This window comes from Paraburkholderia sp. RL17-383-BIF-A (assembly GCF_046028015.1).
Classification (GTDB): domain Bacteria; phylum Pseudomonadota; class Gammaproteobacteria; order Burkholderiales; family Burkholderiaceae; genus Paraburkholderia.
Genome location: NZ_JARESR010000019.1, coordinates 57,672 through 149,519 on the forward strand (window position 1 = coordinate 57,672; position 91,848 = coordinate 149,519).

Consider the following 91,848-nt stretch of genomic DNA (forward strand, 5'->3'; position numbering starts at 1 on the left):
GTCGGAGGGCGCGCTCGCCGGGCATGAACGCATGTTCCCAGCCGACATGCATTGGCTCTCGTGTTTGCACGGAGCGTGGCATCGACGGCAATTTCTTCTCATCGTCTATGCACGGTTTTACATAGGCCGATGCGGCAACGTGCGGCGAATCATTGGTGCAGCGTGTGCTGGTTAGCATGGGCGCCGCTCTGCACTGAGCGCATCCACTACAGCGCAGCGCAGCGGCCATCATAGATTGCTTGGAAAAATAGCCACACGTTCTCGCGTGGTTAGCCCGCTTTGACGGGCCCCTTTACCGCGCTCTGTACCGCAACATTGCGATAGACGTCGCGACAAAATTGCATGCCGTGCTCATGCGTGCCGTTCACGGCCGCCGCAATATGAACCGTTCCTTCCACACGCTGGGGCGCCGGCGGATTGACCAATGCGGCGTCGATCGCGAACGGATCGGCCGGCGACGCGCGCATGATGCCGATGCCCCTGATCGTCACCGCAAGGCATGGATCGGATGTTTGCGCGCCGTGGCCGGCCGCCACGTCGAAATTGACGTTGAGCGTCCAGAAGCCCTCATGAATACCCTGATGAATAATGACGGCCTTCACCACGTCCTGGTGTGACAGCGTGTACTCGTTGCTTGCCATCGGTCCCTCCGTGCTCGCACGCTTTCCGGGCATACGTATGCAGATATGGCATCGTGCGTGGACCAGCGAAGATTAGTTTTACGCGCCATTCGCTGCAGTGCAAGCGGAAAGATATGCACGCGCGTGCTCCCGCAAGCGAGCATCGAGCGGACGCACGAAAGGCGACAGCCGAACACCGGCGTCGCCTTTCGTGTCGCAGCCTCAGAGAGGCCGCGCCGCAGTGAAACGAAGCAATGAAACGAAGTTCAGTTCAACTGCGCAAGTGGTGAACTCTCACCAAGGAGTTAATGGAAAATGAGGTACAGGATGACCAGTACGATCAACGGAACGCCAAGCAGCCAGCCGAGAAGATAAGGCATGGTGTGATCTCCTTTCGTATCGAGGTTTGAATACGAAAGTGATTGAGCATCCGGCGTGCCTGACGTGCGACGTTCTCTTACGTGACGCTCTCGCGGTCATCTCAGGGCAAATTTTCCCGCAGAACAATGCTGAATTGCACAGGCTTCACGTCGCTCAATGCATCGCGCTTCTCGCGCACGTTGCGGAAAATGCGCAGACAATTCCCCACCATGGCCTGCGGCGTTTGCGTGATCAACGCGTCCATGGTGCCGTCGATCAACAAGGCTCGCGTGTCGGGCGTCAAGCCATGACCGACGAACAGAATCTTCTGTTCCGAACGCGCTTCGACAATCGCGCGCGCCACGCCATCCGATCCGCCGCCGCTGTTGTAAATGCCGGCCAGATCCGGATGCTGCTCCAGTAGCTTGCGCGTCTGCATATAGTTGCGCTCGCTATCATCGTGTCCTTCACGCAATCCAATTACGCGCACTTGTGGGAACGTCGATTCGATCAAATGGAGAAAGCCGATCTCGCGTTCCTCATGTCCACGATAGTTGAGGCTGCCCGCGAGCATCGCGATCTTTCCGCTCGGCCGCGGACCCATGAAGCGTCCGAGCAGTAGCGCAGCCGTCCGCCCGGCCGCACGATTGTCGATACCCACATAAGCCAGCCGCCGCGCATTCGATAAATCCGAAATCAACGTGATGGCCGGCACGCCCTGGTCGGCCAATGCATTCACGGCATCGCGCACAACGGGATGTTCGAGCGCCATGAACACCACGCCGTCCGCACGCTGTCCGTAATGCAACAGACGGTCGGCCAGTTCCTTCGGGTTGAAACTCTCGACGTAGTGCACGCGGCACTTCATATCCAACGCGTTCCACTGATCGTGAGCGAAGTCGATGTAGTCGCCGAGCATGCGCAAATAGCGATTGGTGCCGGCGGGCAGCAGGAACGCAATGCGCATCGGCTTCGAGGCGGACGCGGTAGGCGCCTGAGGCGTGAGCAGATAGCCGAGTTGGGCGGCCGCTTGCAGCACGCGTTGCGCCGTCACGGCACGCACGCCTTCGCGGCCATTGAGCACGCGATCCACTGTGGCGGTCGAAACGCCGGCGGCGCGCGCAATGTCGGGAATGCGCGCGCGCGCAGCGGCGCTGAGGTGAACCGTTTCGGACATAGCAGTCCTTCACAGAAAGGAAGTCCATCAAAAACCATCAAGTTCGCGGTTTGACAGCGCTTGCCGCGCACGCCTAGTCTTGCAGCTATCACGCGACGACTCAACACCGGCGACTGGAAATCAAGGCGTAAGAGCGGGCGATGATGGTTTTTGATGGATTCGACGTTCACATCAATTATAAGCAAGGAGACGCTCAAATGACCAACCTCGCGAGACGCACACTGCTGCGTGCGGCAGCCGCCGTGCCGGTAGCCGGCGCGCTGGGCTTTCCGGCGATCGTGCGCGCGGCGTCCGGCCCGGAGTTCGTGTTCAAGTACGGCAACAACCTGCCGCTCACGCATCCGTTGAACGTGCGCTCGCAGGAAGCGGCCAACCAGATCAAAGAGGCGTCGAAAGGGCGCATGGAGATCCGGATATTCCCTAACAACCAGTTGGGCGGCGACACCGACATGCTCGCGCAGGTGCGCAGCGGCGGCATCGAAATGTTCACGCCGTCGGCGCTGGTGGTATCGACGCTTGCGCCATCGGTTGCGATCAACGCGGTCGGCTTCGCGTTCAGCGACTACAACCAGGTGTGGGGCGCCATGGACGGCAAGCTCGGCGCATACGTGCGCGCGGCGATGCAGAAGGCCGGCCTCGAATCGTTCGAAAAGATGTGGGACAACGGTTTTCGTCAGACCACCACCAGCAATGGCCCGATCACGAGCGCGCAGACCATGCGCGGTCTGAAGATTCGCGTGCCGGTGAGTCCGCTCAGCATCGATATGTTCAAAGGACTCGGCGCCGCGCCGACGAGCCTGCAATTCAGCGAGGTCTATTCGTCGCTGCAAACGCATATCGTCGATGCCCAGGAGAATCCGCTGCCGATCGTGCAGGTCGCCAAGCTCTACGAGGTGCAGAAGTACTGTTCGCTGACCAATCACATGTGGGACGGCTACTGGTTCGTGTTGAACCCGCGCGCGTGGCAACGCTTGCCCAAGGATCTGCAGGGCATTGCCAGCGACGCGTTCAACCAGTCGGCGCTCAGGCAGCGTGAGGACGTGCGCAAGCTGAACGACGCGGCAGTCGCGGATCTGCAAAGCAAGGGGCTCTCGATCAACCGTCCTGCGCCGGATACGTTTCGCGCGGCGTTGCGCCAGGCGGGTTTCTACGCCGAATGGAAAAGCAAGTTCGGCAATCAGGCGTGGGACCTGCTCGAACAATCAGTCGGCAAGCTGGCCTGACCGTGCTGCATGCGGGCGAGGCTGAGACGAAGCGCGGCGAGCCGCCGCGAGGAGGCAGCAGGATGTCGAATCACGCATTGAATCCGGCGGAAGCGGGAGTGCCGTTGCACACCGCGAGCATGCCGCGCCGCTGGCTGAGGAGTTTCGATCGCGGTCTGATCGCGCTCGTCGAAGTGTGCGCGGCGGCGCTGCTCGCCATGGAGATCGTCGTGATGCTGGCGGGCGTGGTGTGTCGTTACGCGCTGCACCAGCCGCTCGTATGGTCCGATGAACTGGCGGGCATTCTGTTCCTGTGGCTCGCCATGCTCGGCGCGGTGCTCGCGTTGCGGCGCGGCGAACATATGCGCATGACCGCGCTGGTCAGCCGGCTGTCGGCGCCGCGTCGCGCGTTGGTCGATACGCTGGCGATCGCCGCATCGATCGCGTTGCTCGCGCTGTTGATCGCTCCTGCGTACGACTATGCCTCCGGCGAGGCGGCGATCGTGACGCCCGCCTTGCAGATCAGCAATGCGTGGCGCGCGCTCGCGTTGCCGATCGGCGCCGCGCTCATGCTGCTGGTGGGGCTGATTCGTCTGGCCCAGGTGAGCCGCGTGCGCGACGTCGTGATCGCGCTCGGGATCACCGCCGTACTTGGCGCAGTGGTCGTGTTCGCCGGGCCGTGGTTTCAAACGCTCGGCAAGACCAATCTCGTGATCTTTTTCGTCGGCGTCGTGGCGGTCGGGATTTTTTCGGGCGTGCCGATCGGGTTTTCGTTTGCGCTCGCCACGTTCGGTTATCTGGGCCTCTCGACCTTTACGCCGCTCGAAGTCGTGGTCGGGCGCATGGACGAAGGCATGTCGCATCTCGTGCTGCTGGCGGTGCCGCTCTTCGTCTTTCTCGGCCTGCTGATCGAGATGACCGGCATGGCGCGCGCGATGATCGAGTTTCTCGCAAGCCTCGTCGGCCATGTGCATGGTGGCCTGTCGTTCGTGCTGATCGGCGCCATGTACCTGGTGTCGGGCATCTCCGGTTCGAAAGTGGCTGACATGGCGGCGATCGCGCCGGTGCTGTTCCCGGAGATGAAGAAACGCGGCGCTTCCGAAGGCGATCTGGTTGCGCTGCTCGCCACGACCGGTGCACAAAGCGAAACCATTCCGCCGAGCATTGTGCTGATCACGATCGGTTCGGTGACGGGCCTGTCGATCTCCGCGCTCTTTACGGCGGGCATGCTGCCAGGCGCGGTGCTCGCGCTGATTCTGTGTGCGGTGGTGTGGTGGCGCTATCGCAAGGAAGACCTGAGCGGCGCGCAACGTTTCAGCAAGCGGCAAATCGGGCGTCTGTTCATCGTGTCGCTGCCCGCGCTCGCGCTGCCGTTTGTGATTCGCATGGCCGTGGTCGAAGGCGTGGCGACGGCGACCGAGGTGTCGACCATCGGCATTGCGTATTCGATGCTGATCGGGCTGCTGGTGTATCGCCGCTTCGACTGGCGGCGGCTTGGCCGCATGCTGGTGGATGCGGCGACGTTGTCGGGTGCGATTCTTTTCATCATCGGCTGTGCCACTGCCATGGCGTGGGCGCTTACGCAGTCCGGCTTTTCGCAGGATCTCGCGCAAGTCATGGGCTCGATGCCAGGCGGCGCATACGGCTTTCTCGCGGTGTCGATCGTCGTATTCGTGATGCTCGGCAGCGTGCTCGAAGGGATTCCGGCGATCGTGCTGTTCGGACCGCTGCTGTTTCCAATTGCGCGGCTCGCGGGTGTGCATGAAGTGCATTACGCGATCGTCGTGATTCTCTCGATGGGTGTGGGCCTTTTTTCGCCACCGTTCGGCGTCGGCTACTACTCGGCGTGCGCGATCAGCAAGGTCAATCCCGACGCGGGCATTCGGCCGATTGTCGGCTATATGGGCGCGTTGCTCGTCGGCCTGATCGTGGTCGCGGCAATTCCCTGGATTTCGATCGGGTTTCTCTAAGCGGGTCTCTCAGGTTTCTTAACAGGTTCGACCTTCGGGCGCCGTGTTTTCGCCGCGCCGGGGCGTCGCTCGTCTTTCAACCCCGCAGCATCGGGAGAGTTTCATGAGTCGTTTCTTTGGCGAAATCCGGCAGGCAGGTTATGTGGTGCGGGATATCGAAGCCGCGATGGACTATTGGAGCCGCGTGCTCGGCGTCGGTCCGTGGTTTTATAACGAACGCGTGCCGATCGAAAACTATACGTACCGTGGGCAAACGTACGAGGTGCATAACTCGGTTGCGCTGGCGAACTCGGGACCGTTGCAGGTCGAATTGATCCAGACGCGTAACGACGCACCGTCGATGTATCGCGACTTTCTCGCCGCGGGCCATACCGGGTTGCAGCACAACGCGTACTGGACTACCTCGTTCGACGCCGATCTCGCGCGCCTGCAGGCGCAAGGTTTCAAAGTCGCGATGAGCGGCGAAGTGGGGCGCAACGGGCGCTTTGTCTACTTCGACACGGAGAATCATCCCGGTACGGTGATCGAGTTGTCCGAGATCGCCGGGCCGAAAGGCAAGCTCTTCGACATGATCTACAAGGCTTCGCTCGACTGGGACGGCCGCGAGCCGGTGCGCCGCTTTCCTGATCTGGGCACGCTATGAGCGCGGCGCCGCAACCACAGACCGCCGACGAAGACACGCTCGAAGCCGACTATCTGATCGAGACGCCGCTCGACCCTCGCCGCGTCGCGGACGTCATGGCGGGCGAACAGTCGAGCGGCACGTTCGTGCGCGTCGCCAACGAATCGGATGCGCTGCGCGCACGTAGCCGCGCGAGCGTGCTGCGCGTCGAAGAACTCGAGGCGGCGGCGCAGCCCAGCTTGCCGAATGCATGGCTCGCGCGTCAGGGCACGCCGGGGCCGTGGCGGCGCGCGCGCATCACGCTGTCGTTTCCGCTCGCCAATATCGACGCGAATCTACCCACGTTGGCGGCGACCGTCGCCGGTAATCTATACGATCTCGGCGAGGTGACCGGTATGCGGCTGCTCTCGCTACGTTTGCCGGCTTCGTATCGCGCGCGTTTCGAATGGCCACGGCATGGCGTGGCGGGCACGCGCGCGCTGACGCAAGTGAAGGACCGGCCGATGATCGGCACCATCATCAAGCCTAATGTCGGCCTGAGCGCGGCGGAAACGGCGGCGCTGGTGCGCGATCTGTGCGAGGCGGGCGTCGATTTCATCAAGGACGACGAGGTGTGCGCAAATCCCGCGCATGCGCCGCTTGCGGAGCGCGTGCGGGCAGTGATGTCCGAAGTGCGCCGCTACCGTGAACGCAGCGGCCGGCCTGTGATGGTCGCGTTCAATATCACCGACGACTTCGACGCCATGCGTCGCCACGCGGAACTGGTCGAGCGCGAAGGCGGCAGTTGCGTGATGGCGAGCATCAACTGGTGCGGCTTTTCCGCGATCCAGACGCTGCGCCGCGCGACCCCGCTGGTGCTTCACGCGCACCGCAACGGCTACGGCATGATGTCGCGCGATCCGGCGCTCGGCATGTCGTTTCAGGCTTATCAGACGCTGTGGCGCTTGAGCGGCGTCGATCACATGCACGTGCACGGTCTGGCCGGCAAATTCGCCCAGAGCGACGCCGAAGTGATCGAGTCGGCGCGCGATTGCGCGACACCGCTCGCCGCCGGTCGCGACGATGCGGTGCTGCCGGCGTTTTCGTCAGGGCAGTGGGCCGGCACCGTTCAGGCGACCTTCGACGCGGTGCGCTCGACCGACTTGCTGTTCATGTCGGGCGGCGGCATTCTCGCGCATCCGGACGGCCCCGCTGCGGGCGTCACGAGCGTGCGCCAGGCGTGGGCGGCGGTGCAGGCCGGCACGCCGCTGCCGGAGTACGCCGAGCACATGCCGGAACTACGGCGCGCGCTGGCGTTTTTCGGCAGCCGCACGTGACCCCTGCCCGCGACACGGAACAAACGATGAGCACTGTGCGCGAGAGATCTAGCGACGCTCCCGCTTACGCCTTCTACGGTGACGACTTCACCGGCGCGACCGACACGCTGGCTCATCTCGCTCGCGCGGGTTTGCGCACCATGCTGTTCTTCGCGCCGCCGGATGCCGCGCGTCTTTCGACGCTCGGCCGGCTCGATGCAATTGGCGTGGCGGGCGCCGCTCGGAGCATGGCACCCGCTGCGCAGCGGCAGGAGCTCGAGCAAGTCGGCGCCGCTTTTGCGGAACTCGGCGTGCGGGTGATGCACTACAAAGTGTGTTCGACGTTCGATAGCGCGCCGGAGACCGGCAGCATCGGCGTGGCGCTGCGCACGTTGCGCGCGTATTGTGCGAACGAACTCGTCGCGGTGATCGGCGGTCAGCCGAATTTGCGCCGCTATTGCGTGTTCGGCGAACTATTCGCGGCAGCCGGTGCGACCGATAGCGCGCAGACGGTCTATCGCATCGACCGTCATCCGACTATGAGCCGGCACCCCGTCACGCCGATGAACGAAGCGGACTTGCGCGTGCATCTTCAGCGTCAGGGTGTGGACAATGTGCAATTGATCGACTGGCGCTGCTATGCCGGCGACGACGCCGGGCTCGAAGCGCAAGTCCAGCGCCGGCTCGATTCGAAACCCGACGCGTTGCTGTTCGACGTGCTCGATGATTCGCATCTGCAAGCGCTAGGCCGGCTCATCGCGCGTCATGCCGCGAGATCGGCGCCTTTGCTCGCGATCGGCGCGAGCAGCGTCGCGCAGGCGTACGCGTTAGCGCGCGAGACCGGCGCCGAACTTGCCGCGGCGCAAACCCGAAGCGCGCCGCTGTTGACCCGTGCGCGCGGACCCGTTTTCGTGCTGGCGGGCAGTCTGTCGCCGTTGACCGAGGTGCAGATCCGAGCGGCGCAATCCTATCTGCGCGTGGAACTGGACCCCTTGCAAATGACGGGCGACGCGGCGAGCGACTATCTGGCCGGCCGGTTGGCGGCGATCACCGGCCCGTTGCGCGACGGACGCAACGTACTTGCGTTCACAAGGCGCCAACCGTCGGGCGAAGGCGGCGCGCTGCCGGCACTCGCGCACGCGTGCGCGTCACTGTTGCAACAGGTGCTCGGTGCCGTGCGCTTGCACCGCATCGGCATTGCGGGCGGCGACACGTCGAGTCTTGCCGTGCGCGCGCTCGGCGCATGGGGACTGTCGTATATCGCGCCGTTGTCGGCGGGCGTCACGGTGTGCCGTCTTCACGCCGATCGCGCGGAACTCGATGGCATGGAGATCATGCTCAAGGGCGGGCAGATGGGCGATACGGATCTCTTCGAACAACTGCTCACGGGCAACGGCTAACCGTTGTCCCCGAAGCCCGGATACAGCGTCATGCCGCCGTCGACGAGCAACGTCGTGCCGATCACGTAGTCGCTTTCATCCGAGGCGAGCCAGATTGCGGCCCTGCCGATATCCTCCGTTGCGCTCGGCCGCCTCGGCATGCGAGTGATAGTTCACGACGACGGCCGCGCCTGCGTCCGCAAGCGCTTTGGCGACACCGTAGCCAATGCCCGAACTGGCGCCTGTGACGAGAGCAACCTGATTCGCGAGTAATTTTTCCATCGTGTCCCCCCGGCGTGACAAGTTGGGATGTGAGTCGACCGGCGACAAGGAAAGGCCGCCGGATATCCATGCAGCGAACTGCAGAGATATCCGGCGGCCTTCGACCCAACTTCAAAGAATAAGACTGTTACCTCGCTACGGCATCAACGGCTAGATGACGCCGACGACCAGCAGCACGATCACCACGATCACCACGAGACCGATGCCGCCGGTAGGACCGTAGCCCCAAGAACGGCTGTGCGGCCACGACGGGAGCGCACCGATCAGGAGAAGAATCAGCACGACTAGAAGAATAGTTCCCAACATATGAATGACCTCCGCCTGGTTGATAAGATCTGCCTTCACGACAGCCACACAGGACCCGTATTGCGAGCGTTCCTGCGAACTACAGTATCGATGTCATGGTTGAGCAAACCGCATGCCCAGGGCGAACGTCGAGCTGGAAATTCTTTGCCGCGTCACCGAGCGGTGTTGCGGGCGGCGGCTCCGATACGCGATGCAACGAGATCCGCCACGAACGCGATAGCGAGTGCTATCGCTCCGCAAGTGAAGATCAACGCGTAATCGTTATGCGTGTGCGAGAAAAGGTACGAGTAGCCGTATCCGCCCAGTGCCTGGAAGAGCGCAAAGGCTGTCGTCGCGCGGCTCCACGCGGCGCGCTGTTCGGTGTGATCGTGCGGCACGAGTTCGTGAATGCGTCCGAGCACGAGCGGCACGACGCCCGGTGTGAAAATGCCCAGAATCACGGTCGATACAGCCAGCGTCACTGCGCTGCCTGAAAAGGCGAGCAGGGCCACCGCTGCTGCTTGCAGAAGCAGGCCGACGCGGTACGCCTTGCCGAAGCCGATACGATCGGCAGCGTTGCCGCAGATCACCGGACCGACGATCGCGGCGAGGCCATACAGCACCCAGTAGTCCGCGCCGATTGCAGCGCCACGCCCCAAGCCGCGAGCGACGTAGTCGACGAGCAGCACCATCGCCGGTACGAGGCCGAGGGCATTCGCCGCGTATTGCGCGTACAGCACGCGCAGCGTCAAGCCGTGCGGGCGCGCCGTGTGATGTGCGCCGGGCGGCACGACTGCGGCGGGCGGGTTCGTGGAGGGCCAGCCGAACCAGCTCACGGCGGTCAGCACCAATGCCACGATGCCGAGGCCGATCCACGCAGTCTGCAAGCCGAAGTGGAGCAATTTCGGAATCAACGTGCCGGATGCCGCGATGCCGAGGCCCAGCCCGAGAAAGATCATGCCGCTCACGAAGCCACGGCGCGGCGCCGGAATATGCGGAAGAATCGAGGTCGCCACCAGCACCATGATCGCGCCACCGGAAATGCCCGACAACAAACGCCACGCAAAGAACCAGCTCACCGAAAGCGGATACGCGCAGGCGAAGAAGGCGGCGGTCACCACGACCATCAGCAGGCGCAACGCGGTGCGGTTCGAGAGCGCCGATGCAAGCGGCCGGCCGATCAACGCGCCGACCAGATAACCGGCGAAGTTCGCCGCGCCGAGCGTAACCGCTTGCGACGAACTGAACCAGTGCGCCTGGATCAGCGAGGGAATCAACGGCGTGTAAGCGAAGCGGGCGAGGCCGATGGCGACGAGACTGCCGCACAGTCCGGCGAGCGTTGCAAAGAGCGCGCGGGCGTCGAGTGAGACTGGACTGGCGGACGTTATCGGTGCAGCGGACATGACGGTTCCTTTACCGGTGCGCGCGCTGATGGCGGCGCTGCCGGATGGCGGTGATGAAATCGAAGTGGAGGGTTGCGCCTTGTCAGGCGCCCGGCTCAAACGTTGTTGTCTTGCGCCGGTAGAGCAGGCAAACCGAGCAGCAGCAGAACCGGCGCTATCGCGCCGATCAGCAGCGCCGGTTGCGGATCGACCCGCGCGAGGACGCGAACGCCGATCAGCGTGGCCAGCAGGTGCGTTGCGGCGTCGTCGGCGGAAACGACGGCGGTGATCTCACCGCTTTCGGTGGCCGCGACCATGCGTCGGTAGAAAAACGCCCGGACTTCTGCGAATTCCGTGGCGACGATTTCACGGAATGCTTCGTCATCCGATGCGGTTTCGATCGCCGTATTGACCAGCATGCAGCCGCGTTTGCCAGGGTCGGCGAACGTTCGCTCCAGGATCTCATGGAAGAACAGGGTGATGCCCTGAGCCGGCGACACGCTGCGCTCCAGCCGATTAATGCGCTCGCGCAACGTGTGCTCGAGGTAATGCTCGAGCGCACGCAGATACAGCGCGCGCTTGTCGCCGAATGCGTTGTAGAGGCTCGGCTGCGTCAGGCCGGTCGATTTGACCAGGTCGCGCGTGGTGGTCGCCTCGTAGCCCTTTGTCCAGAAAGCCGCGCTCGCCGCTTCCAGCACGTCGTGCTCATCGAATTCGCGAGGTCTCGCCATGATGAATGTCCTTCCTGCGTCGCTGACGACTATTCTGTATCGGTCGATATAGAAACGGATTATATATCGACCGATACAGAATGCAAGAAGAAGATGGGGCGGCGTCTTTAGAGCACGCTGCGGTGCGGTGGAAGGGCGTCTGCGGCTGGTTGGCCGTCTTGCGTGAGGTCGCTTTCCGAATAGCTGATGCGCACGGGGGGCACGAACCACGCGAGGCACAGCCCGATCAGCGCGGCGCCGCCAGCCACCAGAATGCCGATGTGAATCGATTGCACCAATGCTTCGCGGGCGGATCTCATCATGGCGTCGCCCGCGTGGCCGGCGCTTACCAGACGATTGATCAACGCGGCCTGTTCCGCGCGATCCACCAGCAGTTCAGGACTGGCGAAGGATTTGAACCACTGCGTCGCCTGATAGGAGTCGAGCGAGCGATGCACGCCGCGCGAATAGAGATGGCCGAGCAACGCGCCGGTCATCACGGTGCCGAGCATGCCGCCGAATGTCCTGAGCGATTGAAGCAGCGCGGTGGCCGCGCCGACATGATCCCGCGCGACGATCTGCTGCGAACAAATCGTCAGGCTGGTGGCGACCAGGCCGAGGCCGATTCCGCTGATACCCATACACGACATCCACACCAGATGCGGCTCCGTGCCTCGCAAGACGACCACGCTGAGACAGGCAAGCGCGGATAGCGCAAAACCGACATACATGATGCCGTTCGCGCGATGGATCCGTGTGACGATACGATTGTTGACCACGCTGCCCACCGTCGTGCCGAGCAGCAGCGGCGTAATCAGCATGCCCGAGTCATGCGCGGACATCGCGTAGCCGCCCTGAAACAGCAGCGGCACGTAAAACACCAGCGAAAACAGCGCGAAGCCGCCGAGCACCGACATGGCGAAGAGCGCGGAGAGCTTGCGGTCCATGAGCATGTCCACCGGCACGATCGGATAGCCCACGCGCCGCTCCCATAGCCACAGAATCAGTCCGCAAGTCGCGCTCACGACGATCAGCACGACGGTCGTGGTGTCGAGACCGCGCCTCGGAAGCAGCTCGATCAGCAGTTGCACTGCGCCGAACGTGAGCGCGAGCACGAACGCACCGAGCCAGTCGAGCCGCACGGGACCCTTGCGCCGCAGATGGAGAAGCGGCGGCAGAAAGCGCTGCACGAACAGCAGCGACACGAGTCCGACCGGAACGTTGACGAAGAACACCAGTCGCCAGCCGCCATATTGCGTCAACATGCCGCCGAGGGTCGGCCCGATCATGTTGGCGATGCCGAACGCGGAAGTGACGAACACCAGCCAGCGCAACCGCAGTTTCGGATTGGGGAACAGATCGGCGACGGTGGCGAATACCGTGCCGATCAGAATGCCGCCGCCGATCCCTTGCAGGCCGCGAGAAATCACCAATACCAACATGCTGTTGGCGAGTCCGCACAAGACGGAAGCACCGGTGAACAACAGGATCGCGGCGAGTAGAAAGCGCTTGCGGCCGAACAGATCGCCCAGTCGCCCGAAGATGGGAATCGTGATGACAGAAGCCAGCATGTACGACGTCGCGACCCACGCGTACAGGTCGAAGCCCTTCAGTTCGGCGACGATACGCGGCAGGGCGGTGCCGACAATGGTCTGGTCCAGCGCCACCAGCATCGCGACGAAGGCGATGCCGAGCATCGCCAGCAGCGATTCGCGGAACGGCAGCAGTTGCCCGCTCGGAAGCGGCGCGGCGAGCCCGGCGCTCATGATGTACTTACTTGTTGCGGGCGGCCAGATGTCTGCCGAGGGCGGCGCCCAGGTCTTCGTCGGTCATGGCCGGGAAGATGCTCATGGTGAGCAGGTCGCCCCATTCGAGCGCCAGCGCCGAGATGCCGCGCGTGTCGTCCGCTTCGACGACCGCAAAGCCGTGCAATCCGCCGATAGCGTGCCAACGGCCCAGCAGTTTGATACCGTCCGGCGCCTGGCCTCCGGTCTTCATGAAGCGTTCGATGACGGAACCCTCGGCAGTAGGTTGACCGGTCCATTGGACGATGAATTTCATGGGCGTCTCCAATTCGAATTGGCGATGCCGGCTCGTGGCGCGCTGCCATCGTCGCTGAAGGTCTGCGACGCGTCGTGGATGCGGCGCGACCGCTTTAGCGCCAGCAAGCTGTCCGGATAGTGCGTGCGATTGGCGGACGGCGAAAAAAACCACGTGGCGTCCTAAACATCATAGGTGAGCGCACGGCCGGCGGCGTCGCCGCGTGCGGACATTCACCAGGCTAAATGAACAAGCCCGTTTTTTCACGCCGAAGAAGCGATGCGGGGTGTTTGCGGGCGTGGGTAAGTCGGGCGTCGTCGGGGAGCAACTTGGCGGTGCGTCGCCCGAAAAGAAATCGGGCGGCTGGCCGGTGTGAATCGCCGGCTGCCGCCCGGTTGTGTCGTGACACGTGCTGAGGTCTCCTCGCACTATCAGTATAGGAAATCTATCCACGGCTCGCCGGACGGTGAGACTGTGCCGGCAGTAGTGAGGCCCCCCGGCCCTCGCTACTGCGAGCCGTCAGACGTTGGCGTAGTTAGCGCCCCAGAGCGAGGGGCTCACGTTCAGGTGCAGCGGCACGAAGCCCGCACCGATCACGCCGACGTTGTTGAGTGCCGCAACGTTGACATATTGCATCTGGTTGAGGTTCTGGTTTATCGAGACGTTGACGTTGGCAATGCCGCCAAGGCCGGCGACCGAGGGCAGGCCGGGCACGCTGCTGCCGGTGCCGCCGGCCACCGCCGACATGGCGCGGCGGTCGAGCTCGCGGGTGCCGGACAGATCGCGAATCATGAGGGATGACATGGTGCTTCTCCAAAGGTACGCGCAGGACGCGGGTAGTCGGCGGGCGGTGAAGCGCGCCGGAGAGCCGGGCGCCTCGCCGCGTCACGTCTTACACGTGGATGTTGTTGCTCGTGGTGACGTACGGGTTGACCGTCGAGTGGATGCCGGAGGCGAACGCGACGTTGTTGCCGTTGGCGTTCTGCAGGTTCAGTTCGTTGTTGATCAACTGCGTGGCATCGACCTTCTTGCTGTTGTTCGGGGCAAAGACGGGGCTGAAGTTGAAGTACGAGGTGGACGGGTAGTAGCCAGTGCCGCCGCGCACGGCGCTCATGGCCTTGCTGTCGAGTTGTTCGGTGATGGAGAGGTCTTTGATGGTCAGCGTGTTCATGGTGAATCTCCTGAAGGGAAAGGGCATTGGCCTGGGAAAGGTTGCGAGCAACTTGTCTGCTCGAGTGTCACTAATGCACGGGCTGTGCCAGTTTTATTCAAGGTTCCTAATAAAGTTGAGGGAGGCTTGCTGCGTAAGGCTTTCGCGTGGCGGTGCCGGGTTGGTGGTGGCGCATCGCGGCATCTGGGAGATGAGCGGCTGACGGCGTGCGCCCGACAGACCTCGTCGTGCTGTTGGATCTCTCACGACACCGGGCGCCAAGAACCCCGCTGCATCGGCGCGCGCGTGTGCCGACTTCGGGAATGCGAAGTCGCTGGAAACTGTCGAGCGGGAGTTGGCGGCGGCGCGCGCGAAATTCGCGGCAAGGGGGCTCGGCTGTCGCGCTGTCGTCAGCGCGGATTGCCTGAACGCGATCGGCCGGTAGGCGGGGGCATTGACCCGATCAAACGGACAGGCCCCCTGCGCAACGTGGTCGCGCAGGGGGCCTGTTTCCAATTGCGGACATCTCGCGCGTCCTACAGGTAGGTGCCGCTAATGCGTCCTTCGAAGATGGCGGTGTTGATTCCAAAGTCGTCGACGTGAGCTTGCGAGCCGCCGTCGACAGTGACGACAACGGAACGACCGCCGCGAACAGCTTTCATCTGTTCGGCGGTCAGAGTCATGTCGTCATGGGCGAGATCCGCGGAACGCGGCAGGTCTTTAATGATGAGGGCGGATTTCATGGCATTGCTCCTGAAGTTGGATGGGAGAGCACGGTGCGGCGCTCAGTCCATCATCTGCAAGGGCTATGCCAAATTGCGCGCGTTGAGCGAGGAAACCGTATGCGAGGCGTCAATGCAATGCCTGCAAGGGCGAGACGTCATGCGCCTATTCGACATGACGTCCGGGGACGGTGAAATGGCAAGGAAGTGTTCGGCAAGGCCCGACCAACCGCGTGCGAGCTGTCGGGCAGCAGCGCTCCATCTCCAGCACAAGAAAACGGCACGCGTGTGTGACGCGTGCCGCTCCCGTGAATATCGCGCTGAGAGTCCGCGCGGTTTAAGGTTTGCGCTGCATGGCCGCGCGTGCGATCGTCTGGTGCGCCGCGGGGAATCCGGGCGGATACTCGACGACGCGTGCGGAAGCCGGCACCAGCGGCGCGGCCACATTCAGCCGCGCGCCAATACGAGCGCCGCCAACAATGGCGGCCATTGCCTGACGATCGAGTTCGACGCTATCGGTGAGGTCCTTGATGATGAGTCTCGCCATGGTGGCTCCAGGAAAGAAGTCGAGCGGCTGGCCGGTGTGAATTGCCGGCTGCCGCCCGGGTGTCTTGTGAAGTGTGCTGAGGTCTCCTCGCACTATCAGTATAGGAAATCTATCCACGGCTCGCCGGACGGTGAGACTGTGCCGGCAGTAGTGAGGCCCCCCGGCCCTCGCTACTGCGAGCCGTCAGACGTTGGCGTAGTTAGCGCCCCAGAGCGAGGGGCTCACGTTCAGGTGCAGCGGCACGAAGCCCGCACCGATCACGCCGACGTTGTTGAGTGCCGCAACGTTGACATATTGCATCTGGTTGAGGTTCTGGTTTATCGAGACGTTGACGTTGGCAATGCCGCCAAGGCCGGCGACCGAGGGCAGGCCGGGCACGCTGCTGCCGGTGCCGCCGGCCACCGCCGACATGGCGCGGCGGTCGAGCTCGCGGGTGCCGGACAGATCGCGAATCATGAGGGATGACATGGTGCTTCTCCAAAGGTACGCGCAGGACGCGGGTAGTCGGCGGGCGGTGAAGCGCGCCGGAGAGCCGGGCGCCTCGCCGCGTCACGTCTTACACGTGGATGTTGTTGCTCGTGGTGACGTACGGGTTGACCGTCGAGTGGATGCCGGAGGCGAACGCGACGTTGTTGCCGTTGGCGTTCTGCAGGTTCAGTTCGTTGTTGATCAACTGCGTGGCATCGACCTTCTTGCTGTTGTTCGGGGCAAAGACGGGGCTGAAGTTGAAGTACGAGGTGGACGGGTAGTAGCCAGTGCCGCCGCGCACGGCGCTCATGGCCTTGCTGTCGAGTTGTTCGGTGATGGAGAGGTCTTTGATGGTCAGCGTGTTCATGGTGAATCTCCTGAAGGGAAAGGGCATTGGCCTGGGAAAGGTTGCGAGCAACTTGTCTGCTCGAGTGTCACTAATGCACGGGCTGTGCCAGTTTTATTCAAGGTTCCTAATAAAGTTGAGGGAGGCTTGCTGCGTAAGGCTTTCGCGTGGCGGTGCCGGGTTGGTGGTGGCGCATCGCGGCATCTGGGAGATGAGCGGCTGACGGCGTGCGCCCGACAGACTACGTCATGCTGTTGGATTTCCCACGACACCGGTTCAGCGCGCAGGCAGCGGGCCAATCCTGGTTTGCGAAAGCACGGACCTGGAGCTAGTATCGAAGCGGCACATGTAACTGGTTACGACAGGTTTTCTATCGGCCTGAGAGGCTGGGATCGCATGCGGTCCGGCCCAACGGCAGCGGCGGTGCTTCGCACAAATGGCTAGCCTTGCGCGTGTGATTCACGACTTTCAGAACGGCGAGCTGTCCCGTGACGAGTTCGTGGCTCAACTCGACAGCACGTTGACGACCGAGGGACTCGGTCCCACGCAGCTGCTGGACATGCTTGGCGCGGCCCAGCGCAAAGCACCGTTGCCCGACGATCTCTATGTGGAAGTGCGGCGGCGCATCGAACAGTTGCGCGTTTCGAACGTGGCTGCGGGCGGCGACGAAACGGGCATCCAGACCACAGTCGAAATTCCATCGGTGCGCTCGGCGAGCTCGGGTAGTGCCGGTAGCGTCGGCAATGCATCCCACGCAGGCGGCAACGGCGGCGCGACGGGACAGGACCAGATCAAAGGAACCGGCGACACGCTGAATAACCGCTTCGTGCTCGAGGAATGCCTGGGCGTCGGCGGTATGGGCACGGTGTACAAGGCGCTCGACCTGCGCAAGCTCGAGGCCTCGGATCGCAAACCGTACCTCGCGATCAAGGTGCTCAACGTCCAATTCCGCGGCAACCCCAATTCGCTTGTCGCGTTACAGCGCGAGGCGCGCAAGGCGCAGGTGCTCGCGCATCGCAACATCATCACGGTGTACGACTTCGACCGCGACGGGCCGATCGTCTATCTGACCATGGAGTACCTGTCCGGCAAGCCGCTCAGCCAGTTGCTGCGCACGCCGGGCTACCAGGGCATGCCGGTGCGCGCCGCGCTGCCGATCGTGCGCGGCATGAGCAGCGCGCTCGCTTACGCGCACGAACGCGGCTTCGTGCATTGCGACTTCAAGCCCGCCAACGTATTTCTCACGACGAATGCTGAAGTGAAAGTGATCGACTTCGGCATCGCTCGCGTGTTTCAGCGTCCGGAAGAAGAGAGCGACGCCACCGTTTTCGATCCGGGCAGCCTCGGCGCGTTGACGCCCGCGTATGCCAGCCCGGAAATGATCGAGCACCGCGAGCCGGATCCGCGCGACGATATCTACGCGCTCGGCTGCATCACGTATGAGCTGCTGACCGGCCACCATCCGTTTGACCGGTTGTCGGCGACACAAGCCCGCAATGCCGATTTCAAACCGCAGCGGCCGGCCAATCTCGACTCGAGACAATGGCGCGCACTGCGCTCGGCGCTGTCGTTCGATCGCAATACGCGCATGCCGAGCGTGGAGCGCTTCATCGCGGAGTTCGACAACGAGGCGCGCGCGGAGAAGTCGGGTACGTTGGCGAAGGTGGGACTCGCGAGTTTCGCGGTTGTGTGCGCGGCGGCGGTCGGGGTGTTCGCATTCCGCTCGGCGCCGAACCGGCAGAACGGGGCGCAGACGCAGGTGGGCGCGTCGCAGGCTTTGGCGGAGCAGACGGCTTCGTCGTCTGCGGGTGAGACGGTCTCTGGGCCGGTTGCCGCGGCAGCGCCGCCTCCGCCGGCCAATGTCGTCGCGGCGGCGCCTGCCACGGCACCCCCGGCAAGTCCGGTCGCGGCCGTGCCCGTCACGCCACCCACGCCCGCGCCGAAGCCGGCGCTCACGCTCGCCGCCATCACACCCGCGTTGACGCAAGTGCCCTGTTCGGCGCTGTCCGCCTCAGTACAGGACCATTCGCTGACGGTGCGCGGCTATGTCTCGCAACGCTACGGCACCGCGCATCTGAAGGACACGCTGGCGGCGTTGCCGGGTGTCGATACGCTGACGCTGGCCGTCGAGCCGCTCGCCGACGACAAGTGCGACACCATCAAGGCGCTCGCGCCCTACTGGGTCGGCAACATGCAGGCCGGGCACGTTGCGGCCTTGCATGTGAGGCCGTCAGGCGGACAGTTGAGCGATGGCGATCCGCTCGTTGTCGACGTCACCACGCCCGGCTACGACTCGTATGTGAACATCGACTACTACCAGCTCGACGGCAGCGTCGTGCACATGGTGCCGAGCCCGCGCGCAAAGGACAATCAGGCGCCGCCGCACTACGCCGCCACTATCGGCAGCGCGGGGGACTGGATCATTTCAAAGCCGTTCGGATCGGAGATGGTCGTGCTGCTGATTACGCCGGCGCCGCTATTCGACAAGCCGCGTCCGGAAAGCGAAGCGCGCGCCGATTATCTGCGCGCGCTCGACGCGAGGCTCGCACAGATCGGCGGCAAATACGGCCGTGATCACATCGTCGCCGATTTCGCGCCGATTACGACGAAGCCACGCTCGCCCTAAGTCCCGCACCTTGGATGCGGCTTGCTTGACGGTGGCGAGGCGGGCGCGGGCCCGACAACTCACACCAGTCACTTGAGATCCTTGACGACCCGAAAGCCATCCTGCGACTGGCGCACGCCCGAGCTGTACTTGAAGCGTGTCGCGCTGAGCATATAGCCGCCGCCCTCGCGCCACGAACCGCCGCGAATCACGCGCATGTCGCAGCCGGGGCTGTCCCATGCGTGGCCGTCGGCAGGCGCGCCCTGGTAGGAGTTGTGCCAGCAGTCGGCGGTCCATTCCCACACGCTGCCGTTCATGTCGTACAGGCCAAGCGGATTCGGCGCGAACGAGCCGGCGGACTCAGGTCCTTCCTTGTGCCACGGGTCGCCGCAGTCCTTGCAGTTGGCGTTGCCTTTGCGCATCTGGTCGCCCCACCAGTAGGCTGTCGTGGTGCCGCCGCGATCCGCATATTCCCATTCCGCTTCGGTGGGTAAACGGTACGGTTTGCCGGTGCTCTTGCTCAACCATTTCACGTACTGCTGTGCGTCGTCCCAACTGAGATCGCGCGCTGGGGCGGCTTTGTTGGTATTGCTTTCGGGTGTGAGTTTCTGACAGCCGTTGGCTGCCACGCACGCGTTCCACTGCTCCACCGTCACCTCGTACTTGCCGATCGCGAACGGCGCACCAATGCTCACGTGATGTACCGGCTTTTCCGATGGATCGTCGGTGCTGTTGCCCATCGAGAATGAACCGGCAGGCACGGTAATCATGATCGGACAGGTGGCGCAATCGCGGCTTTCGCCGGCGACCGCCGCATGCGTGACGGGCTTTTGCGCTACCGCCGCCGCAGGTGGCGCGGCCGGCGGGGCGGCGCTTGCGGTGGGCTTCGGTGCCGGCGCACTAGGCGGCGGCGTTGGCCGTGCTGTTTGCGGCGCCGGTGCCACGGAAGGCGCGGCAGGCGTGGCTGCGGAGGGCGCACTCGACGCCCCCGCTGCGCGCAAACGTTCGATGCGCGCGTGAGCGAGCGTGGCGAAGCGGCCGTTCGGATAGGCCTTCAGATACGCCTCGTAGTCGCCTGGGTAATTACTGTCCTTGATCGAATTCCAGAACGTGATTTCGTATTGTTCGCTGCTGTCTTTCGGCAAGATGCCTCTGCTGCGCAGCGTGATCACGGGATTGTCCAGAGCGGCGGACGCAGCATCGGACACGAGCAACGACCGAGGCAGCGAGGAAGCCAGCCACGGCGTTTGCTCGCCACCCGTTACGTCGCGGACCTGCGCCGCGACGCGCTGCAACAGATTCGCCAGGGTTTGCGACGGAGCGCTGTCGAGCGCGTGCAGCCATGCATTCGTGTAGACGCCATGACGCACGCCGTCCGCTGCGAAACCGCCAGGCGCGGTCGCGTAGGCCACTACCGTGTTGTCCGGAAGCGCGGACGTATTGCCCGCCACGTCCGCCGAGAACGGGTTGTTCAGGCACGTATCGAGGATCACGAGATTGAACTGGCCGTCACGCGGCGCGCGCATTGCCTGCAATACGGCGTTGAGATCGACGCCCTCTCCGACGACGGCAGCCGGCAAGCGAGAATCGAGTCCCGCGGGGATGAGCAGTGTTTGCGGGCCGATTCGCATGCCGTGGCCCGCGAAATAAAAGAGGCCAACGCCGCCTGACCGCAGGCGCTCATGGAATTCACCGATGGCTTCGCGCATTTGCTGCGGCGTCGCGTTCGTGCGCATGATCACGTCGAAGCCGAGTGTTTTCAGCGCGTCACGCATGGCTTCGGCATCGCGCGGGGCGTTCTCACGCAGTGCATCGAATTGCGTGCCAGTGCGATCCACAAGTTCGGCGTGATCGGCGTGATCGGCACCGTACGCGCCGTTACCAATCACTAGCGCAATACGTGGAGAAGACTGCTTGCCTGATTGTGGCGTGAACGGAGTGAGCGGCAATGTCGCCATGTTCGCCGCACTCGCGCCCCGCTCGACGCCATCAGGTTGCGGCGCCGCATAAGCATCGCCCCAATGCGCCTGCATTGCCCCGGCCATGCACACCAGCATGAATATTCGCCACATCTTCACATCCTGTTTGTTCCGGACAGAACATAGGCAATCGAGGACCGCGCCACTCGCAGCAGTTGCTGGAGTCAAAGGCGCGAAGCATCGACGCCGCTATCGACCATCCATCTGCAACCTCTTAATAACGATAGCACGCGCTTTGCGCGCCACAACAGTCGGCATGCCCCGAATGCGTTATACGGTTAACGAGTGTGGCGTATCTTTTTGGCAAGTTACGTCCTAAGCTAATTCACAAAGTAAGGTGGCACGGTCGTTTTATCCAGGGGCGGCTGTCCAACCGCGCGTGCGCCCGTGGCGTCCAGCCGAAACGTCCGGCCTGCGTCGTGCAGTCGGGTCGCCATGACCATTCGTCGGGAGAGTGCGCTATGCGAAGAACCGTTACCCCCGTTGTTACCGACGTGCGTCACGGAGCGAATGCGCATTGCGAGGCGCGGCGCAAGGCGCTGCGCGCGACGCTTGTCCTCGTGTTCGGCAACATGGTGCCCGGCGCGTTTGCGCTGGCAGAGTCAACCACTTCGCCGCCGGGCGCGGAGGAGTACATCATCTGGCCACCGGATGGCGCGGTGATTCACGGCGGCAAGTTGTGGGTGCGCATGGGCTTGCGGAACATGGGCGTGTGCCCGAAGGGCGTCGTGTTCCCGAACACCGGCCATCACCATCTGCTGATCGACACCGACCTGCCGCCGCTCGATCAGGAAATCCCATCGGATCGCAATCACCTGCACTTCGGCGCGGGTGAGACGGACGCGCGGATCGAGTTGCCGCCGGGCAAACACACACTGCAACTCATTCTCGGCGATCACAACCACGTGCCGCATGTGCCGCCCGTGTATTCGAAGAAGATCACCATCACCGTGCTAAAAGACTAGCGCGATCCGTTCGTTCAAAGCGGATCCGTCAGGACGGAGAGACCTCCATGTACAAGATCATCGCGGCCGCGGCGCTCGTCATGTCGGCGGCATTGGCTTCGCCAAATGTCGTCATTGCGGGTACGACGCCCGCACCGGCGGGTGCCCATGCATATATCGGCTATCCCAACGACGGCCAGGTCGTACCGGCCAACAAGCCATTCAAGGTGTGGTTCGGCCTGCGGTATATGGGCGTGGCGCCCAAAGGCGTCAAGTATCCGAATACCGGCCACCATCATCTGCTGATCGACACCGACCTGCCGCCGATGGATCAGGAAATTCCGTCGGATCGCAACCATCTGCATTTCGGTGCGGGCGAAACAGAGACCACGATTCAGCTCCCGCCAGGCAAGCACACGTTGCAGTTGCTGATGGGCGACGACATGCATATCCCGCACAATCCGCCTGTGTATTCGAAGAAGATCACCGTCATTGCGCGGTGACGCAATCCGCGGCGTGACGCTCCGGCAATCGGGTGTTACGCCGCAACCAACAGCTTCGCGCGGTTTGTTGGCCGCGATCCACCATCCTCCGCGCACCGCTTCTCCGCTTCTCTCGCGATCCGTCTCCCGGTCCACCCCGCAACCCTTTATCTACGGCGCTCCGGCAAGTTTCTTAGGACAGGAAACGAAGACTGGCACAGCCCATGCATTAGTGACACTCGAGCAGACAAGTTGCTCGAACCCAACCGCAAACTGTGCAGTATTCCCTTCCAGGAGATTGACCATGAACACGCTGACCATCAAAGACCTGTCCATCACCGAACAACTCGACAGCAAGGCCATGAGCGCCGTGCGCGGTGGCATGGGCTACTATCCTTCGTCGTCGTACTTCAACTTCATGCCGATGTACGCGCCGAACAACAGCAAGACGGTCAATGCCACCCAACTGATCAACACGCAACTGGACATTCAGAACGCCAACGGCAACAACGCAGCGTTCGTCTCCGGCATCACGACCACGATCGATCCGCACGTGAGCGCAAGCAACAACATCAACGTGCACTAAACGGCGCAGGCCGCCGCGGAGGCCAGACGGCCTCCGCGGGCTCTTACCGCCCGCTCCTCAAAAAGATTTCGCAGCCAATCGTTCTTTCCACGCGCCCCCCCGCTTCACCGCACGAACCCCGCACCGATCTTCTTGCATCGCTTCGATGGTGAAGCCGCGCAGGAGATGCTTTACTTAAAGGGTGCGTTCTCCTCGTGCATTGAAACGGGCGTTATCGGAGACCATCGTGTCAGCGTCGCTTTCATCAACTCGTCAGCGCCTCGCCCGCAGGATATCGGTGCTGCGCTGCGTTTGCGCGGCAACGGCTTGCGCGCTCTCGCTGGTGGCCTGCGTCGATGTGAGCATGCCCGACTACAAGCGTCCCGACACGCCCGCCAAAACGTCCTGGTCGGATCAGAAGGGCTCGCCGGTGTCGGCGGCCGCGACCATCGAACCCGACTGGTGGAAGGGTTTCCACGATCCCTATCTCGACACGCTGATTGCGAAGGCGATTGCCGGCAACTTCGATATCAAGGTGCTGGCCGCGCGTATCAACGTGGCCGGCACGCAGATCGGCGAAGCCAAAGCGGGCGCCTTGCCGACCATGGATTTGGGCGCCGGCGCCGATTTCGAAAAAACCACGCACCAGACCTTCTCCAAGCAGTACAACCTCGCGACGCAGGTGAACTGGGACATCGATATCTGGGGCAAAGTCGAAAAAGGCGTGCAGGCGCAAAAGGCGGAATTCCACGCCAGCGAGGCTGATTGGCGCGCCGGGTATCTCGAACTGGTGTCGAACGTGTCCAGCACGTACTTCCAGATTCTGCAATTCGACGACCAGATCGAGCAGCAGCAGAAAACGCTCGTAACGAACCGGCAGATCCTCACGATTTACGACGGCCAGCGCCGCAACGGCCTCGTGCCGCAAACCCAGGTGTTGCGGCAGCAGGCGGAGATCAACCGCCTGACCAATCAGTTGCTCGAGCTGCGCCGCTCGCGCGCGCTTGCCAACAACGCCCTCTGCACGTTGCTCGGCGTGCCGGCTGGCGAGTTTCAGATGCCCAAGGGGCATTTGCAGCAGCGCGTGCAACTGCCGCCCGTACCAGACGGCCTGCCCGCACAACTGCTCGCGCGGCGTCCCGACGTGGTCGCCGCTGAGTTCAGAGTGCTGGAAGCCTACGACCTCGTCGGCCAGGCCAAGCTCGCGCAATTGCCGACCATCAGCCTGACTGCGCACGGCGGCACTGCCAGTTTTGCGTTGACCGACCTGCTTAAATCCTTCACGTACGGATTCATGCCCAGCATCAACATTCCGCTGCTAGATCCGGGCGTGCGGGCACATGTGAAAGTCACGCAGGCCCAATCGACGGTTGCCGAACAGCAGTATCGCGTGGCGGTGATGGCCGCGTTCGAGGAAGTGGAAAACGCGCTGGTCAATGTGAATTCGCACAAGGAACAGCGCGTGGAGTTGCAGCAGGAAGTGTCGCGGTTGCAAATCGTGGCGGACCAGATCCAGTCGCAGTTACGACTCGGCGTGGTGTCCCAGCTGGAGGTTTTCGAAACCGAGCGGACTTTGCTGGAAGCACAACAGGAACTGCTCGCCAACCATCAGCAAATTCTGTCCGACACTGTATTGCTTTATAAAGCGCTGGGCGGCGGTTGGCCGAGCGTCGACGTGCAGACGGAAGTAAAGGAGCACTGAGCTAATCCGCAATGTGGCGCGCCGCAGGGGGTATTTCGGCTGTAACTGACGCACTCATTGCCTTCATAACCGACGATCGGAAAATTGACACGCGCCATGTGTGACTTACAATCTTTAAGGGGCCGCCTAATGCATGGCTCACTCAAACAATATCTTTCCGCCGTAGTCCTTTGTCCCGTTTCCGTTGCGTGTTTCTCGCAACGGGTAAACGCTTAGTGATCCAGATAAAATGGCTGCCGGCGAAGCTCCGATTGTTGAGATACGCGCAACTGAAGACGCTGCGTTCGACGTGGTGTTGTCGCCGGCTGCATCCGCGCAGCGCCCCGCGCTCGACGCGATCCGGATCGTCGACAATCTGTTTGCAATCGGGCGCAGCGAGGCACCTTTTACCGACTATCCCGCGGAACGGATTGCGCGCCTGTCCCGCCGTCATGCGCGGATTTTCACGGAACACGGCGCGGTCTACGTGGCCGACCTCGGCAGCAAGAACGGTACGACGGTGAATGGTGTCGCGGTGCGGCAAACGCCGGCCCGCGTGCGCGCCGGCGACGAACTGTGCTTCGGCGGAGAGCTTTGCTACCGGGTGAGCATCGAGCCGCGCGCGCGTATCGTGGCGGCCGCCGCTTCTCCCGCCGCGCCGGGATTGCTGCTGGTGCCGCAGCGCGACGACCTCGGCCTGCAACCCATTGAGGTCCAGGCGTTTCCGTTTCTCGTCAGCAAAACAGACGACGTCTTTTCGCGCTACAAGGACCGCTATCCGCATCAGGTCAACTACATTTCGCGCCGTCACGCCCACATCTTTCTGAAGGGCGGTGAGCTGTATGTCGAAGATCTCGGCAGTACCAACGGCACATTCGTCGGCGGAAAGCGACTGGACGAATCCGCGCTGCCGCTCGTAGAGGGAGACCTCGTTGCATTTGGCGGAGATCACTTCGTCTACAGGGTGACGCTGCAGAAGCCCCCTGAAGTCGAGCCCACCGTGACCCAACTCTTTCTCAACCCGGCCGCCGACGAAGCCGGCGATCCAGACAAGACCACGTTCGTCGGCGCCGCGCATTCCTTCCTCGATATCTTTTGCGTCGACCCCGGTCTGCAACGCGAGGACGAAGTCAACGAGGCGGCGCAGTCCACGTCCGCGCACGCGAAACGCGATACCCCGACGGGCACGGAAAAAATGGCGAGCGGCACGAGCGGAGCGAATGGCGCCGCGCATGCAGGCGCGGGCAAGCGCAAACCGCAACGTTGGCGCCTGCTCGTGGGTGAGCTCGGCAAGGCTTTTGCGATCGGCGACCGCACGAGCGTGCGGCGCATTGCGGTGTGGGGCGGCGTGGCCGGGGTGGTGCTGGTGGCGGTCGCCTCGGCGCTCTACATGCGTGGTTCGTCGGAGCGCGAGTTAAAGAATCTGCTGGCAAGCGGCGATTACAGCAGCGCGGTTACCACGGCAAAGGGCTATCTGGCGAGCCACCCCACGGACACGAAAGTCAGCGCGCTCGCGAGTGAAGCGCTGTTGAAGGCGAAAGTCCCCAACTGGCTGAATGCGCTGGAAAAGGCGCAGTTCGATCAGGCGGACGCGTTGCTCAACGAGATGAGATCGTTGAGTACCAACAATGTGGACGCTACTTCGCTGATCGGCGAATTGCAGTGGGTTGGCGATCTGGAACGCTTCGTGGCGGGCCGCGGTGGCATGGAAGCACCGATTCGCATGTACACGGACGAGGGCAAGATCGGCAATCTGCTGCAACGCTGGGAGGACGACGCGAAGAGCCATCAACGCGCGCTCGACCGGATCGCTTCCTACGTGCCCGTGTTCGCCGACCCCTATGCGCAGGCTCTGAGCCATCTGCGCAAACTGGAAAGCGACGATTCGGTTTATCTGGCCGCCATCGAGCGCCTGAATGGCACGATTCGCACCGAACTGGCGCGCGACAAGCCCGCTGCGCTACCTCCCGTGCTCGACGATTACGCGCAGCGCTATCCGCGCCTCGCGGGTATAGACCGGGTGCGCGGCGATTTGCGCCAATACACCGATTTGCTGAATGCCGCGTTGAGCCGGCAACTGACGCCATTGCTCGCCATGCTGAAAGCGGCGCATTTCAGCACGCCGCCGTTTCAGGCGCAGTTTCAGCAACTGGCGGCCAGCCGTTTGCCGTCACCCGATGTCATTGCTCGCCACGACGCCGTGACGGCGGCATGGCAGCACGGTGACGCACAACAGGCACTAGCCGGGTTGCAAGCCATGCCCGCCGGGCCGTGGTCCGATGTGCTCGCTGTGGAAATGGCGCACAAGAAGGCTCTGCTCGACCAGTATGCGCAATTGCAGAAAACGCGCGGCGACAAGGATTACGACCAGCGCCTGCTGTCGTTCTACGCAAGCCTCGATCCGACAACGGACGTGTGGTTCCTGCAGTCGATTCAGAAAGACGTGGCCGCCTTGCACGACAAAGCGTTGGCGCGTGCGCAAGACCTGATGTTGCGCGCTCAAAGCTTGTGGAAGCAGTACCGCGCGAGTGGATCGATCGGCGGAACGCAGCGCCTCGAAGCGGGTATTTCGCCGGGATTTCGCAGCGAGGCGCGTCTGCTTTCGGATGCGCAAACGTCGGCGCAACAGGGTATGCGCATCTACACGCAACTGAAGGCCGATCATCCCGCCGACTTCGACCGTCTGCTTGCCGATATCGACGCCGAAGCCAATTTGCAGCGCCGCTCGCTGACGGAGTTGCGCATGGTGCTGGATCCGGGACTTCTGAAAGCGAAGCTGGCATTGATCGGAGGCGAGCAGAGTGAAACGCGACAGTCACCCTAGACCGTTGTCGGAGGCGCTGGAGGATCACAGTGTCGAAGGCATTGCGATTCTGATGGCGGAGCCGGTGCGGCTCGCGCGCGCGCTGATCTGGGCGATGGTCGCGCTCGTCGTGGTCGGCCTGCTGTGGTCGTTCGTGGGGCGCGCGGACGTGATCGTCAGCGCGCAAGGCACGTTGTCGCCCGAATCGGAGGTGCGCCGCATTTATGCGCCGATCGACGGCGAACTCGCCGATCTGTATATCGCCGAAGGGCAACCCGTATCGAAAGGCGACGTGCTCGCGCGGCTCAATGCGCGCGGCGCGATCGAGGCTGCCAGCAATGCGCTGCAAGCACAACTCAAACTGGAAGACGCCGAGCGCGACTGGAAGCAGTTTCCCGAGAAGAAGGCGCTGATGGAGCGCAAAGCCGCCGCGCTGAAGGCGCAGATGGAAGTGGAAGCGCGCCAGCACGAAAATCGCGTCTCCGAAGGCACGACCAAACTCGCGGAGGGGCAGAAGGCCGAACTCGACGAAGCGCGCAGCGTGCTCGACAACGCCCGCCGCACGCGTGAAGCGGCGCGTCAGGAACTGGACCGCTACTCGCGGCTCTTTGCGCAGCCGGGCGGCGGCGGCATCGCCGAATTGCAGGTGGAGCAGAAACGCACCGCGGCGATGGAAGCGGATAACGCATACCGTGTCGCGCAATCGAAACTCGCGGAACTGGATTTCCGCCTGAGCCACGAGTATGCGCAGGCGAATGCGCAACTGGAAACCAGCGGCCAGCAGACCACCGACCTGCAGCTTCAATACGATTCGGCGGTGCGCGACATTACCGACGCGGAAGACAAGTTGCGCCTGCAACTGCAAAGTGCGCGGCTGGTGTCCGAAGCCGCCGCGCGGATTCGTTTCGAGAACATCGACAAGGACAATTTTCTGCTGATCCTCGCGCCGGTCTCGGGCGTCATCACCGACGTCACGTCGACGCAGCGCGGCGACAAGATTCAGGCCAACGCACCGCTCGGCGGCATTGCGCCCAAAGACGCGCGGCCCGTTCTGAAGATCGAAATTGCCGAACACGACCGTGCTTTTCTGCACGAAGGTCTGCCCGTCAAGTTGAAATTCAATGCCTTTCCGTATCAGCGCTATGGGCTGATCAGCGGCACGCTGGCCTATATTTCGCCGGCCACCAAACCGTCGTCGACGGACAAGCAGCCGGTCTACGAAGGCCGCGTCACGCTCGACAAGGATTACTACCAGATTGCCGACACGCGCTATCCACTGCGTTACGGCATGACGGCAAGCGCCGAGATCGTGGTGCGTGAGCGCCGCCTGATCGATCTGGGTCTCGATCCGTTCAGGCAGGTGGCGGGTTGACCGCGCGGATCACACGTCAATAAAAGGAGCGAATGAGATGACCGCGATAGTGCGTATCGATGACGAAGTCGTGGACGTGGCCGAGTTCATTCGTCTTCTGAAACTGACCGGCCAGTTCGAGAGCCTGATCGAGCAGATCGTGCGCGACAAGCTCACGGTTCACGCCGCGAAGAAGCAGGGCATCACCGTGAGCGCCGATGAAATCCAGCAGCGCGCCGATCAATTCCGCCGCGTGCGCGGCTTGCATCGCGCGACGGATATGAATCAGTACCTCGATGCGCTCAATGTCAGTCTCGACGAATTCGAGGCCTTCATTACCGACGGGCTGTACCAGGAGAAGATGCTCGACGAGATCGGCAACGACGCCGCGATCAAGGACTACTTCGCGCTGAATTCGCCGAAGTTCGACGCGATCGAAGTGAGCCATATCGTGCTCGACAGCGAGGGCAAGGCGAAGGAAATGATTTCGTATCTGCACGACGACCCCGACAGTTTCGCGGACATGGCGCGCGAGCACTCTATTGCTGATACGCGTGAGGCTGGCGGCGTGATCGGCAAGGTGCTGCGCGGCTCATTGAAGCCCGATATCGAAGCGAAGATTTTCAATGCGGCAGTGGGCGACCTGCTGGGGCCTTTTCCATCGGCGGATCGATCGTGCTTCGAGATTTTCGCCGTGACGGCCAAATATCCCGCAACGCTCGATGCCGATGTGGCTTCGGAAGTCCGTCGCCTGCTGCGCGAAAGCTGGCTGATTTCACGCGCTCAGGAGCACGTGATCGAAGCGCGCTAGCGCGTTCGTGCCCTGCACGCCGCATTGAAACAACGCAACGACACGCCGATTCGAGGTCCGCAAGCACATGGATGCACCCCAGACCGCGCCTTCCACAGCCGAGTTTCTAACCTCGGTGGAAATTCTCTCGCCGTTTTCGCGCGACGAGATCGACCGTCTTGCCGAATATGCGCAAGCGCGCTTCTATTCATTCGGCGAAACGGTCTGCTCCGCGGGTGAGACGGCCGACGGACTTTACGTGGTTCGTTCAGGTTCCGTGCGGATCTTCACGGAGGAGCACGGCAAGGAAACCAGCATGGGCGTGCGCAAATCGGGCGAGATCTTCGCCGATATTGCGATGTTGCGCGCCTATGTGCATGAAGCGTCGGTGCGGGCGTCGGCGAAAACCGAGTTGCTGTTCATTCCGCGCGCCGCGATCGAGCCGGTGATCGCCGGCAATCAGGCCGCGCTGGCGTTCGTCGCCAGTTATGTGGCGATCAACTCAGCGGGCGGCTTCGTCGCGCAGTTGTTCGATCTGCGCGGCAAACTGAACAAGGCGGAACTCGAAGAATATGTACGCAGCGTGGGTGTGAAGCGGGTCGCGGCCGGCAAGGAGATTCTCAAGCAGGACGGACGCGAGGACCGGCGGCTGTATGTGGTGCGCCAGGGTGAAGTGCGCATCGTCCGGCATGAGGAAGGCCACGACTACACGCTTGCCACGCTTGGCGAAGGCGAAATATTCGGCGAGAAAGCGTGCCTGATGCGTCAGGAGCAGATGGCCTCGGTTGTCGCGACAACCGACACGCGCCTGCTGGTGATTCCGGAGCGCACGGTCCACTTCATTCTCGAACGCAATCCGAAGCTGCGTGAAGTGCTCGACGAGCGGATTCGCTACGGGGACCGCGAGTTACAGCGGCAAAAGCGGGTCGAACAGCGGCGCAAGCTGCCGCTCATGCTCGATCTGCAGACCAAGCCCGAGTTCGGCGAGAAAGTCATCAAACGCTTCGCGCTGGTCGAGCAGGCTGAAGAAATGGATTGCGGCGCGGCGTGCCTCGCGATGATATGCCGCCACTACAGCATTCCAATGACGCTCGGCAAATTGCGCGAGCTAGCCAATGTCACGACTCAGGGCGCCACACTCGACAGTCTCGCCCGCGCCGGCGAATCGCTGGGTTTCACGGCGCGCGGTGTGCAATGCACATTCGATTCGTTGCGCGGCTTCGATCTACCGTTCATCGTGCATTGGGAGGGATACCACTACGTCGTGGTGTATGGGCTCTCCAAAGAGTATGTGTGGGTCGCGGACCCGGCCGTCGGCTTCAAGAAGATGACCGTGGAAGATTTCGAGCGCGGGTGGAGCGGTACCTGTCTGCTGTTCACCGGCGGCCCGAATCTGCTGCAAATGTCGGCCGCGCGTTCGCCTTGGATACGCTTTGTCGGCTATCTCACGCCGTACAAAAAGATTCTCGGCCACCTGTTTCTCGCCACCTTCGTGATTCAGGTGTTGGGTGTGATTCCGCCGCTGATTATCCAGAACATTCTCGACGGCGTGATCGTGCATCAGAATGTCAGCCTGCTGCATCTGCTGATTGGCGGGTTGATCATCGCCAATGTCTTTTCGCAATTGATGTCGTCGATTCGCGCCTATCTCGCCAATTTCATGGTGCGCAACATGGACTTCGCGATGATGTCGCAGTTCTTCAAGCACACGCTGTCGCTGCCGTTTTCGTTTTTCGCCAAGCGCAAGACCGGCGACATTTTCGCGCGCTTCCAGGAGAATCAGACGATTCGCGCCTTCCTGACCGAATCCACCGTCACCACCGCGCTGAACCTGCTGATGGTGTTCATCTACTTCACGATCATGTTCGTCTACAACGTGAAGATGACGCTGGTGCTGATCGCGTTCGTCATTCCGATCATGGCGCTGACGGCGATCGCCACGCCGAAGATCAAGGGCTATGCGCGCGAAGTGTTCACCGCCTCGACTGAATCGAAGTCGTTTTTGATGGAAGCGCTTGCAGGCGTGGAGACGATCAAGGGCATGGGCATTGAGCGGCCAGTGCGTTTGCGCTGGGAGAAGAAGTACGCGAAGGCGCTTGAAGTGCAATATCGCGCGCATGCATTCAACATTCTCGTGGGACTCGGCAGTCAGTTGCTGAACGCCGCCACGACGATTGCCATTCTCTGGGTCGGCGCGAATCTCGTGCTGGCGCGTGAAATGACGATCGGTCAGTTGATCGCGTTCAACGCGTTCATGGGTAGCGTGCTCGGTCCGTTGATGGGACTGGTCGGCTTGTGGAGCATGCTCAACGACGCGGGCGTGGCGATGGAGCGCCTCGGCGACGTGCTCGATATCGAGCCCGAACAGAAACCGCAGGATTTACCCTCGCGTGTGATGCTGCCCGAACTTCAGGGCGAAATCAGCCTCAGCGGCGTCTATTTCCGCTACGGCGAAAACGACTCGGCCTACGTGCTCGAGAACATCAGCTTCGATATCAAGCCGGGCGAACTGGTGGCGATCGTAGGCCGCAGCGGTTCGGGCAAGACCACGCTCGCCAAGCTGCTGGTGGGCTTCTACACGCCGACCGAGGGCAAGATGACGATAGACGGCTACGATCTCGGCGTGGTCGATAAAGCCTATTACCGTGCGCAGATTGGCTACGTGATGCAGAGCAACCTGCTGTTCTCCGGCACGATCGCGGAAAATATCGCGAGCGGCGACGACGCGCCCGACCGGCGTCGCATCGAGGAAGTGGCGAAGATGGCCGACGCGCACGCATTCATCAGCAAGATGCCGCTCGGCTACGAGCAGATTGTCGGCGAGCGCGGAATCGGCTTGTCCGGCGGGCAGATCCAGCGGCTTTGCATTGCACGGGCGCTGTATCACGATCCGCGCCTGCTGGTGTTCGACGAAGCGACCTCGGCGCTGGATTCGCAGTCGGAGAGCAATATCCTCGGCAATATGCACGACATTCTGAAAGGCCGCACGGCGGTGATCATCGCGCACCGGCTTAGCACGATCATGCGCGCGGACAAGATTCTCGTGCTGTACGAAGGAGCGATTGTCGAACAGGGCCGTCACGATGAGTTGATCCAGCGCGGCGGCATGTATTACCAACTGGTCCAGAAACAGTTGAGCGCATGATGATGAAAATACTCGACCAGATTGAAGAGGCCAGCCCCGCGATTTCCTACGCGGGCCTGATCGAGCGGATCGAGATCTTGCGCTCGACGTTGCGCTGGTCGTCGCGGCTGGAGCGCGCGGACATCGACAAACTGCTTCGGCAAGCCACCTCGCTGCGCGACGAGGTGATGCAACTCTCGCACAAAGAGCGTTTCGTGCAAGCGGCGGTGGCCGCCGAACCGCAGGAGCGCGTCGATCAATCACGAGGCGCGCGGCGCAAGGCGCTGCTCGAACGCAGCTTCATTTTCGAAGGGACGTTCGGCGACAATCCGCGTTTGCTCGAATCGCTCGAAATCGCCGAGAAAGCGGCGCCGACCGATTTGCCCGTGCTGATCGACGGCGAAAGCGGCACCGGCAAGGAATTGATGGCCAAGGTGATTCACGCCAACGGTTCGCGTGCGGACAAGCCCTTTATTTCCGTGAATTGCGGCGCGATTCCCGACAATTTGCTGGAGTCGGAATTGTTCGGGCATCGCAAGGGGGCATTCACGGGGGCTTCGAATGACCGCAAGGGTAAATTCGAAAGCGCCCATACCGGTACGATTTTTCTCGACGAGATTGGCGAATTGCCGCTCGCCGGGCAGGTGAAGCTGCTGCGCGTGCTGGAAGCGCACGAGATTCAGCGCGTCGGGTCCGATGAAACGATCGCGGTGGATACGCGCATTGTCGCGGCGACCAATCGCAATCTGCGGCAACTTAGTGAAGAGGGCAAGTTCCGCGAAGACCTCTTTTACCGGCTGAGCGTGATTCACGTCACGCTGCCGCCGCTGCGTGAGCGCCGCGATGAAATTCCTTTGCTGATCGCGTGGTTCGGCGATGAAGCCGCGGGTACGCTCAAGCGCAGGCCCGTGCGAATGACGCCGCGTCTGCGGGACTTTCTGCTGAACTATGCGTATCCCGGCAATATTCGCGAACTGCGCAACGTGATGTATCGCGTATCGTGTCTGGCCGGCGATATGGCCGATATCGATCACTTGCCGCAGGACATGCGACCCGCGGCGCCCGGATCCGCGGCGTCGTTCAACGCGGCGACCACGACAGGGCAGGAGCCGATCAGCGTGACGAACCTGATGTCGCTGAGCGACGCGAAGCGTGCGGCCAGCGACGACGCCGAAAAAGCCTTTCTCGAGCGCGGCCTTCGCGAAGTGAGCGGCACGGTCGCGGAACTGGCCCGCCGTATCGACATGAACCGTTCGCATCTGCAGATGCTGCTGAAGAAGCACGGCCTGCATTCAAAGGACTTCCGCAATCGCAATGTGCCGGCCGCTAGCCGGAACGGCGCGGACGAGCGCGACGACGAAAGCGAAGAGACTTGAGTCCGCAACATTAATCGCTGTCAGTGCAACGGGCTCAAGGGGATGGGTTCAGCAAGGTTTTGTCGGACGCGTTCGGGTCTTCGGCGCGCACGACCACGGCGGTGATGTTGTCGCGGCCGCCGCGCGCGAGGGCCAACTCGACGAGTTCTTCAGAGGCGTTTGCGTTCGCCGCCTTGCTGAGCACCGCGAGCATGTCTTCTTCGCCGACCTCGTTGCTCAGGCCGTCGCTGCAGAGCAGGAAGACGTCGCCGTCCATCACTTCGATGGCGTCGTCGTCGAGTTCGAGTACGTCTGTCGCGCCAACGGCTCGCGTGATCATATGCTGCGCCGGATGGTGCCGCGCCTCTTCCTCAGTGATCACGCCGAGCGACTTGAGCGCTTCAACCTGACTGTGATCGCGGGTGAGTTGCCGCAAGCTGCCTTCGCGCAGCAAATACAGGCGACTGTCGCCGGCCCACACATAGCCGCAGAAGCGGTCACAGGCAAGCAGTGCGACGACTGTACTGCCGATACGCTGCACCTGGCGGCGCGCGGCTTCTTCCCTCAATTGACGATTGGCGCTTTGCAGGCGCGAGCGCGCGTCGGCGACGAAGGCCTTCATGCTGACCGGCGAGGTCAGCCGGGCGAGCGCGTCGATCACCAGACGGCTCGCCAGATCGCCGACCGCGTGCCCGCCCATGCCGTCGGCAACGGCCCAGCGTCCGAGTTCGGACTGGTCGAGGCAGGCATCCTCGTTGATTTCGCGGACGCGTCCGGGATCGGAATGCGCGGACGACGTCCAGCGAAATTGGCTCGCACAGGTCACAACGTTTACACCGTATCGTTTCTGCTGCGTGCGTCGGGAGAGACACTGATGTTCGAGTTCGCGCCGGTGTTGCGGACGTCGACCGACTGGAACGTGTTGATCATCTGGTTAGCATAGAAGTTGTTGGTCACGTCGTACAGGTTCACGACGGGACCGATGCTGGGCGTACTGCGTACGTAAGGCTGAATCCAGCCATACACCCACGGTGCGCCGCCGCCACCGCGAATCGCTGTCATCGCTTTACGGTCTAGCGCGAGGTTCAGCGAGAGGTCATTCACAGTAATAGAAGACATGTCGTTCTCCGGTTGGCCGCGTGTAACGCGCGCGGTGACGCGCGGTTTTTAAAGAATCTGGGCGTTATATCGCAAGTGCCATGCCAATTCGCCGGCCTTTTTCGTGGTTTGTCGTCATGCCTTGATGGCCGGGCGATTGCGTGCCCTGGCGCACATACCGGATGCGCACATGCAGATTCATCGGTCGGCTGGAAGCCAACAAGCGCGAACGCTAACCGGTGTCGGACCCAACAGATTCTTGCGTCCCTATGCCCCCGCTATCGGACCGGCTTGCGTCTCGTGCGGCAACCGTAAATGAGCGTCGTACGCCAACAGTTCGCCGAAAATTCTGTCGGTTCACATCGCACACTCGTCGCATCCGAAACGCTGCAATTTCTCGCGAAGCCCTTTAAATAAAGGCTTTTGCGCGCATGGCCCGGATGATGCAAATAACCTCGCAACAGTGTTGGAAATCGAAGCGAGGCCAGCCATGAACACGAACCCTCTTCAGACGAGCAGCGACAGCAGCGAAGACCGCCGCGACGCCGCGTCCACCATCGACCTGCCGATCGGCGCGCATCTCGTCACGCAACGTCGCGGTTACGAACACCACGGCATTTATGTGGGCAATGGCCGCGTGGTTCATTACGCGGGCTTTGCGAGTTCAGCGCATCGCGGCCCGGTTGAGGAAGTGGAACTGGAACGCTTCGCTGGCGGCCACCCGCTGTCGATCCGTTCGACCCCATCGGCCCGCTACGTCGGCGACGAAGCCGTGCGCCGCGCACGCTCCCGTCTCGGTGAAAACCACTATCGCCTGCTGACGAACAACTGCGAGCACTTCTGCTCATGGTGCCTGCTCGGCGAAAGCCGTAGCGAACAGGTGCATTGCTGCCTGCGCCATCCGCGTACCGGCATGCATGCGCTGGTGTGCCTCGTGAAGGCTTTCGTGGAAGCCAGCGCGAAGGGCGCTCAAGGTTCCGTGCAGTTGGCGTGAGCCGGCCACATCCCGTTTCAGTGATTCAAACATTCAAGCATTCAAGGAGAACATCATGGCTGCCGCGGAAAAGACCTTGCATTGGGCTGTGGACAAATGGCTCGCCCCGACCCCGTCGATGCCCGCACGCGTCGTGCAGTTTTGCCACCGTGCGTCGCAACATCAGCGCTATGTCTGCGTGGAAGCCTTGCGGCCAGGCGGCCTGCTGTCGATCTTCTTCTTCCGTCATGACGACGGCTCGTGGAATGTGTTCCCGCCGCAAGCCGAACGGCCCGCAATGAACGGCCATCGCCGCACGGCGCTCTGCTAACTGGCTAGTTGCGCGCCTGCGCGGCCGCTTCCTTGATGATCCACTGATTGAACAGCAGCATCGCCGGTGTCATGGGTTTGCCCTTCAACCATGTCAGCCAGTAACTGCCGGCGTGAACCTCCACCTCGAACGGGCGCACCAGCCGGCCTGTGTTGATCTCGTGATCGAACATCAACGCGGGCGCGAGCGCGATACCCGCGCCCTGCATTGCTGCTTCCACCATCAGCCGCGACGAATCGAACACCGGCCCGCGAATCGGTCGCGGCGGAATACCGGCGGCCGCAAACCAGCTCATCCAGTCGTCGGCGCGATAGGAGCGCAGCAAGGTCTCGTTGGCGAGGTCGTCCGGCTTCGACAGCCGCGCGGCGATCTCCGGCGTGCACAGCAGCGCGAGCGGCGCGTCGAGCAGCCGCGTCGCGAGCGAACCGGGCCACGTGCCGTCACCGAAGCGGATCGCGAAGTCGAGACCTTCGGTGGCGAGGTCGACCAGGTTGTTGTTGGTCAGCAGCCGCAGTTCGACGAACGGATGTGCGTCGCGAAACGACTTGAGGCGCGGCATCAGCCAGCCCACCGCGAATGTGCCCACCACGCCGAGCGTCAGCACCTCGTGAAAGTGGCCGCCTTCGAATTGCTTGAGTACGGCTTCGATTCGATCGAATGCGTCGGTCAGCACCGGACGCAGCGCGAGGCCCTCGTCGGTCATGGCAAGGCCGCGCGGCAGGCGCTTGAAGAGCGCAGTGCCCAGCCGCTCTTCCAGGGTTCTGACCTGCTGGCTGACGGCGGCCTGGGTGACGTTCAGTTCGAGCGCCGCGCGCGTGAAGCTCAAGTGCCGCGCGGACGATTCGAAAGCCCGCAGCGCGTTCAATGGCAGGTACGGTCTCATGGCGAAGGCATAAGATTTTCTTGTGAGTTGGCTAACTTATCATCGTTTGTCAGCGGCGGGCGGAAAACCGATAGTTGCGGCTTCACACAAAGGAGCGGCGATGATCACGAGACGGAAGTTCGCGGGCGCGATGCTGGGTGTTTCGATAGCTGGGGTTGCGGTTGGCAGTGCCGGCGCGTTCAGCAAGGCGGTTAACACGGGGGCCACCGCGCAGGGGCGCGAGTTGGCCCGGGCGGATGCGATCCGTCGGCGGCTTGCCGAAATCGAGGCGGAAAGCGGTGGGCGCCTGGGGGTGTCGATCGTCGATACGACGTCGGGCTTGCACGCGGGTCTGCGGACCGACGAGCGCTTCCCGATGTGCAGCACCTTCAAGGTCCTGGCGGCGGGCGCCGTGCTGGCGCGCACGGACCGCGGCGCGGAAGATCTTCAGCGGCGCGTGGTGTTCTCACATAGCGACGTGGTACCGAATTCGCCCGCCACGAGCAAACACACGCGCGAGCTGACCAGCAACGCGGGCATGAGCATCGCCGAGTTGTGCAAGGCGGCGATCACGCTGAGCGACAACACGGCGGCCAATCTGTTGCTGGCGACTTTCGGCGGACCGGCAGGGTTGACCGCATTCGCGCGCGGGCTGGGCGACGGCATCACGCGTCTGGATCGTAACGAGCCGACGCTGAACGAAGCCATTCCCGGCGATCCGCGCGACACCACCACGCCTAACGCCATGCTCGGCAATCTGCGCGAGCTTCTGCTTGGAGAGCATTTGTCGTCGTCGTCGCGGGCACAACTGTTGGCGTGGCTCGCCGCCAACGAAACCGGCGGAGCGCGGCTTCGCGCCAGGTTGCCGAAGGACTGGGGCGTGGGCGACAAGACCGGCACTGGCGATCACGGCACCGCCAATGACATCGCGATTCTGTGGCCGCCCGGCCGCGGTCCGGTATTGGTGACGGTGTACCTGACTGAAACGGATGGCAGCGCGGCGCGCAGCAATGCGGCGATTGCGGATGTGAGTGCGCTGGTGGCGGCGTCCATCTGAGCGCGGCGCGCAGCGGGTCGCGCTGGCAACCTGGGCCGCGCGAGAGTGCGGCGCGCCTCGCCGAAATCCGTTGCGGCAGTCTAGCCGGCTTGTGCGATTCGTGAAGCGGCCGGTGCGTCCGATGCGGACCGGGAGCTAGCCGCTGGGGCCGCGGCCGCGGGAATCAGCTTGCCATTCACCAGCAGACTCAGCGTCTTCACCACCAGGATCCCGATGATCAGATTCGCCGCGATGAACAGAAGCGGCGCGGCCCATTCGAGCGGACCCGTCGCGCCGCGTTCGACCATCCGAAGGGCCATGGTCGGCAGGGCGGCCACGCCGAAGCTGAAGGCCCAGTAACCCGCCGTGAAGGCCTGTTGGCGAATCCATGGCAGCAGGCGCAACAGCAGCACCGCCTGGTACAGGCCATAGCCGAGCAGCACCAGGGCAAACAGGTCAGGCGTGCCGCTGCTCAGGCTCAAATAGGTCACGCCACCCACCACCGGCGGCGCGAGTTGCACGCCGAGCAGCGGGCGCAATGCTTCGGGCAGTGGTTCATGCACGGCGGCGCGGTGCAGGATCAGCGATTCGATTGCAAGCCAAGACAGCACACCCGCGCCGAAGAGAAGCCCGCCCAACTGATGGAACCCGAACGCGGCCGCAGCTGTGCCGGCAACGAAGCTCGGCGCTACCGTCGGTAGATAAATGGCGGGCGTTACCAGTTCAGGCTTGCGCCCGCCCTGCCAGAGCCGTCCATGCAAATACACGCCGAGCGCCAGTTGTGCAACCGCGGCTACGCCGAACAGCGCGAGCGCCGGCGTATGCGCGTACGGCTCTATCAGTTGTGCGGCGAGCAGGCTCGAAACCGGACCGAGCGCCGCAAACGACGATTGCACAGGATGCTGCATTTCCGCGCGCGCTTCGGCGCCATGCGTCAACCGTTTTTGGCCGTAGGCGGCCAGAATGACGATCCACACGACGAGCGCGGCCACCGTCATCAAGCCGCCTATCGCGGCCGGCAGGTGCCAGAGCCTGATCGCCACGCGCCACAAATTGGCGAACGCCAGTGCGCCCACCGCGATCCCGAAGAAAGCAACTGGAATCCTCCCGCGATTGCTGCTCATCACCGATCCTCCGAAAGTTGCGTCGCGCGCCAGTGTTCCGGTATCGCGCGATCGATGACGTACTGTAAAAGGCGGCGGCAAAACGCAGAACGCTGGGCGCGCTCAACAAATGGCGCGATCGTCTCAAGATGCCTGGAGCGGCATGGGCTGGGAGCTGTTGGCCGCGTTGCGCGTGGTTTCGCTGGCGTTCCGGATGTCAGCGCGCAGCGCTGAAGGCGGGTTGCGGCCGGGCGCTTTCGTGTTTCGCGCGTCGGCCCGCCGAATCAGCGGCCTGACGTTGCTTTATGCGGCCATGCGCTGAAGCATCGCGAGCAATGCGTCGAATGACAGCGGCTTGCGGGCGTATGCAATGGTGGGATTCGGCTGCGTGGGGATATCCGCGGCCGCGCTGCACAAAATGATCGGAATGGCGCGCAGATCGGGATCGGCGTTGAGCGCCGCGCACAACTGCAGTCCCGACATGACCGGCATCATGCAGTCCGAGACGATGATATCCGGACGGGTCTTGCGTATCTGTTCGAGCGCGGCGGCCCCGTTCGACGCGACCAGCACCGTGTAGCCGTGCCGCTCCAGAAGCAGCCGCCACACTGTGAGGATGTCGAACTCGTCGTCCACGACCAGAATGGTTTTCATGGGCGGCTACGTATTTCGCCGTGGCGGCAGCATGGCCGACAGGCCCGTCGCCGGATACACGTTGGCGGGGTTCGCCAGTTTTTCGATCACGTCGAGGCCCTGAGCCGAAATCACGAGTTCTCGCAAGGAGGTGTCGTGAGCACTCTCACGTTGCTTGACCACGGAAATCATGCGCCGTAGGCCCGTTTCCGTTTCGGCGTAACGCAGCAGCAAGAGGTTTTCGGTCAGCGCCGACATCCGCACGCTCTTCGCATGGCCGGGGTCGGCATAAAGCGGCAGTTCTTCAGTCAGCAGCGTGGTGACACAGGCTTCGCGAAGCTGGTGCAGCAGCGCATTCAGGAACAGGCCAAAACGCTCGGGGCGCAACGCGGAATCGCGGAACCCCTCCACCCCGTCAATCACGATGCGCGACGCGCCGATCTTCTTGACCGTGGCGAGCGCGGTGGCCGCGAGCTCGTCGACAGCCAGCTCAACGGCCGGTTGCCACTGGATGACGAGCCGGCCGTCTTCGTGAGCCTCGGTGAGCCCGATCGATACGGCCTCGGCTTTACCGATCAGCCGCTGCGGACCTTCGTAAAAGCCAAGATAGACGCAGCGTTCGCCGCGCGCGACGCCGGCCGCAAGAAACTGCAGGCACAGCAGCGTCTTGCCGACGCCCGATGGCCCGATCAGCGTGGTCGTGGAGCCTTGCGCAAAGCCGCCGCCCAGCAAGCTGTCGAGATGCGGCAGGCCAAAGCCGAGGCGCGCTTTCAGATCCACCGGACCCGGCGGTACGGCACATTGCGCTTCGAGACGCGGGAACATCAGGAGCCCGCTTTCGGCAATGCGGAAGAAATGCTTGCCCATTAAATGATTGCGAGCGCGCATCTTGTGGACTTCGATTTCGCGCGCGCGGCGCATGCCGTCGTTGTACCGGTTCAGTTCGATCAGACCGTCGACCAGCGTATGTTCCGGATGCGGTTCGTTACCCGAGAGCGGCGCGAGCAGCAAGGTCGTGCAATCCATGGCCGCGACCAGCGCGTTCAACTCATGGATGAATTTCGACAGCGACAACTCGGTTTCGCTGAATTCGCGCGCGCTGCGAAAGCCGTCGATGATCATGAGGCTCGGGCGGTAATCGTAAATGCTCGAGGCGATCAGTTTGAGGAAGCCGTCGAGACCGTCCTGCATCAGTTCGTGATAGCCGGAGACGAACAGCATCTGCTGTGCGACCGCTTTTTCGTCGAAGAAGCTCAGACCCTTGAGATGCCCCAAAAGCTTGTCGTGGGATTCGGCGATCAAGGTCATGTACAGCACCTTCTCGCCCTGGCTTACACGATGAAAACCAATCTGGCTCGACAGAATCGTCTTGCCGGCGCCGGCCATGCCTTCCAGCAGGTAGACGCCGCCGCGGACCAGACCTCCGCCCAGGATCTCGTCGAGACCGGGGACGCCAGTTTCCACGTTGGGTCGGGAAGACGTCGGAGATTCGTGGATAGTCATTGTCGAAGTGTCATTCAAGGTGCGCAGAAGCGACGGCCCGCACTCGAACCGTCTGTTACTCAAACTACGTTCGCCAGCAATTTGCGTTCCCGCTGTCGCACGGCAACGCTCTCGCGTGGGCGCGGATGCGGGGGATTCTATCTGGTGGCGGCCCGGTTGGCGAACCGCCACTCGGGGCGGCGCGTAAGGGACGCGCGGCCAATGGGCGCGAATGGGCCGATCCGATGGCCACCATATAGGCAAGCTTTTCAATCGATGCAATGGCAACAGGAAGAAGAGTGGCAGCGCCGCGCCGTATACAATTCGGCAGCGCCAGATTTCTGCCCGCTTTTCGCTAATCCTGACCTGATCCCGTCCATGCCGAATCCGACCCGGGCCTTCCTTCTCGGCCCGCTCCTGAAAGGCGTTTCACGCTCCTTTTATCTCACGCTGCGCGTGCTGCCCGCCGGGATGCGCGATCCGATCGGACTTGCCTACCTGCTGGCGCGCGCGGCCGACACGATCGCGGACACTTCGCTGATCTCTCCGGAACAACGCCTCGCCTTGCTGCTGTCGCTGCGCGATCAGGTGAACGGCGCGGCGGACGACGGTGCGCTGTTCCAGCGCATGGCGGCCGAAGTGGCCGGGCAGCAGGTCCAGTCGGATGAGAAGGTGCTGCTCGAATCGCTCGGTCCGGCGCTCGACGTGTTGTTGCAACTGAGCGAATTCGATCGCAAGGCCGTTCGCGAGATCGTTTCGACGCTGACCGAGGGCATGGAGTTCGACCTTCGCACCTTCCCGGACGAACGTTCCGGCCAGATCGCGGCGCTGCGAGAATACGAAGAACTCGACCGCTACACGTACCTGGTGGCGGGTTGCGTTGGCGAATTCTGGACCACGATGACTTACGCGCACATGCCCGGCACGCTGAAAGAGCAGCCCGAAACCATGGCGCGGCGCGGCGTGCGTTTCGGCAAGGCGCTGCAGATGACCAACGTGCTGCGTGACTGTGGCAAGGATTTGCGAATTGGCCGCTGCTACCTTCCGCAGACTATGCTCGACCGATATGGTCTAAGCGCGCAAGACCTGCTGCTGCCGGCCAATTCCGTGCGGGCCCGCCCGCTGATGATCGAACTGCTGCGCAAGACACTCGATCATTTCCGCGAAGCGCTCGACTATACGCTGGCAATTCCGGCGTTTGCGGTACGCCTGCGTCTCGCGAGCCTCTGGCCGATTCTGATCGGTCTGGAGACGCTCATCCTTCTCGTGGACAACAATGCCTGGCTCGATCCGCAGAAAGTCTCCAAAGTCAGGCGCAACAAGGTGTATCAGATCATCGCTTCGTCCCTGTTGCTGGTGCCTTCGAATGGGCTGGTGCGCCACGCTGTCGAACGGCGGATCAGCCAGATCGAAGCGCGTTTCTGAATGTTGTGAGCCGTTTGCTGTTTCGGTAGGGCGCCGCCCCATCTCCCATGCAATGTGGGGGAGCGTACCGAATAAAAGCAGGGTGGGCCGTAGTTTGACGGACAACTCCTCTGTCCGATTCAGATTTACATGGCGCTTACCGGCAAACAACATTGCGACACGCTGGACCTGATCCGCGCATTAGCGGCGGGCGCGGTGTGCGTTAGCCATCTGCGCAATCTCATGTTTGTCGATTACCGAGCGAGCGCCGGAATCGGGCTGGCGGGCAAGCTGTTTTATTTCATCAGCAACTACGGCCACACCGCGGTGATCGTGTTCTTCCTGCTGAGCGGATACTTCGTGGGCGGTTCAGTGTTGCGCCAGGTCGAGGCTGGAACATGGAACTGGCAGCGTTATCTGACCGAACGCATGTCGCGGCTGTGGATCGTGCTGATTCCCGCATTGCTGCTGACCATGTTCTGGGACCGCATGGGTATCGCGCTGGCAGGCGGGCCTTTCTATCTTGGCACCGAAGGTACGTTCGATCAGCAGATCAACGTCGCGTCGCATCTTGGAGGCGCGACGCTGGCATGCAACCTCGTGTTCCTGCAGACCCTCGCGTGCGGCACTTATGGTTCAAACGGACCGCTGTGGAGCCTCGCCAACGAGTTCTGGTATTACCTCTGGTTTCCCGCGTGCGTCGTGCTATTGCGTCGGCGGCGAGGCTTTGTGGCCTTCGGCGCGGCTGCATTCGCACTCGCCACGATGATTGCGTTTCCGTCGCTTCTGAACGGGTTCGGACTATGGCTGCTCGGCGTCGTCCTGGTGGTGCTGGAGAAATGCTTTCCGTCGCGCGGCGCGCGTACGGGCTTGCCCTGGTTCACGCTCGCCAGCGGAGCGGCGTTTATCACCGCGCTGGTGTGTTCGCGTTTGTTCCTGTGGAGCAACGACTGGATCGTCGGCGTACCGTGTTTCCTGTTTCTGCGCTGCATTCTCTGGGAAAACGTTCGACTGCGTCCGGCGCTTGTGTCGCGTGTCGCGATACGCTTTTCCGCGTTCTCCTATTCGCTGTATCTGACGCATTTCTCTTTCATTCTATTCGTCGCCGCAGTCGGATTCGGGCAGCGTATCCAGTTCGATGCCCGCGGCGCGCTGGTGCTCCTGATCATGCTTGTTGCGTGTTACCTGTATGCGTACGCGGTCTATATGCTGTTCGAGCAGAATACAAAACGTGTGCAGAAGAGCATTCAGAAGTTTCGCTTTCTGCGCGTCACGCCGGATCCAGTCACCTCGCATAACGGTTCGCGCGGAAGCATTACCTGATTTAATCTGCATCATGAAATAGCGTTCGATCGGGAAACCCCTAGGACCACGCATCCAAGGTTCGCGTTAGTCTGCTCAAAAGAGGAGGCGAACCATGAGACAGGCGTTCAATATTGCCGTGGTGCTGCTGCTTGGCTATCTGATGGCGGATAGGGCGCTGATGCGCGCGCAAGCGGGAGAGATGGGGACGATAACGTGCCACCAGGGCGCCGAGCTGGTCAAATCGAACGCGCTGAAAAAAGGCTTTGGAGACATGGGCGCCAGCAGCCAGGGCGAGAATTTTCTATCCAGCTGTCTCGTCACCGGGCGCGGTCAGGTGGGCGATCTGGTGGCGCGCGACTGACGCGATTCGCTCGCCCAATATATGAAACCGCGCCATAACCGCATTTTGCCAGGGTTGTGGCGCCGCCAAACCGGTTGCCAGTAAAAAGCGCCCGGACCGCGAAGGTCCAGGCGGAAGCCATCGGGAGCCCGATGACGGAGGTAAGGAATACACAACTGGCCCGCGATCGGGAAGACTCGGTCGCGGGCCAGTTCATTTGAATCAGTGCGCGCACTGCGTCCGCGCGCTGAGCGCCCCGGCTACGCGCAAGCCGTGGTGCCTGCGTGCGTCGGACCGCTGAACAGCGGGTTAAGGCTGGGTTCCTGCCTGATTACCGCTTGGGCCCCGGCTTAGTTGCCGAAGTAGACTGACCTCGGGCCGTTCGCGAGCGCCGGGCGGCCGGATTGCGACGCGCCACTCACCACACCGCCAAAACCACTTTGTGCTGCCTGCGCCGTGCCATTCTGAGCGTCGACGCGAGCTTGCGCGGCCTGAATGTCAGCCGGGTAGTGCGGGTCGTCGCGGCCCGGGTGATAGCCTGCTTTCTCGAGTTGAATCAATTCCGCACGCACTTGAGCGCGGGTCGCGGGCTGGTTGGACTGCGCAAACGAAGCGACAGGAGCGGCCAGTACAGTGGCGATAACAACAGCTTGAATGAGCGATTTCATGATCAACTACCTCCAGTTCGGTTTTTTGTCTTGCTACGAGCGTTCTCGTTCGTAGTCAGTGATTGCATTCTAGATTTGCGATCTGGAGAGAGTAATCCCCGTTTCAGGTAATGTTTGTTGCTGAAACTGAGACAAACTGCCGTCAACGGACGATGCGCATGGAGAGTTGTTCCCTCGTCGCTGCATCGTCCGGACGTCGAAGCGCGAGTCAACTGCCCGAATAGATCGGACCTTGTCCACCCGGCGCGAACGGCTGAAATATCTCGCCATGCGAAGGAGCGGGCGCTGCTTGTGAGCGCGCCGCGGAAGTGGCGGGCTCGCGTAGCGTGACGGCGCTGTCCGGCGTAATGGGAACGCTGGGCTTGGCGAGTAACTCGGTCTTTCGCATCGATCCTACCGAGGTGCCGAAGTAGTAGCCGATGATGCTGATCCACGCCGTTCCCAATGCGCCGACAATCACGTTGACGAGATCCTTGTTCGGCCCCGGCAGCGGCTGGAACGCCATGAGCAACAGAATGCCGAAAAAGCCTGCCGTCACCGCCATGGCGAGCACCTTGGGCACCCAGTCCTTATTGCTGATACCCATTGCACGCGCGTCGGCCCGATCGGCGGCCTGAATACGCGCCATGTCGCTTTCGTGCGCGAGGCCTGCCTGGGCGGCAGTGACCATCAGTTGTTGCAACTGCAACGAGTTCGCGCTCTCCGCCTGCCGGATCTTCTCCATTGCGCCGGGATCGTTCAGCGCGGGTTCCACGAAGGTGGGATCGCTCGGCGTTCCGAGTGCATGTGAAATGATCGAAGCGGCGGCGGTGACACCGAGGCCGACCGGACCACCCACGAGCCCTGCGAGAAGCGGGGCGGTGCTGCCAATGTTCGATGCTACTTTTGACCAGTCCATCATGCTGCTCCAAGGAGAAGGTTAGCGGCCATTCTTTCTGTCCATCCACGGCTGAAATTGGGCCATGCATGCAGGTTCCGCAGGTAACGCAAGCGATAGGCGGCAAAGCGCATGACAAACTTCAGCGGGTCCGCGCTTTTAACCGCGTCCAGTGTGTCCGGGCCGAACTTGCCGTCTTCTTGCGCACCGGACGCTTTTTGCATCCACAACACCACCAGTCCGCCGTTGTAGTTGGCGTCGAATATCTGGAAGGCCACTCGCGAGTCGAGTTCGTCGAGGTGCAAGGGATCCCAGTACCGTTGTTTCGCGATCTGTTTAGCGGTGTCCAGCGGCAGATCTTTCATGGCGCCGGTATAGCCCTGGCTGCGCGCCACGCGTGCTGTTACGCCCCACATCGTTTCTCCGCCAGGGTCATGCGGATTGAAGGAGTACCCACCTTCATTTCCGATCAGAGCCTTGAACGCTTCATCGAAGTTGCCCATCGATCATCTCCTCTTCCACTGTGTGTATGACTGCAACGGTAAAAGTGCGTCTGGGCCGAGCCGCTTGCGTGGCGGTCCATCCGGTACTACGGGGCGCCTGTTAAGCGGTTTGAAACGGAAGTGCTGCGGGGGGATGGGAAACCGGTCTGACTTGACTATCGGGTTTCGTCATGTCGCGGCGATCGCCTTCCTGAACCGCTTTGGCGACGCGCGCCAGATGACTCTCTCGCGCCGACAGACTGCCTGCGTCGAGTTGCAACGCTTGCGCATATTTGCGCGAGGCGCCGAGCAGATCGCCTTTGCGATCCAGTGCACGGCCCCATTCCGCGTATGAAGGCGCCAGATCCGGGCGCAGTGCCACCGCGCGGGAGAGCTTTTCGATCGCTTCGTCATATCGGCCGACGGTGACGAGCGCCTCGCCCCAATCGTGCAGGTTGTCGACGGAATCCGGCTTCATGCGGTCCGCCTGCTTGAATGCGTCGAGTGCTTCGGAGTGACGATTCGCATGCAGCAGCACGTCGCCGAGAAGACGCAAATTCTCGGCCGTCTTCGACTTCTCGCTCGCGCCGGCTCGCAATGCTTCGAGTGCGTCGTCGATGCGATGCTGCTGTTCGAGTGCAATGCCCAGGCTCGCACGCAGCACCGCCGAATGTGTGTAGACGGTCAGCGCTTCGCGGGTCTGCTGTTCGGCTTCTTTGGAGAGTCCCTGATTGGCAAGCAGCCACGCCTTGCCGGCGAGCGCCCATTCGCCTTGTTCGGAGGCGGGCAGTGCCAGAACTTCGTCATAGATCGAGACGATCTCGCCGTAATCACATTGCGCGAGCGAGCATCGGGTTCTCTGGACTTGCGAATAGAGGTGACTGGCGAGAATATTCGGCTCGGCCAGACGCATGGCTTTGACAGCGATGTCGTGCACGAACTTTTCCAGATCGCGTCCTTCGAAAGGCACCGTGCTTTCACGGGAATTGAAGGGGCCACCTTCAATCTGCACATGGGCGATGTAGGAATCCGCGCTGTCGTTCACCTTGGTGATGCCGACGTGAACGACAACGTCCGTGCGCTTGATGATGCCTTTAATGAAACGCACCGTCGTCGCATATGACATTTCCTGACCGGGGATTTGAATGTCCGGTTGCGCGTCGTTATCGGTCATGGTGTCGTGGGGAATCGATTCGGCGTCCTGGCCGATCGCTCTCATCGAAGACATGATGCGTTCCGCCAGGAAGTTCGACGAATAGCCGCGTTCCACGAGCGACTGCGGCGTTTCAACCGGCGGCACTAGCAATTGCCGCGTCAGTACGCCACGTACGACGAGACAGAAGAAGCCGATGGTGAGCACCGCGAAGACCCACGGCAAAACATAGGGCCACAATTGCTTCGGGCCGCGCCCGATGAAACCGGCGGTCCGTAATCCGAACGGCACGAATCCGCTGGCAAGGTGATGAGTTCGAGTGCGATGCTTCGAACCACTCTCCGCGGAAAGAGACCGGCTCCGCCAATTCACTGGACGACGCTGACTTTGCACACTCGACATGACGCACCTCGATTCAACCGATGTTGGTAAGTGCACGACTGGGTGTCGACTCTTATGCATCGACCGTGCCATAGCGCACGGTGTCTTATACGGCGGGCGTGTACGGGATGACGGCCGTTGTGAACGGCGCAAATGTGTTGTGCGTGGACCGACGAATGCCGATCGCGAGTTTGTTGGAGTGAGACAGGCGGTGTGAAATGGCGAAGCACGCGGCCAACTGTCTACGAATAATGGCTACTTCGATTAGACGCCGCATTCGCTTCGTCCAGCCAGACGAGTACGAAAATACGGCGTCGTCATGCAATGAAGTGGACGACTCACTATCCACGTCATGTCACCGGCTTCAATGCTGTCGCGCTCTTTAATTGCCGCCCTTGAACAGATCTTGCAAGCGCGCCGCTTCGCCGTTTTTCTGCGATTGAACGAGTTGCTGGTAGACAGCTGCGCGCGAGAGTCCTTGTGTGCTTGCAGGGCTGCCGGACATCGAAGTGGTGGCGGGTTGCCCGCCCACCGCGTCGGCTGCCGACGGTTGAGTTTGCGCCGTACTCTCCGTGCCGGCGTCCTGAGCGTGCGCTTGCCATGTGAACGCGCAAAGCAGTCCGCCTGCGATGATCAGAGCCTTCTTCATGTCCATCTCCTTCAAACCCTCGGCGTCGCTCTCGCGACACCTCATTGCGGAAGTTCCGCCGGACCTGCACGCAACACACGGCGGACAATCCGACGGAACACAGGGCGGAGACGATTACCGGCTTCCTTGTCGAATTCTGCGCAGCGCACCAGAGAGGTGCGTTATCGAAGTGCTTCGTGTAGCAAGGAAAGGTGCGCGCTGAGGCTTTATTGTTCGGGGACGGTTCAGAGAGCCGGTTTTGCCTCCGTCATGTGAAGCAGACGTATAGATCGCTTTCGGATTCAAGTATTAATCAGCCATCCTGAATGCGTATTTGGAAAAAATATCGGCGGGTGGAGTGGCGGCGAATACGATTGGCGTCCAAGTTTTTATTTGGCTTACAGCGCGAGTTTTTTCCGGCAATCATTGAGCGCGACCCATGTGTCGGCGGTGGCCAGCACACAAATAAAAATGCCGTTCAGTCCATGACTGAACGGCATTAGCCTTCGGTGCAAGTGTTGCTATTCAGCGTACAACGACTCCGCGATCAAACCGCAGCCGGGCGCCACTTCAACAGCCGCTGTTCGACCGCAGTCAACAGATAATCCGCTGCGAGTGCGACCACAGCCAACACAATCATCGCTGCGAACACGCCGCTTGCGTTGAATGCGCCTTGGGCAGTGGAGATCAGGAGACCGATACCCTGCTTCGAGCCGAGAAACTCGCCCACCACCGCACCGACCAGCGCAAAACCGAAGCTCACGTGCAAGCTGGCGAGAATCCAGCTCAACGCCGACGGAATCACCACCGAAGTCGTCACCTGGCGGCGCGACGCGCCGAGAATCTGCGCATTCGCGATCATATAGCGGTCGGCTTCACGCACGCCCTGGAAAGCGTTGGCGAACACGACGAAGAACACCATCACCACGGCCAGCGCCACCTTCGACGCCATGCCCAGACCTAGCGCAATCACGAACACCGAACCGAGCACCACGCGCGGAATCGAGTTGGCGATCTTGATGTAGAGGCTAAATACGTCGGAGAGCAGCTTGTTGCGGCCGAGCACGATGCCGCAGAACACCCCGGCGACCGAACCGATAATGAAGCCGAGGCCGGTTTCTTCGAGCGTGACCCACACCTGGGTGAGCAGCGGACCTTGCGAGGTGCCGTTGACGAACCAGTCGACGATCTGGTCGAAAATCGCGCTTGGCATCGAGAAGAAGAACGGGTCGATCCACTTCAGGCGCGCTGACAGTTCCCACCCGCCGAGTACGACCACCAGCACGACAATACGCAACGAGATCACGAGCGCGTGACGCTGCCGGATGCGTTTTTGGGCCACACGTTCGACTTGCGCGAGCGATGCGGCGTCGATGCCCGAAGGCATCATCTGTTGAGGGCTTGTAGACATGTTTGCCGTTCCTTGATTAACCAATCTGCACTTCTTCGCGCAGGTCGTGCCAGATGTCACGCGAGATTTCGATAAAGCGCGGGTCGTAGCGGACCTCGGACGTAACGCGCGGACGCGGCAGATCGATTTCGTACACTTTCTTCAGTGTGGCCGGGCGCGCGGTCAGTACGAACACGCGGTCGGCGAGCGCAATCGCTTCTTCCAGATCGTGCGTGACGAATACCACCGAGCCGACACCGCCCCACAATTGCAGAAGCTCGTCCTGCATCAACGTGCGCGTCTGCATGTCGAGAGCCGAGAATGGTTCATCCATCAACAGGATCTCCGGCTTGTTGATGAAAGTCTGCGCGAGTGCCACGCGCTTCCTCATACCGCCGGAGAGTTGATGCGGATAGTGCTTGCCGAACTTGTCGAGGCCCACGCGACGCAGCCATTCGTTGGCTTCGTCATACGCGGCCGATTTCGAGCGGCCACGATACAGCGGGCCCGCCGCCACGTTGTCGAGCACGGAGCGCCACGGGAACACGGCATCGGCCTGAAACACGAAGCCGATGCGCGGATCGATGCCGTCCACCGGCGCGCCCATCACCCGTACTTCGCCCGTGGTGGGTTTCAGCAAGCCGGTAATCATGCTGAGTGTGGTGGACTTGCCGCAACCCGTGGGACCGACCACCGCGACGAACTCGCCGCGAGCCACCGACATGCTGAAGTCGCGCAACGCGATGGTCGCCTTGCCATCGGGAGAAATGAAACGGCACGATACGTTGCGCATCTCGATCGCAGGCGTATCGCGTGACATGGGTTGATTCATCGGCTGCTGCCTCGCTGTTCTCGTGACGTTGATATAAGAGCGTTACTTCGCCGCGGTCTTGACCGCTGCCGACACGTAGTCGTTGGTGTAGGTCTTGGCGAGATCGATATGCTTGCCCTTCACTGAAGGATTGAACGCCGAGAGCACCTTCAATACCGTGTCCGGACCGTCGGCTGGCATCTTGCCGTCCTTCGTGAACATCGGCAGCGATGCTTTCAGTGCGCCGACGTACAGGTCTTTATTGTTGCCGTAGTAGTCCTTCGGCATCTTCGCGGCGATTTCTTCCGCGCTATGCGTCGCGATGAAGTTCAGCGTTTTCGCGAAAGCGTGCGACAGCTTGGCGGCCTCGTCTTTGTGCGATTCGGCCCACGCGCGCTGCACGTAGAAGCTCGAAGCCGGATAGGTGCCGCCGAGCGCGGCGCGCGTGCCTTCCAGGGTGCGCATGTCGACCAGCACCTTGGCGTCGCCGGTCTTCAGCAACTGCGAAACAGTCGGCTCGGTCGTCATGCCCGCGTCGATGCGGTTCTGCTTGATGGCCGCAATAAAGCTGTTGTCCGCGCCGACGGGCAGCAGCGTGTATTGTGTCGATGGCACGCCCGCACGTTGTGCGAGGTACTGCGTGAGAAAACTGGTCGACGAGCCGAGGCCCGTCACGCCGAGGGTCTTGCCCTTCGAGTCGGCCATGCTCTTGAAGGTCTCCGCCGCCTTGGTGGAAACCATCTCCACTTCACCCGGCACCTGACCGAAAATCACCAGCGCCTGGACTTCCTTGCCTTTGCTTTGCAGGTCGATGGTGTGGTCGTAAAAGCCCACCACGCCTTGTACCGCGCCCGCGAGCAATTCGTTTTCCGCGTCGACGCCGGCCGGTTGCGAGAGGATTTCGACGTCGAGCCCTTCGTCCTTGAAGTAGCCGAGTTGCTCCGTGAGCTTGGCGGGCAGATAGATGATTTTGGTGGCGCCGCCGACCATGATCGTGAGCTTTTCGGCGTGGGCCGCGGCCGAGGCGGCGGCGAGGGTGAATGCAACACCTGACACGGCGGCAATCTGGCGCAAGGTACGCATGAAGCAGTCTCCTTAGGTTTAGTCGCCGCTGGGTGATGCATGCGGCGCTTTCTGGGTGAATGACGGCGATTATAGAAATTTGAAACCTTCTGGTAGCTTTCGGGGTTGGGGGCAAATCATGGGTGTTAACCCGCAACTTAGCCGCAACCCCGCCGCAACTTCGCCGCGACCCCGCCCAAAACTCGACAGCGTATGGCGCAAACCACAGGGGAAGCGCGCAAAGACCTTGTTTTACGGCACAATCGACGGCCTGACTTTTGCCGTTCCCGCCATGAAGCTGCTGCTCATCGAAGACAACCCCACACTGGCGCACTGGCTCGCGAAGATGCTGGAGCAGGAGTCGTTCGCGCTCGACGCCGTGCAGGACGGCGACGCGGCCGACCAGTTGCTGCGCACCAACCACTACGACGTGATCCTGCTCGACCTGAATCTGCCCAAGCTGTCGGGCAAAAACGTGCTGCGCCGTCTGCGCCAGCGCGGCGACGCGACGCCGGTGCTGATTCTCACGGCGAGCGGCTCGATCGACGAAAAGGTCGAACTGCTCGGGGCCGGCGCGGACGATTATCTGGTCAAGCCGTTCGAAGTGCGTGAGCTGATTGCACGGATCAAGGTGGCGATCCGCCGGCAGTCGCCCTCGAAGGCGAGCGAAGTGGTGTGCGGCGATCTGGCGTTCGACATCGATACGCGGCAGTTCACGCTGAAGGGGACACCGCTGAACGTCACGCCGCGCGAACGCTCCGTGCTCGAAGCGCTGATCCTGCGACTGGGTAAAACCGTCACCAAGCCGGCGCTGGTCGACGCGATCTTCACGCTTGCGGACGAGCCTAGCGAAGACGCTGTCGAAATCTACATCTCGCGTCTGCGCAAGAAACTCGACGGCAGCTCGGCGGCGATCGTCACGCTGCGCGGCCTCGGCTATCTACTGCGCAAGAAAGAAGATGACCAATAGCCTGCGCATGCGCCTGTTGTGGTGGCTGCTGGTGCCGCTCGCGTTGTATGTATTCGTGACCGGCAAGGCCGAATACGATAACGCGCGGCGCACGGCGGATCTGGTGCAGGACAATCAACTGATCTCGTCGGCGCGGATGATCGCCGGCGAAGTGGAATGGGTGGACGGTTTCCTGCGCGTGGATGTGCCGCCCGCCGCGCTCGAAGTATTCGTGTCGCCTTACCGCGACCAGGTGTTCTATAGCGTGAGCGTCGACGACCGCCGGCTCCTCGCGGGCACGCCTGAGTTTCCCACGCGTCCGGCGCAGACCGCGGATACGCCCGATCACTACGACACGCATTTGCAGGGCCATGCCGTGCGCGCGGTCGGCCTTGTGCGTCTCATGTACGACAACGGCGCGACTCATCGCGTGCTCGTGACGGTCGGGAAAACCGTGCGCTCGCGCGACGCGATGGCCGAGCAGTTGTGGCAGCCGCAACTTGTGCGACAGATCGAGATGATCGTGCTGGCGGTCGCACTGGTGTGCATCGGGCTGACTTTCGAATTGCGGCCGCTGATGAAAGTGAAAGAGGACGTGGCCGACCGCGATCCAATGCAACTCGCGCCCATTCGTGTCGAGAGGCTGCATACCGAGTTGCGGCCAATCGTCGAAGCTATCAATCAGTGCATTGCGCGGCTGGGCGTTCAGGTGGCTGCGCAGCGCCGCTTTATCGCCGACGCTGCGCATCAGTTGCGCACGCCGCTTACTTTGCTCGGCACGCAGTTGCAGTTCGCGCGTCAACAGGAGGGCTTGAATCCCGCTCTCGATGAAGCACTGGCCGCCATGCATCGCAGTAATCGTTCGATGGTCGGGCTCACGAACAAGCTACTGTTGCTCGCGCAAGCCGAGGCGGCAGACAACACGCAACTGGCGGTGGAAACGGTGGACCTGGTCCCGCTAGCCATGGAAGTTGTGGAGGATCTCGCCCTGCTCGCGCAGGCGCGGGGCATCGATCTGGGCGCCGAACTGAACGGGACCGCGCCGGTAGCCGGGCACCGCGGGCTGCTTCAGGCGTTGATAGCGAATCTCGCTGAGAATGCGATTCGCTATACCGGCAGTGGCGGTCACGTGACCGTGGGCGTGGATGCCAAAGCCGATACCGTCACCGTACGCGTATTGGATGATGGCCCCGGCATTCCGGCCGAGTCGCGCAGCCGCGTTTTCGAGCCGTTTTTCCGTGCGTCCGCGGATACGGAGGGCACTGGACTCGGCCTTGCCATTGTGCGTGAAATCGCAGATGCCCATCACGGCGCAATTACGCTGAAGCCGGGCGAGGGCGGCAAAGGCGTGCATATCAGCGTTTCGTTTCCACGCGCGGCGGCAGAGCAGCCTCAGGCGGTTTAAAGCCTCGGTAAAGCGGCATCGCGTGTACGGTTGCAGAGGATCTAATGACTGACGGTGATGCGGATCAGTGCGTCCTGCAGACACGACCGTCAACGCAGTAGCTCGCCTCTGATTTGCTACGGCATGCGAAGCAAATCAAATAGCCGATCAGCAATTCGAAAGCTCTGTGCAACATACTGGAAGCAGCTCATTCACCTGGTCGAGCACGCCCGTCTTCTTCCAGGTCATATATCGAAGATAACAAGTCTGCTGCGGCGGAAAAGTGGCCGGAAGCCTGTGCCATTTCTCTTTTCTTTGCTGCAACCAGAGTATCGCGTTGAGAATTTCCCGATCGCTGCGGCGAGGCCGACCGCGGGTAGATCGAAGGTCGGGAAAGAGACTCTGGACGCGCGCCCAGTCGTCGTCGGAAAGAGGGATTTGTAGCATGGCTGCCCCGGAACACTGTGTGAGGAATGCGCAGTCGTTTTCCGCTGCATCTGTGGCGATACTAGTAAATCTTTTCTTATCGGTCAAATTGTCTTGTTGCGACGCGTCGCGGTAGATTGTTCCGGATTTTCTCGCTTGATGTGCTTGACTTCTTTGATGGGCTGGACTTGGCGAGCTTCGTCGGTATTCGTATTTGTTCCGCGCGCTCGCGACGATGTGCGGTGCAACGTAACGTAAAGCGGGACGCTACGTAACGTGTGGTATCGCGCAAACGTTTGGCGAAGCAAATCATGCTTCGCCAAGGTTGCTCCTTGTGCTGTGCAGTGCGATGCCCGGCGGGGGTTTCCGGCGATTCGGCGGGCTTTAAGCGGTAGTGATCGCGTCTGTTGGCACGACATGTGCGTATGTCGGCGAGACAAAAAACAAATTCGCCATGCACACGCTCGACTATGCCAAACCTGAATTGCTTGCGCTCCCGCTCACGAAGCGTGCTGCGCATGCCGCGCCGATCGCGCCAAATGACCCGGATGATGCCGGTGATGTTCCTGTGGGACTGAGCGAATTCGAAAGCCGTGTCTTGAAGGGGTTGAGCGCGGGTGAATTTCACCTTGTGTTTCAAGGTGCATATCGTGCGGCGAGCGGAACTCTGGCACGTCTGGAAGCGCAGGTTCGTTGGACGCATCCTGATTATGGCGTGCTGCTTCCGGGCAGTTTCATGCTGCCGATCGAGCATCCGCAGGTCGCGTTGGAAATGGCGTTGTTTATTGTGGACGGTGTATGCCGCGAACTGCGCGGTTGTCTTGAAGCGAAGCTGCCCTTGCAGCCGGTAGCGATCGCGATGCCGGTTCATGTGGCGCTGCATGAGTCGCTCGCGGGCGAAATTGCGCGTGTGGCCGGCTCGTATGGGGTGTCGCCTGCGCTGTTTGAAATTGAGGTTTCAGATAGCGCTGAAGCGGCGAAACTGCTGTCCTTGCGGACGTTGACCGCGGGTCTGCGGGATGTGGGCATCAGCATCACGCTCGGCAATTGGGGCAACGGCGGTTCCTCGATGGCGCTGCTTGGTGTGCTTGATGTGGATACCGTTACCGTCGCGCGTGAGTTGATGGCGACAGTGCCGAACGATCAGCGGGCGGGGACGGTGATGACTGCGCTGATGGACCTGCTGCATGCGCTCGATGTGCGGGTGGTGGTGAGTGGTGTCGATACGAAAGAACAGTTCCAGTGGGTGAGCCGATGGCCTGACGCGTTGGTGCAGGGGTCAATGTTTGCGCGTGCGCAGGCTGGGTTGGGGAGGGTGTTGGGGCTAGGGCGGGCGCTATGACGCCCGACCATACTCGATGACGGTTCGGCGCGAAATAAAGCTGCATGTCCCAGAAAAAAGAGCAACATGGCGAGGCGATCCAAACGCCGCCGGGTCGAGAAGATCGACCTGATAACCGGTCGATCTATTCCTCATTTGAGTAAGCCTTCACTGGGCATTGGAAGGCCGATATCCACGTCTATGTTCAGTGTTCCTCCGCCATCCGCTTGAACGTCGACGCAAGGCGTGCTCTCAATAGCATTACCGCAAACCTGTTGTTTGTAATGAAATAGCGCCTCCACATACGTCCCGGCTCCTGTGCAACGCGGTAAGCCCATTCGAGGCCGTTGCGTTGCATCCATTGCGGAGCCCGGCGCACTTTACCCGCGACCACGTCGAAAGTACCGCCGACGCCCATCACAAAGTCGACACCGAGGCGATCGTGCCAGCGGTGAATAAAACTCTCCTTCTTTGGCGATGTGATCGCCACAAAAAGAAGCTTGGCGCCGGAATGACGGATCTTTTCGACTACGCCTTCCTCGTCGTCCCAGAAGTATCCGTGATGGTAACCAGCGATCTGCAGACCTGGATGCCGCATTGCGACGGTCGCTGCGGTTCGACCTACGACTTCGTCCGTTGCGCCCAGCAGGAATACCGGCAACCCGCGCGTCGCCGCCATCTGCAAGAGGCGGTCAAAGAGATCGACTCCTGCTACTCGCTCGGGCACGGGATAACCCAAGAGACGTGCACCCCAAACGACGCCCATGCCGTCTATGTTGATAATGTCGCAGGCGCGAACCGATGAGTGAAGTACGCTGTCGGTCTGCATGTTGACAAGCTTGGCGACATTCACAACGACGTGCTGCGTGAACTGCCGCGCTTCAATGCGGTCACCGATGATTTGCACGGTTTCCTGCATGGTGGCGAGGTCCATCGGGCATCCGAATAGCTCAATTCGTTTCATTGTGTTTTCTCCCCGGCGATACTCAAGTTCTTTTCAGTGCGCTTGAACTGGACGCGATTCGCGTATGTACCGATCGCGTAGAAAGCCCATGCCTACGTCCAGCGTAGGTAGTTAATTCGATTAGTTGTCAGTCTGTTCTTCTGATACATGAAGCGCCGTTCATCCGGCATGTAGAGTGTTTCTAACGCTCTTTCAAATACGCGGGTCGCCAACCGATGATCTTCATCAGCCCCCCCCACCTTCAGCAATGTCAGAATAGCTTGAGCGACAGAATGAGTATCGAGCGGCCAAATGCTATTGTCGTAATATTTGACGGTGCCGTCCGGCAAGAAGAAGTTTTTCCGGTAGTAGTCCATCCCGCGGCTGATGGCGTCGCTAAACTCGCTGGTGTCTGCCGCCTGTTGTAGCGCCGCTAGCGCTTCCAGGTTATAGCCGGTATGAAAACCATCCACGAACGAATGATGATCGCGCGTGCCATAGCGCCATGCTCCGTCCCCGCGCTGCGCCGCGACTGAGCTTCGGGTGGCGCTTAGCGCACGCTGCATCAGAGCGCTATTGCCTATCCGTTTCGCCGTTTCTCCGACAACGGCGGCTGCCCAAAGGTTGGCGTTGTGCACGAACGCGGATTCGCCTGGAATGTATGCGTAATAACCGCCGTCATTCCGGTGAAGTGAATTCAGGAATAGACCGGCATCTGTCGCGGCGTCGACGAACCGTTGATTGCCAGTTTCGTCTCCAAGTGCCGCAAGTGCGCGTGCTATGTAACAAGTCGTGATTGCGTTAGGCGTGCCTTTGGGTACGAAGAAGGCTCGCGCGGCCCAGTCGAAGTGATACCCCCATGCACTATGCTTCCATCTGCTCCGATCGCAACGCTCCTCTAGCAGCCATTCCGCAAGCCGAATGGCTTCCTCGATTTGTGATCCGTTACCGACCAGTTTTTCGTACTCGAGAAGACCGAGGATGATCAATGCAATACCTTTGGGGTTGCGGCGACGCGCCACACCGACTAACGGCCGCAAGTTTGCAAGACTGCGTTTATGGAGTTGCAGCCACGCTATTTTGGCGAATGGCAGAGAGCCAAGGCCTAGTTTCTTGAACAGCTCGCTGTTGAGGCCATCGAATGGGTCGTATCCTGCATAGTCCGTGGCACGGCATTGCGTAATCAGTGCATCGGCGAGTTCGCTGGCGTTCAGATGGATAGTCATTCGCTTGACTCCACGCGCTCGGAGATCGAGACGGGCCCATAGAACAGACCTGTCTCGGTAGTTTTCGAACGAAAGTTTTGCCAACTCGGCTTATAGACTCCAAGCTTCAAGTATGCGTGGCGCTCCTGAGGGTACTCATTTGGGACGCCGCGAGAAGCGAAGACCTGAGTGCCGTTCTTCCATAATTCCGTTACCGCATGCTCGCCGGTCGAATCAGGTCGATAGTGGAGAGTCCAGCGAACCCATTTACCACGGTCCGAACTTGCGCCGGGCAAGCTGGCGTCGTGGCCGTGCCTGGTATCGGAACCGCCGCGCTCAGAAAACACGTAATCGCTCCCGTGTAGTTGCAGCATAATTGGCGGAGAGCCCACCCACATGTCTGTCTGATGGATTTGCATGATGATTTGCATCTGGTCGTCGTCGAATACAAAATCGGCCGGCAGCAACGTGGTCCACTCTATGCGGTACTCACGGCCAGAAACGATTTTTGCCGCTCGTGCGAACACCATTTCGCCGCGGGGCGTGCCGTTCGCGACGTGGGAAAAGTTCTCGCTGCGTCGAATGCTAACTTTCACCGCGCGTTGATCAGGTGATAGCGGATCATTGACTACAATGAGGTCTTGCGTATCCGGACTCTGAATGTCTACCGCCGGACCGAACCCGTGTGCCCAATTGGTGGCGAACAGATTGTGAAAACCCGGCATATCCAGAACCGAAGCATCACGTGTTTGTGCCGAGCAGGCTGTGACGAGGCACAGCGAGGCTGTCACAACGTGGCGTAGCCAGGAAAGGTGTTTCGGGTTCATCGCTTACTCCCGCATTGCGTATCAACGTATCGATAGCACTGAACATATCGTTCGACAATTGATTCCGCTCTAAAGCACGTTTGAGCGCGAGCAAGTCCTGCGGAGCCCATTCGAACTGCATGCTCCGGATCGTCGACTAGTTTGCAAAGCGCCTCTGCCAGCCCGCGTGAATCGTGGACATCAACGAGATACCCGCTCACGCCATCTTCAATGAGATCGAGAAATCCGCCCACGCGGGTTCCTACCACGGGCAAGCCGCAGAACATTGCTTCGAGTGTAGAAATGCCGAACGACTCGAAATGGCTGGGCATGCAGAACAAACGTGCACCGCTATAAAACGCGAGCTTCGCATCGCCTTCCAGCCAACCTTCGAATACCACGCGGTCGGCGATTCCGTGCGATTCGGCGATATGCCTCCAGCGGTGCGTGTCACCGATTCCGGCCACACGGAGTTCGATATCGCGCCCTTTCCGCGTCAGAGCGGCAACGGCTTGAAGGAGCTCATCGAGCCCCTTGGCTTCATTCAATCGGCCGGCAAATGCAATATATGGCCTCGCGTGCGCAAGGCGGTTAGGTACCGGCGCACCGTGCTCTGCGTCAAGCGCCATATTTCCGATAACCCGAACTGCATCCTTTCTCCGCCATTGCTGAAGCCAATTTGCTAGAGGCGTCGAAACCGCGATTACGCAGTCAACCTTGCGAAGAAACAGTTCGACCAGCCGACGGGGCAGCCAGTCCGATCTATCGAAAAATTGTTCGAAATTGCCTGAATGCAGCTGAAATACCGTGCGCTTCCCAAAGAGTCGCGCGACAAGGAACAGCACAAGTTTCCGGTAGAACGACCCCCGCTCGGAGACATGAAAATGCACAACATCAACAGAAATAGCCGATCGCGCAAACAACGGAACATCGACCATCCAGAACGCCAGCGGTCCGCCGATATTCCGGAATCCGCGCGTTTCGAAGAACGAGAGAGATACGCCGGCCTTCTCGAATTGATCTCGGCTTGTGGCCAACTGAGAAAGCACCGTTGCGATGCCACCTTTTTGCCCATGCCCCGGACCAACCTGAAGAATTCGCACGCTCATTTCACGGCTCCGACAACCTCTTGGCTGAGCGATGAGGACCGATTTTGTGACGGTGCATTGCTCGAGAACAGATACATGAGCATCAATGCCGAGAAGACATAGGATGCAGACACGAACGACAAGGAGAACAGGTTGTCGAAGCAGAAGGCGCCAACTAGGAATAGCCAAACATGCCTGCGTCGACTAACTTGCCCATACAGGATCATGAAACTGAGCCATAAGATCGCGCCCAGAACACCGAGTTCAACGAAGAGGTGTGGATAAAACGTGTCGGTGGTCGTGAGAGTGTTTCCAAGCCCATACCAGTTGAAGTGATAGATGCTGTACAGCGGCGAGTGATACTTGACTGAGGCCGATCCACCGAACGAGCCGAGGCCCTCGCCGAAGAAATTGCCTTTCATCAACGATTGAAACATAACGCGATACGATTCTGCTCGAGCCGAATTGCCTGCTACGACGTAGAAGGAGAGTTTGGCCATGGCAACCTTGATTAGTGAATCAAGCAGTCCCGCCAGCAATGCGAACAGTACGACGCCAATTCCGCCGATGGCTGCGATCACAGAACGCACGGTCAACTTTCTCGCGACGACAAAGTACATTCCAATCGTCGCAAAAATCTTGAAGGAGACGCCCAATAGCGAAAATGTCAAGAAGATCCACGCCACTCGCCTTGATCGCCTCGTTGGCTGGTGATGACGGCATAAGAGAAACGCACAAAAATTAATAAAACTGAACTCTGAGAAGAAACCTATCCATCCTTGCGCGCGAAGATACAGGCCGGAGTCGAATTTAACCGGCAGAAACAGGGGGAGTTTTAGCCCATATGCAAGGTAGAAGTAACACTGGAACAAGTCATTGCTTACTACGACAGCAAAGAACATGAAGATAACCGGTGAAAGCCTGCGTCTGTACGCGAACATTGCAACGGTGATCGCCATGGGTGCGAGAAACCGCATGAATTCTTCCCCACCGGCGTCGACATTGAAAGCTCGCCACATCGCTATATAGAGAGTTAGCAGGAAGGGCAGCATCAATGTAACGAGCTTGTGAAATCTTGGGCGTAGCAAAATCGCGATCGACAGCAGGACGAACGCGCCTAGCTTTACGAACTGAGAGCCATCCATTTCGAGCGATAAAAACGTATCGCTGACGCAAAAAAGAAGGTAGGCGAGTGATATCGCCCATGCGCCGACCGAATGCCATCCCGTGAATCGAGATTCACGCGATAGTGACATTGACATAGTGCTAGCGTTCATCGGGGCGCTCCACAGACTAGTGATTGCAACCGGACTTCCGTATTGGAAACATCCGCCAATCGGCAACGAGTCAGATACTGGTGGTATATCAAGTGCGCGTGACGCCGAATCAGCCAGTTGCGCCAGACTGTGATCACAATCGCAGAGCAAAGAATCATCGCGAACCCGGTCAGCGCGCCGGATGCATAGCAGGGGGCGACGAGCAATGCGAACGCCAAAGCCGTTAAGACGTTGATCTTCGCTGTTACAGCACCTTGCTCGAATATCATCATGACGCTACTGTTTGCTACGCCCGTCATGCCGACCGCGCATTGGATCGCGAGCAGCAATCCGGCTAATACGACGCCGGTCGGAAAGCTTGCGTCGCGTGCTTGTCTCGCGGTGAACAACAGGACCAGAATGACGTTACAGACCAGCATCGCTCCATTGCACCAGTTGATGCAGCGGCTCATTCGGCGAAGCGACTCGTCGAGGGACAGAAAGGCCGCCTTACGCTTCGCGAGGTCCGCCAATTGCATCATCGATATCGCCCGCGGCAGCAGCATCCCGATCGCAATCCCCGAAGACAGCAGCGAGAGCATCCCCGCGAAAGCGGCGCCACACATCACAGTCGCGGCCGGAACGAAAATCAGGGGAATGCCGCCGGACAGAAAGTTCGTAAGACCGAACTGAAGCCCTTCGATCTCCAGTTTCCTTGGCAGCATTTGCAGGTCGGGTCGACCGATCTTCACGAACATAGCAATTGCAATCAGACCGAGTCCCGTCGCCAGCGCAGCCGCTGCGGAGAGCCCGGCGTAACGAAATATGGCAAGCATGCCGGCCGACCCACCGATCAGTGCGACGTCGAACGCGATCGCGGCGCGATAGCGCTTCAAGGCAACAAAGTAGTGGCGAGCAATCTGATAAGCAGTCCAACCCCACAGCAAGGCAAGAAACGCACACAGATCGAACGGAATGACTTTGGACACGGCAATCCCAAGGCCAAGAACCGTGCACAAAACAGTCGTGACAAGGCTCATTGCGCCGACGTGATAGAAAGCCGCAACGGCACTTCGCTCGGTCGTAGCCGCCGGAACGCGCACCAGTATCAATGTCGCCCATCCGATCGCGGTGAAGAAAGCAACCATCTGCGCGATAGACATGCTTGATGCGGTCCGCCCGAGTTCCGCGAGCGAATAGACATGCTGTATCGCGAAGAAAACCACGACGCGATGCAGTCCCGGCGATCCGGTGCAGATCAGGGCTTCAATACGTTGAACGGATACAGCGCTGGCCAGCGTATCGATCCTGGAGCGGTGGCGCACCGTCGTCGCCTTTGCATGCTCAGTCACGCGAAGATTCCCCGCGTATCGACAAGCAGCTTCGACTGCAAGCGGCGCCGGTTGATGTCCTTGAACTCGCGATGATCGACCAGCAGCAGAACAATATCGGCGGCTTCAATCGCGCTTGCAAGGTTTGTTAGCTCGACCTTGCCACGAAGCGCGTCCGGAAGAACCGTCACGTTGGGCTCGACAACAACGATGTCCGCCACGTGTTCGTCGGCTAGTTGATTGACGATGTCTATCGCCGGACTTTCGCGCAGGTCGTCAATATTGGCCTTGAATGCCAGGCCAAGGCAGGCGATCACGGGTGCCTTGAAGCGCGCGGCGAGGCGCTTCGTTTGATCGATCACGTAATGCGGTTTGCCGTCGTTGACGCCGCGCGCGGCCCGAATCAGTTTGGCCTCTTCGGGGGCGGAGTCGACGATGAACCACGGGTCGACAGCGATGCAATGTCCACCGACACCAGGCCCTGGCTGGAGAATGCTCACGCGAGGGTGACGATTGGCGAGTCGAATGAGTTCCCAAACGTTGATGTCGAGCCGATCGCAGATCATCGACAGTTCGTTCGCGTACGCGATGTTGACGTCCCGAAACGCGTTTTCGGAAAGCTTGCACATTTCGGCGGTACGTGCGTCGGTCAGAATACAGTCGCCCTGAACGAAGATCTGATAGAGATCGCGAGCCAACTCGCCGCATCGGCGAGTCATGCCGCCAATTACGCGGTCGTTCTGGACCAACTCGCGAATGACATGTCCCGGCAGCACGCGTTCCGGACAGTGCGCAATGCGAATGTCGGACTGTTCGCCCGAATGTTGTGGGAAGGTTAGGTCAGGACGGCATTCAGCGAGCCATGCCGACATCTTCTCGGTCGCTCCCACAGGCGAAGTCGACTCGAGCACGACAAGATCGCCTTTTTTAAGCGCAGGAGCGATCGAACGACTTGCCGCCTCAATGTAGCTCAGATCGGGTTTGTTGCCATCGCAAAACGGCGTTGGAACAGCGATCAGGAATGCATCGGCTGGCTCCGGCGTCTGGGTCGCGCGCAGATATCCCTGTGTGACGGCGGCGTGAACCAGCATGTCCAGCTCTGGTTCGACGATATGAATCTCGCCTTTGTTAATTGTATCGACTGTGCGCTGCGATACATCGACGCCGATAACTTTCTTTCGGCGTGCGGCAAACGCCGCAGCGGTGGGCAATCCAATATAACCAAGTCCAATGATGGAAACGACATCGAATGACATAGCGTTGGTCTCGTCGCTTGATAAATTTTCAATGGAGAAAAGCTTCCGGTTGCCTCATGGTCTGCAGTCGCCCGATTACGTGTCAGACGCATTACTCAGGTACGCATAGCCGCCGTAGTCCCCGTACTGCGCGGAGCGCAGACTTGGTTTGAAGCCGTTAAACACAATCCCGGTGATTTTTGCCCCAACGCGCTCGATTCGTTTGGCGGACTCGAGAAGCTCGCCACTGCTGGTCATGCCCGAACGCGCTGCCAGAAGAACAATTCCGGCGAAGGGCGCGAAGATGGTGGCGTCGGTGACTGGAAGGACGGGCGGTGAATCCAGTAGAACAATGTCGTATCGCTTGGACACGTCCGCGAGGAGATTAGCTATGCCACCCGACGACAGTAGTTCGACCGGCTGCGCCAGTAGCGGACCCGTCGCAAGGAAGTCCACGTTCGGCGAAACATCTTTGATGACGGCCGCATCCAGTGACATGTCGCCGCGAAGCACATTGGAGAGACCGACTTTTCCGGACACGTCGAACTCGGCAGCCAGATGGCCGCGGCGAAGATCCACGTCCATCAGAAGCACGCGCTTCTTGGACATCCCCAGCAGAGTGGCCAGATTTGCGGATGTGAACGACTTGCCGATCCCGACCGAGGGCCCGGTCATCAGGATGACGTTGTTCTTCGGGTTCTCCAGCAGGGCGAATTGCAACGCGGTGCAGAGACTTCGAATGGCTTCGACGGCCGGTTCCTGCGGCCGCGCCAGTGCGAGAATCGACGGACCGCGACGGCCACCGCGTTCCCGGACTCGCGTCAATTGACGTTGGGTATCGCTCAGCGGAATAGTCGCAATGACGTCAAGAGACAGATCACGTTCGATATCCATAGGATCAGTCAGACCGCCGAACAGCGTTGAACGGACCAAAGCGAATCCGATTCCACCGAACAACCCGATGACGGCTGCCAGAACGATGACCAGGGCTCTCTTCGGTTTCGTCGGTTTGTCGGCGACTAGTGCATGGTCGATCACACGCACATTGCCGATCTTGCTTGCTGTGGCGAGTTGCAGTTGTTGAACGCTGTTGAGCAAGCCGACGTAGAGACTCGTTTGCACGGTCACATCTCGATTCAGTCGGACAATATTCTGCTGATCGTCGGGAAGTCGCTGGATCGACTCGTTGAAGTTGTCGATATGCGCGCGCGCGGCGGCAATCTGTTGATCCAAGGCAAGCACAGCGGGATATTGCGCGCTGTACATCGTTGCGAGCTCTTTCCGTTTCTGCTCGAGCTGGAACAGACTGGACTGCGCCTCGACAGCCTGTCCCAACACGGCCTTTGCCTGCTCGCTGAGGTCCACGACCTTGTGGCGGTTCTGATAAGCATTGAGCCGATCCTCAGCGAGTCTCAGGCTATGCTCTACCTCCGGAAGTTGACTCTTCAGGAAGACAAGCGACTTCTCGGCTGCTGCCGCCTTTCGGTCGGCGTTTTGGGTGACGTAGTTTTCGGCGATCTTGTTCAGAACTGCAGCCGCGCGCGCGGGATTCTGATCGTCATAGGTCACGCCAATCACGCCGGATTGATCCTTGCCCATCTCCGTAATCACCAGATCTTTTCGCAGTTGCTCCAGGACCTGAATTCGGGAATAGCGTTTCAGCTCGAACTTTGCGTTCTCTCTGCTGCTCAATTGCGACACCAGCAGCTTGACCGCCCCGGAAGGCGTGTTCGCTACCAATGGGACGCCGACCTCACCGGTGACATCGGCGTCGAGGTCGCTGCCCGAGAGTCGATAGCGGTTGTTACCCAGTGCGGTGACGGAAAACTTGTCTTCTTCAAACTCACCAGGTACGTCGAATTGATCGACGATGATATTTTCCGAGCCCCATGCGTATCCGCCTACGCCGAAAATTCCCGGTTGCGACAGCGAGCTTCTGTGCTTCGCAACGAATGCCCCAAATAGCGGAAAGTATTTGGGCTTAGCGTCGATGTAAAGGCGCAACTCGTCGACCATTTTCGCCGTGACAAGTCGCGAGTCGAGGATCTGCATTTCCCCATCATCGGTCGATTTTATGTCGAAAAGAGACGTCAAACCGCTCATCAGATTACCGGCTGCCGCGCCCGCGATATCGGAGTTGTCTTCAACCTGAACCGTGATATCGCCGCGATAGATCGGCGTCGCGAGGAACGCGTACGTCACGCCGAAGACAAGGCATACGATAGTGACCGCAGCTATCAACTTCTTATTCTTGAAAATGACATCAATAAGTGCACGAATGTCAATTTCGTCCTCGTCGCGGGAAAATTGATTTTTCATTTTTTTGTGAACTCGTATTTCAGCGGTTTATTGGCATGACTCACCAACTCATCATGTTATGTACGCGAACCCCGGGACAGATCCGCAATGCGTTTTGTCCAGTCCCGAACACCTCGTTCGATTAGGGCCATTGCCTGATCGTAGATGCGCGCCGAGCGGCCAAAAGGATCCGGTACATCGGCGTGCTCCGCCTCTGCCAGTCGGTAGACGCGTCCGCGAGTGGTCGGGTAGAACGTTTCGATTGCCTGCTTCTGAGTCAACTCCATGACCAGGATCAGGTCAGCCGCGCCACACACTCGCTCGTTGAGACGCCGGGCCGCGTGAGATGACATGTCGATCCCTCGAACCGACAGCATGTCGCGCGCAAAGCTGTCGATCGGTGCGCCTTTGGCAGCGGAAAGACCGGCTGAAGTCACTTCGACGTCGGACAATTCCCGCTGCAAAAGCCCTTGCGCCATGGGACTGCGGCAGAGATTGCCTTCACAGACTATGAGTACCGTATCGATCATTTCGTCACAATCGCCGTAGTTAGACCAGCATTGATGGCGGGAAGAAGCAGACTCAATACGCGGCTGAAACGCACGAGGCCGTTGCCGTCGACGTACACCACGTCTTTCGGTTGCAATTCGAATTGATTGGCCAGGATCATTGATACCGGCGAGTGGGCGTCGAGATGGAATACCTCGGCCTGTGATTCTGTCGACCCGCGTATCACATAGAGTTGGGCCGCGTCCGCGCTGGCGGTATTCAGGCTTCCGGCTTGCGAAAGCGCATCGCTCAATGTGAGCTTGCCGCTCTTCATTGGTAGCGCGGTGATCGGCTTATTGACTTCGCCCATGACGAACACACCGTTGTCGTCGCGCGATACGACTCTCAGCAGATCGCCGTTCTTGAGCAGGATATTGGATGGGTTCTGATCGCTCTCGAGCATCTTTGAAAGGTTCAGACGATGTGAAACGCCATTGCGAACCAGAACCATCCGGCTTTGGTCGGCGGTCGTGCTAAAGCCACCGGCACGATTGATCGCCTCGTAGAGCGTCAACGGAATGTCGTTGACCGGCACAGCGCCGGGCGTCCTGACTTCGCCGTCCACATAAATCTGCTTGGCGCGAAACGATGTGACTCGAACGGTGAGTTGCGGCTTGATGAAAACCTTCGACAACTCTGCATACACTGCTTGCTGAGCCTGTTCGACACGGAGACCCGATACATGAATCGAGCCTGCATACGGAAATTGTATGTTGCCGCTGTTGTCGACCACAAAGCCTTGGGCAGGATCGAACGGTCGGGCATTGTTCTGGTTTTGCGTGCCCAATGCGGCTGCGAGTTCGGGATGGTCCCAGACGGTAATCTGCAGTACATCGCCTGGGCCGAGCGTATAAGGTCCGGACAGTCCAGACAATTCGCGCGTTTGATCCGTGCTCGTCTGATCGGCGGTCTCGCGCAGCTTCTTGATTAGTGCGGTGTTAATGTCGACGATCGGAATTTGCAGATCCGCTTGAGCGCCTTGCGCGTCGCTGTTTCCCGTCGGCAAGGTTGCGGATGTCGGCATCCGCATACCAGGCGCGGCTGCACATGCCACGAGTCCGTAGCAGAGTGCAACACATAAAAGTCCGCGTGCGTGCCGTCGATATTGACGCGCGGCACCGTGTTCAGGAGTTGTTTTCGAATGTCCCATAAGATAGACCCTCGTATCGTTCATTTCTTTTTTAGGTAAGCTGGTCGGAGTCGTCGATGTGTCAACCGATTGAGTCATCAAGACGCGCTAGCCGTTGTTATAGTTTTTTGCTCCGCGGAAACCTGTTCAAATTCCCTCAATACGCGTTGCGGTGCATAAATCCGCGTACCACGGTTGCCAGTACGATTTTCATGTCCAGTCCGAAGGACCAGTTCCTCAGGTAGTACAAGTCATGCTCGACTCGCTTCTGCATCTTCTCGACGCGGTCGGTTTCTCCTCGAAAGCCGTTCACTTGCGCCCATCCGGTGATTCCAGGTTTGATCCGGTACCGGTGGATGTATCCGTCGACGATGGTCCGGTAGAGTTCGTCGTGTTCAATGGCATGCGGGCGCGGCCCGACCACCGACATGTCGCCTCTCAGCACGTTCAGGAATTGCGGTAATTCATCCAGACTTGTGCGACGCAGGAAAGCGCCTACTCGGGTAATCCGTGGGTCGTTGCGTGACGCCTGTTTGATGACGCCGGGCTCGGCGGCGTGGGCTCGCATCGTCCGAAACTTGTAGATCGTGAATACGCGTCCATCGGCTCCCTTTCTCTTTTGCCCGAAGAAGATCGGACCGGGTGAGGACAGCTTGACTGCGACTGCAACGGAAACCATCAGAGGGGCCACGCAGACCAGCGCCGCGATCGCAAATACCCGATCGAAAATATCTTTCTTCAGTAAGGCGTGCGACGACAAAGGCGACGCGACGAGATTGATGGCCGGCACGCCGATGAGGTCGATGACGCTGCTGTCGAACAAGGCCAGGCTGCTCACATCCGGGAGGAAACGAATGTTGACCAGGTCGTCACGGAATTCGTGCAGACAGCGCGAGATCATGCTTTCCTCTGACAGAGGCAGTGCAAGCCAGATCTCCTGGAGATTCTCGGCCCGAACGAATTCGGAGAAATCGCGGAAATCATCGAACAGTGGTGTGTTCGATGCGGAACGTTCTTCACCCGGATGCACGTCGAATGCGGCGGTTACCCGAAAACCACTGGTACGGGCTGCCTGGATGCTACGCACCACTTGTTGGCAATGTGATCCGCGGCCAACAACCGCAACGCTGCGCAAATTCAGACCTGCATTGCGGACGCGCCGCAGCAGTGCATACGTCAACGATCGCGAGACGATCAGCGCTGCACCCGTCGTGCCCGTCCAGTAGGCGAACCAAAGTCGCGAGATGAAATCGGTCCGATGCAGCGAGAACATGAGAACCAGCCCGCAACCTTGCACGACTAGCCACGCGAGACTGATCTGACCGATCAGGCGAAGCATGGAGCGGCCTCGCCACGATTGATATACGCCGAACACTGGAAAGAGCGCCAGCGCGAAGGCCGCGGCAAATGCGATGAAACCAGTGTCTATGTGAGCCGCTGTCAGATCGTCGAAGCGAATCCGCGAAGCTGAAACAGCACCACCGACGATCAACGAGATGTCGAGGACTCGCGCGAGCAATCCATGGACGCCCGCCGACTTCTTGCTCTCATGTGCAATTGATGTAGCGTTCATGCTATGGGCCGTGTCCTATACATTTTCCTGGCGCACGTCGCGCACCCGGAATAATCCATCTCATGACAAGATGGATTTTGTTTTTTAGCATTCCTCTTTTACGAGAGCTCAGCCTGTCGACGAAGCCGAGGTCTTACTGATTCCGGAGGGGATGGTTGAGCTGCTGGCTGATCGGCCACACAACGACTTTCAGCAGCGCCGATGCTTTGCGCGGTCGCGCAAAATGCCGTCGCTCATTGGCCGAAAGTGTGCTGCCGCGCCCGGTGCGTTCCCGTGGCGTGAGTTGCCACGAGACTGGCCCACCCCGAGCCAGACTGAGCTATTGAAAGAGATACTCATTTGCTTTCCCCGTTTTCTGTTGCCTGCGTCTTTTGCGCAGCGATAGGGTTAAAGCAGTAAATATGCCAGGATGAAAATTGAGGACGTAAAGTTTGCCATCTCGTTGCAGAATCAAGCCTGACAAGGGCTTCACGCTTGCGCGCGATCGTCCGCAGCGGTCAATCACACAGGTTTCGGGGCGCCGTAACGTAACGGCGTGCCGTAACGTCCTGCTTCTGGATTTCCTGTGAAGTGGCTGTACGAAGCCGGCAGGGCTGCCGGCAATCAGTGGTGTGATTGAAAGTCGAGAGACGCCACCGTGTGGCGTCTGACGCATTACTTGGTGGTCGTACCAGTCCCGCCCGTGCCACCCGTGGCGCCGTTGCTGCCACTGCCAGCAATCGGTGAAGCCGCGCCCGCCGAGACAGCTGCTGCAGCGAGAGACGCTGCCGGCTGGCCGTCGCTGGTGATCGCGCCGGCCGCCCGCAACGTCTCGAGGTCGGCGTCGGCGCCCGGTTGTCCTGGTATAAATGAAACGGTGAGGAACGACGAAGATGAGAGCGTGATGCCGTACATCGTCTTCAGTAGTTGAGCGACACCGGCCTGAGCGTTCGCAATGATAGTTGGATTAGTCAGTGCGGACTGGTACGAGGCATTTGAGGTGATGCCGGCAAGCAACCCGTCGACGGTCGTTCCGAGCTGACCCGCGAGATAGCTCAAGAGCAATTGGGTGAGCGGTGTCACATTGTAGGTGCCGGTACCGGCAGCAAAGGAGTGGATGGTGACCGCGCCGCTCGACGCAGTGATGGCACAGGGACCGTCGAAATTGAACGCTGCCGAATACGCACCGTTTGCATTAGCAGCGGCGCTGCCTGAGCCATTCTTGCAAGCCAACTGGATACTCGCGTTCGCCAACGGTGCGCCGATAGCAGCGGTGCCGCTAACCGAGCCTAGTGCAGGGTTGCCTCCGCCGCCGCAAGCGGTCAGTGCCACGGCTGCCAGAAAAATAGATCCGAACTGAAGGATACGCGACGTTGCAGTGTCTAGAACTTTCATTTTTCTCTCCAAGGTGGAAATCACTTACGATTAACTGGCAATGGCACCTGCATTTCACCTGCGCCTGCGCACTACTCTTATCTGTCATGCAAAAGCGCAGCTTTAGAATCCCACGCGCGCCCTGTCGCTCTGGGAGTCGGGTCGATTCGCTTTGTCATCCGGGTTCGCGTAGCGGAGATAGGCATCGCGCATTCTGTAGAGCTGGGTGGAGAAATACTCACCACTAAACCGCCCTTGATTCAACAGATATTGCTGGGTGCTGTACGGGAAGCTCATGTTCTGCGCCGCGTCCGGCGTCAGGTAATTTGTCGAGCCCACGCGTGAGCGGAAATCGAGCGCAAACTGCTCCGAGCCGTACACTTGGGTGATACCTGGCTTCATGCCTTGACGCAGGGTCAACGGGAAACTGACTGACGCGCCAACGAAGCTGCCCTGACCGCTATGTTCTCCATGCACGCTGACTGATACGTCGTCGAACCATCGAGTGACGGCAATCAAAGGGCCTTTATCGCCGCCGACGTAGCGTGCTACACCCGCTTCAACCCATAGGTTCCAAGCTGGTTGGACCCATCGATACGTGAGCATCGCGTTCTTTTCGCTTGGCAGCGTGTCATGCCCGGGTTCGTGATGCAGATAGGCGAGCCGAAGGCGAACCAGATCAGGGCGGCCAGGGACGAACAGCGTCGTCTCGTTCTGAACGCCGATGTAATCGAAATCGAATTTCCCAATGGCCGCAACGTTAAGGACCCGCGGCGCAATCCAGAAGCTCTGGCCAAACGCCACCGTCGATAGGCCGCCGCGTAAGCGGTAGTCGCTGAAGACGCGGCCGCTGTCCATGTTTTTCGTGTTGTACAGCGGCGCGATATAACTCGCATAGAACTCCGCGCCACGCCATAGCGGCACGAAGCCTTCTATATTGGCACCTAGAGAGAGATCGAAATTGCCGTACTCCGTGCCGTACAGGTAGCTCGCAATGGGCTCGATCTGGATGCGCGTCAGTCCATGTTTGCGTTCGTCGCCGTGCCAGGCGATGGAGTCGGCGTCGTAGGTTGGACGCGTGCGCATCGTCATCGATCCGCTTGCAGCAGTGGGTGCTGCGCCCTTGATGAAGTGTGCGAACGCTTCCCGGTCCACGGCCAATTCACCCAGCGGTTCATTTGCTTTCTTGATGACCACACGAATTTTATCGGTTCCACGTGGCGCATTGATACTGGCGACGCCGAGGACAATGCCGAGCGCGTCCGCCTCGTTCTGGTTATAACGATGGTTTTCGTATTCGATTGCCAGATCACGCCCCGCCATACCCACGCGCACCCGTTCGAGGCCCGCGGCAAAAAGCTGGGTTGCGATTGCGTCGAGCGCCGAGGTGTCCAGTGAGTCGGAGAACGTATCGATCTGCTTCTGCGGCGGGGCGGTCGATGCGTCGCTTAACAGCGCGGACGCATAAGTCTGCAACGGCGGCACATAGGCGATCGGCGCTGCAGCAAGGGAGGGTGCTGTGTCGGCAATGTGCAGACTGACAGGCCTGAGCGTGTCGCGTCGAATGATCTCTTCGTCAGTAATGTCCGACACAGTATCGCTAGCGGACGTCGGCTGTTTTTCGCAAAGACCGTCGCCGCAACGCGCTGCGTCGAAGCGCCTGCCGAGAGGTATCTGCACAGCAATCGCAATCGACGTGCGTGGCGACGCGCCGTCCGTGGAGCGCAGTGATCGTGTCACCGTTCCGATCAGGCTTGCGTCCGCTAGCCAGCTAATGCGCGGCGATTGATAGCGCAAACCTGCATACGGTGTCTTTGCGTCATCTTCAGCAAGGAGCGAGAAGCCGGTCTTCCAGATCGACAGCTGGATGCCGCCGAACAACCCGTCGAGCCTGTCACCCTGGCCGTAGCCTAAGGTTAATGTCGCCGGCCCGAATGCTTGCGACGCGACACCATACTTTGAGCGGAAATAATGCGTCCGGCCGCCGACGTCGGTCGCGCCGAAAGCGATGGACGGCTGATATTTAAAGAAGCGAGGTACTTCTACTTTTATTTCGGCTGTCAAATGCCGGAGAATCGTGTGCTCTCCGTTGGTAAATACCGCGCCCCCGTTTGTCGGATAGTTCGCCAATCCCCCCGACATTTCCACGTACGGGAAGATGCCAAAGGCCGCCCAATAGATCTGCGAACCAGTTGCCCGCTTGCCATACCGCGGATCGACGTAATCGTTATATTGTGCCTCCGCCATGCCGTTGGGCAGCGCGAAAGCGTAGGGAATAACCAATCCTCCGGCCTGTCCCAGCGAGTTCAGCGCAGGCTCACTCGCCTGCGCCGACGCCGCAAATGACAATGCTGCTGCGAACGCAAAAGCATGCGGAGAAGAACGGAGGCCCTGCGAGCGCTGCGCGCGGGTCATTCGGCGCATTGCGCACGTTGCCCCTGGTTAGTACCATTCAGACCTCCTGCTTTTATATGCCACGCAAAATTCGCCCTGTTCATTCTATTCCCCGTGTTGGTCTCTCGCGCCAAACGTTCTTATTGGTCCGCTCAACTTGTGTTTGCCTGAGCAGTTCTCGTCTCTCTTGCTACAGCAATCGCACTTTTCGCAAATACAAAACCACACGCGTGCGCGAAGAAGCGCGGAATTGCACGCAATCTGGGATTCGCCCGATAGGACAAAAAGGTCTGTGGCCAACCAGCCTGGAGAGGCGATTGGGGAAATGTACTGTCCACCGTGTGTGCCCGCTGCGTTGCGCCGTTGCGCGCCAGATAATCTAAAGCAGCAAGCGTGCCAATTGATGCGTTGAGGTGGAGCGGATTTGATGTGATCGGAGAGAGTCCTTGTCGGACAAGGCCTTGACGGTATTCGAGGAGCTTCCGCAAGCGATGCGAGCAGATCGCAAACTTACTGGTTTGCGGACTCGTAACGTTACGTAGGCCGTAACGGTTTGCTGCGGCCGGGAACAGCGAAAGGGAGTTGGCGAGCGTTATCTCTAGTGCGCCGATCCGAGCGCTTCAATTGCACACTATCGCGGTATCCAGGGCGTACGAATTTGGGTATCCTTGGGCTGTTTTTTGGTGGCGTTTTCTGCCTCGAACCTATCGGGTTCTCTACGCAATCGATGGATCCGCAACGGCTAACTCAACAAATCAGAACGTCGATTTTTTTCAATTGAAAGTGCAATGGACGCAGGGTCCTCACGCAGCCCGCCTCGCTCATCCCGACACCCGCGCAAGTTTCGCAAACACCCCATTCCTCCCGATCCACTCCGCGTACTCCCGGTACGCCGGATCATTCATCAAGTGTTTTTCTTCTGTTTTGGCGCGCAGGAAGTAAAGCAGATTCACCGCAAGCAACGCCGCACAATGCGTCACCGCAACCTTCCACCCCATCGGTTCGACAAACGGCACCGTCACCATCCAGTAAGACAGATTCTTAGCGATATAAGCCGGATGCTTGGTGAACCGATAAGGCCCTGAAGTGATGATCCCGCGATTAGTCAGATTCGAAAACCGCAAGCCAAAAGAAATAGTCGCCAGCGCATAACACAGCAGCAAAGCAATGATGACAGCACCCCAGACTACCCGCACAACAGGCATCGAATTAAGCCAACTATCCCAGAAGACCGAGCCTTCGTAGCGGATGTAATGGTTGGAAATCAGCGACCAGAACGGCTGATAACAGATCAGTGCAACGAGCCAACCCAACGTGGTCGGCTCAGCGCTGCGCACGTGACTATCAAGAATGCGCAATGTACACAGGTAACCCACCGTGCCGAACATCAGATCCATCGCAAACGACAGGTCGTACATAAACCGGAAAGTCGCAAGCGAAAACGGCGCATTCAGCGCGGTCGTCAACGACGCATTCAGATGGTCCGCATTAGTCGACAGGTAGACGATCATCAGCGGAAGGAAGAACGCCTTCACCATCCACCCGGCCAGCATCTCTCTGACAGGGCGCCAGTTCGCCGGCCGCACGCCGCGAAATAAGAAGCGCGCCCATAGCAGGTACGCGTCGTCGGTTTCGCGCTGATGCCGGTCCATCCACGCAAAGTAGAAGGGCGCCGCGATGAGTACATACGGTGCTAGCGTACCGAGCAGCGACCAGAACGGGTTATAGAAGGCGCCGTGATATTCGGGCAGCAGCCAGTAAAGCGCGCCGATGCCCGCGTACACCGAGGCCAGCGCCGCGAGGCGCAATTCCACGCGCACGATGCTCAGCGGCCGCACCGCGCGACTCGCGAGACCGGAGCTCGGGCGCAAATAGACTCGCGCGACGAATAGCTCGTAGATTGCGATGGTCGCGATGATTGCGAGGCAGGCAACGGTGCTACGCGTCGCGCCATCGATCGAACTGCTGTCGCGCAGCAACCAGAGCGTGAGCAATCCGACGCCGATCCCGAGCAAGCCGATCGAAAACGGCGTCGCCGAGCGCGGCCGCGGGTCGTGCGTGCGCGCGACCGTATTGAAGGTGGAGTTCATGTCATCCCTCGTAGTCATGACATTGATGGCGGCCGGGCTGTTGGTTTTTTTGCGCCCGGCCGCTGAGCTTGCGTAATGCTTATTTGCCGGCTGTCGCCACACCGCCGAGCAATCCGCCGACGAGGTTCGTCACCGGCGCAAGCGGGTTCTTGCTGGTCGAGCCGCTGCTGCCTGTGCCGCTCGCTGAGCCGCCGGTCAATCCGCTGACAAGACCCGTGAGCGGATTGGCGGGCGTGCTTCCTTGCGAGGCGCCATTGAGTGCGCCCGTCACGCCGCTCGTCAACGAGCCGACCAGAGTGACGACGGGCGCGAGCGGACTGCTCGTGCCGGTCGTCCCACCCAATGAGCCGACCTTGCCGAGGAGCCCTGTGACGGGTGCCAGCAGACCGGCAGCGCCGCCTGTGCCGCTGGAACCTCCCGTAGCGCCGCCCAACGATCCGAGGTTGCCGATCAGGCCAGTCAACGGCGGAATGGAGACGCCGCCCGAACTGCCAGTGCCGCCGAGTCCGCCGAGCGGCCCGAGTAAACCCGTGATCGGCGCGAGCGGATTGGTGGTCGCGCCAGTGAGCAATCCGGCCGCACTCGTGACGGTGTTACCCAATTGGCTCACGATTCCGCCGACATCTTTGCCGACCTGATCACCCGTGGCTCCCGACACTTTTACCCCGGCCGCATTGAGTCCGTTGCCGAGCGTGCCAAGCAGCTTGTCCAGCGGCGTGCCGAGGCCCGTCGCGTTGCCGATGGTCTGCGTCGTGTTGGAGACGGCTAGGGTGATCGGGTTAATCGCGGAACTGAGTCCCGTCTCGAGTTGCTGGACCGGCGCGCTTGAGAGCGTGGTGTTCAATCCCGCTCCGACAGAGCCGACACCGCTGCCCACGCCATCGACGATGCTGCCGAGCGTCGAAGTCACCGGAGAAAGCGGTTTGAGCGGGCCGCTCGAGAGACTCGACACCGCACCGCCAAGTGCGGTGACGGCAGCACCGGCATTCGAGATGACGCCCGTGGTGGAGTTCAGCGTTGGGCCGAGCGGATTGGCCGCGCTGCCCAGGGTGCCGAGGCCGGCGGCGGTGCCGTTACCCAGCACCTTCACGCCGTTGCCGAGGTCGGTGAGAGCGGTGCCAACGCCGGCGGTCGTTGCCCCGTTCACGCCAGGAATCGACGTGCCCGTGACCTTGGTGCCGGTATCGGCGACTGTGGTGCCGACTGCCGTGATGAGATTGCTAGCTTGGGTGACGACAGTGCCGATGGGGGTGGAAGAGGTACCGGAGGTGCCGGAGGTACCCGAGGTGCCGGAAGTGCCCGAGGTGCCGGAAGTGCCCGAGGTGCCGGACGTACCCGAGGTGCCGGACGTACCCGAGGTGCCGGACGTACCCGAGGTGCCGGACGTACCCGAGGTGCCGGACGTACCCGAGGTGCCCGAAGTACCCGAAGTACCCGAGGTGCCCGAAGTGCCCGAAGTGCCCGAAGTGCCCGAAGTGCCCGAAGTACCCGAAGTACCCGAGGTCCCCGAAGTACCCGAAGTACCCGAGGTACCGGAAGTACCCGAGGTACCGGAAGTACCCGAGGTACCCGAGGTACCCGAAGTGCCCGAAGTGCCCGAAGTGCCCGAAGTGCCCGAAGTGCCCGAAGTGCCCGAAGTGCCCGAAGTGCCCGAAGTGCCCGAAGTACCCGAAGTACCCGAAGTGCCCGAAGTACCGGAAGTACCGGAAGTACCGGAAGTACCGGAAGTACCGGAAGTACCGGAAGTACCGGAAGTACCGGAAGTACCCGAAGTACCCGACGTACCCGAAGTGCCAGACGTACCCGAAGTACCCGAGGAAGTGCCCGACGTGCCCCCCAGTCCGCCCCCACCGATACTTGGGGTATGAAGCGTCGATCCGCAACCGTAGAGCGCGAGTAATGTGGATGTCGCAACAGCGATGGCTGTCCGACCGGCAAGTTTCTTCATGATGTCCCCGTAGAACGACTGTTGATAGGGACATTCAAGCAAGATGTACGCCAAAGTCTGTTATGCTGCAATATTGTTATTTGAAAGAATATATATCGAACTATCGTGTAATTAATAAAATATAAACTGAAAAAATGGCCATTAATTCAACTCGGCAAAACCATGTTCCGCTTGCGTGCTACGTAACGCCGTAGCCCAACGTGACAGTGCAAACCTGCCGTCAATCGATCACGCAGCCAACGCTCACCACGTTCGAAATTCCCTTCGATACACCTGAAAAAAATCATACGGATACCTAAAACAATCAAAGCTGCCGCTGGCCAGAAGCAACGACCGTCGCCCACCCACCGCTACGCCCCCCGAATCAACATACAAAACTATCGAAAACTGTAAGGTCATTCCCAATCTTGATTGAGAATGATTCGCGTTTACGTTAGATTGGCGCCCTGTCCTTTGACAAAACGGAGCGAATCTATGGCTGAGGTGCTTGTCCGGCGAGAGCCTTCAACAGCGATGCCGATAGCGGTTCTCAGCGCCGCAGGCGCCTGTCCCACGGTCTCGCGCCGCACTCGCGCCCACCCGCGCCCGGTGAATTGGGAGAAGGGCACGCTGCTCGACGTGCTAATCGAGCACCGACCGATGCTCGTCAATCTGGCGCGCGGTTTCGTGGGTTGCGCGAGTCTCGCGGAAGACGTGGTGCACGACGTCTTCATCAAGCTGGTCGACTTTCCGGATCAGGACGCGGTGCGGCAACCGGTCGCCTACGTCACGCGCATGGTGCGCAACGCGTCGATCGACGCCTTTCGCCGCCAGAGCCTCGAAAACACCTATCACGCCGACGAAGACGACGGCCTGCACGTGCCATCACCGGAACCCTCGCCGGAAGCCGCGCTGCTCGTAAGGGACACGCTGCGGCACGTCTACAACGCGCTCGAGCAACTGCCGCCGCGCAGTCGCGCCGCATTCGAAATGGTGCGTCTGCGCGAAGAAACGCTGCAAAGCACGGCGCGCGCACTCGACGTCTCGCAGACGCTGGTGCATTTCATGGTGCGCGACGCGGAGAAGCATTGCGCTGATTGCCTCGACGCCTGCAATCGCGGCGAGGCGGGTCCCGCGTTTTGCAGTGGCCGCGCGCGTCGGCGGTAAAAAAGCGCGCACTCCAAACGTCAACTGAATAGAAGCGGTGCGCGCGCAACACGCGGACACCGCTGTGCCGGGACATGCGAGCGCACTGTCCGGGCGCCTTCTGACCTTTCATCGACTGAGCCTTTCATCATGACGCAAGCACAGCAGACCTCCAGCACGGCAGCAGGCGAGGCGGACGACCTCGCCTACACGGTCGTCATCAACGACGAAGAGCAGTACTCGATCTGGCCGACATTCCGCGACGTGCCGGCCGGCTGGCGCGAAGTGGGCGTGAGTGGTCCGAAAGCCGAATGCCTCGCGCACATCGAGACGGTATGGACTGACATGCGTCCTGCCAGCTTGCGCCGCCACATGGACGGAACGGCGTAAAGCGCGCGCAGTGAAATCCGGCGGCCTCGGGCATGCTCCCGGCCACGCCGCTCCAGCAAAAGGATTCAGAGTATGACCATGCTTTCCATGCCGCTGCCCACGCTCGCCGATCTATCGATCGAGCCCGGTCTGCCGACTATCGTCTCGCCGCGCGCGGGCGCCGCAATTTCATTGGAGGAAGCGGCGCCGCTGCTGCGCGCGATAGTCGACGACACGCTTGAGCGCGCGGGCGGTGTTCTGTTCACCGGTTTCCACGTGGGCTCGATCGACGCGTTTCAACGTTTCGCGGGATCGTTCGGGCATCCGCTGATCGGCTATGAATTCGCCTCGACGCCGCGCAGCCAGGTGGAGGGCGCGGTTTACACGTCGACGGAATATCCGCCGCATCGCTCGATTCCTTTGCATAACGAACAGTCTTACACGCGCGAATGGCCGTTGCGTATCTGGTTTCACTGCGCGCTGGCTGCACGCTCAGGCGGCGCGACGCCGATCGCCGATAGCCGTGCGATCTACCGTGCGCTCGATCCGTCGCTAGTCGAGCGCTTTACGAAGCGTGAACTGCTCTATGTGCGCAATTTCGGGCAAGGGCTCGATCTGCCCTGGGAGCAGGCGTTCGGTTCGGACGACCCGCGCACGGTCGAGCAGATTTGCCGCGCGCGTGGCATCGAGTGCGAATGGCGCGATAGCGAAGACGGCGAACTGCTGCTGCGCACGCGCGAGCGTTGCCAGGCGGTAGCGCGTCATCCACGCACGAGCGAGCACGTCTGGTTCAATCAGGCGAACCTGTTCCACCTTTCGTCGCTCGATGAAGACATGCAGGAGGCGTTGATCGACTCAGTCGGCCTGGAAAACGTGCCGCGCAACGTCTATTACGGCGACGGTGAACCGCTCGAAGCGGACGCACTCGCGGAGATCCGCGGCGTGCTCGATCAGCAACGTATCGTGTTTCCGTGGCTGACCGGCGACGTGCTGATGCTCGACAACATGCTCACCGCGCATGCTCGCGATCCGTTCGAAGGGCCACGCAAAGTCGTGGTGGCGATGTCACGAAGCTATAGCGAAGCCGAAGGCGAAAAACGGATGGCTGCGCAATGACGGAATCGCAGGGCGTGGCGCTCGCGGCGCATTCGCTGACGGTCGGCTATCGCGATCACGTCGTGCTCCACGGTCTGACCCTGAACATCGCGGCCGGCCGCGTCACGGCATTGTGCGGACCGAACGGCTGCGGCAAAAGCACGCTATTGCGCACGCTCGCCGGTTTGCAACCGGCGCTGTCCGGCAGTGTCGATGTCAACGGTGTGCCGCTCGCTTCGCACGGGCGCCGTGTACTCGCCCGCACGCTCACCATGCTCGCGCAGTTCAACCAGATTCCTTCGGGCCTCACCGTACGCGAGTTGGTCGCGTACGGCCGTTACGCGCATGGCGGCTGGCTGCGCGGACTGTCGCGCGCCGACCACGCGGCGATCGACGAAGCGCTCGCGACCAGCGGACTCGCGGCCGACGCCGCGCGCGACGTCGCCGCGCTCTCGGGCGGCGAAAGGCAACGCGCGTGGATCGCGATGGCGTTGGCACAGCAGGCGCCGATCGTGCTGCTCGACGAGCCGACTACGTATCTCGACATCCATCATCAACTGGACATTCTGCGCGAATTGCGTCGATTGAATCGAACGCGCGGCCTCACGATCGTGTGGGTGCTCCACGATCTCAACCAGGCCGCAGCCTATAGCGACGAAATCGTGCTGATGCGCGCCGGCCGCATCGTTGCGCAAGGGTCGCCCGATGCAATGCTCGACCCGCGCCACCTGAACGAAACCTTCAGTGTGCCGATGCTCAAGATCGCGCATCCGCAAACGGGTGCGCCGATGTGCGTGCCGGCGTATGAAGGCGATGCATTGGATATCGCTAGTGCCTGCGCCTCGCTTCGTGAGGAAGCCACGAGCAAGGACCTCGCCGCATGACGACGCTGGCAGCGCGCAAACGCATGCGCCGCAATGCGCCCGCGCTCAACAGCTACCGTGCGCCCGTCAGAAGCCGCGTCACCACGATCCCCGCCGCGCTAGTCGCGTTGATCGTCGTCGTGTCTGTGATGCGTATTACGCCCGGTTATCGCGCTTGGCTCGCCGCGCCGGTAGGCAGCGACGCCGCGCAGCTCGCCGGCATTCTGCTATTCGACCTGAGTGTGCCGCGCATTCTCGCGGCGCTGGTGGCAGGCGGCTGCCTTGCAGTGGCGGGCACGTTGTTCCAGTCGCTGACGCGCAATCCGCTGGCTTCGCCGGATCTTCTCGGCATTACCGGCGGCGCGCAGCTCGGCTTGCTCGCCGCGATGCTGGTGCCGTCGCTGGCCGGCGCGGCATCCGTGCCGCTGCTGTTCGCGTGCGGTCTCGGCGCGGCGGCGTGCGTGGCCGCGGCCGCGGGCGGCTGGCGCGCGACGCCGTTGCGGCTCGTTCTTGCCGGCAGCGTCTGCATGCTGCTGTTCTCCGCGCTGACCACGCTGATTCTTGCGTTCTTCGAGCAGAGCATCGTCGGCGTGTCGTTGTGGGCGAGCGGCAGTCTGTATCAACCTGGCGCGGCCGGGTTGAAGATCGCGGCAACCTGGCTCGTGTTGCCGCTGATCGCGTTGCCGTTCGTGCTTCGCCCGCTCGATCCGCTCGCCCTCGGCGACGATGCCGCCGCGGCGGCCGGCGTTCGCGTGGATGCCACGCGGCTCGCGGCGATGGTGGTGGCGGTGGGTTTCGCGAGCGTCGCGGTCAGTGTCGCCGGACCGCTCTCGTATGTCGGCCTGATCGCACCCAATCTGCTGCGGCAGATACGCGGCGCGAAGTCTTCGAGGCTGGCCGCGCTCGTACCCTTGTCCGCGTTGGTCGGCGGCGCGCTGGTGCTCGTTACCGATAGCGCCGTGCAGGCGCTCGATCTCGACGCGACCCTCTCGACCGGCGTCGCGATTGCCTTCGTCGGCACGCCTTTGATGCTGGCGATGATCCGGAGCGGTGCGGCGTGGTCGGGCGCGTTGCATGCCGGTCATGACCGCGCCGTCGCACGAACTGGCACGCGCCTCGTGCGCATGGTCGATGCGTGGCCCTGGCCGCTCACGGCAAGCATATTGGCGCTGCTCGCTATCGCGATCGTGTGTGCGGGCGCTTCGTTCGGTCCAACGACGATCGGTGTGCAACGTTGGCTCTCCGCCTTCAATCACCGCGACGAGCTGGCGAGAATGCTGCTCGATCTGCGTCTGCCGCGCCTTATCTGCGCATTGCTGGCGGGGGCGCTGCTCGCCGCGAGCGGCGTACTGATGCAAAGCATCGTGCGCAATCCGCTAGCCGGTCCGGAAGTGCTGGGTGTGACGCAAGGCGCGGGACTCGCAACGCTCGCGGCGCTCGTCATGTGGCCGCTCGCGGCACATTCGACGCTGGCCGTCGCGTCGCTTGCGGGCGGCGGCATCACGTTGGCCTTGACGCTCGTGCTGAATCGCCGGCATCGCTATGCGCCGCTCGCGGTTGCGCTCACGGGCATCGTGATCGGCACGCTGTGGACGACGCTGTCGCAATGGCTCATCACCCAGCAAAGCGTGCAGCCCGCGCGCTTCGTGGTGTGGCTGGTCGGTGGCACGTACGGGCGCAGTTGGGGCGAAGTGACCACGCTGCTGCCGTGGTGCGTGCTGTCCGTGCCGGTGTTCGCGCTGCTCGCGCGTCCGCTCGATCTGCTTGCCCTAGGCGACGATCAGGCCGCCTCGCTCGGTTTGCCGATTGGCGTGCTGCGCCCGCTGGTGCTGACCGTGGCGACGCTCGCAGCGTGCGCGGCGGTGGCCGCGGTGGGGCCGGTTGGTTTCATCGGATTGATGGCGCCGCATCTGGCGTCGATGCTCGGCGCGCGTGCTCATCGCACGCGCTTATGGCTGGCTGCGGCGTGCGGCGCACTGGTGCTGGTCGTGGCCGATATCGCCGCGCGCACGCTGCTGGCACCGCGCGAAATTCCCGCGGGTGTGCTGACCGCATTGATCGGTGCGCCTTATCTGCTTGCGCTATTGATCGTGGAGGCGCGTCGCGAGAAGCGGGGCAAACGGTGATGCGGCAACCTGTGCCTGACGAGCGAGCGCGCTGCTTTGCGGGCTTCGCGCCGGAGTCGATCGCGCATTATCTCGAGCATGTGTGGCTCGGTACGCCGAACGTGGTCGATGAACCCGCACTCGCCGTTGGCCCAACCGCAAGGCTGACTGTGATCCCTGTTAGTGAACTGGCCAACCATCGCACGGAATTGCTCGATGCGATGGTCAAGCTATACGGCGGCGAGCGCGAAACGCATGCACGCGCGTTGCTGTCGCAATGGACCAAGTACTACTTCGGTTTCACTGCGACCGCCGGATTCGTCGCGGCGGCGTTGCTGCGCAGGCCGCTCGTCATGTCGCCGGATAAAACGCATGTCGTGCTACGCGACGGCCTTCCCATCGCCGCGTATTTCGCACGCGATGCACTGCAGCCCGTCGAATGTGAACCTGCTCGCCGATATGCGCCGCTCGTCGAGCACTTGAATGCGGTGATCGAGACACTGTGTGCGCTGACTCGAATCGCGCCGCGCGTTTTGTGGAGCAACGCAGGCAATCTGCTGGACTACCTGTTCGAACAGTGCGCGCCGCAATTCGATTTGAGCGACGACATGGCATGGCTGTTCGGTCCGCTTGGTGCCAATGGCGAGGCCAATCCGCTGCGTCTGCCGGTGCGTCAGGCAAAGCCGCGCGCCGCCAGTTTGCCGAACCCGTTCAGCGCACGGCGCGTGTGCTGTGTACGTTATGAAATTCCCGGAGAGACGCAACTGTGCGGACGCTGCCCCCTGCTATTGACAATGAGCGATGCGGAGATCGCATTGCAGACCGCGTCACGATGACGAGGGTGGCGTCATCGGCGCCCACGCCACGTCATGCGAATAAAATCCCGCGTTTCGGGCAGCTTTGCGTGACCGCCGCTGTGGCGGCAACGTTGTTTTCCAACTCATATGTGTTCGCACAAAGCACTAGCACTGCCGCGGCCGCAACGAAAACAGGCCTCGCAACTCGCGTGGCAAACCCGAAAACGTCGCAGGAAACCTGCACACCGCTTGCCGACAATCCGATCATCTCGCAAGCGAGTCCGACGTTGCCCGCACAGCCAAAGCGTATCGTCGTGCTCGAATTCATGTTCGCCGAAGACCTCGCGGCAGTCGGCATCACGCCGGTCGGCATGGCCGATCCCGAGTACTACCCGGTGTGGATCGGCTACGACAATGCACGTCTCGCATCGGTGCCCGACATTGGCACACGGCAGGAGCCGAGCCTCGAAGCGATCGCGGCAGTAAAACCTGATCTGATCCTCGGCGTCGGTTTGCGCCATGCGCCGATCTTCGCGGCCCTTGAACGCATCGCGCCGACCGTACTGTTCAGATACGGCCCGAACTTCACCGAAGACGGCGCCCACGTCACGCAACTCGATTGGAGCCGCAAGATTCTGCGCACCATCGGTTGCCTGACTGGACGCGAAGAGGCGGCGCGTGCCGTCGAGGCGAAGGTCGATGCCGGGTTCGCCCGCGACGCTCAACGCCTCGCCGAAGCCGGCCGCCGTGGCGAACAGGTGGCCTGGTTGCAGGAATTGGGCTTGCCGGACCGCTATTGGGCGTTCACGGGCAACAGCACGGCGGCGGGTGTCGCGCAGGCGCTCGGACTCGATCCGTGGCCCGCCGAAGCGACACGCGAAGGCACCGCATACGTGAGTTCGGAAGATCTATTGAAGAAGCCGGCGCTGACCGTGCTGTTCGTCAGCGCGACTGGAAAAGATGTCCCGCTCGCCACCAAACTCGATTCGCCGATCTGGCGTTTCGTGCCGGCTCGAAGTTCGGGGCGCGTTGGGCTTGTCGAGCGCAATATCTGGGGATTTGGTGGGCCGATGTCGGCATTGCGGCTCGCCGATACGATGACGGACGTGCTGTTGTCCTTGCCGAAGCCCGCAGTAAAGAAGTAAGCGACCCACGCTCCAACAAGCAGAGCGCAGAAAAAACAGCGCTCTGCTTACAGATCTCTCACCTCATCATCCCATCGTACCGTTGCCCACAGCCGGGCTCAGCACCGCCTGTGCCGAACCATGCGTCTCGCTGACGATACTGCCGTTTTCCAGCTTCAACACCCGGTCCGCGAGATGGAAGTAACGGTCGTCGTGACTGATCACCAGCACTGTCTTGCCGCGTGAACGCAACTCCGGCAGCAGTTGCTCATAGAACACCGCTTTGAATTGCGGATCCTGATCCGCCGCCCATTCGTCGAACAGATAAAACGGCCGGTCTTCCAGATACGCGACCACCAGTGCGAGGCGTTTGCGCTGTCCCGTGGAAAGCGCTCGTGTGGAGAATGCGCCGTTCACGACCTGCACCTTGTGATCGAGCGCGAGCTTCGCGACCAGCGCGTTGGCTCGGGCATCCTCCTGCGCGCGCGAGGCGTCGTTCGGATCGACGATGCCGAGCAGCGCGTCGAAAAGATGAAAATCGTTGAACACGGCGGTGAAACGCTGGCGATATGCGGCGCGTTCCGCAAAGCCGACTGGCTTGCCGTCCAGTTCTATCGTGCCGTCTTCGGGTTCGTAGAGGCCGGTCAGCACTTTTGCGAGCGTGGTCTTGCCACTGCCGTTGCCGCCGACGATAAATACCAGTTCGCCCGGCCTGAAGGTCAGATTGACCGGCCCGACGCGGAACATCCGCTCATCGCGCTCGTGGAAGTACGAGTGTGTGACATTGCTGAGCGTAAGCGTGCGATACGGCGCATGCGAAGCGTTTTCGTCGGGCGGCGGCGAGATGCGCAGCGCGCCGAATTCACCCATCACTTTCTCGATGCGATCGAGCGAGACGCGCGCGGCGTTCAGCGTCGGCACATTGTTGAGCAGGCCGTCCAGCGGCAGCAGCATGAACAGGAACACGACCACGTAGCCCGAGGCGGACGGCGCGTCGGCATGCACGCCGAGCGCCGGCCAGAACGCCGCGACGCCGAGAAACACGTAGAACAGGAACACGATCCAGCCGACCCCGACCGCATAGGCGCTGAACGCCCGGCGCCGATGATCGCGTACTTCGTCGATCGCGGAGCCGAGCTGGCCGTCCACGAATTGACGCGAACGCGCCTGGTGCAGCTTCAGTTCCTTCGCGCCGGTGAAGAGCGCGCCGAGGTAGCCGAACAGCTTGTCCTGAGAGCGGCCCGCGGCTTCGAGCGAGGCGATCGCGCGCTTATCGCCGGCGTGATAGCCGAGCGAGCCGACCAGGATCGCGGCGAGCGCGAGCAGGCAGACCGGCCACGATAGCCACGCGAGATAACCCAGGCAACCGAACACGATCGAGCCGTGCATCACGAGATTGGGCAACGCGAAGAACAGCATCGAGACGTTGGTGGCGTCGTCGGTCAGCACGGATTGAACGGGCGCCGCGCCGATCCGCTCGACATCGCGCAACTCGGCTTCGGCCACACGCCGCGCGACGTGTTCGCGCAACTGCGCCATGGTGTCTTGCGAAAGCCGCGCGAACAGCACGCCGGTGATGACACGCGTAACGAGCGCGACCACCGCGCACAACGCGAAACGCATGGCGAGCGACATATCGGCGGCGCCCGCTTGCGACAGCGCGCGGCTCAAGGTCGCGACTAGCAGCACACTGGCGATGCCGTTCAGCACGCAGGCGCTCAACGCGATCGCGAACGAGCCGCGAGAGCGCTTGAGCAGCGCCACGATCAGGCGCATGGCGGGCTTGGCCGTGGAGCGGGAGGGAGAGGAAGAAGACGAGGGTGGCGCGTCGTGGCGCTCGTTGGCAGCGGTCATCGGCAAGGTGTCGCAGTGGGTCGCAATGGATCGGTAAATCGCAGCGCATGCGTGCATGCGGCCATTCAGCGGGGCGCGAAGACTCGCCCCTCGCCTGATAGACGAATGGGCGAAGCAAACATTTACCGTGCGCAGCGATCTGCCACGACGAAATGATGCAGTCCAAATAAAACGCCATGCGCGGTAAAAATTTGCGATTGCGGATCGTCACACCAATGAAGCGGCCCATTGCGGCCGGCGACTTGGCCGAAGCGGCCGGTTTTAACGGATTTCATGCCCATGACGAGCTTCCCGATTGCGTTGCACCACCAGATCCGCGCCATGGCGCGCATCGATCCCGCTGCGCCCGCACTGGCGTCATTCACGCCGTACACTGTGCGCTTGACGCGCGGGGAACTGGATAGTCGCGCGGCGCGTCTTGCCGCGCGACTGCGCGCCGCGGGCGTGACGACTGAAGTGCGCGTCGGCGTGTGCGTTGCGCGTTGCTGCGATCTGTTCGTGGCGTTGCTGGCTGTATTGAAGGCGGGCGGCGTGTTCGTCGCGCTCGATCCGCGTCATCCGCCGGCGCGCCTCGATTGGGTCGCGCGGGATGCTGGGCTCATGCACGGCATCGTCGACGGTTCTGCTGATGCGGCAATGCGCGCGCGTTTCGTTCAATGTTTCGACGTGGCAAGCGTTGCTACGGCAGACACGGCAGATGCGGCGGCGCCATATTTCGACGACGAAGACACGCCGGTGCATCCGCGCGCGGCGGCCTACATGATTTACACGTCCGGCTCGACAGGCACGCCGAAGGCGGTGGCTGTCGAGCACGGTCCGCTCGCCGCGCACGGCGAAGCGCTCGCCGGCTCGTTGCCGATCAGCGCCGCCGACCGTGTGCTGCATTTTGCTTCGGTCAATTTCGACGTCTCCATCGAAGCGTGGCTAGTACCGCTTGCCGTCGGCGGCAGCGTGGTGATCAGCGATCCGCCGCCGTTCGGGCCGGAAACCACGCATGCGTTCATGCTGCGCGAAAACATCACGAATACGACGCTGCCGCCCGCTTATGTGCGCGAGTTCGCGAACGTTTGCGAGCGTCTAGGCGTGCCGCCTTCGCTGCGCACGCTGCTGTTCGGCGGCGAAGCGATGTCGCAAGACAGTTTCGACGAGATTCGCCGCGTATTTCCGTCGGTGCGTCTCGTCAATGGGTATGGACCGACGGAGGCGGTGATCTCGCCGATGCTGTGGCCCGTCGATCCGGGTGTGACGCCGGCGCTAGAAGACGGCAATGGTTTTGCATCGCTGCCGATCGGCTGGCCGATCGGGCGGCGCGTGGCGCGTGTCGATGGCGCGGCGCAACGGGGCGAGGCCGGCGAATTGTTGCTCGGCGGCGTGTGCCTCGCACGCGGCTATCACGGCCGTGCGGCGCTGACGGCGGAACGTTTTTTGCCTGACCCGCACGGCGCACCGGGCGAACGGATTTACCGCACCGGCGACCTCGCACGCGAACGTGACGACGGCTCGTTCGATTATCTCGGCCGCATCGACGATCAGGTTCAGGTGCGCGGCGTGCGCGTCGAGCCCGGCGAAATCGCGGCCTGTCTGCTGACGCATCCGGCGGTGGCCGATGCGGGCGTGCTGGCCGAAGCCGCAGGCGGCCGGACGCAATTGATCGCCTGCGTGGTGCTGCGCGACGCACTCGACGATGCCGCGCTGCAAGCGCATCTCGCCGCGCATTTGCCTCAGGCGTGGATGCCGCAGCGCATCGCGCGCTTCGAGCGTTTGCCTTATACGCTGAATGGCAAGCTCGATCGCGCCGCCTTGCGCGACTTCGTTGCTGCGATGCCGGTTGTGGCCGATGCGCATCATGTCGCGCCTCGCACCGCCACGGAAACGCGCCTGGCGGTGCTTTGGCAAACGCTGTTGAACGGCGCCGCGCCGATTGGCTGCACGGATCGATTCTTCGCTTGCGGCGGCGATTCGCTCACGGCGATGCAATTGCAAGCGGCGATTCGTATCGAGTGGCGGGTGAATCTGCGGCTCGATGCGCTGTTTGCCGATCAACCGCTCGAAGCGCTGGCGCGACTGATCGACGAGAGCGAGCCCGAAACAGCGGCAGGTTCGCATTCGATCAACGTAGTGCATACCGCCGACGCGCCGTTCGTCGACCGTCCCGCCTCGTTCGCGCAACAGCGCTTCTGGGTGCTCGCGCAAACGCAGGACGCAGGCGCGGCGTACCACGTCGCCGTGCAATGGAATGTGCGGGGTGCACTCGAGTTTGGCACGCTGCAACGCGCGCTCGACTGTGTCATCGCACGTCATCAGGCATGGCGAACCACGCTGGTCGAGTCCGATGATGGAGTCGTCGTGCAACGCATTCACGCACGCTTGCCGGTGCCGATTGCGTACATTGATTTGCGCGCCGAGAGTGAGGTCGAACGCGTTGCGCGATTGGCGGCGTTCGCGGAACAGCACGTTGGCGCGGCCTTCGATCTATCGAAAGGGCCATTGGTGCGCGCCGCGCTTGTCACGCTAACCGACAACACGCAGCGTTTCCTGTTGACCACGCATCATTCGATCAGCGACGGCTGGAGCTCACGCTGTGCCTTCGACGAACTGCGAACATCCTACACCGCCTTCGCGATGGGAAGCGAGCCGCAGTTGCCCGCACTGACGGTGCAGTACGCCGACTACGCGCAATGGCAACGCGACTGGCTTGCCGCGGGCGAAGGCGCACGGCAACTGGCGTACTGGCGCGATGCACTGCGCGATGCACCCGAACCACTCGCGTTGCCGCTCGACCGGCCGCGCTCACCGGAACACGACTATCGTGGCGGCCGTCTCGCGCTGCGCTTACCCGAAGCGCTTTCCGAAGCCGTGCGCGAGACGGCGCGACGCGCGCGGGCGACCCCGTTCACGGTGCTGCTCGCCGCTTTCGACGCGTGGCTCTATCGTTTGACCGGCACGACCGATGTCGTCGTGGCCGCGCCGATCGCGCATCGGCAGCGGGCGGAGACCGTGCCGCTGGTGGGTCTCTTCCTCAACACGCTTGCGCTACGAACGCGCGTCGCGCCGGACCAATCGTTCGCCGCGTTGCTCGACGGCGTGCGCCTTTCCACGTTCAATGCGTTCGCGCATCAGGATGTGCCCTTCGATCAGGTGCTCGACGCCGTCAAGCCGCCGGTGCGGCGCGGCGATGCGTGGCTGAAGGTCAAGTTCGCGCAGCAGTTCGATCTGGAGTTGACGGCTGAATTGCCGGGCGCCTCGGTGCGCATGTCACCGGGTCTCGATCTCGCCGCCCGCTTCGATTACGCGCTCGATTTCACCGACGACCCGCGCGGCATCGAACTGGTCGCCGCGTACGCGCTCGACGGTATCGACGAGGCGACCGCTCGCGCGTGGCTCCATAGCTACGCCGCGCTCGTCGCGGATGCCGTGCGCGATCCTCAGTGCGCGATTGCTGAACTGGATTGTGCGGATAGCGCCGAATATCGATCCGCGCGACGCGGACGCGAATTTCAACCGGCGGCTGGCAACGTGCTCGCGCTGTTCGCGCGCTATGTGCGTGAAACGCCGCATGGTGTGGCACTCGCGGACGTCGATCAGCAACTCACGTATGCCGAACTCGACGCGGTGTCCGACCGAATCGCATTTGCTTTGCGGCAGCGTGAGGTTGGCGCTGAACAGGCGGTGGCGGTGTGTATCGAGCGCTCGGTGCGCTTTGTGGTCGCGCTGATCGGCGTGATGAAGTCCGGTGCGTACGTTGTGCCGCTCGATCCCGCGGCGCCGAATGAGCGCTTGACTACGTCTGTCGATACCTGTGGCGCGCGCTGGATTTTGACAGCCGGTCAAGCGGTCACCCCGTTAGGCGGCGCGGCCGCGCTCGACTTCGATGCGCTCACGCAAGCTGCATCGCCGGCGAGCGTGGATGACTCGATCGCATCGCACATGCCACCGTTGGCCGATCAAGCCGCCTACCTGATCTTCACCTCAGGCTCGACCGGCACGCCCAAGGGCGTCGTGATTTCGCACGGTGCGCTGGCTGATTATGTCGAAGGCATGCTGGACGAACTCGCGTTCGCCGCGAACGCTTCGATGGCGATGGTCTCCACCGTCGCGGCCGACCTCGGCCATACGACGCTATTCGGCGCGCTGTGCTCGGGCCGCACGCTGCACCTGTTGCCCGCGCAATGCGCGTTCGATCCCGATCGCTTCGCCCACGAAATGCACAGGCGCAACGTCGGCATTCTCAAGATCGTGCCGAGCCACTTGCACGCGTTGCTCGACGCGCAGCATCCCGCCGACGTGCTGCCCGCACACGCGCTGGTGACGGGTGGCGAAACGCTGCCGTGGTTGCTGGTTGAGCGGATCGCTGCGCTCAAGCCCGCCTGCCGCGTTATCAATCACTATGGCCCGACTGAAGCAACCGTAGGCGCATTGACATGCGATACGTCCGCGCCGGAGCAAGCGGCATTGCGTGCGCCGAGCACGCAAGCGGCACACGCCGTGCCGCTCGGTCTGCCGTTGCCGAACGCCTACGCATGTGTGCTCGACAACAGCGGCGCGAGCGTGCCGCCAGGCGCAATCGGAGAGTTGTATCTTGGCGGCCCGGGTTTGGCACGCGGCTATCTGGGTCGTCCTGCCGCAACCGCCGAGCGTTTTGTACCGAATCCTTTCGTGCCAGGCGAGCGACTCTATCGAACCGGCGACCGCGTCAGACTGCGCGCCGATCGTCGACTGGATTTTCTGGGCCGGCTCGACGACCAGGTGAAAATTCGCGGCTACCGTGTCGAGCCGGGCGAGGTCAGTGCGGCGCTGCGCGCGCTCGAAGGCGTCGCTCAGGCCGAAACGCTTGCCGTGGAGCATGACGGGCGTTTGCGTCTGGCGTCGTTTGTGGCGATGACGAGCGGAGCGCGTTTTGACGAAGCCGCGTTGCGCGCGGCGTTGAGCATGAGCCTGCCGGATTACATGGTGCCGGCGGTGTTGCAGCAGGTCGCCGCGTTG

At 61.3% G+C, this 91,848-nt stretch carries 79 protein-coding genes and 2 pseudogenes; 32 read left to right on the forward strand and 49 right to left on the reverse strand.

Annotated elements, in window-relative coordinates; all coding sequences use genetic code 11:
- Nucleotides 1-269: 269 nt before the first annotated feature.
- On the reverse strand, nucleotides 270-641 hold the full coding sequence (locus tag P0D71_RS21540; RefSeq protein WP_408341863.1) for a hypothetical protein: 372 nt from the start codon (nucleotides 639-641) through the stop codon (nucleotides 270-272).
- Nucleotides 642-1,101: 460 nt separating this feature from the next.
- Nucleotides 1,102-2,157: a LacI family DNA-binding transcriptional regulator gene (locus P0D71_RS21545; RefSeq protein ID WP_408294278.1), complete on the reverse strand. Its 1,056-nt coding sequence runs from the start codon at nucleotides 2,155-2,157 to the stop codon at nucleotides 1,102-1,104.
- A 197-nt stretch (nucleotides 2,158-2,354) separates the two neighbouring features.
- Here P0D71_RS21545 and P0D71_RS21550 point away from each other — a divergent pair, with 197 nt between their 5' ends.
- From P0D71_RS21550 to P0D71_RS21570, 5 genes are all read left to right on the forward strand, one after another.
- A complete protein-coding gene (locus P0D71_RS21550) occupies nucleotides 2,355-3,380 on the forward strand; it encodes a TRAP transporter substrate-binding protein (protein ID WP_091806136.1) in 1,026 nt (341 codons plus the stop codon).
- Nucleotides 3,381-3,442: 62 nt separating this feature from the next.
- Entirely contained in the window at nucleotides 3,443-5,329 is a 1,887-nt protein-coding gene (locus P0D71_RS21555) for a TRAP transporter large permease (RefSeq protein WP_091806139.1), read from the forward strand.
- Between the two features lie 103 nt (nucleotides 5,330-5,432).
- The gene (locus P0D71_RS21560) at nucleotides 5,433-5,972 is read left to right on the forward strand and encodes a VOC family protein (protein ID WP_091806143.1); all 540 of its coding nucleotides are present in this window, start codon (nucleotides 5,433-5,435) and stop codon (nucleotides 5,970-5,972) included.
- Nucleotides 5,969-7,267, forward strand: a complete 1,299-nt coding sequence (locus P0D71_RS21565) for a ribulose-bisphosphate carboxylase large subunit family protein (protein ID WP_408482014.1) — start codon at nucleotides 5,969-5,971, stop codon at nucleotides 7,265-7,267. The genes P0D71_RS21560 and P0D71_RS21565 overlap by 4 nt, the downstream gene beginning before the upstream one ends.
- Nucleotides 7,268-7,293: 26 nt before the next feature.
- Nucleotides 7,294-8,646, forward strand: coding sequence for a four-carbon acid sugar kinase family protein (locus P0D71_RS21570; RefSeq protein ID WP_408482015.1), 1,353 nt, complete (start codon nucleotides 7,294-7,296; stop codon nucleotides 8,644-8,646).
- On the opposite strand, the gene P0D71_RS21575 is transcribed toward P0D71_RS21570, so the two are convergent.
- The 13 genes and pseudogenes from P0D71_RS21575 to P0D71_RS21635 all read right to left on the reverse strand — a co-directional run bounded on the left by P0D71_RS21575 (nucleotide 8,643) and on the right by P0D71_RS21635 (nucleotide 16,578).
- Nucleotides 8,643-8,786 carry an SDR family oxidoreductase gene (locus P0D71_RS21575; RefSeq protein WP_408294265.1) on the reverse strand — a complete coding sequence of 48 codons (144 nt, stop codon included), beginning with the start codon at nucleotides 8,784-8,786 and terminating at the stop codon, nucleotides 8,643-8,645. The two genes, P0D71_RS21570 and P0D71_RS21575, sit on opposite strands and share 4 nt — an antisense overlap.
- Nucleotides 8,767-8,907: pseudogene (locus P0D71_RS21580) on the reverse strand (SDR family NAD(P)-dependent oxidoreductase); the annotation flags it as partial. The pseudogene P0D71_RS21580 and the gene P0D71_RS21575, both read right to left, overlap by 20 nt.
- A 150-nt stretch (nucleotides 8,908-9,057) precedes the next feature.
- Nucleotides 9,058-9,213 (reverse strand): DUF3309 family protein, encoded by a 156-nt coding sequence (locus P0D71_RS21585; protein WP_091809080.1) that lies wholly within the window; start codon nucleotides 9,211-9,213, stop codon nucleotides 9,058-9,060.
- 152 nt (nucleotides 9,214-9,365) lie between these two features.
- The gene (locus tag P0D71_RS21590) at nucleotides 9,366-10,595 is read right to left on the reverse strand and encodes a YbfB/YjiJ family MFS transporter (RefSeq protein ID WP_408482017.1); all 1,230 of its coding nucleotides are present in this window, start codon (nucleotides 10,593-10,595) and stop codon (nucleotides 9,366-9,368) included.
- A gap of 95 nt (nucleotides 10,596-10,690) precedes the next feature.
- Nucleotides 10,691-11,305 carry a TetR/AcrR family transcriptional regulator gene (locus P0D71_RS21595; protein ID WP_408186349.1) on the reverse strand — a complete coding sequence of 205 codons (615 nt, stop codon included), beginning with the start codon at nucleotides 11,303-11,305 and terminating at the stop codon, nucleotides 10,691-10,693.
- A 107-nt stretch (nucleotides 11,306-11,412) separates the two neighbouring features.
- On the reverse strand, nucleotides 11,413-13,050 hold the full coding sequence (locus P0D71_RS21600; RefSeq protein WP_408482019.1) for an MFS transporter: 1,638 nt from the start codon (nucleotides 13,048-13,050) through the stop codon (nucleotides 11,413-11,415).
- A gap of 7 nt (nucleotides 13,051-13,057) precedes the next feature.
- A complete protein-coding gene (locus P0D71_RS21605) occupies nucleotides 13,058-13,345 on the reverse strand; it encodes a DUF3303 domain-containing protein (RefSeq protein WP_091806161.1) in 288 nt (95 codons plus the stop codon).
- 498 nt (nucleotides 13,346-13,843) lie between these two features.
- Nucleotides 13,844-14,128, reverse strand: coding sequence for a hypothetical protein (locus P0D71_RS21610; protein ID WP_091806164.1), 285 nt, complete (start codon nucleotides 14,126-14,128; stop codon nucleotides 13,844-13,846).
- Between the two features lie 88 nt (nucleotides 14,129-14,216).
- On the reverse strand, nucleotides 14,217-14,495 hold the full coding sequence (locus tag P0D71_RS21615) for a hypothetical protein (RefSeq protein ID WP_408188113.1): 279 nt from the start codon (nucleotides 14,493-14,495) through the stop codon (nucleotides 14,217-14,219).
- A 515-nt stretch (nucleotides 14,496-15,010) separates the two neighbouring features.
- On the reverse strand, nucleotides 15,011-15,217 hold the full coding sequence (locus tag P0D71_RS21620) for a hypothetical protein (protein WP_408482022.1): 207 nt from the start codon (nucleotides 15,215-15,217) through the stop codon (nucleotides 15,011-15,013).
- A 316-nt stretch (nucleotides 15,218-15,533) separates the two neighbouring features.
- Nucleotides 15,534-15,743, reverse strand: coding sequence for a hypothetical protein (locus tag P0D71_RS21625; protein WP_091806176.1), 210 nt, complete (start codon nucleotides 15,741-15,743; stop codon nucleotides 15,534-15,536).
- A gap of 183 nt (nucleotides 15,744-15,926) precedes the next feature.
- On the reverse strand, nucleotides 15,927-16,211 hold the full coding sequence (locus P0D71_RS21630; protein ID WP_091806164.1) for a hypothetical protein: 285 nt from the start codon (nucleotides 16,209-16,211) through the stop codon (nucleotides 15,927-15,929).
- Between the two features lie 88 nt (nucleotides 16,212-16,299).
- Nucleotides 16,300-16,578 (reverse strand): hypothetical protein, encoded by a 279-nt coding sequence (locus tag P0D71_RS21635; protein WP_408188113.1) that lies wholly within the window; start codon nucleotides 16,576-16,578, stop codon nucleotides 16,300-16,302.
- A gap of 415 nt (nucleotides 16,579-16,993) precedes the next feature.
- Between P0D71_RS21635 and P0D71_RS21640 the strand changes: the two genes are divergently transcribed.
- Complete coding sequence (locus P0D71_RS21640; protein ID WP_408482024.1) at nucleotides 16,994-19,183, forward strand: serine/threonine protein kinase; 2,190 nt, start codon at nucleotides 16,994-16,996, stop codon at nucleotides 19,181-19,183.
- A 68-nt stretch (nucleotides 19,184-19,251) separates the two neighbouring features.
- On the opposite strand, the gene P0D71_RS36170 is transcribed toward P0D71_RS21640, so the two are convergent.
- Together P0D71_RS36170 and P0D71_RS21650 are read right to left on the reverse strand one after the other, a co-directional pair.
- The gene (locus tag P0D71_RS36170; RefSeq protein WP_494478306.1) at nucleotides 19,252-20,370 is read right to left on the reverse strand and encodes an SUMF1/EgtB/PvdO family nonheme iron enzyme; all 1,119 of its coding nucleotides are present in this window, start codon (nucleotides 20,368-20,370) and stop codon (nucleotides 19,252-19,254) included.
- 18 nt (nucleotides 20,371-20,388) lie between these two features.
- Nucleotides 20,389-21,234 (reverse strand): annotated as a pseudogene (locus P0D71_RS21650) (caspase family protein); the annotation flags it as partial.
- A gap of 368 nt (nucleotides 21,235-21,602) precedes the next feature.
- Here P0D71_RS21650 and P0D71_RS21655 point away from each other — a divergent pair.
- The 9 genes from P0D71_RS21655 (at nucleotide 21,603) to P0D71_RS21695 (ending at nucleotide 34,257) form a co-directional block, all read left to right on the forward strand.
- Nucleotides 21,603-22,106 (forward strand): DUF4399 domain-containing protein, encoded by a 504-nt coding sequence (locus P0D71_RS21655; protein WP_408341879.1) that lies wholly within the window; start codon nucleotides 21,603-21,605, stop codon nucleotides 22,104-22,106.
- 47 nt (nucleotides 22,107-22,153) lie between these two features.
- On the forward strand, nucleotides 22,154-22,588 hold the full coding sequence (locus P0D71_RS21660) for a DUF4399 domain-containing protein (RefSeq protein WP_091806192.1): 435 nt from the start codon (nucleotides 22,154-22,156) through the stop codon (nucleotides 22,586-22,588).
- 283 nt (nucleotides 22,589-22,871) lie between these two features.
- Nucleotides 22,872-23,153: a hypothetical protein gene (locus P0D71_RS21665; RefSeq protein ID WP_091806195.1), complete on the forward strand. Its 282-nt coding sequence runs from the start codon at nucleotides 22,872-22,874 to the stop codon at nucleotides 23,151-23,153.
- 226 nt (nucleotides 23,154-23,379) lie between these two features.
- Nucleotides 23,380-24,834, forward strand: a complete 1,455-nt coding sequence (locus P0D71_RS21670; protein ID WP_408294238.1) for an efflux transporter outer membrane subunit — start codon at nucleotides 23,380-23,382, stop codon at nucleotides 24,832-24,834.
- 229 nt (nucleotides 24,835-25,063) lie between these two features.
- Nucleotides 25,064-27,637 carry an FHA domain-containing protein gene (locus P0D71_RS21675; protein ID WP_408482026.1) on the forward strand — a complete coding sequence of 858 codons (2,574 nt, stop codon included), beginning with the start codon at nucleotides 25,064-25,066 and terminating at the stop codon, nucleotides 27,635-27,637.
- Entirely contained in the window at nucleotides 27,615-28,988 is a 1,374-nt protein-coding gene (locus P0D71_RS21680) for a beta-barrel domain-containing protein (RefSeq protein ID WP_091806201.1), read from the forward strand. Before P0D71_RS21675 ends, P0D71_RS21680 begins: the two co-directional genes overlap by 23 nt.
- A gap of 37 nt (nucleotides 28,989-29,025) precedes the next feature.
- A complete protein-coding gene (locus P0D71_RS21685) occupies nucleotides 29,026-29,778 on the forward strand; it encodes a peptidylprolyl isomerase (RefSeq protein WP_408482028.1) in 753 nt (250 codons plus the stop codon).
- 67 nt (nucleotides 29,779-29,845) lie between these two features.
- Nucleotides 29,846-32,902: a peptidase domain-containing ABC transporter gene (locus P0D71_RS21690; RefSeq protein ID WP_091806206.1), complete on the forward strand. Its 3,057-nt coding sequence runs from the start codon at nucleotides 29,846-29,848 to the stop codon at nucleotides 32,900-32,902.
- Nucleotides 32,902-34,257 carry a sigma-54 interaction domain-containing protein gene (locus tag P0D71_RS21695; RefSeq protein WP_408482058.1) on the forward strand — a complete coding sequence of 452 codons (1,356 nt, stop codon included), beginning with the start codon at nucleotides 32,902-32,904 and terminating at the stop codon, nucleotides 34,255-34,257. The genes P0D71_RS21690 and P0D71_RS21695 overlap by 1 nt, the downstream gene beginning before the upstream one ends.
- Before the next feature lie 34 nt (nucleotides 34,258-34,291).
- Here the strand turns inward: P0D71_RS21695 and P0D71_RS21700 are convergent, their stop codons facing one another.
- The gene (locus tag P0D71_RS21700) at nucleotides 34,292-35,062 is read right to left on the reverse strand and encodes a PP2C family protein-serine/threonine phosphatase (protein ID WP_408482030.1); all 771 of its coding nucleotides are present in this window, start codon (nucleotides 35,060-35,062) and stop codon (nucleotides 34,292-34,294) included.
- A gap of 5 nt (nucleotides 35,063-35,067) precedes the next feature.
- The gene (locus tag P0D71_RS21705; RefSeq protein WP_091806216.1) at nucleotides 35,068-35,355 is read right to left on the reverse strand and encodes a hypothetical protein; all 288 of its coding nucleotides are present in this window, start codon (nucleotides 35,353-35,355) and stop codon (nucleotides 35,068-35,070) included.
- Between the two features lie 469 nt (nucleotides 35,356-35,824).
- Between P0D71_RS21705 and P0D71_RS21710 the strand changes: the two genes are divergently transcribed.
- Both P0D71_RS21710 and P0D71_RS21715 read left to right on the forward strand, forming a co-directional pair.
- Nucleotides 35,825-36,328, forward strand: a complete 504-nt coding sequence (locus tag P0D71_RS21710) for a lecithin retinol acyltransferase family protein (RefSeq protein ID WP_408294229.1) — start codon at nucleotides 35,825-35,827, stop codon at nucleotides 36,326-36,328.
- A 55-nt stretch (nucleotides 36,329-36,383) separates the two neighbouring features.
- Nucleotides 36,384-36,638 (forward strand): hypothetical protein, encoded by a 255-nt coding sequence (locus P0D71_RS21715; protein ID WP_091806222.1) that lies wholly within the window; start codon nucleotides 36,384-36,386, stop codon nucleotides 36,636-36,638.
- Nucleotides 36,639-36,642: 4 nt separating this feature from the next.
- Here the strand turns inward: P0D71_RS21715 and P0D71_RS21720 are convergent, their stop codons facing one another.
- Complete coding sequence (locus P0D71_RS21720; protein WP_091806225.1) at nucleotides 36,643-37,521, reverse strand: LysR family transcriptional regulator; 879 nt, start codon at nucleotides 37,519-37,521, stop codon at nucleotides 36,643-36,645.
- A gap of 100 nt (nucleotides 37,522-37,621) precedes the next feature.
- On the opposite strand from P0D71_RS21720, the gene bla reads away from it, so the two are divergent.
- A complete protein-coding gene (gene bla / locus P0D71_RS21725) occupies nucleotides 37,622-38,557 on the forward strand; it encodes a class A beta-lactamase (protein ID WP_408482032.1) in 936 nt (311 codons plus the stop codon).
- 80 nt (nucleotides 38,558-38,637) lie between these two features.
- Here bla and tehA read toward each other — a convergent pair whose 3' ends face one another.
- From tehA to P0D71_RS21740, 3 genes are all read right to left on the reverse strand, one after another.
- The gene (tehA, locus tag P0D71_RS21730; RefSeq protein ID WP_408482034.1) at nucleotides 38,638-39,660 is read right to left on the reverse strand and encodes a dicarboxylate transporter/tellurite-resistance protein TehA; all 1,023 of its coding nucleotides are present in this window, start codon (nucleotides 39,658-39,660) and stop codon (nucleotides 38,638-38,640) included.
- A 282-nt stretch (nucleotides 39,661-39,942) separates the two neighbouring features.
- Nucleotides 39,943-40,293, reverse strand: a complete 351-nt coding sequence (locus P0D71_RS21735; RefSeq protein ID WP_091806234.1) for a response regulator — start codon at nucleotides 40,291-40,293, stop codon at nucleotides 39,943-39,945.
- 6 nt (nucleotides 40,294-40,299) lie between these two features.
- Nucleotides 40,300-41,775: an ATPase domain-containing protein gene (locus P0D71_RS21740; protein WP_408187404.1), complete on the reverse strand. Its 1,476-nt coding sequence runs from the start codon at nucleotides 41,773-41,775 to the stop codon at nucleotides 40,300-40,302.
- A 357-nt stretch (nucleotides 41,776-42,132) separates the two neighbouring features.
- On the opposite strand from P0D71_RS21740, the gene P0D71_RS21745 reads away from it, so the two are divergent.
- The 3 genes from P0D71_RS21745 to P0D71_RS21755 all read left to right on the forward strand — a co-directional run bounded on the left by P0D71_RS21745 (nucleotide 42,133) and on the right by P0D71_RS21755 (nucleotide 44,824).
- On the forward strand, nucleotides 42,133-43,179 hold the full coding sequence (locus P0D71_RS21745) for a phytoene/squalene synthase family protein (RefSeq protein ID WP_408294218.1): 1,047 nt from the start codon (nucleotides 42,133-42,135) through the stop codon (nucleotides 43,177-43,179).
- 129 nt (nucleotides 43,180-43,308) lie between these two features.
- Nucleotides 43,309-44,481 carry an acyltransferase family protein gene (locus P0D71_RS21750; RefSeq protein ID WP_408482036.1) on the forward strand — a complete coding sequence of 391 codons (1,173 nt, stop codon included), beginning with the start codon at nucleotides 43,309-43,311 and terminating at the stop codon, nucleotides 44,479-44,481.
- Between the two features lie 94 nt (nucleotides 44,482-44,575).
- Nucleotides 44,576-44,824: a hypothetical protein gene (locus P0D71_RS21755; protein WP_091806243.1), complete on the forward strand. Its 249-nt coding sequence runs from the start codon at nucleotides 44,576-44,578 to the stop codon at nucleotides 44,822-44,824.
- A gap of 329 nt (nucleotides 44,825-45,153) precedes the next feature.
- On the opposite strand, the gene P0D71_RS21760 is transcribed toward P0D71_RS21755, so the two are convergent.
- The 8 genes from P0D71_RS21760 to P0D71_RS21795 all read right to left on the reverse strand — a co-directional run bounded on the left by P0D71_RS21760 (nucleotide 45,154) and on the right by P0D71_RS21795 (nucleotide 52,276).
- On the reverse strand, nucleotides 45,154-45,471 hold the full coding sequence (locus P0D71_RS21760) for a DUF4148 domain-containing protein (protein WP_091806246.1): 318 nt from the start codon (nucleotides 45,469-45,471) through the stop codon (nucleotides 45,154-45,156).
- Between the two features lie 208 nt (nucleotides 45,472-45,679).
- Nucleotides 45,680-46,369 (reverse strand): hypothetical protein, encoded by a 690-nt coding sequence (locus tag P0D71_RS21765; protein WP_091806249.1) that lies wholly within the window; start codon nucleotides 46,367-46,369, stop codon nucleotides 45,680-45,682.
- On the reverse strand, nucleotides 46,369-46,851 hold the full coding sequence (locus P0D71_RS21770) for a glycoside hydrolase family 108 protein (RefSeq protein ID WP_408482038.1): 483 nt from the start codon (nucleotides 46,849-46,851) through the stop codon (nucleotides 46,369-46,371). Before P0D71_RS21770 ends, P0D71_RS21765 begins: the two co-directional genes overlap by 1 nt.
- Nucleotides 46,852-46,951: 100 nt before the next feature.
- Nucleotides 46,952-48,385: a tetratricopeptide repeat protein gene (locus P0D71_RS21775; RefSeq protein WP_408187906.1), complete on the reverse strand. Its 1,434-nt coding sequence runs from the start codon at nucleotides 48,383-48,385 to the stop codon at nucleotides 46,952-46,954.
- Between the two features lie 361 nt (nucleotides 48,386-48,746).
- The gene (locus P0D71_RS21780; protein ID WP_091806258.1) at nucleotides 48,747-49,013 is read right to left on the reverse strand and encodes a hypothetical protein; all 267 of its coding nucleotides are present in this window, start codon (nucleotides 49,011-49,013) and stop codon (nucleotides 48,747-48,749) included.
- Nucleotides 49,014-49,539: 526 nt separating this feature from the next.
- Nucleotides 49,540-50,403, reverse strand: coding sequence for an ABC transporter permease (locus tag P0D71_RS21785; protein WP_091806261.1), 864 nt, complete (start codon nucleotides 50,401-50,403; stop codon nucleotides 49,540-49,542).
- Between the two features lie 16 nt (nucleotides 50,404-50,419).
- Nucleotides 50,420-51,214 carry an ABC transporter ATP-binding protein gene (locus tag P0D71_RS21790; RefSeq protein WP_091806264.1) on the reverse strand — a complete coding sequence of 265 codons (795 nt, stop codon included), beginning with the start codon at nucleotides 51,212-51,214 and terminating at the stop codon, nucleotides 50,420-50,422.
- Between the two features lie 42 nt (nucleotides 51,215-51,256).
- Nucleotides 51,257-52,276, reverse strand: coding sequence for an ABC transporter substrate-binding protein (locus P0D71_RS21795; RefSeq protein WP_091806267.1), 1,020 nt, complete (start codon nucleotides 52,274-52,276; stop codon nucleotides 51,257-51,259).
- 271 nt (nucleotides 52,277-52,547) lie between these two features.
- Here P0D71_RS21795 and P0D71_RS21800 point away from each other — a divergent pair, with 271 nt between their 5' ends.
- Together P0D71_RS21800 and P0D71_RS21805 are read left to right on the forward strand one after the other, a co-directional pair.
- On the forward strand, nucleotides 52,548-53,225 hold the full coding sequence (locus tag P0D71_RS21800; protein WP_091809086.1) for a response regulator: 678 nt from the start codon (nucleotides 52,548-52,550) through the stop codon (nucleotides 53,223-53,225).
- Complete coding sequence (locus P0D71_RS21805) at nucleotides 53,215-54,609, forward strand: sensor histidine kinase (protein WP_408294210.1); 1,395 nt, start codon at nucleotides 53,215-53,217, stop codon at nucleotides 54,607-54,609. The genes P0D71_RS21800 and P0D71_RS21805 overlap by 11 nt, the downstream gene beginning before the upstream one ends.
- Nucleotides 54,610-54,756: 147 nt before the next feature.
- Here P0D71_RS21805 and P0D71_RS21810 read toward each other — a convergent pair whose 3' ends face one another.
- The gene (locus tag P0D71_RS21810) at nucleotides 54,757-55,035 is read right to left on the reverse strand and encodes a transposase (RefSeq protein ID WP_408187911.1); all 279 of its coding nucleotides are present in this window, start codon (nucleotides 55,033-55,035) and stop codon (nucleotides 54,757-54,759) included.
- A 433-nt stretch (nucleotides 55,036-55,468) separates the two neighbouring features.
- On the opposite strand from P0D71_RS21810, the gene P0D71_RS21815 reads away from it, so the two are divergent.
- Nucleotides 55,469-56,356 (forward strand): EAL domain-containing protein, encoded by an 888-nt coding sequence (locus tag P0D71_RS21815; protein WP_408294207.1) that lies wholly within the window; start codon nucleotides 55,469-55,471, stop codon nucleotides 56,354-56,356.
- Between the two features lie 184 nt (nucleotides 56,357-56,540).
- Here the strand turns inward: P0D71_RS21815 and P0D71_RS21820 are convergent, their stop codons facing one another.
- The 15 genes from P0D71_RS21820 to P0D71_RS21890 form a co-directional block, all read right to left on the reverse strand.
- The gene (locus tag P0D71_RS21820; protein ID WP_408294204.1) at nucleotides 56,541-57,299 is read right to left on the reverse strand and encodes a WecB/TagA/CpsF family glycosyltransferase; all 759 of its coding nucleotides are present in this window, start codon (nucleotides 57,297-57,299) and stop codon (nucleotides 56,541-56,543) included.
- A gap of 92 nt (nucleotides 57,300-57,391) precedes the next feature.
- Nucleotides 57,392-58,504, reverse strand: coding sequence for a glycoside hydrolase family protein (locus tag P0D71_RS21825; protein ID WP_408482039.1), 1,113 nt, complete (start codon nucleotides 58,502-58,504; stop codon nucleotides 57,392-57,394).
- Nucleotides 58,501-59,310 (reverse strand): heparin lyase I family protein, encoded by an 810-nt coding sequence (locus P0D71_RS21830; RefSeq protein ID WP_091806283.1) that lies wholly within the window; start codon nucleotides 59,308-59,310, stop codon nucleotides 58,501-58,503. The genes P0D71_RS21825 and P0D71_RS21830 overlap by 4 nt, the downstream gene beginning before the upstream one ends.
- Complete coding sequence (locus tag P0D71_RS21835; RefSeq protein WP_408294198.1) at nucleotides 59,307-60,398, reverse strand: glycosyltransferase family 4 protein; 1,092 nt, start codon at nucleotides 60,396-60,398, stop codon at nucleotides 59,307-59,309. Before P0D71_RS21835 ends, P0D71_RS21830 begins: the two co-directional genes overlap by 4 nt.
- A complete protein-coding gene (locus tag P0D71_RS21840) occupies nucleotides 60,395-61,654 on the reverse strand; it encodes a hypothetical protein (protein ID WP_091806290.1) in 1,260 nt (419 codons plus the stop codon). Before P0D71_RS21840 ends, P0D71_RS21835 begins: the two co-directional genes overlap by 4 nt.
- Nucleotides 61,651-62,985 carry a hypothetical protein gene (locus tag P0D71_RS21845; protein WP_286162157.1) on the reverse strand — a complete coding sequence of 445 codons (1,335 nt, stop codon included), beginning with the start codon at nucleotides 62,983-62,985 and terminating at the stop codon, nucleotides 61,651-61,653. The genes P0D71_RS21840 and P0D71_RS21845 overlap by 4 nt, the downstream gene beginning before the upstream one ends.
- Nucleotides 62,982-64,220, reverse strand: coding sequence for a UDP-N-acetyl-D-mannosamine dehydrogenase (wecC, locus tag P0D71_RS21850; protein ID WP_091806296.1), 1,239 nt, complete (start codon nucleotides 64,218-64,220; stop codon nucleotides 62,982-62,984). Before wecC ends, P0D71_RS21845 begins: the two co-directional genes overlap by 4 nt.
- Before the next feature lie 75 nt (nucleotides 64,221-64,295).
- Nucleotides 64,296-66,518, reverse strand: coding sequence for a polysaccharide biosynthesis tyrosine autokinase (locus P0D71_RS21855; protein WP_408482041.1), 2,223 nt, complete (start codon nucleotides 66,516-66,518; stop codon nucleotides 64,296-64,298).
- Nucleotides 66,519-66,574: 56 nt separating this feature from the next.
- The gene (locus tag P0D71_RS21860; RefSeq protein ID WP_091806301.1) at nucleotides 66,575-67,027 is read right to left on the reverse strand and encodes a low molecular weight protein-tyrosine-phosphatase; all 453 of its coding nucleotides are present in this window, start codon (nucleotides 67,025-67,027) and stop codon (nucleotides 66,575-66,577) included.
- Nucleotides 67,024-68,196, reverse strand: a complete 1,173-nt coding sequence (locus P0D71_RS21865; protein ID WP_408294434.1) for a polysaccharide biosynthesis/export family protein — start codon at nucleotides 68,194-68,196, stop codon at nucleotides 67,024-67,026. The genes P0D71_RS21860 and P0D71_RS21865 overlap by 4 nt, the downstream gene beginning before the upstream one ends.
- A 136-nt stretch (nucleotides 68,197-68,332) precedes the next feature.
- On the reverse strand, nucleotides 68,333-69,748 hold the full coding sequence (locus P0D71_RS21870; RefSeq protein WP_408294180.1) for an undecaprenyl-phosphate glucose phosphotransferase: 1,416 nt from the start codon (nucleotides 69,746-69,748) through the stop codon (nucleotides 68,333-68,335).
- Between the two features lie 654 nt (nucleotides 69,749-70,402).
- On the reverse strand, nucleotides 70,403-71,122 hold the full coding sequence (locus P0D71_RS21875) for a carboxypeptidase regulatory-like domain-containing protein (RefSeq protein WP_408294178.1): 720 nt from the start codon (nucleotides 71,120-71,122) through the stop codon (nucleotides 70,403-70,405).
- Nucleotides 71,123-71,224: 102 nt separating this feature from the next.
- Nucleotides 71,225-73,516 carry a YjbH domain-containing protein gene (locus P0D71_RS21880; protein WP_408482043.1) on the reverse strand — a complete coding sequence of 764 codons (2,292 nt, stop codon included), beginning with the start codon at nucleotides 73,514-73,516 and terminating at the stop codon, nucleotides 71,225-71,227.
- 800 nt (nucleotides 73,517-74,316) lie between these two features.
- Nucleotides 74,317-75,585 carry an isoprenylcysteine carboxylmethyltransferase family protein gene (locus P0D71_RS21885; RefSeq protein WP_408482045.1) on the reverse strand — a complete coding sequence of 423 codons (1,269 nt, stop codon included), beginning with the start codon at nucleotides 75,583-75,585 and terminating at the stop codon, nucleotides 74,317-74,319.
- 79 nt (nucleotides 75,586-75,664) lie between these two features.
- Nucleotides 75,665-77,533, reverse strand: a complete 1,869-nt coding sequence (locus tag P0D71_RS21890) for a collagen-like triple helix repeat-containing protein (RefSeq protein ID WP_408482047.1) — start codon at nucleotides 77,531-77,533, stop codon at nucleotides 75,665-75,667.
- A gap of 474 nt (nucleotides 77,534-78,007) precedes the next feature.
- Here P0D71_RS21890 and P0D71_RS21895 point away from each other — a divergent pair, with 474 nt between their 5' ends.
- From P0D71_RS21895 to P0D71_RS21925, 7 genes are all read left to right on the forward strand, one after another.
- Nucleotides 78,008-78,679 (forward strand): RNA polymerase factor sigma-70, encoded by a 672-nt coding sequence (locus P0D71_RS21895; RefSeq protein WP_408294167.1) that lies wholly within the window; start codon nucleotides 78,008-78,010, stop codon nucleotides 78,677-78,679.
- A gap of 129 nt (nucleotides 78,680-78,808) precedes the next feature.
- Nucleotides 78,809-79,048, forward strand: a complete 240-nt coding sequence (locus tag P0D71_RS21900) for an MbtH family protein (RefSeq protein ID WP_408294164.1) — start codon at nucleotides 78,809-78,811, stop codon at nucleotides 79,046-79,048.
- Nucleotides 79,049-79,120: 72 nt separating this feature from the next.
- A complete protein-coding gene (locus P0D71_RS21905) occupies nucleotides 79,121-80,143 on the forward strand; it encodes a TauD/TfdA family dioxygenase (RefSeq protein WP_408482049.1) in 1,023 nt (340 codons plus the stop codon).
- Nucleotides 80,140-81,006, forward strand: coding sequence for an ABC transporter ATP-binding protein (locus P0D71_RS21910; RefSeq protein ID WP_408482050.1), 867 nt, complete (start codon nucleotides 80,140-80,142; stop codon nucleotides 81,004-81,006). Before P0D71_RS21905 ends, P0D71_RS21910 begins: the two co-directional genes overlap by 4 nt.
- Complete coding sequence (gene fhuB, locus P0D71_RS21915; protein ID WP_408482052.1) at nucleotides 81,003-83,111, forward strand: Fe(3+)-hydroxamate ABC transporter permease FhuB; 2,109 nt, start codon at nucleotides 81,003-81,005, stop codon at nucleotides 83,109-83,111. Before P0D71_RS21910 ends, fhuB begins: the two co-directional genes overlap by 4 nt.
- Nucleotides 83,111-83,926 carry a siderophore-iron reductase FhuF gene (gene fhuF / locus P0D71_RS21920; protein WP_408482060.1) on the forward strand — a complete coding sequence of 272 codons (816 nt, stop codon included), beginning with the start codon at nucleotides 83,111-83,113 and terminating at the stop codon, nucleotides 83,924-83,926. Before fhuB ends, fhuF begins: the two co-directional genes overlap by 1 nt.
- Nucleotides 83,927-83,994: 68 nt before the next feature.
- A complete protein-coding gene (locus P0D71_RS21925) occupies nucleotides 83,995-85,032 on the forward strand; it encodes an ABC transporter substrate-binding protein (RefSeq protein ID WP_408482053.1) in 1,038 nt (345 codons plus the stop codon).
- Nucleotides 85,033-85,098: 66 nt separating this feature from the next.
- Here the strand turns inward: P0D71_RS21925 and P0D71_RS21930 are convergent, their stop codons facing one another.
- Both P0D71_RS21930 and P0D71_RS21935 read right to left on the reverse strand, forming a co-directional pair.
- Nucleotides 85,099-86,865, reverse strand: a complete 1,767-nt coding sequence (locus P0D71_RS21930; RefSeq protein ID WP_408482055.1) for a cyclic peptide export ABC transporter — start codon at nucleotides 86,863-86,865, stop codon at nucleotides 85,099-85,101.
- A gap of 122 nt (nucleotides 86,866-86,987) precedes the next feature.
- The gene (locus P0D71_RS21935; RefSeq protein WP_408294147.1) at nucleotides 86,988-87,146 is read right to left on the reverse strand and encodes a hypothetical protein; all 159 of its coding nucleotides are present in this window, start codon (nucleotides 87,144-87,146) and stop codon (nucleotides 86,988-86,990) included.
- Between P0D71_RS21935 and P0D71_RS21940 the strand changes: the two genes are divergently transcribed.
- Nucleotides 87,145-91,848 (forward strand): non-ribosomal peptide synthetase (locus tag P0D71_RS21940; RefSeq protein WP_408482057.1); only part of this gene is annotated, 4,704 nt, incomplete at its 3' end. The genes P0D71_RS21935 and P0D71_RS21940 overlap by 2 nt on opposite strands.

What these genes read in the sequence shown, in the direction of transcription:
- P0D71_RS21540 (WP_408341863.1), bottom strand. Translation starts at nt 641, where the DNA reads ATGGCAAGCAACGAGTACACGCTGTCACACCAGGACGTGGTGAAGGCC.
- P0D71_RS21545 (WP_408294278.1), bottom strand. Translation starts at nt 2,157, where the DNA reads ATGTCCGAAACGGTTCACCTCAGCGCCGCTGCGCGCGCGCGCATTCCC.
- P0D71_RS21550 (WP_091806136.1), top strand. Translation starts at nt 2,355, where the DNA reads ATGACCAACCTCGCGAGACGCACACTGCTGCGTGCGGCAGCCGCCGTG.
- P0D71_RS21555 (WP_091806139.1), top strand. Translation starts at nt 3,443, where the DNA reads ATGTCGAATCACGCATTGAATCCGGCGGAAGCGGGAGTGCCGTTGCAC.
- P0D71_RS21560 (WP_091806143.1), top strand. Translation starts at nt 5,433, where the DNA reads ATGAGTCGTTTCTTTGGCGAAATCCGGCAGGCAGGTTATGTGGTGCGG.
- P0D71_RS21565 (WP_408482014.1), top strand. Translation starts at nt 5,969, where the DNA reads ATGAGCGCGGCGCCGCAACCACAGACCGCCGACGAAGACACGCTCGAA.
- P0D71_RS21570 (WP_408482015.1), top strand. Translation starts at nt 7,294, where the DNA reads ATGAGCACTGTGCGCGAGAGATCTAGCGACGCTCCCGCTTACGCCTTC.
- P0D71_RS21575 (WP_408294265.1), bottom strand. Translation starts at nt 8,786, where the DNA reads ATGCCGAGGCGGCCGAGCGCAACGGAGGATATCGGCAGGGCCGCAATC.
- P0D71_RS21585 (WP_091809080.1), bottom strand. Translation starts at nt 9,213, where the DNA reads ATGTTGGGAACTATTCTTCTAGTCGTGCTGATTCTTCTCCTGATCGGT.
- P0D71_RS21590 (WP_408482017.1), bottom strand. Translation starts at nt 10,595, where the DNA reads ATGTCCGCTGCACCGATAACGTCCGCCAGTCCAGTCTCACTCGACGCC.
- P0D71_RS21595 (WP_408186349.1), bottom strand. Translation starts at nt 11,305, where the DNA reads ATGGCGAGACCTCGCGAATTCGATGAGCACGACGTGCTGGAAGCGGCG.
- P0D71_RS21600 (WP_408482019.1), bottom strand. Translation starts at nt 13,050, where the DNA reads ATGAGCGCCGGGCTCGCCGCGCCGCTTCCGAGCGGGCAACTGCTGCCG.
- P0D71_RS21605 (WP_091806161.1), bottom strand. Translation starts at nt 13,345, where the DNA reads ATGAAATTCATCGTCCAATGGACCGGTCAACCTACTGCCGAGGGTTCC.
- P0D71_RS21610 (WP_091806164.1), bottom strand. Translation starts at nt 14,128, where the DNA reads ATGTCATCCCTCATGATTCGCGATCTGTCCGGCACCCGCGAGCTCGAC.
- P0D71_RS21615 (WP_408188113.1), bottom strand. Translation starts at nt 14,495, where the DNA reads ATGAACACGCTGACCATCAAAGACCTCTCCATCACCGAACAACTCGAC.
- P0D71_RS21620 (WP_408482022.1), bottom strand. Translation starts at nt 15,217, where the DNA reads ATGAAATCCGCCCTCATCATTAAAGACCTGCCGCGTTCCGCGGATCTC.
- P0D71_RS21625 (WP_091806176.1), bottom strand. Translation starts at nt 15,743, where the DNA reads ATGGCGAGACTCATCATCAAGGACCTCACCGATAGCGTCGAACTCGAT.
- P0D71_RS21630 (WP_091806164.1), bottom strand. Translation starts at nt 16,211, where the DNA reads ATGTCATCCCTCATGATTCGCGATCTGTCCGGCACCCGCGAGCTCGAC.
- P0D71_RS21635 (WP_408188113.1), bottom strand. Translation starts at nt 16,578, where the DNA reads ATGAACACGCTGACCATCAAAGACCTCTCCATCACCGAACAACTCGAC.
- P0D71_RS21640 (WP_408482024.1), top strand. Translation starts at nt 16,994, where the DNA reads ATGGCTAGCCTTGCGCGTGTGATTCACGACTTTCAGAACGGCGAGCTG.
- P0D71_RS21655 (WP_408341879.1), top strand. Translation starts at nt 21,603, where the DNA reads ATGCGAAGAACCGTTACCCCCGTTGTTACCGACGTGCGTCACGGAGCG.
- P0D71_RS21660 (WP_091806192.1), top strand. Translation starts at nt 22,154, where the DNA reads ATGTACAAGATCATCGCGGCCGCGGCGCTCGTCATGTCGGCGGCATTG.
- P0D71_RS21665 (WP_091806195.1), top strand. Translation starts at nt 22,872, where the DNA reads ATGAACACGCTGACCATCAAAGACCTGTCCATCACCGAACAACTCGAC.
- P0D71_RS21675 (WP_408482026.1), top strand. Translation starts at nt 25,064, where the DNA reads ATGGCTGCCGGCGAAGCTCCGATTGTTGAGATACGCGCAACTGAAGAC.
- P0D71_RS21685 (WP_408482028.1), top strand. Translation starts at nt 29,026, where the DNA reads ATGACCGCGATAGTGCGTATCGATGACGAAGTCGTGGACGTGGCCGAG.
- P0D71_RS21690 (WP_091806206.1), top strand. Translation starts at nt 29,846, where the DNA reads ATGGATGCACCCCAGACCGCGCCTTCCACAGCCGAGTTTCTAACCTCG.
- P0D71_RS21695 (WP_408482058.1), top strand. Translation starts at nt 32,902, where the DNA reads ATGATGAAAATACTCGACCAGATTGAAGAGGCCAGCCCCGCGATTTCC.
- P0D71_RS21705 (WP_091806216.1), bottom strand. Translation starts at nt 35,355, where the DNA reads ATGTCTTCTATTACTGTGAATGACCTCTCGCTGAACCTCGCGCTAGAC.
- P0D71_RS21710 (WP_408294229.1), top strand. Translation starts at nt 35,825, where the DNA reads ATGAACACGAACCCTCTTCAGACGAGCAGCGACAGCAGCGAAGACCGC.
- P0D71_RS21715 (WP_091806222.1), top strand. Translation starts at nt 36,384, where the DNA reads ATGGCTGCCGCGGAAAAGACCTTGCATTGGGCTGTGGACAAATGGCTC.
- P0D71_RS21720 (WP_091806225.1), bottom strand. Translation starts at nt 37,521, where the DNA reads ATGAGACCGTACCTGCCATTGAACGCGCTGCGGGCTTTCGAATCGTCC.
- bla (WP_408482032.1), top strand. Translation starts at nt 37,622, where the DNA reads ATGATCACGAGACGGAAGTTCGCGGGCGCGATGCTGGGTGTTTCGATA.
- tehA (WP_408482034.1), bottom strand. Translation starts at nt 39,660, where the DNA reads ATGAGCAGCAATCGCGGGAGGATTCCAGTTGCTTTCTTCGGGATCGCG.
- P0D71_RS21735 (WP_091806234.1), bottom strand. Translation starts at nt 40,293, where the DNA reads ATGAAAACCATTCTGGTCGTGGACGACGAGTTCGACATCCTCACAGTG.
- P0D71_RS21740 (WP_408187404.1), bottom strand. Translation starts at nt 41,775, where the DNA reads ATGACTATCCACGAATCTCCGACGTCTTCCCGACCCAACGTGGAAACT.
- P0D71_RS21745 (WP_408294218.1), top strand. Translation starts at nt 42,133, where the DNA reads ATGCCGAATCCGACCCGGGCCTTCCTTCTCGGCCCGCTCCTGAAAGGC.
- P0D71_RS21750 (WP_408482036.1), top strand. Translation starts at nt 43,309, where the DNA reads ATGGCGCTTACCGGCAAACAACATTGCGACACGCTGGACCTGATCCGC.
- P0D71_RS21755 (WP_091806243.1), top strand. Translation starts at nt 44,576, where the DNA reads ATGAGACAGGCGTTCAATATTGCCGTGGTGCTGCTGCTTGGCTATCTG.
- P0D71_RS21760 (WP_091806246.1), bottom strand. Translation starts at nt 45,471, where the DNA reads ATGAAATCGCTCATTCAAGCTGTTGTTATCGCCACTGTACTGGCCGCT.
- P0D71_RS21765 (WP_091806249.1), bottom strand. Translation starts at nt 46,369, where the DNA reads ATGGACTGGTCAAAAGTAGCATCGAACATTGGCAGCACCGCCCCGCTT.
- P0D71_RS21770 (WP_408482038.1), bottom strand. Translation starts at nt 46,851, where the DNA reads ATGGGCAACTTCGATGAAGCGTTCAAGGCTCTGATCGGAAATGAAGGT.
- P0D71_RS21775 (WP_408187906.1), bottom strand. Translation starts at nt 48,385, where the DNA reads ATGTCGAGTGTGCAAAGTCAGCGTCGTCCAGTGAATTGGCGGAGCCGG.
- P0D71_RS21780 (WP_091806258.1), bottom strand. Translation starts at nt 49,013, where the DNA reads ATGAAGAAGGCTCTGATCATCGCAGGCGGACTGCTTTGCGCGTTCACA.
- P0D71_RS21785 (WP_091806261.1), bottom strand. Translation starts at nt 50,403, where the DNA reads ATGTCTACAAGCCCTCAACAGATGATGCCTTCGGGCATCGACGCCGCA.
- P0D71_RS21790 (WP_091806264.1), bottom strand. Translation starts at nt 51,214, where the DNA reads ATGAATCAACCCATGTCACGCGATACGCCTGCGATCGAGATGCGCAAC.
- P0D71_RS21795 (WP_091806267.1), bottom strand. Translation starts at nt 52,276, where the DNA reads ATGCGTACCTTGCGCCAGATTGCCGCCGTGTCAGGTGTTGCATTCACC.
- P0D71_RS21800 (WP_091809086.1), top strand. Translation starts at nt 52,548, where the DNA reads ATGAAGCTGCTGCTCATCGAAGACAACCCCACACTGGCGCACTGGCTC.
- P0D71_RS21805 (WP_408294210.1), top strand. Translation starts at nt 53,215, where the DNA reads ATGACCAATAGCCTGCGCATGCGCCTGTTGTGGTGGCTGCTGGTGCCG.
- P0D71_RS21810 (WP_408187911.1), bottom strand. Translation starts at nt 55,035, where the DNA reads ATGCTACAAATCCCTCTTTCCGACGACGACTGGGCGCGCGTCCAGAGT.
- P0D71_RS21815 (WP_408294207.1), top strand. Translation starts at nt 55,469, where the DNA reads ATGCACACGCTCGACTATGCCAAACCTGAATTGCTTGCGCTCCCGCTC.
- P0D71_RS21820 (WP_408294204.1), bottom strand. Translation starts at nt 57,299, where the DNA reads ATGAAACGAATTGAGCTATTCGGATGCCCGATGGACCTCGCCACCATG.
- P0D71_RS21825 (WP_408482039.1), bottom strand. Translation starts at nt 58,504, where the DNA reads ATGACTATCCATCTGAACGCCAGCGAACTCGCCGATGCACTGATTACG.
- P0D71_RS21830 (WP_091806283.1), bottom strand. Translation starts at nt 59,310, where the DNA reads ATGAACCCGAAACACCTTTCCTGGCTACGCCACGTTGTGACAGCCTCG.
- P0D71_RS21835 (WP_408294198.1), bottom strand. Translation starts at nt 60,398, where the DNA reads ATGAGCGTGCGAATTCTTCAGGTTGGTCCGGGGCATGGGCAAAAAGGT.
- P0D71_RS21840 (WP_091806290.1), bottom strand. Translation starts at nt 61,654, where the DNA reads ATGAACGCTAGCACTATGTCAATGTCACTATCGCGTGAATCTCGATTC.
- wecC (WP_091806296.1), bottom strand. Translation starts at nt 64,220, where the DNA reads ATGTCATTCGATGTCGTTTCCATCATTGGACTTGGTTATATTGGATTG.
- P0D71_RS21855 (WP_408482041.1), bottom strand. Translation starts at nt 66,518, where the DNA reads ATGAAAAATCAATTTTCCCGCGACGAGGACGAAATTGACATTCGTGCA.
- P0D71_RS21860 (WP_091806301.1), bottom strand. Translation starts at nt 67,027, where the DNA reads ATGATCGATACGGTACTCATAGTCTGTGAAGGCAATCTCTGCCGCAGT.
- P0D71_RS21865 (WP_408294434.1), bottom strand. Translation starts at nt 68,196, where the DNA reads ATGGGACATTCGAAAACAACTCCTGAACACGGTGCCGCGCGTCAATAT.
- P0D71_RS21870 (WP_408294180.1), bottom strand. Translation starts at nt 69,748, where the DNA reads ATGAACGCTACATCAATTGCACATGAGAGCAAGAAGTCGGCGGGCGTC.
- P0D71_RS21875 (WP_408294178.1), bottom strand. Translation starts at nt 71,122, where the DNA reads ATGAAAGTTCTAGACACTGCAACGTCGCGTATCCTTCAGTTCGGATCT.
- P0D71_RS21880 (WP_408482043.1), bottom strand. Translation starts at nt 73,516, where the DNA reads ATGACCCGCGCGCAGCGCTCGCAGGGCCTCCGTTCTTCTCCGCATGCT.
- P0D71_RS21885 (WP_408482045.1), bottom strand. Translation starts at nt 75,585, where the DNA reads ATGAACTCCACCTTCAATACGGTCGCGCGCACGCACGACCCGCGGCCG.
- P0D71_RS21890 (WP_408482047.1), bottom strand. Translation starts at nt 77,533, where the DNA reads ATGAAGAAACTTGCCGGTCGGACAGCCATCGCTGTTGCGACATCCACA.
- P0D71_RS21895 (WP_408294167.1), top strand. Translation starts at nt 78,008, where the DNA reads ATGGCTGAGGTGCTTGTCCGGCGAGAGCCTTCAACAGCGATGCCGATA.
- P0D71_RS21900 (WP_408294164.1), top strand. Translation starts at nt 78,809, where the DNA reads ATGACGCAAGCACAGCAGACCTCCAGCACGGCAGCAGGCGAGGCGGAC.
- P0D71_RS21905 (WP_408482049.1), top strand. Translation starts at nt 79,121, where the DNA reads ATGACCATGCTTTCCATGCCGCTGCCCACGCTCGCCGATCTATCGATC.
- P0D71_RS21910 (WP_408482050.1), top strand. Translation starts at nt 80,140, where the DNA reads ATGACGGAATCGCAGGGCGTGGCGCTCGCGGCGCATTCGCTGACGGTC.
- fhuB (WP_408482052.1), top strand. Translation starts at nt 81,003, where the DNA reads ATGACGACGCTGGCAGCGCGCAAACGCATGCGCCGCAATGCGCCCGCG.
- fhuF (WP_408482060.1), top strand. Translation starts at nt 83,111, where the DNA reads ATGCGGCAACCTGTGCCTGACGAGCGAGCGCGCTGCTTTGCGGGCTTC.
- P0D71_RS21930 (WP_408482055.1), bottom strand. Translation starts at nt 86,865, where the DNA reads ATGACCGCTGCCAACGAGCGCCACGACGCGCCACCCTCGTCTTCTTCC.
- P0D71_RS21935 (WP_408294147.1), bottom strand. Translation starts at nt 87,146, where the DNA reads ATGGGCATGAAATCCGTTAAAACCGGCCGCTTCGGCCAAGTCGCCGGC.